The sequence below is a fragment of the Cedecea neteri NBRC 105707 = ATCC 33855 genome (assembly GCF_001571265.1).
GTDB lineage: Bacteria > Pseudomonadota > Gammaproteobacteria > Enterobacterales > Enterobacteriaceae > Cedecea > Cedecea neteri.
Genome location: NZ_BCTL01000037.1, coordinates 1 through 82,674 on the forward strand (window position 1 = coordinate 1; position 82,674 = coordinate 82,674).

Here is an 82,674-nt window from a genome sequence, read left to right on the forward strand (position 1 = left end):
AAATGACGGTGATTTCCCCGAGTCGTTCACCGTTGCGGTGGCCACATATAAAACAGGACTAGAAGTGAACGGAATATTCGCCGGACCTACATAACCGTAGGAATTAGAGACTAATCGACATCCCCAAACGAGAGCACAAAACTGAGGGCATCAAGCCCCACAGCCCATTCTTTATCGCTGCTCGCCCATCATCTCTTTCACCAGATCCACGCAGCGCAGGAAGCGTGAGTCATAGTCAGATTCCTCAACGTGAATAAACTCAATGTTGTTCTCTTTGAGCATCTCCACCAGCAGGTTCTGGAACGATTTTCTGTCCACGTCGCTGCCGAGGCTGCGTAAACCGTCCGCCACCCACGGCGTATTATTTTCCAGCAGGATAACCAGGTCGAAGCGGTATTCGTCGATCAGCGCCTGCACAAACGGGTGCTCGCGCCCCTCATATTTCTTGCAAAAGGCCTGGGTGGTCACAAAATCGGTGTCGATAAACGCCACTTTATTGGCGTACTTCACCGCAAAGTCGACGTACTGCGCGTGGCCGATAGCAATTTTGTCGTAGTCGGAATACTGCAGGGCCATTTCGTCCCCACCAAGGTGAGAGAAGACGTAGTCGCGGCCGTATTCCCAGGCGCTGGTGGTGTTGAAGATGTTGGCGAGCTTGTTCACCATCCACGATTTTCCGCTCGACTCGCCGCCCAGTATCGCCACCGTGCGTACGAAGAACGGTTTTACTTCGGTAGGAATGTATTCCCAGTAGCGGAACGGGTTTTCACGAATTTGCGTGCCGCTGATGTTCATAAAGGTGCGCTTAGGATCGACAACCACCGTTTCTATCCCGAGATGTTCGGTAAACTTCGCGGCGTCCCCTTCTTCCGAGGTATAGATTCGGTCAGGGGAAATCCCCTTGCTGTCCATAAACGCCTTAATACCTCGGCTCCAGACGTCCCAGCCGTGCGGATAAGGTTCCATCCCCTCCTCGTTAAAGGAGTGAATGCGGATATTCTTCTGGTATTTAAAGGTTTGCAGCAGCCAGCGCAGGCGGTCCCCGGTGGTTGGCTGCTGGGACATCGCGCTGTCGTCGAACAGGGCACGGTCGCGAGGCTCATCGTAGCCCATGATGATATGCAGCTCGTCCACCTGGCTACAGGCGCGCTGAATCAAGTAGATATGCCCGGTATGCAGCGGATAAAACTTGCCGAACACCACGCCGACTTTCTTTTCACGACGCGGGAATTCCAGCCCAAGGAAGCGGTGCAGCGCCTCCAGTTTTTGCGCGCTGGGGCTTTTGATTTTCGCGTTCAGTAACTGGCTCAGGTAGCCTTTAGTCATGCCGCTGGCATCCGCCACCTGCTGCAGGGTGCAACCCTGCTGACGAATAGCCGTTTTAATATAGTCGAATGACGACACGCGCTGCCTCCTGCCGGAGCGGGAACGATTCCCGCAAGTTACTCAATTATAAGTCGTCGAATACAGAAAGCGCATCAGCAAGTTTTTTCACGCCGAAGACCTGCATCCCTTCAGGAATTTTTTTCGGTACGTTGGCCTGCGGCACAATCGCGCGCTTGAAGCCGTGTTTTGCCGCTTCGGAAATGCGTTCCTGGCCGCTAGGTACCGGGCGGATTTCGCCGGCCAGCCCGACTTCGCCAAACACTACTAAATCCTGCGGCAAAGCTCTGTCCCGTAAGCTGGAAACCATCGCCAGCAGCAGCGCCAGGTCGGCGCTGGTTTCGGTAACTTTTACGCCGCCCACCACGTTTACAAACACGTCCTGATCGGCCATTTGCAGGCCGCCGTGGCGGTGCAGCACGGCCAGCAAAATCGCCAGACGGTTTTGCTCCAGGCCAACGGCCACGCGGCGAGGGTTGGACATCATCGACTGATCCACCAGCGCCTGGATCTCAACCAGCAGCGGACGCGTTCCTTCCCAGACCACCATCACAGAGCTGCCCGGCGTCACTTCATCGCCCCGACTGAGAAAAATGGCCGACGGGTTGCTGACTTCACGCAGTCCCTGCTCGGTCATCGCGAACACGCCCAGCTCGTTCACCGCGCCAAAGCGGTTTTTATGACTACGCAGAGTACGGAAGCGGGAATCGGCATCGCCGTCAAGCATCACGGAGCAGTCGATACAGTGTTCGAGGACTTTTGGCCCCGCCAGGGAGCCATCTTTGGTCACGTGCCCGACCATCACGATCGCCACGCCTTTCGTCTTCGCAAAGCGCGTCAGGTAGGCTGCGGTTTCACGCACCTGGGCCACGCTGCCTGGCGAAGACTGCACATCCGCCATGTGCATCACCTGGATCGAGTCGATCACCATCAGCTTCGGCTGCTCTTCCTCGGCGATCATACAGATCTGTTCGATACTGGTTTCCGAGAGCATATTGAGGTTTTGCGTCGGCAAACCCAAACGATGTGCGCGCATCGCCACCTGCTGAAGCGACTCTTCACCGGTGACGTAAAGGGTTTTCATTTGCTCGCTCAGCTTGCAAAGCGTTTGCAGCAGCAGCGTTGATTTCCCCGCGCCAGGGTTACCGCCGATAAGAATGGCGCTGCCCGGCACCACCCCGCCGCCAAGCACTCGATCAAACTCTTTAAAGCCGGTGGAAAAGCGCGGCAGTTCTTCCAGACTGATGTCCGAGAGCTTTTGTACACGGCTGACGCCCGCGCTTCCGGCATAGCCAGAAAGACGTTCGTTGCGGGCAACCTGTGGAGAAGCGGCGATGCGCACTTCGGTAATGGTATTCCACGCGTGACAGGCGCTGCACTGCCCCTGCCAGCGCGGGTAATCCGCACCACACTCGTTACAAACAAATGCGCGTTTTGGAGCTTTCGCCACCTTTATACCTCTTGTTAACGTTCTTCCTGAATCAGGCTGCCGGAAAGGATACAGAACACACCCATGAGATCCGCATGACGGATGCTGACTTCGCTCTTCTCAATCACCTTCGGCTTAGCATGATAGGCAATCCCCAGGCCTGCGGCATGGATCATGGGTAAATCATTGGCCCCGTCGCCAATCGCAACAGTCTGTGCGGCAGGGATTTCATATTTTTCGGCCAGCCGCTTCAGGGTGACCGCTTTGAACTTCGCGTCCACAATCTGCCCCAGCACTTCGCCGGTCAGCTTGCCGTCGCAAATCTCGAGTTCGTTAGCGACGACCGCCGTCAGGTTTAATGTGTCGCGCAGGTATTCAGCGAAGAAGGTAAATCCGCCTGAAGCAATCGCCACTTTCCAGCCCAGCGTATCGAGATTTTGTACCAGAGATTTTAGCCCCGGCATCAACGGTAACTCGTCGCGTACCTGGCGCAAAATGTTAGCATCCGCGCCCTTCAGGGTCGCCACGCGCTGGCGCAGACTGGCGGTAAAGTCCAGTTCGCCACGCATTGCGCGCTCGGTGACTTCAGCCACCATTTCACCCGTTCCCGCCAGTTTGGCAATCTCATCGATGCACTCGATCTGAATGGCGGTGGAGTCCATGTCCATGACCAGCAGGCCCGGCGTTTTTAAATGTGGGATTTTACCCAGCGGCGCAACATCCAGCCCGGCGTCATGCGCAAGCTTTGTCGCACGCGGCGTTAAAGAGCCGGCCAGGCGAATAACCTGGTAATCTTCCACACACCAGGCGGTCACAATCACCATCGCCGCGCCCAGCTTACGCTGGTATTTGGTCAGGCATTGTTTATCCAGATTACGCCCGTACAGGAGCCAGCCACTGCGGCCGGCGCGGTAGTCCAGCGGCATCACTTCGTCACCGCTCAGAGAAAGCGGCAACCCAGGCCAAAGTGAAACATCGTTAGGCAAATCGCACCAGGTCAAACTGTTTGGCATTGCGGCTCCAGAATCAAGTAAACATACCCTTGCGCCGCCGAAATTAGGGGAAATGGCAGAAAGGTATCCGGGTAAAAACAACGCATGAGGCTACCTTGTCCGCCTTGCTTCTGGCAACATTAAAGTACGCAATTTTCCAAAGGTGCATCATGGTTCGGGTAAAATTTAAATTTCGGCTCCACCGCGCAGTGATTGTGCTGTTCTGCCTCGCACTTTTGGTGGCGCTAATGCAGGGCGCATCCTGGTTCAGCCGGGGCAGCCAGCAGGCGCGAAACGTTCAGTTGGAAGAGCTGGCCCGTACCCTCTCCCGGCAGGTCGCGTTTAATCTGGTGCCGGTAATGAAAACGGAGAATCCGGATGAAAAACGCATCTCAACCGTGCTTAACCTTTTGACAAAGGATAGCCGTATTCTGGATGCCGCCGTATACGACAGCGAAGGCGATCAAATTGCTCGTGCTGGGGAAAACATTGAGGTTCGCGACCGCCTGGCGCTGGACGGCCAAAAAGCCGGCAGCTACTTCAACCACCAAATCGTCGAACCTATTGTGGATAAAAGCGGCCCCATCGGCTACCTGCGAATTACGCTGGATACCCACACTCTTGCTACCGAAGCCAAACAGGTGGACAACACCACCAATATTCTGCGCCTGATGCTGCTGCTCGCGGTCGCTATCGGCATCGTCCTGACCCGCACGCTGCTGCACGGCAAGCGTACCCGCTGGCAGCAATCACCGTTCCTGCTTACCGCCAACACGAAGGTAAAAGAGGAAGACGAGTCGAAGTAAAGCTCCCGCGGTAAATTCGTTGAGATGGCGTCATGCTAAGATGGCGCCATTCTTCTGGGAAAAGGATCTTTGCTATGTCGACTTTACGTTTGCTTATATCTGACTCTTACGACCCGTGGTTTAACCTGGCCGTTGAAGAGACTATTTTTCGGCAGATGCCCGCCACTCAGCGGGTTCTGTTCCTGTGGCGTAATGCGGACACGGTGGTTATTGGCCGCGCCCAAAATCCCTGGAAAGAGTGTAATACCGGGCGAATGGAGCAGGACAACGTTCGGCTGGCAAGGCGCAGCAGCGGCGGTGGCGCGGTGTTCCACGACCTCGGCAATACCTGCTTCACTTTTATGGCCGGCAAGCCGGAATACGACAAGAGCATTTCCACGTCTATCGTGCTGAGCGCGCTGGAAAGCCTTGGCCTTAATGCCACCGCTTCCGGGCGTAACGATCTTGAAGTCGAAACCGCCGAGGGAACGCGTAAAATTTCCGGATCTGCCTACCGCGAAACTATGGATCGCGGCTTCCACCACGGCACCCTGTTGCTGAATGCCGATCTTAGCCGCCTGGCAAACTACCTCAATCCCGATCCGAAAAAACTGCAGGCTAAGGGCATTACCTCGGTAAGAGGAAGGGTCGCAAATCTCAGTGATATCAAGCCGGGGCTGACCCACGAGCAAATAGCCGTGGCGATAACGGAGGCTTTCTTCGCCCATTATGGCGAACGCGTTGAAGCAGAGCATATCTCGCCCGAAGCGCTGCCTGACCTGCCGGGTTTTGCCGAGACCTTTGCCCGCCAGAGCAGCTGGGAATGGAACTTTGGCCAGGCGCCAGCCTTTACACATCTGCTGGATAACCGCTTTAGCTGGGGCGGCGTCGAGCTCCATTTTGACGTTGAGAAAGGGCATATCACCCGCGCCCAGGTGTTCACCGATAGCCTTAACCCTGCCCCGCTTGAAGCGCTGGCCACCCGGTTAAAAGGCTGCCTGTATCGCAGTATTTTACTGCAGCAGGAGTGCGAAACGCTGATCTACAGCTTCCCGGAACAGGAAGCCGAACTGAAAGAGCTGTCGGCGTGGATTGCCCAGGCGGTTCGTTAAGCGAGACGTTTAAGCCGCTCGCTTAACTGCCCTACTTGCTCAGCCATTCCTGCTGCTATTTGCCGGAATGGCTCGCTTACTTTCGAATTAAAGCTTAGCTCACGCCAATAACGCTGTGCCCACGGCTGCATCTCGAGCCACACCTCGCCGGGGACTTCGGCATCAATATTAATTTCAATGCCATCCTCCCTCATATTTCCCGAACTGCCCGGCGCCCACGCCATCGGCAGCATATCGTAGACCGGCGTTAGCTCGAGCGGACGGTCGGACAAAAAGAAGGAGAGATTCCCGGCATGCATATCGCTATTGCCAATCAGTCGGCCAAAAGCCCAAATTCGCTGGACCTGCCGAAGCGTTGTGGCCTCAACCATACCCTCTTCTTTTAGACGTGCGACGGCCTTAGGCCAGCTAAGTACGCCCGCAGCGTATTCACTTTGCACGCTTTCAAGAGACACGATGCTACGTCGCCCGAAAGCACCGGCGCAGTCAAAGCGCTCAACCTCGAGAAAGACCTGCCCGCTATCGGTCGACAGTAAGTCACACCGGGCGGCAGCAAGCCCTTCTTCATTCAGCAGCGTTAAAGCGCTGGCCTCGGCAGTCAGCAAATCCGCCCAGCGGCGCTGGTTATCGTTTCGTCTGGCCGGGGTGAACTTAACGATGACGTGCCGTGGCCCGCAAAGGGCTTCACTGTAGCAGGAGAATTTAGGCTGCTCGCCTCCGGCAGATGAGCCGAAAATTTCGCCGTCTATTGCCCGGTGAGCAAACTCAGCGTAAGCCTCAAGACGCTCATCGAGAGCAATAGGGTTGAGGGCGATCGTTTGTGTCCAGCGACGGTAGCTTTCTTCGCCGACCAGCCATCCACCCAGGTTTTCCAGCCGCTGCGCAGAAAGGGCAAAAAGCACATCTTCTTCCCGCCACAGCCGAATATCCTCAGGCAGATCGCTATTTTTAGCCAGCTCACTCCCCCAGGCTCGCCCCAAAAACCCCTGCGGGCGGAGATCGTTGAGATACCATGGAAGCCCGTCATACCAGCGGCTATCCCCGTTGTTTTGCACAACCAGGCAGCTTCCCCTCGGCCACATAGGGTAAAGCACACCAAACTCCCAGGCTTTACCGGCGTCATCAACCTGCCACAGCTGAAATTCCCGATGCTGCCTTACCGGATGCTTTAGCCCATAAAGCGTCGCCCGGGCATGGCCAAATTTTATGACGTCCGGCTCAACTAAAACCCTGCGAGAGAAGGTCGCCTGACTGACGTCCAGCCGTTGAGACAGCGTTCTGGCAGGAAGGGGCCCGGTAAGAAGCAGGTCGGTTAGCTCGCTCATATGAATAGATTAATGAATAGATACTTGAATTGATTTATAGCCACAAAACCCAGTCTGGTAAAGGCTATTTACTTAAGATGAGAAATAAAATGAATAGATACTTGCTATAAAAAAGGCGCCCTCAGGCGCCTTTAAAACGAGCAGAAAAACTTACTCTTTGTCGCCCAGAAGGACGGATTCCAGAGCAATTTTGATCATGTCGTTGAAGGTGGTCTGACGCTCAGCGGCAGTGGTCTGCTCGTGAGTACGGATGTGGTCAGACACGGTGCAGATGGTCAGCGCTTTCGCACCGAACTCTGCAGCAACGCCATAGATACCGGCCGCTTCCATTTCCACGCCCAGGATGCCGTATTTTTCCATCACGTCGAACATGGACGGATCTGGTGTGTAGAACAGGTCTGCAGAGAAGATGTTGCCCACGCGAGCGTCAACGCCCAGCGCTTTAGCCGCGTCAACCGCGTTACGAACCATATCGAAGTCCGCAATAGCCGCGAAGTCATGATCCTTGAAGCGCAGACGGTTAACTTTAGAGTCAGTACACGCGCCCATGCCGATAACCACGTCGCGCAGCTTAACGTCTGCACGTACCGCGCCGCAGGAGCCTACGCGAATGATTTTCTTCACGCCGAAATCGGTGATCAGCTCTTTAGCGTAGATAGAGCAGGATGGAATGCCCATGCCGTGGCCCATCACGGAAATCTTACGGCCTTTGTAAGTCCCGGTGAAACCGAGCATGCCGCGCACGTTGTTCACTTCACGCACGTCTTCCAGGAAGGTTTCCGCGATGTGCTTAGCGCGCAGCGGGTCACCCGGCATCAGTACTACGTCAGCGAAATCGCCCATTTCCGCATTAATGTGTGGCGTAGCCATTGTGTATTCCTTGATTTAAAAAGTTAGCAATCAGGCGGGCGAAAGCCCGCCCAAAGGGATCACAGCATGTTTTTGCCGTAGTCCATGTCGGAAAGACCGAAGTACTTCGCTACCGTCTGGCCGATGTCCGCGAAGGTTTCACGGTGGCCGAGAGAACCGGCTTTCACTTTCGGGCCGTAGATCAGCACCGGAATGTGTTCGCGAGTGTGGTCGGTACCTTGCCAGGTCGGGTCACAGCCGTGGTCAGCGGTGAGGATCAGAATATCGTCCTCTTTCAGCAGCGACATCAGCTCTGGCAAACGACGGTCGAACAGCTCAAGGCCGCCCGCATAGCCCGCCACGTCGCGACGGTGGCCCCAGGAGGAGTCGAAGTCCACGAAGTTGGTGAATACGATAGTCTCGTCACCGGCTTCCTTCATCTCTTTGATGGTCGCGTCAAACAGCGCGTCCAGGCCGGTTGCCTTCACTTTTTTAGTGATACCGCAGTTGGCGTAGATGTCCGCAATTTTACCCACGGAAACTACCTGGCCGTTTTTCTCATCAACCAGCTTCTGCAGCACGGTGGCAGCCGGTGGTTCAACCGCTAAGTCGTGACGGTTGCCGGTACGCTGGAAGTTGCCAGCTTTATCGCCAACAAACGGACGAGCGATAACGCGGCCAATGTTGTAGCCGCCTTCGGTCAGCTCTTCACGCGCGATTTCGCACAGCTCATAAAGCTTATCCAGGCCGTAGGTTTCTTCGTGGCAGGCAATCTGGAACACGGAGTCAGCGGAGGTGTAGAAAATCGGTTTCCCGGTTTTCATGTGCTCTTCGCCCAGTCCGTCCAGAATCACGGTCCCGGAAGAGTGGCAGTTACCGAGGTAGCCCGGCAGGTTGGCACGCTTGACCAGTTTGTCCAGCAGCTCCTGAGGGAAGCTGTTTTCGTGGTCGCTGAAATAGCCCCAGTCAAACAGTACCGGCACGCCAGCGATTTCCCAGTGGCCAGACGGGGTGTCTTTGCCGGAGGAAAGCTCATGTGCCCAGGCGTACGCACCGATAACTTCTGCGTTAGGGTCCATGCCTGCGGCAACTTTCCCGGTCGAGCCCTCGTGGGCTTTAACCAGGCCAAGACGAGTCAGGTTAGGCAGGGTCAGAGGCCCTTTACGGCCTTTGTCAGCTTCGCCTTTGGCGCAAGCTTCCGCGATGTGACCGAAAGTATCAGAGCCGACATCTCCGAAGCGCTCAGCGTCTTCGGTAGCACCGATGCCGAACGAGTCCAGCACCATAATAAACGCACGTTTCATATTATTCTCCGTACCTTGTGCTCTATATAAAATAGGGATCAGATCAGTATACCGTTATTCGGTGATTCGACGATAGACCGTTGGTGTTTCCTGCGGCGCTTTTTCGTCAATCCTGATTGCCGCTTTCACCGCCTTCGCCGCTTCCTGCCAGCTGGCTTCGTCTTTCGCGTGGATAACGGCCAGCGGACGTTCGCCGTCGATAGACTCACCCAGACGCGCCATATCGGTAAAGCCGACGCTGTAATCGATAGTATCGGAAGCCTGACGACGACCGCCGCCCATCGACACCACCGCCATGCCCAGCGCGCGGGTATCCATCGCGGAAACAAAGCCGGACGTTTCGGCATATACCGCTTTGCTCAGCATCGCCGTTGGCAGGTACTTCGCATAATTTTCAACAAAGTCGCTCGGGCCTTTCTGCGCGGCAACCATACGGCCAAACACTTCCGCAGCTTTACCGTTGTCCAGTACCGCCTGAAGCTTCGCGCGGGCTTCCGTATCGTCTTTGGCAAGCTTGCCGGAAATCAGCATTTCCACGCACAGCGCCATCGTGACGTCGAACAGACGAGGGTTGCGGTATTCACCGGTCAGGAACTGCACGGCTTCGCGAACTTCTACGGCGTTGCCTGCGCTGGAAGCCAGCACCTGGTTCATGTCCGTCAGCAAGGCGGTAGTCTTCACGCCCGCACCGTTGGAAACGCCAACGATCGCCTCTGCCAACTGTGCAGAAAGCTCGTAAGTTGGCATAAATGCGCCGCTGCCTACTTTCACGTCCATCACCAGCGCGTCCAACCCTTCGGCCAGTTTCTTCGCCAGAATCGAAGCGGTAATAAGAGGAATGGAGTCCACCGTCGCGGTTATATCGCGGGTGGCATAGAAACGTTTGTCCGCCGGTGCCAGCGAGCTAGTCTGGCCGATGATGGCCACACCGACGTCCTTAATAATGTCGCGGAAGCGGTTATCGTCCGGGAAGATATCGAAGCCCGGAATCGCCTCCAGCTTGTCCAGCGTCCCGCCGGTGTGCCCCAGGCCGCGGCCTGAAATCATCGGCACATACCCGCCGCATGCCGCCACCATTGGGCCAAGCATCAGCGAGGTCACGTCGCCCACGCCGCCGGTGGAGTGTTTATCCACAATCGGGCCGTTGAGATTGAGGCTTTTCCAGTCCAGCACGGTGCCGGAATCCCGCATCGCCATCGTCAGCGAGACCCTTTCCGGCATGGTCATGTCGTGGAAGAAAATGGTCATCGCCAGAGCAGCAATTTGCCCTTCTGAGACGGTGTTGTCGCGAATACCGTTGATAAAGAAACGAATCTCTTCGTCGCTCAGTACCAGACCATCACGTTTTTTACGAATAATTTCTTGTGCGAGAAACACGGCAACCCCCTGGGAAATGCGGGTAAAGAGCGGCGGAAATCCCGCCGCAATTAAAGATTACTCTAGATAATTCGAGTCGTAGGAAGGCGGCAAAAGAGCTCATCCCCAGGAGCTTACTAGAGTAAGTGACTGGGGTGAGGGAGTGCAGCTTACGCACCTGCGGCTTGAAGTATGACGAGTAATTAGTAGCTGCTGGCGCTTTTACCGTCCCCGTGGCCCAGCGCTTTCAGCAGGCTGGCCAACAGGCTGGACGCCCCGAAGCGGTAGTGGCGAGAGTCGGCCCAGTCGGCACCGAACAGATCGTCCGCGATAGCCAGGAACTGCGCGGCATCTTCAGCGGAACGAACGCCACCCGCCGGTTTGAAGCCTACGGTTTTTTCCACGCCCATATCGCGGATCACTTCCATCATAATGCGAGCGCTTTCTGGCGTGGCGTTAACCGGCACTTTACCGGTAGAGGTTTTGATGAAGTCGGCGCCGGCTTTAATCGCGATAGCAGAAGCTTTGCGGATCAGTTCTTCGGTTTTCAACTCGCCGGTTTCAATGATCACTTTCAGCAGCACATTAGCGCTGGCGCAGGCGTCTTTACACGCTTTCACCAGGTCGAAGCCCACCTGCTCATTACCGGCAATCAGCGCACGGTAAGGGAACACTACATCCACTTCGTCTGCGCCGTAGGCGATAGCGGCGCGAGTTTCTGCCAGCGCGATGTCGATATCGTCGTTACCGTGCGGGAAGTTAGTCACGGTCGCAATGCGGATGTCCGGGGTACCCTGCTCTTTCAGAGTTTTGCGGGCAATTGGGATAAAGCGCGGGTAGATACAAATCGCAGCGGTGTTACCAACTGGGGTTTTTGCCTGATGGCATAGAGCGATGACTTTCTCGTTAGTGTCATCGTCGTTCAGGGTAGTCAGATCCATCAGTTTCAGCGCACGCAGGCTGCTTTGGGTTAAATCGGTCATAACGCTCTCCAACAAAAGGTAAATAAGTCTCCGGCCAGGAAACTCAACACGTTGGAGCGGACTTGGTTCCTTGAAGAAGAGTGGTCACCTCGGTCACCCTCACGTTGAGATCCTTCTCACCGCACATTGCCGGTTGCAATGTTAGAATTCTAACACCCACCACCGATGCAATTTTGTGTCTCGCCTCACAAAAGCCAAAGCATGAATTGCAAGCTTTCATAGAGTATATGTGATTAACGGAACAAAATAACGCGCTAAATTGCGCCAGGAAGCAAGAAAATGGCTGGCAGGGCGCCAGCCATCGGTTACCGCTTAATGTTATAATTATAACATTTCTATTGCAGCTTACAGTGCCAGGAACAGCCCGGCGATGGTGGCGCTCATCAGGTTAGACAGCGTCCCTGCGGCCACGGCCTTCATACCCAACTGGGCCACATCATGCCGACGATTTGGCGCCATGCTGCCCAGGCCGCCAATCAGAATGGCGATAGAAGAAAGGTTAGCAAATCCGCACAGCGCGAAGGAGATAATCGCTTTAGTATGGCCGGACAATACTTGTAGGCCAGCCGCGGCCACTTCGGCATCATCCTTCAGGTAAGCGCCAAAGTTCAGGTAGGCGACAAACTCGTTGATGATCAGCTTCTGGCCGATAAACGATCCGGCTACAGTCGCTTCACTCCACGGCACGCCAATCAGCCAGGCTACCGGTGAGAATACCCAGCCAAGCATCAGCTCCAGCGAGAGTTGCGGATAGTTGAACCAGCCGCCGATGCCGGAAAGCATTCCGTTCAGCAGGGCAATCAGGGCGACAAACGCCAACAGCATCGCGCCCACATTCAGCGCCAGCTGCATCCCGGAGGCTGCACCAGACGCCGCCGCGTCCAGCACGTTAGCCGGGCGATCCGGGTCGTTTTTCATCGACTCCAGCTCCGGCGTATCGTTCGGGGTTTCCGTCTCTGGCAGCATGATCTTGGCAAACAGCAGCCCGCCCGGCGCAGCCATAAAGGACGCCGCAATCAGGTATTCCAGCGGCACGCCCATCTGCGCGTAGCCCGCCAGTACGGAGCCCGCGACGGAAGCAAGGCCGCCGCACATCACGGCAAACAGCTCAGAGCGGGTCATGGTGGCGATATAAGGACGCACAACCAGCGGCGCTTCCGTTTGGCCGACGAAAATGTTCGCCGTCGCCGACAGCGATTCGGTACGGGACGTTTTCAGTACTTTGCGCAGGCCGCCGCCAAGCACGCGGATCACCAGCTGCATCACGCCCAGGTAGTAAAGCACGGCGATAAGCGAGGAGAAAAAGACGATGATCGGCAGTACGCGCAGCGCGAAAATAAAGCCGCCGCCGCCGAAGACTTCAAACATTTTGTCAGAAACCAGCCCGCCAAACAGGAAGGAAATCCCTGAGTTGCCGTAGGCGATGACGTTAGCCACCCCTTCCGACATCGCGAGCAGAACTTTACGGCCAACGGGCACGTAAAGGATCAGCGCCCCGATGCCGATTTGAATCAGCCACGCGCCAATGACGGTACGCAGGTTGATCGCTTTGCGGTTGCTGGAGAGTAAAACGGCGATCAGCAACAGCGCGACCATGCCGACCAATCCCATGAGTATTTGCATACAGTATCCCTGTGTATCAACTGGAAGATTCGGGCTTTACCAGCCCGCTTTTTAGCGCGCGGATTATAACCACAGGGGGGTGAAAAGTGCCGGAGCAATCACGTATAGGAGGAAATATATAGAAACATTTACGCAGCAAGGTGACGAATATCACACTTTACGCTAACTGATTAGAAAGCGAATAATTCGTCTGCGTTGTTTTTCAAGGCGTTAGCGATAATTTCAGGCGGCTCCGGCCGGAGTTCGCACAAGGATTCGAAGACTTTTGCCGCACGTTCCGGGCGGTTGGGCTGCCCCTGCCAACCGTTCAGCGGCATATCCGGCGCATCGGTTTCCAGCAGCAGCGATGAAAGCGGCAAACGGGCCATCACATCCCGGGTTTTGCTGGCTCGGGGATAGGTGATGGTGCCACCGACGCCAATGCGATAGCCCATCGCAATAAAGCGTTCCGCCTGCTGCAAGCTCCCGGCAAAACCATGCACCACGCCGGTTCTCGGTAAATTGTGGCGCTTCAGGTGCAGCGCCAGCTTGTCGTGGGTACGGCGGGAGTGAAGCAGCACCGGCAGATCGTAACGCTTCGCCAGCTTCAGCTGCTCGCTGAGGATAAACTCCTGCCTGTCGAGCTGCGGATCTTCGCGATAAAGATCCAACCCAATCTCACCGATGGCGATCAGCTTCTCCGGCTTTTGCCGCAAAAGATCCTCCAGCTCGGCCAGCCCCGCTTCATCATGCTTTTCAATCACAATAGGGTGCATACCCAGGGCGGCATAAAGCGCCGGATAATTCTGCGCCAGCGCGAGGACACGCTTGAAACGTTCTGCCTCTACTGCTGGCACAATGATTTTACGCACCCCGGCCTCAGCGGCTAACGCGAGGCTGCGCTCTTCATCCCCGGTGAAGGGGGGAAAGTCAAAATGGCAATGGGTGTCGTAGAACGTAAAACTCACGCAAGATCCTCATTATCAAACGCCGCATCATTCGCCTGCAGTCCCGGGCTAATCGGCTTAACCAGCGATTCATTGGCCGCCGCCACAGGAGAAATAACCAACGGGCCGGGCGTGTTAATACGCGGCAGATGGCGCCTTAACGGCGGCTTAGCCACCAGCAATTTGCCAATGGTGGCCAGGAAATAGCGCCCACACAAGCGCCCCGTTTGATAATCCGCCGTCAAAGAAGGCAGGCGGCTGCCGAGCGCGCTGCTTAATAGCGCTTTAGGCGGATAAATCTCGAAGATTCTCAGTTTACCTGGCGGCTTCTCAATGAAGCTTTGGATCTCACGATAACTTTCTTCGTGGTGCTGTACCAGGTTCAAAAGCGGCTGCAGACTGCTTTCCGCCAGCCAGCGCTCCATATGTTTAAACCACTGCGGCGTGTAGTACATCTGTGAAGGTACGGTGCGAATGACCACCAGCGTATCCGCCCCGCGATTTACCGCTTCCCGCACCGGTACCGCATCGCTGATGCCGCCGTCCTGATAGCTGACGCCGTCAATATCCACGCCTGAGCGATAAAAACCGGGAATGGCGCTGGAGGCTTTCAGCAAATTTAGCCAGGTATCAGAGGTCGGCGAAAAGTAATTCGCCGCATAGTCATCACTGCGGCAGGCACACATAAAGAACTCTTTTCCCTGCTCAAAAAGCGGGTCGGCGCTGGACATCGACAGCGGCAATCTGGCCGCGGTCGACTCAATCAGCCAGTCGAGATCAATCAGGTGTCCTCCGCGTGCAAAGCGAAGCGGATTGAAGAAATCCCTCGTCGTCGTAAAGCGCGTGATGACGCGGCGCGCGTATCCCGGCTGATTACAAACGTAAGCGGAGAGATTCTGCGCCCCGGCAGAGGTCCCAAGGAACAGATCAAAGGGGTTGAATTCCGCACGCATAAACTCGTCCAGAACCCCGGCCGTAAAGATCCCGCGCTGCCCGCCCCCTTCACAAATCAGAGCGAGTTTTCCAGGACGAAAAGGTTTGCTCGCCAGCGGCGCAATATTGCCGAGCGTAACGGGTATACGATGTCCCACCCTGCTTTCCTGAATGCTGTTGTTGTGAATTTCTACCCTATACCCATAGCGCGCTAAGTAAAACGGCGAAAGCCAGTCACGAGGACTGGCTTAAGGTTGCTGACAAAGAGGGAAAAAGCGTGGTTTTTCCCTCTTTGTGGTGAGCAGCCGAAAATCAATGAATTGATTTTCCTGTTTTTTTTAACGAGCCGTCTGATATTTCTTTTCTATCGACAGGGCGTTGTCGCCAGTATAAAGCCAGTCACGAGGACTGGCTTTTCTTTTGTATCGGCATGTTACTTAATGACTGTCGCTAAGGACGTCTGCGCCCCATAAACAGGCTGACCAGGAACAGAATGATACCGACTATAAAGACAATTTTTGCAGCACCTGCAGCGGTACCGGCCAGACCACCGAAGCCCAGGGCCGCAGCAATCAACGCAATAACCAGAAAAATAATGCCCCAACGAAACATAGACTCTCCTTAACCATAGTGAATCTTATCGCTTCTTCACGGGCGCCAAATGGCTAACCCGCAGGCGATAATGTGTAATGGTGGTACTTATCGCCTCCCGGACTAACCCGGGAAGGCGTTTCGGGTGCTGCCGTTACTTCACTTTCAGATCGTTTTTAACGCTTTTTACGCCTTCGACAGCTTTGGCAATACTTTCAGCCTTCTCAGACTGAGCGGCAGACTTAACCTCGCCGGACAGCTGAACCACGCCGTCAGTGGTTTCTACTTTTATATGGCGCGACGGCACAATGCTGTCGGCCAGCAATTTCGCTTTGATTTCACTGGTCGTTGCTGCATCACCGGCATAACCCTTCACCGACTGCTCTTTAGCGTCACGGACGTGCAGTTTGTCGCTAACCGAGGTCACGCCTTCCACTTTTTTCGCCGTCGCGACTGCCTGCTCGGCCTGCGCCTGGCTCTCAACAAAACCACTCAGGGTGACCACTTTGCTTTCGGTTTTCACCGAAATGTCGGTGCTTTTAATATTTTTGTCGTCTACAAGTGCTGCTTTAACTTTCGCTGTGATGCCGCTGTCGTCCATGAAATTACCGACTTTAGTCATAGAGCTATCGATTTTTTTCCCTGCGCTATCGGCGGTAGATTCCGTTTTATTGAGCATAGTGTCTTCCGCAAAGGCACTGGTGCTTGCCAGTACAGAGCCCAACACAACCGCCAGCAGAGTTTTTGAAATCTTAGTCGTAGTCATCGATTAATTCCTGTAGGTTTGCTCATCATTTGAGCTTTCTCGTTTCCCGTAAGCCGAAAAAAATCAGCTATTAATATTGAGATGACCAGGAAAACGCTAACAAGACACCAGAAAATGATTAATTCCCGGAGCTTTCGTCCAATAAAATTGTCATCGCTTTGTTAAATATAGATCACAATCGTGAAAGTGCATGACCCATCGATGGAAAAAGCAGCAATGACGCAGGATTCGTGGGAAATTAAGAAGATTCTGCAAGGGATTCAAAAGACAGGGAAAGTGAGAAGAGCGCGGCGAAAGCCGCGCTCTGACTGACAATTAGTGCTCGCGCGTTTTACGGAAGGTCACGTCAGGGTAACGTTCCTGAGTTATGTTCAGGTTTACCATCGTTGGTGCGATATAGGTCAGGTTATCGCCGCCATCCAGCGCCAGCTGAACTTCGTTTTTACGTTTGAATTCTTCAAACTTCTTCACGTCGTTCCCTTCAACCCAACGCGCCGTCGCCACGTTGACCGATTCGTAAATCGCTTCCACGTTATATTCGCTTTTCAGGCGAGCGACGACCACGTCGAACTGCAGGACCCCGACCGCGCCCACGATCAGATCGTTGTTGGCAATAGGACGGAAAACCTGCACCGCACCTTCTTCAGAAAGCTGAACCAGGCCTTTAAGCAGCTGCTTCTGCTTGAGCGGATCGCGCAGGCGAATGCGGCGGAACAGCTCTGGGGCGAAGTTCGGAATACCGGTGAACTTCATCATCTCACCTTGGGTGAAGGTGTCGCCGATCTGAATCGTGCCGTGGTTATGCAGGCCGATGATGTCGCCAGGGTAAGCCTCTTCCACGTGGGAGCGGTCACCGGCCATAAAGGTCAGCGCGTCAGAAATAATGACGTCTTTACCGATGCGCACCTGGCGAAGCTTCATGCCCTTCTCATATTTACCGGACACCACGCGCATAAACGCCACGCGGTCGCGGTGTTTCGGATCCATGTTGGCCTGAATCTTAAAGACAAAGCCGGTGAACTTCTCGTCAGCCGCTTCTACCAGGCGCGTGTCGGTTTTACGCGGCATCGGCGCCGGCGCCCAGTCCACCAGGCCATCCAGCATATGATCTACGCCGAAGTTACCCAGCGCGGTACCGAAGAATACCGGGGTAATTTCACCGGCCAGGAACAGCTCGTGATCGAATTCGTTAGAAGCCCCCAGCACCAGTTCCAGTTCGTCACGCAACTGCAGAGCAAGATCTTCGCCCACGGCAGCGTCGAGTTCCGGGTTATTCAACCCTTTCACGATGCGAACTTCCTGAATGGTGTGGCCTTTACCGGTCTGGTAGAGGTAGGTTTCATCTTTATAAAGATGGTAAACCCCTTTGAACAGCTTGCCGCAGCCGATTGGCCAAGTGATTGGCGCACAGCCAATCTTCAGCTCGCGCTCAACCTCATCCAGCACTTCCATCGGGTCGCGGATGTCGCGGTCCAGCTTGTTCATAAAAGTAATGATCGGCGTATCGCGCAGGCGAGTTACTTCCATCAGCTTGCGAGTACGATCTTCTACACCTTTCGCAGCGTCGATAACCATCAGGCAGCAGTCAACGGCGGTCAGGGTACGGTAGGTATCTTCGGAGAAGTCCTCGTGCCCTGGGGTATCCAGCAGGTTAACCAGGCTGTCGCGGTACGGGAACTGCATCACCGAGGTGGTAATCGAGATCCCACGCTGTTTTTCCATCTCCATCCAGTCGGATTTAGCGTGCTGGCTTGAGCCACGGCCTTTTACCGTCCCGGCAGTCTGGATCGCCTGTCCGAACAGCAGCACCTTTTCGGTGATGGTCGTTTTACCGGCATCCGGGTGAGAGATAATGGCAAAAGTGCGGCGTTTCGCCACCTCTTGCAAATAAGGAGACAAAGTCATAATTACATCTTCTGTAAATGCGCGCGGCCTTGAGCCACGCGGCGAGTGAACGTTATTTGGCGGCTATTTTACCCATCATTGCGGGTTTAACAATCAACAATCATGGCTTACACAGCAGTTGCTCCAGTTCACTTAGCGAGGTGACCTGCCAGGTCGGTTCTATTCCTTCCGGCGCGGTACGCCCGTGGGCGTTAAGCCAGCAGGTGGCTATCCCGGCGTTGATGCCGCCCAGAATATCGGATTCTGCCGTGTCGCCGACCATCAAAACGCGGTCGCGCGGCGGCTGGTTCATCTGCTCGAAGGTATAGTCGAAAATACGGCGGTCGGGTTTTGCCACGCCCACCTGCTCGGAGATAACCAGCAGATCGAAATAGTCCCGCAGGCCGGTACGCTCAAGGCGGATTTGCTGCAGCGCGGTGAAGCCGTTGGTGATAATGCCAAGTTTAGCCTTGCCCTTCAGCGCATTAAGCAGAGAAACAGCGCCTGGCAAAGGGGCGCATATTTCAGCCATTGCGGATAAAAAGGCATCGTTAAGCTCTGCTGACGGCACATTAAGCCGTCCGGCCCAATCCTCAAAACGCCTGAGCTGCAGCTGCAGCGCGGTAATCGCGCCGTTCTGGTAATCCACCCACAGCGGCTTGTTCACCGCCTGATATTCCTGGAAATCATCTGCGGTAAAGGTCACGCTGTAGTCGAGAAACATCCGCTGTAAACCGCCGAACGCGTCAAAAGTAAACAGCGTTTCGTCCGCATCAAATAAAATCCAGTCCCAGTTCATCCACACACCTTTTCAATATTAACCGAGGGGAAGCGCCATCACGATTGCGTCTTCCCGACCTTCTTTTGCAGGATAATAGTTGCGACGCACCGTCGCTTCGTTAAAGCCCAGGCTTTCGTACAGCGTTCTTGCCGCGACATTGGAGGCTCGCACCTCCAGCCACAGCGTAAAGACATCTCGCTTCTCAAGCGCCTGAATAAGATGCTCAAGCAGCGCTTTCCCAAGCCCCTGCCGCTGATATGCCGGATCGACCGCGATGTTAAACAGCGTGGCTTCGTCGAGAATGACCTGCGTTACCGCAAAAGCGGCAAGCTTGCCGTCAACGTCCAGCCGTAAATTGAAGTAGCGTTCGCCCTGATTGCTGGCAAACGTTTTTTCACTCCAGGGAAAAGCGTGACTGCGTAGCTCGATGGCGTACGCCGCCGCAATGTCATTCGGCGTCAGGGAAGAAATCGTGTTCATGTTCGCAAATTTGTTGCCACAGCGCCTGTCGCGCGTTGCCATTGTGATAAAGCTCGTCAAGCACGGGGGAAGTCAGCTGCGCGCCGTCCAGCGTTAGCGGCTGCTCCACGCCCAGACGCCAGCTATTGCAGCGGCTATCGGGCGGCATCATCGCAACGCGCTCTGGGGTCAGCTGCATCACTTGCTCAGGGCTTAACGCCATGCTGCGTAAAATGTCCTTCACCAGCGGATCGTTCAGCGCCGGTAGCGCCTCGGCGACCATCACCAAACGCACGCCAGCGGGCAAAGAAACCGCAATTTCCCCCTGTAACGCCGTCGGACGGCGCAGCACCCACTGGGTAATACCCAGCTGCTGTAACTGCCAGTCGCGTCGGGAAGGGGAAGTCATAGCGAAACCTGTCGAGAGCGTAATTAGGGCGGCAAATATAGCAAATTCATCGAATCCACGCCATTAAAGCTCTATAATCCACGCTCTGATTTTCCAGGAGCAATTTGATGAGTGCGTTTACCCCGGCGAGTGAAGTACTGCTGCGCCACAGCGATGATTTTACCGAGAGCCGTGTGTTGTTTGCCGGTGACATGCAAGACGACCTGCCGGCACGTTTCGATACCGCCGCCAGCCGCGCCCACACCCAGCAATTCCACCACTGGCAGGTATTAAGCGCGCAGATGGGTGAGAACGCACGATACGGCCTGGTAGCCGGTGCGGATGACGTTGCCGACAGCAATACGCTTATCTACTACTGGCCGAAAAACAAGCCGGAAGCCCAGTTCCAGCTGATGAACATTCTGTCGCTGATGCCGGTTGGCACCGATGTTTTTGTCGTCGGCGAAAACCGCTCTGGCGTGCGTAGCGCAGAGCAAATTCTGGCTGAAGTTTGCCCGCTGACGAAAATCGACAGCGCGCGCCGCTGCGGTCTGTACCACGGTCGTCTTGAACAGCAACCAGCGTTTGATGAAAACAGCTGGTGGGGCGAATATCCACATGAAGAGATGACGGTGAAAACCCTGCCGGGCGTCTTCAGCCGTGACGGCCTGGATACCGGCAGCAAGCTGCTGCTGTCCACATTGACACCGCACACCAAAGGCAAAGTGCTGGACGTAGGTTGCGGCGCGGGCGTGCTGGCCATCACCCTCGCCAGCCATTCGCCAAAAGTTCGCCTTACGCTGAGCGACGTTAGCGCGCCAGCGGTGGCCGCCAGCCGTGCAACGCTTGCGGCTAACGGCATTGAAGGCGAAGTCATCGCCAGTAACGTTTACTCGGAGATCAACGGTCGTTTCGACATGATTATCTCCAACCCGCCGTTCCACGATGGGATGCAAACCAGCCTTGATGCAGCGCACCAGCTTATTCGCGGTGCAGCACGCCATCTGAACATGGGCGGCGAGCTGCGCATTGTGGCGAACGCCTTCCTTGCCTACCCGAATGTGCTGGACGAAGTGTTTGGCAGCCATGAAGTTATTGCCCAAACCGGCCGCTTCAAGGTCTACCGTGCCGTTCTGACCCGCGCGGGCAAAAAGCGCTAAACACGCTTCGGTGCCGCTTTTTGCATCAGTCAGAAAAGCGGCATCAAATTAAGTGTTGACGAAGCTCAGAAAACATCTAGAATGCGCCTCCGTGGTTGTGATACTTCGGTATTACAGGTATGCGAAGGTGGCGGAATTGGTAGACGCGCTAGCTTCAGGTGTTAGTGTTCTTACGGACGTGAGGGTTCAAGTCCCTCTCTTCGCACCAACACAACCACGAAAGATATCGTTCGCACTGCGCGAAGGTGGCGGAATTGGTAGACGCGCTAGCTTCAGGTGTTAGTGTTCTTACGGACGTGAGGGTTCAAGTCCCTCTCTTCGCACCAATGCGAAGGCGATATCAAAACTCTTCAGGTGCAAGCCTGAAAACTGTGCGAAGGTGGCGGAATTGGTAGACGCGCTAGCTTCAGGTGTTAGTGTCCTTACGGACGTGAGGGTTCAAGTCCCTCTCTTCGCACCACTTCTTACGAAGTGCCCCTCTTTTTTCTCCCCCTATTGTTTATCTCATCGTTCCCAAATTCATCACAATCAGCAGCAATCCGCTGGCAAATGCTACGCACGATGGCAGCAAAACAAAGTGTCTCAAGGTCTTGTGGTACAGCATTAATGCCGTTGCCAACAGCCCTATAACCACCAGCACGCGCCACTGGCTGAAACTGAGATCCAGACAGGCAAGCAGCGCCACGGCAAGCCCCGCCACCATTACACTCCAGCCACCTTCGAGTCGTCGTTGCAGCATCTTCGCGCCCCAATCATGATAATGATAACCAATATCATATGATAAAATTTCTCAATTGTCAGCGTGAAAACGTGCGAGAACTATCGCTGAAATAGCCAGGGTTGACGCGTCATTTAATGACAGATTTTCAGTAAGGTGATAGATTGAGCGCCGGCTTTAGTTAGCCTTATAAAAATTCCAATAGTTGCCAGAAAAGCCGATCGCTCGCTTTTCATTGATACGACACACACAACACCTGACGCGTTTACCCAAGACACAATCGTTCTATGACAGCCCAAACCTGGCGAGCCTTACTCAAAGCAAAGCAGCTGCTTTCTTTACGTTTATTTTTGCTGCTCAATGCCCTGGCAGCCGCTTTTTCGATGTTCTTTCCGCTCCATTCGGCAGTGCGCATAACGCCGCCCGTTATCGCCATTCTGCTCATCAGCCTGGCGCTGCTTGGCTGGCAGATGATGAACAAAAAGCTATTGATTAACCTGAATTTTGTCTCTTTATTTCTCGGGTTATTATGGGCGATACATATTTTCATTAAAAATGCGGCTATCGGGGATCTGGACACCTCATTTCTGGTGATTAGCCTGATGTCGGTGCTTTTTATTGGCGCCATTTCATTTATTAATAATATTGTGCCTTTCCTGCTGCACTGCCTGCCCGCTGCGCTTGTCGTACTTTGTCTGGGCAACGTTGATCAGTGGCTGCGGGTGATTTATTCCATTGCTCTGCCCGCTATCGGGATCGCTATTCAGCATATTATTCAGAAACGTAATGACCGATTCACCCAGCGTCTGATGAATAAGCTGCTCGAAGAAAAAGAAACGCTGACCGATCTCAGCATGCTCGATCCTTTAACCGGCCTTTACAACCGCCGCGGCTTTCAAAACCGCCTGGAGCACATTCAGGCATCCGGTCACGGCAGCCATTACGTTCTGCTGCTGGACATCGACTACTTCAAGTCCTACAACGACCACTACGGCCATGCGATGGGCGATCAGGCGCTGATCCGCGTCTCAGCCGCGATTCGCGATGCCGTGCGTTCAAGGGATATCGTCACGCGCTACGGCGGGGAAGAGTTCATGATTATGCTCACCAACATCGACGCTGAGCGTGCGATGCAGTCGGCCGAAAGGATCCGCCAGCGCGTTTTCGATCTGGATATTCCGCATATGTTTAATAACCAGGTCGCCACCAACGTTACCGTCAGTATCGGGCTCGCACCGTTCATCGAAGGCAGCATAGACGATGCCCTGAGCCTCGCGGATAAAGCGCTTTACCAGGCAAAAAACCGCGGGCGAAACAGCATTCTGACCACCGAAATGGCCACGGTGAGTTAGCGTTGCGATAAACGCGCCAGATCGCAAAAGCCGCCATCAATCCGCAATGGCGGTGAAATCATCTTGCCAGAGAGAGTCCGCATAGTTAGGATTGATAATAATTATCATTTCGATTACTTCCTGACGAGAGTATGGCGCTTCAATCCCTCCAGCTCAGCGATAACAGCGGCTGCTTTGTTCTTCCCTGGTCCCCAACGGCAAGTCCGCTGGCAGATTCGCTGCGGGAGTATTTTGCCGCGCACCGCCCATACTTTAACGACACCATAAAACTAAACGAACCAGCTCCCGCCGTAGCAATGACGCTCAGCGAGTGGCAGCGCCCCGCCACGCTAACCTCTTTGATGGCGGCCTACGGCGACCATATTTATCGTAACCAACCTCAGCTTTCCCGCGAGAACAAACCGCTGAAGTCCCTGTGGGCGCAGTGGTATATCGGCCTGTTAGTGCCGCCGATGATGATGGCGCTGCTAACTCAGCCTAAAGCGCTGAACATTGCTCCTCAGCATCTGCGAGTGGAGTTCCATGAAACGGGCCGGGCTAAATGCTTCTGGATTGACGTGGCTGAAGATTGCCAGGCAAGCAAACTGCCGCTCCACCTGCGGCTGGAGCAGTTTATCGTCGACGGTTTGATGCCCGTTGTGGCGGCGCTGGAAGCCAGCGAAGAGATCAATGCCCGGCTTATCTGGAGCAACACCGGTTACCTGGTGAACTGGTTCTTCGGCGAGCTGAAACCGCTGCTGGATGAGCATAGCCTGGCGACGCTGGTGCATGCCTGCTTCTTTGAAAAGCAGCTCTCATGTGGCAGAGAAAATCCGCTTTACCGCACCGTGATCCCACGTGATGGCGTTTTGGTACGCCGCACCTGCTGCCAGCGCTACAAGCTGCCCGACGTCCAACGCTGCGGCGACTGTACTCTCAAATAGCAAACGGCGGGTTTCCCCGCCGTTCTTCATTTAGCTAAACCATTAAGCCAGCTGCTGACTCCCTTCCTCGCTCGCTCTCTGTGCTTCTTCTTTCTCCTGCTCCAGCAGCTGCTTCTCGTACACTTTGAAGAACGGGAAGTAGATGATGGACGAAACGCAGGCCAGCAGAATCACCAGAATCGCCGCACGGAAGTCCCAACCCAGCGCCCAGGCAGCACCGATTGGCGCAGGCGCGGTCCAGGGCACAACGGAAATCACGCGGCCAATCAGATCCAGCTTCATCGCACCCCAGGCCAGCACGGCGTTAACCATAGGCGCCAGCAGGAACGGAATGAAGAACACCGGGTTCATCACAATTGGCGTACCGAAGATCACCGGCTCGTTAATGTTAAAGCAGGTTGGCACAATGCTCAGGCGACCAATAGAACGCAAGTGGGCAGATTTACTGCGCAGATAGCAGATAACCAGCCCCATTGTCGCCCCGGAACCGCCGACCACGATGAAGAAGGTCCAGAACGCTTCCATAAAGATATGCGGCAGCGGTGCGCCGGCCGCCAGCGCGCCCTGGTTCAGGCCCAGATTGGTCAGCCAGAACATCTGCAGCATCCCGGAAACAATTGCTGCCCCGTGAATACCCGCAAACCACAGCAGGTGAGCAATCAATACGGCTAGCAGAATCGCTGGCAGAGAATCCGCGGCGGACACCAGCGGTTTGAACAGCGCCATAATGGCCTGCGGGATCAGCATATCGAACTGAGACTGAATAAACAGACTCAGCGGATACAGCGTCAGCACCACAACCAGCACCGGGATCAGCAGGTCAAAGGAGTTTTTGATCATCGGCGGCACCTGGTCCGGCAGCTTGATGCCGATGTTGTGTGCCTTCAGGAAACGCATCATCTCTACGCAATAAATCGCCACCAGAATCGCAGTGAAGATCCCGGTGCCGCCCAGGCTGTCCACCGGCAGCGTGCCTTTGGTTTTCGGGGCAGCAACGACCAGGAAAGCCATCAACGACAGCATCGCGCACATGAAAGGATCAAGCCCGTGCGATTTGACGTAATGTTTGCCGAGGTTGTAGGCGATGGCCGCGCAAATGTAGATAGACATGATGCCCATCGTCATATCGAACGGCGTTAAAATTTGCCCCTCAAACTGCTTCGCCAGGTCGAGCCAGGCCCGAGCAAAACCCCAGGTGGTGGTTGGCGAAAACGGCGGATAAGCAAAGACCAGCAGGAACGAACCAACAATCATGAACGGCATCGCAGAGATAAAGCCGTCGCGAATAGCCATGACGTGGCGCTGTGAAGAAATACGGCCAGCAATCGGGCTAACGTAGTTTTCAACAAAACGAAAAATTAAATTAAATGCAGCATGGTTGGAAGACATATTGGCTCTCCTGTCAGGCTATCAACGCGAGTGCGTCGGCGAGAATTCTGTCGCCGCGCATCATTCCGTAATCCATAGAGTTAATGACCGTGACCGGGATCCGTTTGGGCGCGGCCTGAGCCTTAAAATCTTCCAGACGGTATTTGATCTGCGGACCGAGTAAACAGCAATCAAATTCAGGCATAACATCCGTGAACTCTTCGATACCCACCGCCTTGATCTCAACCTCAATCTGTTGAGCCTGGGCGGCCTGTTTCATCCTGTTCACGACCATACTGGTAGACATACCAGCGGCACAGCATAAAAGGATACGTTTCATAGACGACTCTTATTATTAGGTACAGGGGGTGGTTACAGGGTTCAGTATTCCTCGCGGAATTTATTACTGCAACCGGTTACCGCAACCGGTTTCAGTGATTGTGAAGGAGATCCAGAAATTTCTGACAAGGCGGGTATGAGATAAGTATAAGCGGTTTACAGAAAGCACAAGCTTATGCGAAATTATTTGCCACCTGGATCAGGAGAAAATCATGAGTTTGCAGTCCGTGCGGCAATTCTTCGCCGACCATGCCCCCGATATAGATATCATCGAGCTAAACCAAAGCACCGCTACCGTCGCGCTTGCCGCTGCCGCCCACAATGTGGCGCCCGGGCAAATTGCCAAAACGCTCTCATTAAAAGTCAAAAACGACATTATTCTGATCGTCGCGAAGGGCGATGCTCGTCTTGATAATAAGAAACTTAAAGAAGCATTTGGCGCCAAAGCGCGCATGCTCAGCAGCGATGAAGTGGTGAACTGGACCGGGCATCCGGTGGGGGGCGTTTGCCCTTTCGGCCTGGAAAACCCGCTGGCGGTGTTCTGCGACATTTCACTGCGCCAGTACGATGAAGTGCTGCCCGCCGCAGGGGCCATCCACAGCGCCGTCCGCATTTCACCTGAACGTATGGCCGAACTCACCCACGCCAAATGGGTGGACGTTTGTCAGTAAGTTTGCTGCAGCCGGAGGCAACAGACTTTCGGCTGAGTTAACGCTCCAGCCCGGTGATACGCTTGCGATACTCATCCGGCGTTTCCTGGGTTAGGCGGCGGAACATAGTAATAAACGCCGATGAACTGCCGTAACCCAGCTCAAACGCGATACTCTCGACGGTCCATCCCTCGGCCAGCAAAGGTATCGCTTTCACAATTCTTAGCCTCTGCCGCCACTCCGCCAGCGTCATACCCAGCTCCCGCTGGCAACGTCTCATCAACGTTCGCTCACTGGTATTGGCCAAAGCCGCCAGCGCCGACACGGAGCGGCTATCGCCCGGGTTTTGTTCCAGAACGTTAAGCACTCGCTGAACAACAGGATCGTCCGACCCTGGCAAATAGTCCCCCACCCTTTCGGCCTTAATCAGCCTGTCAACCAGCACACGCAATAATCGCGACTCCTCTTCAGAAGGAGGGCTCCCCGGCGGGTTAAGGTGTAAATGCTCGAGCATCGCCCTGACGAGGGATGTAATAACCATGACGGTCACCTGCTGTGGAAACGCTGCGCACTCCGCGAGGCTGACATACACGGAGCTGTGCCACGCCTCCATCCGATTTTGCGCAAGATGCTTCGTGTCCGGCGGCAGCCAGATACCGTACTGAGACGGCACCACATAGTGTCCTCCGGCATACTGCACTTCCACGACGCCGCTCACCGCCGAGACAAATTCCCCCCAGGGGTGGCTATGCTCCAGATACAAACCGTGCGCGGGCATCGGCGCGCTGCGAAAGTACAGCGTGGCCGGAAGCTCGCCGGTAAAAGGCGCGATTAAGATGCTGGGCATTTTCTTTGGCACGGATATTCACCTTCAAGGTCGTCGAGAAAACATTGACCGAAACGCACAATGGCATGGCGGTTTCTCACTATATCAAGCATATCTACCCGATTGATAATGCGTTTTTCGGGAGAAAACGCATGTCTAAATACAAGACCATAGACCGACTGGCCGTCGCCGGGATGATCGCCCTCTGCCTGATATGGAGCCTGCAGCAGCCCGGCCTGAAAGCCACGGCGGAGGACGCCAGTCCCATCCTACAGATCGCCTTACGTTCCGGTATAGGCGCGGGGCTGGTCGCGCTTTATATGCTGTTGAGAAAAGAGAAAATTCAGTACGCCTCCCTGCCCTGGCTTGCCGGCGCGGGAGCCGGAGTTCTGTTTGCGCTCGAGTATTTGTTTCTTGGCGTCGGCCTGCGTTACACCAGCGCCGCGCACGGCGTCGTTTTTCTTTATACCGCACCGCTGTTTGCCGCAGTGGGCCTGCACTTTACGCTTCGCTCTGAGCGCCTGACGCCGGTACAGTGGCTCGGGATCGTGCTGGCATTTATCGGCGTAATTGTCACATTTTCAGCGCCAGACGGCGGGCAATCATCGCTTTTCGGCGATCTCCTTTGCCTGCTTTCCGGCGCCTCATGGGGCGCGACCACCGTGTTGGTTCGCACCTCCCGTCTGGCCCAGGTTTCCGCCGCCCAAACGACGCTGTTCCAGCTTGCGGGGGCTTTTGTTGTGCTGTTTGCGGCTTCGTTCTTGCTGGGGCAAACCCGCTTTAACCCAACGCCGCTGCTGCTGACCAATATGGTCTTTCAGTCTGTGGTTGTTTCCTTCCTGAGCCTGCTTATCTGGTTTGCTTTGCTGCGCCGCTACCAGGCTTCTGCGCTCGGCGCCTTCTCTTTTGTGACGCCGCTGCTCGGGGTAGTGTTTGGCGCCTGGTTATTGAATGAAAAGATAAACTCCGGTTTTCTGCTAGGCTCGGTTTTCGTCATCGGCGGCATTGTCTGCGTGAGCTGCAATCAATGGCTGGAAAAAATAATAGCGTTTCATCGCCGGGGATAGTGACGCAAAGCTTGATCTAACGCGGCTAATGAAGCGATGCGCTCATGTTAAATGAATAAACGTTAAGCGTATTTCATTCTCTTTGGTCAGGATCAAGCATGCAGCCAGATGTTGCTTCCCAGCGGGACGTCACTCGTTTATGTATTCAATGTGCGCTCTTTTTACTGCAGCACGGGGCCGAAAGCGCGCTGGTAGAGGAGCTTTCAACCCGCCTTGGCAAAGCGCTGGGGATGGACAGCGTGGAAAGCTCAATCTCCGCTAACGCCATTGTGCTTAGCACCATTAAAGACAATCAGTGCCTGACGACCACCCGCAAAAATAACGATCGCGGGATCAACATGCACGTCGTGACGGAAGTACAGCACATCGTGATCCTCACCGAGCACAAGCTGCTCGATGCCAGGGACGTTCTCAAACGCTTCGAACACATCAAACCGCTGCGCTACCCGCGCTGGCTGGTCGTCCTGATGGTGGGCCTTTCCTGCGGCTGCTTCTGTAAACTGAACAACGGCGGCTGGGACGGGGCACTTGTCGCCTTTATCGCCAGTTCGTTGGCGATGTATGTGCGCCAGTTGCTCACCCACCGCCAGCTTCACCCGCAGATCAACTTCTGCATCACCGCGTTTGTCGCCACTACCGCTTCGGGCTTGCTTATCGCCAAAGGTCCGTTTGCCGCCACATCTAATATTGCGATGGCCGCGAGCGTATTATTACTCGTCCCCGGTTTCCCGCTGATTAACGCCGTGGCCGACATGTTCAAAGGCCACGTTAACACCGGGCTTGCTCGCTGGGCGATGGCCAGCCTGCTCACGCTAGCCACCTGCATCGGCGTGGTGATGGCGATGGCGGTATGGGGGCTAAGAGGATGGGCATAATTGAGTTTGTTCTGTCCCTGCTCCAGGATATGGCGCTGTCTGCCGTTCCGGCGGTGGGCTTTGCATTAGTCTTTAACGTGCCTCAGCGCGCCCTGCCATACTGTGGCCTCCTCGGCGCCATCGGCCACGGCTCGCGTATGGCGATGATGACGGCGGGTTTAAACATCGAATGGAGCACTTTTCTGGCCTCGATTCTGGTGGGCATCATTGGTATTCAGTGGTCACGCTGGTATCTTGCGCATCCAAAGGTCTTTACCGTTGCGGCCGTCATTCCTATGTTTCCGGGGATCTACGCCTACACCGCGATGATCTCGGCGGTAAAATTGACGCACTTTGGCTACAGCGACCCGCTGATGATCCAGCTGGTGACTAACTTCTTAAAAGCGTCATTTATCGTGGGTGCGCTGTCCATCGGGCTCTCGCTTCCGGGGCTGTGGCTTTATCGCAAAAAGCCCCGGGTATGATCGCCCAGACAAAAACGCTCAAAATAAAATTTGCTATTTAATCGCGCACTATCTATATTGAGAACCATGAAGAAGACATCGACCGAAACGAACGCCCTGCTGCTGGACAACCAGCTTTGCTTCGCGCTCTACTCCGCCAACCTGGCGGTGAACAAGCTCTACCGCCAGCTGCTTGCGCCGCTGCAGCTCACCTATCCGCAATATCTGGTGATGCTGGTGCTGTGGGAGCAGGACGATGTCACGGTATCGCAAATCGGCGAACGGCTGTTTTTAGATTCAGCCACCTTAACGCCCTTGCTGAAACGCCTGGAAAGCGCCGGACTCTTATTACGCCAGCGCTCCCGGGAAGATGAGCGTCAGGTTGCCGTGACGCTGACTCAGGAAGGGAAAGCGCTGCAGGAAAAAGCGCTGGGCATTCCAGATTCTGTCCGCTGTGCTTCGGCCTGCAGCGTGGACAGTATGCTGGCGCTAAAGGCGCAGCTGGAAACCTTGCGCAGTAATTTAAATACGTAATAATTAATCGTCGATACTGTCGGCGATTTTTAAAACACCATATAAATCGCACGCTATTTTATAGCACATATAAATGTAAGATGAGGAACCTGCCATGTCTTTAGAAAAAGTCGTTTACACCGCAAAAGCCAAAGCCACCGGTGGCCGTGAAGGTCGTGCAACCTCTTCCGACGGCGTACTGGATGTCAAACTGGGCCTGCCAAAAGAGATGGGCGGCGCGGGCGGTGAAGTCACCAACCCTGAGCAGCTGTTCGCTGCGGGCTACTCCGCGTGCTTCCTGGGCGCGATGAAGTTTGTCTCCGGCCGCGACAAAATCTCCATGCCGTCTGATGCTTTCATCGAAGGTGAAGTCGGCATCGGGCCACTGCCAACCGGTTTCGGTATCGAAGCGAAGCTGAACATCCACCTGCCGGGTATGGACGCTGCTGAAGCGAAGAAACTGGTCGATGCGGCACACATCGTTTGCCCATACTCCAACGCAACCCGCGGCAACATTGACGTGACCCTGAACATCATCAACTGATGTGAACTGATGTAACGAGCCGGGGAAACCCGGCTTTTTCATGTGAATCCCCGGTTTAAGACAACTCTCAATCCCCCTGCTTCCGGCCAAAGCGCTATACTCACGCCTGAAATCTCCTGCTCCGCAGGCAAACAAAGCGAGTATCACAAGATGAAAGCAAGGAACAAAACGCTCTGCGCAATAGCCCTGGCAGCAACCTTTTTCGCCGGCGAGGCTTCGGCAGCAAACTGGCAGGAACAACTTTCCAGCGCCGCCAATGAACTGACTAAAAACGGCAATGCGACCACCAGCAACGGCGCTCAAAACGGCGGTCTTTCTCTCTCCTCACTGACCAGCCTGCTGAACGGCAACAACAAGTCGCTTAGCTCAAGCACGATGACCAACGCCGCCGGCGTGATGGAATACTGCGCAAAGAACAAGCTGGCTTCCGTCACCAATACCGACAACATCAAAAACCAGCTGATGACCAAGCTGGGGCTGGAAAGCAGCACCAAGCCTGCCGACAAGCAGGACTACAACCAGGGTCTGATGGGCTTGCTGAATACGGCCAATGGCCAGAAGCTGGACCTGAACAGCATTGGCAACTCGCCGCTGGCCGAAAAGGTGAAAACCAAAGCCTGCGATTTGGTGCTAAAACAGGGCATGAATTACCTGTCGTAACGGCATAAAAAAAGGCCTCTTGTTAGAGGCCATTTTTCTTTAGTTTGCCAGCGAGCAGCTGTAGTCCAGCATCTCTTCCGCCGAGCCCTGGTTACCGCCCAGCAGCTGGCGAGGGTTGGCTAACAGCACCACATCCCCTTTCGCCGTCACCACCCGTGCCAGACCAAAGTTTTCCATCTCATCATTCTCAGCCTTCACGTACTCCGCCAAAACGGTAAACGGGTTCGCGTCTGCCGGGACTTTTCTCGCCAGATATTTATGGCCGAGGATCTCCTCCCCAAACGGCTGCCACTGGTCACCTACCTTATCGGCAAGCTGGTTAATGGCTTGATACACCTCAGGGCGCAGGCAGGACAGGTGAATATGCAGCTGGTTCTGAGAGCGCCCGTAGCGGGAATTGATCGCCAGCACCAAATCATCATCTCGAACCGCTTTTGTGGTCTCATCCAGCAGGAAATGGCGGTTATCCCACGCGTCCTGGAAGTAGTTTGGCGCGCCGTTTTCGAGGATCTTCGGGCTCTCGATGCCGGTGATTTTGTCCGTCGGCATCAGCAGCGTATGCAACGGGCCTTTCGCATCTTTAAACACCAGATAACGCCCGGCCAAATCGACTTTCAGACAAGGCGCCGGTGAGTTGTGCTGCTGCTGATTGGGAATGCACTGCTGGCTGATAATATTCCAGAGAGCATCACTGTGACGATGCAACAGCCACAGGCGGATTGCGACGGCAGCCACCAGCAAAATCAGCAGCACAACCACCACGCGCAGGATCTTTTTCATGTCAGGTTTTCCTTGTAAAGTCAGAGCACTTTTCGTTGTTGTAATAGGCGGACAATGAGCTGGAAGCAGGCTTCTATTTGCGGCGCGAACGGCTCGGTGCTGCGCATCAGCGCCACGGTGCGGCTCAGCGATGGCTGCTGCAAATGAATGACTTTCAGCTCTGGGTCCTGCAAAAAAGTAGTGTAAAGCTGCGGTAAAATCGCCACCGCCAGTTGGGAGCGCACCAGCCCGTAAAGCGTTTCAATAAAATCGACCTGATAGCGTGCATTTAGCGTCAGCCGCTGGCTTTCGGCCATCGCCGCCACCAGCCGGCTGATATTGCCTTTTGAAAATACGGCAATGTCCCGCTTCACCAGGCTCCGCCACGGCGCATGGCTGGATTCTGCCAGAGGATCGTGACAGTTGACCACCGCCACAAAGGGATCTTCCTGCAGCGGATGGATCTCCAGCGTTTTAGGTACCGAACTGTCCAGCGCGCCCAGGCCAAAGTCCAGCTGACCGCTTTCCAGTTGGGCAATCAGCGCATCGTTGGTGCGATCGTGAAACTCTACGCGCAGGCGAGGAAAAGCCTCTGCGATACGTTGAGGAATGTCAGGGAACAGCAGGCTGCCTACCGAGGGTACCAGGCCTATGCGAAGCGTGCCGTCACCGCCGTCCTGAACAATACGCTGCATGTCGTCAAAAGCGCGCTGCGCGACGTTGAGCACGCGTTCGGCGTGGGGCAGTAGCGCTGCGCCCAGGTCCGTCAGCGTCACTGCCGCAGCGGTTCTGTTAACCAGCTTCCCGCCCAGCACGGACTCAATCTGCCGTAAAGCACTGCTTAGCGCGGGCTGACTAATGGCCAGCCGGTTGGCGGTATCGGTGAAATGACGGAGTTTGGCCAGCGTCACAAAATACTGGATCTGTTTTAACGAGAGTGCGGGAAGGCGCTGCCAGGGTTCAGCCATTGGAGTATCAGGGTTGCCAGGTAAACGTTTGCCACAGGATAAACGTTTCTTATCGGCTGATAAATTAAATCATCTGGGCAAAGCGTATTCCCCTGCCTAGAGTAGCCGTCAGAGCCCCTTTTTTGGAACACTGTCATGACCCCTGCTGATTTACGTCGACGCGCGGTAAAAGCCGCCCTCGGCGAAATGCCTTTCGACCTGCTGCTCATCAATGGCCGGGTCGTGGATATGGCAACCGGTGAAATCCGTGAGGCGGATGTCGGCCTCGTCGGCACGCTCATCGCCAGCGTACATCCCCGCGGCAGCCGGGAAGATGCCGCAGAGATTCACGATCTCGCCGGAAACTATCTCAGCCCAGGGCTGATGGATACCCACGTCCACGTTGAAAGCTCCCACCTGCCACCCGCGCGCTATGCGGAAATCGTTGTCGCTCAAGGCACCACAACTATTTTTTGGGATCCGCACGAGCTGGCGAACGTGCTCGGCATTGAGGGCGTGCGTTACGCCGTTGACGCCAGCCGCAACCTGCCACTACGCGTGATCTGCGCGGCGCCGTCCAGCGTGCCTTCAACGCCAGGCCTGGAAATGTCCGGCGCAGATTTTGCCGGGAAGGAGATGGAAACGCTGCTTTCATGGCCGGAAGTGGCGGGCGTAGCCGAAGTGATGGATATGCACGGCGTGCTTAACGGCAGCGAAAGAATGCTGGAGATTCTTAACGCCGGCCTGGAGAGCGGCAAGCTGATTGAAGGACACGCGCGCGGCCTCAGCGGTGCCGGACTGCAGGCCTACCTTGCCGCTGGCGTAACTTCCGACCATGAACTGACCTCCGCAGCCGACGCGCTGGAAAAACTGCGAGCCGGGCTGACTCTGGAGATACGCGGTTCACATCCGTACCTGCTGCCAGAAATTGTCGCCGCGCTTAACGGCCTGCCGCATATCTCATCGCAGGTTACCGTCTGCACCGACGACGTCCCGCCGGACATGCTGCTGGCAAAAGGCGGCATCATTGCCCTGCTGAATTTACTCATTGAGCATGGGATGAAGGCCGGGGATGCTTTGCGCCTGGCCACGCTTAACGCCTCGCTGCGCCTGCAACGTCCGGATCTCGGCCTGATTGCCGCTGGCCGCACTGCCGATCTGGTGGTTTTCGATTCACTGGAAAAACTGAGCGCCCAAACCGTTTATGTCGCCGGTAAGCTCGTCGCCGAACAGGGTAAAATGCTGGAGCCCGTCGCGGCACCGTCTATCGTTCCCCCGAGAGATACCGTTCAGCTGCAGCCGCTGAAGCCAAACGATTTTGTCCTCAAAGTGCCGGTCAACAATGGCCGTGCACGCCTGCGCCACATCAAGGGCGCTCGCTTCACCCAGTGGAGCGAAGTCGAGGTGGAAGTCCAGAGCGGTGAAGTTCAGCTCCCGGACGGCTTCAGCCTGATTTGGGTTCAGCACCGCCACGGCCGCCACGAGGCAAAACCACAGCTGGCGCTGCTCGAAGGCTGGGGCGAACTGCGCGGCGCGATTGCTACAACCTACTCACATGACTCTCACAACCTGGTTGTCCTCGGCAGAGATCCGCAGGACATGGCGCTCGCCGCTAACGAACTGATTGCCTGCGGAGGCGGGATGGCGCTGAGCCAGAACGGGCAGATGCTGGCGAAGGTAGAAATGCCGATTGCCGGGATGCTCTCCGACCTGCCCGCCGCCGAGCTGGCACAGCAGTTTGCTCAACTCCGTGAATTGAGCAATAAAGTTGCCGACTGGGAACCGCCGTACCGCGTATTTAAGGCCATCGAAGGCACCTGCCTGGCCTGTAACGCCGGGCCACATTTGACCGATCTGGGCCTGACGGATGGCAGCACTCGCCAGATCGTCGACCCGCTTATTGAATGCCACGAACACCCGGCAGACGCACACACAACACATTAATCCGGAGAGCCAAATAATGGCCGAAAATTCAGTGTCTCAGGCCACCAGCGAAAGCTGGCTGGAGCGGCGATTCCAGCTTCGCAGCCGCCAAAGCAAAGTGAAAACCGAATGCCTCGCGGGCGTCACCGGCTTTCTCGCCGCCGCCTATTTGCTGGTTGTTATCCCTGGCCTGCTGGCCGTGGGCGGCATGGATAAAGGCGCGGCAACCACCGGGACAATTATCGTTTTCGTTCTCGGCACGCTGCTGATGGCGTTTTACGGCAATCTGCCTTTTATTGTCGGGCCGGGCATCGGCGGTTCGGTGCTGGTCGGCGTGACGCTTGCCGGGAGTGAGCATATTGGCTGGCAGATTGGTCTCGGCATCGCCTGCTGGTCAGGCATTCTGTTCTTTGCTCTTACCCGCCTCGGCCTGCGTGAAGTGGTCACGCGCTCGGTACCGCAATCGATCAAGCTTGGGCTCACGGCCTCCATCGGCCTGTTTGTTGCGGTGCTGGGCTTCCGCAATGCCGGGCTGGTACTTGCCAACGCCAAAACCAACGCGCTGGCGCTCGGCGACTTTACGTCTGCCGGGGCAATTGTGGCGCTGTGTGGCCTGTTTCTGGCGATTGCGCTTCAGGCCCGCCGCGTGCCGGGGGCCATTTTATGGGCGATTCTGTTTGCCACCTTGGTGGGCATTCCGCTGGGCGTCACTCACCTGCCGCAAAGCTTTATCGCTATGCCGCACTCGCTGGCGCCGGTCCTGGGCCACGTAGATATGCTCGGCGCGCTGAACATCGCCTTCCTGCCGTTCCTGTTTGTGTTTTTTGCTTCAGAGTTTTTCTCCACCATGGGCACCACGCTGGCGGTGGGCGGTGAAGCCGGATTGCTGGACGAGCACGGCAACATGCCGCACATCAACCGCCCGTTTATGGTGGATTCCATTGCCGCCGCGCTTGGCCCCTGGGTCGGTATTCCGGCGGCTACGGCGCTGATTGAGTCTTCGGCGGCGGCGGAGGCTGGCGGTAAAACCGGCCTGACCGCGCTGGCGGCAGCGGTGATGTTCCTGCTGATGCTGCTGTTTACCCCGGTGGCATTGATGATCCCGAAAGAGGCTACCGCGCCCGCACTGATCCTTATCGGCCTGAACATGTTCAGCGGCCTGCGCAAGGTGGATCTGGGCAACTTCACCGAAGGTCTGCCGGTGCTGATGATGGTGATGATCACGCTTATCGCCAACAGCTTCGGGACCGGGATCGCCGGCGGCCTGCTGTTCTATATCATCATTAAAGTGATTGCCGGTAAGTGGCGTGAAATTCCGGTGGGGCTGTACCTGCTGGCCATTCCGCTGGTTTACTACTTCGCCACGTTAGTGAAGCACTAGAAACAAAAATGCCCTCTTGCGAGGGCATTTTCTCAATGCGGCTAATTTAGCCGTTATTCTGAATCTTCTTGATGATATTGGTGGTGGAACAACCATCTTCGAAGTTCAACACCATCACCTCACCGCCGTTAGCCCAAACCTCCTGGCTCCCGGCAATCTGTTCAGGTTTGTAGTCGCCGCCTTTCACTAAGCGATCCGGCAGGACTTCACCAATCAGGCGCTGAGGCGTGTCTTCTTCAAACAGTACAACCCAGTCAACCGCTTCCAGCGCCGCCAGCACGATCATACGCTGATCCTGCGGGTTGACCGGTCGAGTTTCCCCTTTGAGGCGTTTGGTAGAAGCATCGCTGTTCACCGCCACAATCAGACGATCGCCCAGCTTGCGCGCGTTCGCCAGGTAAGACACATGGCCGGCATGCAGAATATCAAACACACCGTTGGTCATAACCACACGCTCACCGCGCTTGCGGGCCGCGGCAACTGCAACTTTCAGCTCAGCTTCGGTCATCACGCCAAAGCCCGTTTCCGCGCGACCGCGCACCGCGTTTTCCAGCTCGACCGGAGAAACGGTTGACGTCCCCAGCTTGCCAACCACCACGCCGGCTGCGGCATTCGCGAAGTAACAGGCTTCTTCCAGCGAGTTCCCCGCCGCAAGCGTTGCCGCCAGCACGCCGATCACCGTGTCACCGGCCCCGGTCACGTCGTAAACTTCCTGGGCCTGAGTCGGCAGATGGAAGGGCTCAATACCCGGCTGCAGGAGCGTCATGCCCTGTTCGGAGCGCGTCACCAGCAGCGCCGACAGTTCATAATCGGCGATCAGCTTCATGCCGCGTTCCACCAGTTCAGCTTCGGTTTTGCACTTGCCAACCACGGCTTCAAATTCTGAAAGGTTCGGGGTCAGCAGCGTTGCGCCACGGTAGCGCTCAAAGTCGGTACCTTTCGGGTCGATAAGTACCGGCACTTTTGCGGCACGTGCCAGACGAATCATCTGCTGCACGGTGGCCAGCGCCCCCTTGGAATAATCGGAAAGTACCAAAGCGCCAATATGCGGGAGTGCCTGGCTGATACGCTCATGCATAGGCTCAGGATCAATGCCCTCAAACCCTTCTTCAAAATCAAGGCGAATCAGCTGCTGGTTGCGTGAAAGTACGCGCAATTTGGTAATCGTAGGATGAGTCGGAACGGAAACGAAATCGCACTTCACGTTTACGCCAGCCAGGCTCTGGCTGAGCGCACGAGCCGCATCGTCAATACCGGTCAGGCCGACCAGGCGGGAGTTAGCACCCAGCGAGGCAATGTTCATCGCCACGTTAGCCGCACCGCCAGGACGTTCTTCAATGGTATCCACCTTCACCACCGGTACCGGGGCCTCAGGTGAAATACGGCTGGTTGGGCCGTACCAGTAGCGATCCAGCATCACATCACCAACCACCATGACGCCTGCACGGCTGTATTCGGGCAGCGTTACTTTCATTCCAGACTCTCCTGCGGGGAAAAATTTCGCGTGGATAATAGCATATTTATAAAGTACACCTGCAAGCTAGCACCCCAGCCAGCTCTGCCAGCTCCGGCGCACCTGCTCGCGCTCTTTCGCAAAGGCGTCCAGAGCAACATGGCCTGGCAATTCCTGCAGCGCCAGATGGTGCAATTCATCACGCAGCGTGACATAGGCGTGGGTCAGCGCTTTGGCCTCGGCCTCGTCCATAATGTCATTCTGCGCCATCAGTTCCAGGATACGCACGTTATCGGACCAGCGGGTCAGCTTCGGCGCTTCGCTGGCATAGCGCAGCACCAGATATTGCGTAATAAATTCAATGTCGGTGATCCCGCCCTCATCGGCTTTAATATCAAAGCGATCGCGGTGTTTATTACCCAGATGCGCACGCATTTTTTCACGCATCTCGCGCACTTCAACCTGCAAGGCTTCACCTTCACGCGGTGTGCACAGGATTTCGCGGCGGATGGCGTCAAACTGGCGATTAAGCGCAGGGTCACCGTACACTACCCGAGCGCGGACCAGCGCCTGATGTTCCCAGGTCCAGGCTTCATTTTTCTGGTAATCGGCAAAGGACTCAGCCGTAGTCACCAGCATACCTGCCGCACCGGAAGGCCTCAGGCGAGCGTCAACTTCGTACAAAATCCCGGTCGAGGTTCGCGTGCTAAACAGATGCATGATGCGCTGCGCCAGGCGCAGATAAAACTGACGGCCATCGATTTCACGTTCGCCGTCCGTCATCACTTCCATCGGGCAATCATGCAGGAAGACCAGATCCAGATCGGAGCTGTAGCCCAGCTCCCAGCCGCCTAGTTTGCCATAGCCCAGCACGGCAAAGCCGCGCCCTTCTCTGTCGTGCAAATAGCGAGGCTGGCCATAGCGCGCCACCATTTGCGTCCAGGCGCGCTGCACCACCGCATCAAGGATCGCTTCCGCAAGCCAGGTCAAGTGGTCACTTACCTTCATGACCGGCAAGGTGCCCGCGATATCGGCCGCAGCCACACGCAGCATCTGCGCCTGTTTAAACTGCCGCAGCGCTTCAAGCTGCTGCTCTTCGTCCTCGTCCGGCACGCGCAGCAGATACTGACGCAGTTCGTCGCGATAAGCGTCCATTGCCGTCGGCTGATACAGCGTGTTGGGGTCGAGCAGTTCATCCAGCAGCAGCGGGTAGCTGGCAAGCTGCGCGGCAATCATCGGCGAAGCGGCACACAGCGTGATGAGGTGCTTAAGTGCCCCGGGGAATTCGCTGAGCAACTCCAGATACGTCGTGCGGGTGAGGATCCCAAACAGCAGCGGCGTCAGGCGCGAAAACGTCAGCGGCGCGTCGGCCCTGGAACAGACTTCACTCAGCAGGTGCGGCAGCAGCAGATCCAGCACCTGGCGGCCACGCGGGCCAATAGTGCGCTTGTCGATCTCCTGACGGAAATGGCTAACTTGCTTTAGTAATTCGGCTCGTGCCTCGGCAGTTAAATGACTGAGCACCGCCGTGTTTTCATCGGCGTCCAGGGCATCGATCCAGAGCTCGCGCCAGCCTTCAGAAACTTTATCCTCTTCTGCTTCCGGCTCATCGTCGCCAATCAAGTCATTAAAGACCTGGCGCACATCGTTCATATGCAGCTGCAGCGTTTGCTGCAGATCTTCCCAGTCCGCCGCCTGCATCGCCCACGCCAGCCGGGCGCGGTTAAGATCGTCGCCGGGCAAGGTTTGCGTCTGCTCGTCGTTGATGCTTTGCAGTAAGTTTTCCAGCCGCCGCAGATAAAGATAGGCCGTCCGCAGTTTCTGTGCGTCTTCTTCCGGCAGCAGATGAAGCTGCTGAATAGCTTCAAGGGTAGGCAGCAGCGAGCGGGACTGCAGCGCAGGCTCTCGCCCGCCGCGAATGAGCTGGAAGACCTGCACGATAAACTCGGTTTCACGAATGCCGCCGGCGCCAAGCTTAATATTGTCCGTTAGCCCACGACGACGGACTTCGCGGGCAATCATGCCCTTCATGTTACGCAGGGACTGGATCACGCTAAAGTCGATGTAGCGACGGAACACGAATGGCCGCAGCATGTTGCGCAGCTCCTGGCTCCAGACATCGTCGTTATCGCCCATAATCCGCGCTTTTACCATCGCGTAGCGTTCCCAGTCGCGCCCCTGCTCCTGGTAATAATCCTCCAACGCGGCAAAGCTCAGCACCAGCGGGCCGCTGTCGCCAAACGGGCGTAAGCGCATGTCCACACGGTACACAAAGCCGTCCTGCGTTGGCTGGTCGAGGACTTTAATCAGACGCTGCCCCATGCGGGTGAAGAACTGGGCGTTATCCAGCTCACGCCGTCCGCCCTGGGTTGAGCCGTTTTCCGGCCAGGCAAAAATCAGGTCGATATCGGAAGAGAAATTCAGTTCGCCGCCGCCCAGCTTGCCCATGCCAAGGATCAGCAGCGGCTGTGGCTCTCCGGCTGCGTTGCAGGGCGTGCCCCATTCGCGACAACAGGCGGCATATAGCCAGTCGCGGGCGGCAACAATCAGCGTTTCCGCCAGCACGCTCAGTTGCTGCAGCGTACTTTGCGTGTTCACCTGCCCCAGCGCCTGAGCCCAGGCGATACGCACCATGATGCGGCGGCGGAAGAACCGAAGCGCTTGCATCAATGCCGCTTCGTCGTGTACATCCTGTAAATCCTGCTGCAGCCAGGCGGCATAATGTTGCCATTCGTCGGCTTTCGGCGCGTCCTGCTGCAGGGTTTGCAGCCAGGCGGGATACGCCACCACGCTGTCACCAACAAAATCACTTATCGCCAGCACCGCGCGAGCTTCGTCGCTCAGTGTCAGGGAGTCAATCTCTTGCGGCAGGCGCGGCAAAAACGCCTGCAGGTGCTGCTGTAATAAAGGGGTCAGCGCCATCATGGTGGGTATCCGTTACCAGTCTATTATTTCCCGCTATGCAGCCAGAAAGGCGCCTGCGAGATCGCTTCGTTTCGGTAATGCTCAATTTCTATACGCTGGCGGGTAACGATGGCGTGACGCAGCCCCTGCCAGTTTTCCAGCCACGGCTGGGTTTGCGCATCGCTGTATACTCCGGCCAGCAGGCGGATGGCATCCGTTTCACGCGCCAGACGCGGCAACTGGTCTGCATAGGCATCCCCCAGCGGGCGCTGAAATGCGTCTTTTAGCTCAGCCGCATGGCGGGAAAGATGCGTATCAGCAAAACGTTTGAAGGAGCTATCAAGCTTCGTGCGGCCTTTCTCATCAACGAACGACTGCCACTGGCGTTCCACCAGCCAGCGGGTCAGCGCCAGCTTAGCGCTGCTGGCCTGCGCGCTATAGACAATCGCTTCGGCTTTTTCGTCGCTGGCAAAGCGCGCTTCGAGCGCAATCAGCTGCTCACGTAAGTGGGTACTCGCTTTTCTTGGAATAATGCCGCCAAAAAGCGCGAGAGCATGACGCACCAGACCCACGGCATCAATCACCTGCTGCTTAGCCGCTTTGACGCCGCTAAGCCATAGTTCTTCATGGTAAAGCCAGTGGGCGAGCGCCAGCTCCAGCGCACCTTCCAGCCCTTGCTCAACGCTGGCCTTGGCAGGCGGGTACAGCACGCCCAGCGGCTTCACTTCGCGCACCGCATTGCCCTGAGCCAGGTGATAACCACGTGCCGCCTTGCTCAGGTTGCCCTGACGCAGGCCAGGCTCAGTGACCAGGCTTTCCGCCAGAGCCAGTAAATCGGCCGTTTCACCGCTTAACAGCTCAAGTTCAAGCTCGCAAATGGGAGTCTGGTGCTCATCGGCTTTCACTTCACCCAGATCCAACGCCAGTTCAATGCGGCTTTCACCGTAAGTAACTACCCACTTTTCACGCGCAAAATCAGTACTGAACAGCGGCTTAACGTCGGCCTGCAGCGCCGCCACGTCCAGACCTTCGGGCCATACTTCCGCCGGCAGCAAAGCAAGTTCCAGCTCTGGCTTGCTTAGCGCCACGTTGTATTCAGGGCGCTGATGCAACCCGCCGATCGCGCGTCCGGCGATTTTCATCGTCATTTCGTATTGCCCGGCATCGCCACGAATACGCAACCCCATGTCGTGGCGACGCAGCAGGTTATCTGCCGTTTCATAATAAATATTTAGCAACTGACGAGGGTCGCTGTGTTTCCCCGGCAGGGCATTTAATTTTTCGCGCAGCGCGTCAAGCGCAGCAGGGTTAACGATGAATTTGAGTTCGATTTCCTGGGCCATGTCTTCTTTACTTATGTTTACGTCACACCAGGCAACATCCTGGCGAACTAAATAGCGTCGATTAGGTCTGTAATAGTACGACAAAATACCCCGTCGGGTAGCGAATTTGCGGTAGTGCGGAAACGCCGGATGGTCAAATTGACATCAGGATGATTCTCATTCAGGTTTACGGATTGCGCCGTCAGACTGTTGCCACTACTATCGTTCCACACTTTATGAAAATAACGACGAAATAATGCAGAAATTACGCCTGATTTGCCTCACTTTGCTCTCCCTTAGCGTTTCCGTCGTGGCTCATGCCGAAGAAAAACGTTATGTCTCTGATGAATTAAACACCTGGGTCCGTAGCGGCCCGGGCGATAACTACCGCCTGGTTGGCACCGTCAACGCAGGGGAACAAGTCACGCTGTTGCAAAGCAACGAGGAAACCAAATACGGCCAGGTACGCGACAGCAACGGGCGCACCTCGTGGATCCCCCTCGCGCAGTTGAGCACCAATCCAAGCCTGCGTACTCGCGTACCCGATCTGGAAAACCAGGTCAAAACGCTGACCGACAAGCTGAATAACATCGACACGACCTGGAACCAGCGCACCGCTGAAATGCAACAGAAAGTTGCCCAGAGCGACACCGTGATTAACGGCCTGAAGGACGAAAATCAGCAGCTTAAAAACCAGCTGATCGTCGCCAAGAAAAAGGTGGATGCCGCCAACGTACAGCTTGACGACAAACAGCGTGCCATCATTATGCAATGGTTTATGTATGGCGGCGGCGTGGCAGGGTTTGGCCTGCTGATTGGTCTGCTGCTGCCACACATGATCCCAAGCCGCAAGAAGAAAGACCGCTGGATGAACTAACGGCGGCACATTAGCCGTTGATTCCCCCTCGCATCTACACTTACCATTCGTGGTTCAATAACGGTGCCTGGGGTGTAAAGCGTGAAGATTTATCTTGTCGGTGGTGCGGTTCGTGACGGGTTATTAAAACTGCCGGTTAAGGATAAAGACTGGGTTGTGGTTGGGGCGACGCCTCAGCAAATGCTGGACGAAGGCTACGAACAGGTCGGGAAAGACTTCCCGGTGTTTCTTCATCCGCAATCCCACGAAGAGTATGCGCTGGCCCGCACCGAAAGGAAATCGGGCCTGGGCTATACGGGCTTTACCTGCTATTCGGCACCGGACGTCACGCTTGAACAGGACCTCCTGCGTCGCGACCTGACGATCAACGCGATTGCCCAGGACGAAAATGGCGAACTTTTCGACCCGTATAACGGCCTTGCCGATATCGAGCGTCGCCTGCTCCGCCATGTTTCACCGGCTTTCAATGAAGATCCGCTGCGCGTGCTGCGCGTGGCGCGATTTGCTGCACGCTACGCTCATCTTAATTTCCAGATAGCGCCAGAAACTCTCGCCTTGATGCGAACCATGACGGACAACGGCGAAATTGCCCATCTCACTGCCGAACGCGTATGGAAAGAGACGGAAAATGCGCTGACCAGCCGCAATCCGCAGGTCTTTTTTGCCGTGCTGCGCGAATGCGGCGCCCTGAAAGTCCTGTTCCCGGAAATTGACGCGCTTTACGGTGTTCCGGCGCCCGCAAAATGGCACCCGGAAATCGACACCGGTATTCATACACTGATGACGCTGTCTATTGCCGCGCAGCTTAGCCCGGCGGTAGACGTTCGCTTCGCCACGCTGTGTCACGATCTGGGAAAAGGGCTGACGCCAAAAGAAAAATGGCCAAGCCACCACGGCCACGGCCCGGCTGGCGTTAAGCTTGTGGAGCAACTTTGTGCCCGCCTGCGCATCCCGAATGATATTCGTGACCTGGCAAAACTGGTCGCCGAATTCCACGACCTGATCCACACCTTCCCGATTTTGCAGCCAAAAACGGTGATCAAGCTGTTCGACGCCATTGATGCCTGGCGCAAGCCACATCGCGTGGAGCAAATCGCCTTAACCAGCGAAGCGGATGCTCGCGGGCGTACCGGTTTTGAGGCCAGCGATTACCCACAGGGTAGAATGCTACGCGCGGCCTGGGCTGCGGCGCAGAGCGTAACGAATAAAGAAGTGATTGAAGCTGGCTTCAGCGGCCCGGCAATTCGTGAAGAGCTAACGAAGCGAAGAATTAAGGCCGTTGCGGCCTGGAAGGAAGCGAATTGCCCTCAGCCGCAAGGCTGAGGGCCGTTGTCCCTAGGTGAAGATAAAGAACACCACAGCGGCAACAACAAAGCGGTAAATCGCAAACGGAATAAACGAAATTCGCTTAATAAGTTGCAGGAAGGTTTTGATGGCGATCAGCGCCACGATAAACGCCGTGATAAAGCCCACGGCAAACATTGGCAGATCGCCCATCGTCAGGAAGCCAATGCTCTTATAGAGATCAAGCGCCGTCGCCCCCATCATCATCGGCACCGCCAGCAGGAACGAGAATTCAGAAGCCGCATAGCGGCTAACGCCCATCAGCATCCCGCCGGAAATCGTTGCCCCGGAACGAGAGAATCCCGGCCACAGCGCCAGACACTGGAAGCAACCAATCATAAATGCCTGGCGATAGGTGATGTCGTCCACGCCTACGGCACGCGGTACCTTAGGTTTCAGGCATTCGGCGGCTATCAGCAGCACGCCCCCAACCACCAGGGCATACATCACGTTAACCGGGTTAAACAGCGATTTGATAGCATCGTGCAGAACAAGGCCCAGCACGACCGCCGGTATCATGCCAAGTAAAATATGGATCAGAGAAAGACGGCCAGTGCCTACCCCTTCATGCTCGGGAGGACGACCAAAGTGGATGCCAATCAGACCAAAAAGACGACGCCAGAACATCACGACCACGGCGAGAATAGAACCAAGCTGAATAACCACTTCGAAGGTTTCCGCGGTCTGCCCCTCGAAGCCTAAAAGATGCCCTACGATGATCATGTGCCCGGTAGACGATACCGGTAAAAACTCCGTTAACCCTTCAACAACGCCAAGAATGGCGGCAATCGCCAACGTTGGTAAATCGCTCATCACTTACCCCTCATCCCGAAAAACGAACACAAAAAACGGCACACGAATTACGTCTGCCGCAAAAGATACGTTGATAAGACCAGCCAGTCGCCGTTTGGTTTAACGTTCAGGCCATTATTTGCTTTGTTTCAGACTACTGCCACGCTCGATAATGACGCCGACGTTAGCGGCCTGTGCAACGGCGCCAGGCTTACTCACCTTTAACCGAATCCACGGAGAATTAAAGCGGGTCAGCAGCAGTTCCGCAACTTCTTCAGCCACTCGCTCGACCAGCGCAAAACGCCCGCCGCCGACGTGCTGCAAAACAGCTTCGCTGACATCCGCATAGCTAAGGCAATCCTTAACGTCATCACTGCCCGCGGCTTTGCGGTTATCCCAGGCCATTTCGATATCGAACACCAGCTTCTGTTCAATGGTTTGTTCCCAGTCATAAACACCGATAGTGGTGATTACCGAAAGTTGCTCTATAAATACAATGTCCATCACGCCCTGCCCGGTTTTTAGTCATGCCGGATACCACTTCCGGCGAAATATGCGTATTATCCACAGATGCAAAGAAGACTTCGACACTTTCAACATGGAACAGCGTTATGAGTGCAATCGCGCCTGGTATGATTCTCCTCGCGTATCTTTGCGGCTCGATTTCTAGCGCCATTCTGGTGTGCCGCATTGCCGGTCTCCCCGATCCACGCGAGAGCGGCTCCGGCAACCCAGGAGCAACCAATGTCTTACGTATTGGCGGTAAAGGTGCAGCCGTAGCGGTACTAATTTTTGATGTGCTGAAAGGCATGCTGCCGGTCTGGGCAGCCTGGGCCCTGGGTGTAACGCCCTTCTGGCTTGGCCTGATTGCTATTGCCGCCTGCATGGGCCATATCTGGCCGGTGTTCTTTAAGTTTCGAGGCGGTAAAGGTGTCGCCACGGCGTTTGGGGCTATTGCGCCTATCGGCTGGGATTTAACCGGCGTGATGGCAGGTACCTGGCTGCTGAGCGTATTATTAAGCGGCTACTCTTCCCTCGGCGCCATTATCAGCGCGCTGATCGCCCCGTTTTATGTCTGGTGGTTCAAGCCGCAGTTTACCTTCCCGGTGGCGATGCTTTCCTGCCTGATCCTGATGCGCCACCACGACAATATCCAGCGCCTGTGGCGAGGCCAGGAAACGAAAATCTGGGCGCGATTTAAGAAGAAAAAGAAAAAAGACGAGCCTGAATAATTTTGTCTTATTTGAGCCTCGCAGAAATAACAAAGGAGTGATAAATCACTCCTTTTGCTTAGGTAAACCGGCTGGGCGCTATGCCTTCCAGTAATTATTCGCCGCAGCAATCGTCTGGAAATGAATCGCTATTACCTGCGATGAGGCAATCAGCGCATCTGCATCATTGGCGTAAACCGGACGCAGCTTTTTCAACACCTCCGGGTCTGGCTGTACGGTTTTGACTCCGCGACGGCTCAGCGTCACCGCCAGTTCATACCCTGCCTGCGGATCGTTTGTGATCAGCGTTGTTAACCATTTATCGCTCATATTGTCCCACTCATTATCGTTATTGTATAAATTGCATTTTTTATGCACCTTAAGTGCACGGCATTTATCAACATAATCCTGGCAAAAATCAATAAAAAAGCCCGCTATCTCAACGGGCTTTAGGCGTGGTTTAACAAACGTTCAGACGTTTAGTGCTCGGGGAAAAACATCGCGGCCAATTCTTGGCCCGGCTCGTCTGCCCGCATAAAAGCTTCACCTACAAGGAAATTATTCACGTTAGCTTCGCGCAGGCGAATAACATGCTCGCGCGTAGCGATACCTGACTCGGTCACAACCATACGATCCGCCGGCAGCTGTGCCAACAGGCTGATGGTGGTTTCTATCGTAGTCTCGAAGGTACGCAGGTTACGGTTATTCACACCGATAAGCGGCGTAGTCAACCGAAGCGAACGTTCCAGTTCACCGGCGTCGTGCACCTCTACCAATACCGCCATGCCCAGTTCGTGGGCCTGTGCCTCAAGCTCCTGCATCTGGCCGTCTTCAAGCGCAGAAACAATAAGCAGGATACAATCTGCCCCCATCGCCCGGGCTTCCACAACCTGCCACGGATCGATGATAAAATCTTTGCGTAAAACCGGCAGCTCACAGGCTGCACGAGCCTGTTGCAGATAAACCGCGCTGCCCTGGAAGAACTGTTCGTCAGTCAGCACCGACAAACATGCAGCCCCGCCCTGCTGGTAAGAAGCTGCTATTTCAGCGGGATTGAAATTCTCACGAATCAACCCTTTCGATGGGCTGGCCTTTTTCACTTCGGCAATCACGCCTGCCAGACCAGCATCACGCTTATGGCGCAGCGCGGCAACAAAATCACGGTGATTTTGTGCGGCGGCCTGTTCAGCAAGCTGGCTAAGGGAAATCACTTTTTTTGCGGCGGCAATTTCTTCATGCTTAACGGCGATAATTTTGCTGAGGATATCGGACACAACGTTCTCCAGGTTCAGTCGGGTATCGCGATAGAGTGCCGGATTGCGCGCCGAAAGTACCGGGCTAATTTCGTTTTCGTTTGTTGCAGAATATGACTTGTTGGAAGGCGGTTCAGAGACAAAAAAGAGCGGTTAAACGCTCCTTTTAGTTTGCTTATCAGGCGGCGGGTAACTCTGCCAGCGGCCAGCGCGGACGCACGCTAACGCTCAACTCACCGGAGGTGCCAGCTTTCAGGCGAATCATCCCGGCATAGGCGATCATGGCGCCGTTATCAGTGCAAAACTCTGGCCGGGCATAAAACACTTCGCCGCGGCGTTTGGCCATCATATCGGCCAGTTTCGCGCGCAGAGTGCGGTTGGCGCTCACGCCGCCGGCCATCACCAGACGTTTAAAGCCGGTATGATCGAGCGCGCGCTTGCATTTAATGGCCAGCGTATCCACCACCGCATCTTCAAAGGCGCGGGCGATATCAGCCCGGGTCCGATCGTCAGCGTCGTTATCACGAATGGTGTTTGCGGCGAAGGTTTTCAGGCCAGAGAAACTGAAATCCATGCCAGGACGATCGGTCATCGGACGTGGGAAGGTAAACCGCCCCGGCGTGCCCTGAGCCGCCATTTTAGAAAGCAGCGGCCCGCCAGGGTAATCAAGCCCCAACAGCTTAGCGGTTTTATCAAATGCTTCACCGGCCGCATCGTCGATAGACTCGCCCAGCAGTTCATATTGACCAATGCCGGTCACGCTGATGAGCTGGGTATGGCCGCCGGAAACCAGCAGCGCGACAAACGGGAATTCTGGCGGATTGTCTTCGAGCATCGGGGCCAGAAGGTGACCTTCCATATGGTGTACCGGCACGGCAGGCACATCCCAGGCAAACGCCAGTGAGCGGCCAATCGTTGCCCCAACCAGCAGCGCGCCCACCAGTCCGGGTCCAGCGGTATAAGCTACGCCGTCGATATCTTTGGCGGTTAAACCGGCTTCTTTCAGCGCGGCCTGGATAAGCGGCACGGTCTTGCGAACGTGATCGCGGGAGGCCAGCTCCGGCACCACACCGCCATAGTCAGCGTGCAGTTTCACCTGACTATACAATTGGTTGGCTAATAACCCTTTCTCATCGTCATAAATGGCGATGCCGGTTTCATCACAGGATGTTTCGATTCCCAGTACACGCATGGCTTGTTTTACCTCTTTGGCCCGGCGCGAAGTTTAATCCCGGTGGCTTCCTTTGTAAAACTTTGCTGCCCCTGGAGGGGCCGAATGGTGTATAATCTGCGGCCCTGGAAGATACCGGCCCTAAAAGCCAGGTTTCTGGTCGTTCGGTGCTTTACAAAGCAGCAAGAGTTGCAGTAAAATTCCGCACCATTTTGAATTAAGCTGGCCTGTATGCCAGCGGCAAACCGAATTATTAAAGGTGAGAGTTACATGCCGGTAATTAAAGTACGTGAAAACGAGCCGTTCGACGTAGCACTGCGTCGCTTCAAGCGTTCCTGCGAGAAAGCAGGCGTTCTGGCGGAAGTCCGTCGTCGTGAGTTCTATGAAAAACCAACGACCGAACGTAAGCGCGCTAAAGCTTCTGCTGTGAAACGCCACGCGAAGAAACTGGCTCGCGAAAACGCACGCCGCACTCGTCTGTACTAATCTTCTGAGGATTCACTCCTCAACTTCAGACTGAGTAGTAGTTATAAGGCCGTGCTTCCGAAAGGAATGCGCGGCTTATTCTCGTTTATAAACTGACATATCCCTGAGCTTTTAGGCCACCGCCTGAGAGATGACGGATATAGCATGGGGCCTATGGCTGGACGAATCCCGCGTGTTTTTATCAATGACCTGATCGCTCGCACCGACATCGTCGACCTGATCGATGCTCGCGTGAAGCTGAAAAAGCAGGGCAAGAACTACCACGCATGCTGTCCATTCCATAACGAGAAAACCCCCTCTTTCACCGTGAACGGTGATAAACAGTTTTACCACTGCTTTGGCTGTGGCGCACACGGTAACGCCCTCGACTTCCTGATGAACTACGACAAGCTCGAGTTTGTCGAAAGCGTTGAAGAGCTGGCGACCATGCACAACCTTGAAGTGCCGTACGAAGCTGGCAACGGCCCAAGCCAGATCGAACGACACCAGCGCCAAAGCCTGTATCAACTGATGGACGGCCTGAACGCCTTCTATCAGCAGTCCCTGAAGCAGCCCGCTGCAGAGCCGGCGCGCCAGTACCTGGGCAAGCGCGGCCTGAGCGATGAGGTCATTAGCCATTTCGCTATCGGTTATGCGCCGCCAGGCTGGGATAATGCGCTTAAACGTTTTGGCGGCAACAGCGAAAACCGCCAGGCGCTGACGGATGCGGGCATGCTGGTCACCAACGACCAGGGCCGCAGTTATGACCGCTTCCGCGAGCGGGTGATGTTCCCGATTCGCGATAAACGCGGCCGGGTCATCGGGTTTGGTGGACGCGTGCTGGGCGATGCCCTGCCGAAATACCTGAACTCCCCGGAAACCGACATTTTTCACAAGGGCCGCCAGCTGTATGGCCTGTATGAAGCCCAGCAGAGCCAGCCGGAACCGGCACGCCTTCTGGTAGTCGAAGGGTATATGGATGTGGTGGCGCTGGCGCAATACGGCATTTCCTACGCCGTCGCTTCCCTCGGCACCTCCACAACCGCCGATCACATTCAGTTGCTGTTCCGGGTAACGGACAACGTCGTTTGCTGTTATGACGGCGATCGCGCAGGGCGAGACGCGGCATGGCGAGCGCTGGAAACTGCGCTACCTTATATGACGGACGGTCGTCAGCTGCGGTTTATGTTCCTGCCCGACGGCGAAGACCCGGATACGCTGGTGCGTAAAGAAGGAAAGGACGCGTTTGAAGCGCGGATGGAGCAGGCTCAGCCGCTCTCCACCTTCCTGTTTAACAGCCTGCTGCTGCAGGTTGATTTGAGTTCGCCAGACGGAAGAGCGCGGCTAAGCACGCTGGCTCTGCCGCTGATTAGCCAGGTACCCGGCGAAACGCTGCGTATCTATCTGCGCCAGGAGCTGGGTAATAAACTCGGCATTCTGGACGACAGCCAGCTTGAAAAGCTGATGCCTAAACAGGCCGAAGGTGCTACACCTCGCCCGGCACCTCAGCTAAAACGCACAACCATGCGTATACTGATAGGGTTATTGGTACAGAATCCGGAACTGGCTCCGCTGGTCCCGCCACTAAGCGGGCTGGATGCCGCAAAGCTGCCGGGTTTAACGCTGTTTAGCAGCCTGGTGGACGCCTGCCTGGCGCATCCAGGCCTGACTACCGGGCAGCTACTGGAACAATATCGTGGCACAAATGAGGCCTCGACCCTTGAAAAACTCTCGGCGTGGGACGATATAGCAGATAAGGACATTGCTGAAAAAACGTTCACCGACTCGCTGGACCATCTTTTCGAGTCAGCGCTGGAGCTAAGGTTTGAAGAATTAATGGCACGTTCCAGAACGACCGGGCTTACCCCGGCGGAGCGTGAAGAAGTTCGCGTGATCACGCACTCGCGCGCCAAAAAATAGATTCGCGGCTTAACTGCCGAACATTGATCGGGTCACCCCCGAACGCCGCACGGACGGGCTGCGGCATAAAAATAAATCAGCCCTCGTACGTTATTGTTGGCGGCAACGCCTACCGACACAACCCTAATACTGAAGTGTGGATACCGTCTTATGGAGCAAAACCCGCAGTCACAGCTCAAGCTTCTTGTCCAACGTGGTAAGGAGCAAGGCTATCTGACCTATGCCGAGGTCAATGACCATCTGCCGGAAGATATCGTCGACTCCGATCAGATCGAAGACATCATCCAAATGATCAACGACATGGGCATTCAGGTGATGGAAGAAGCCCCTGATGCCGATGATCTTTTGCTTGCTGAAAACTCTAACAGCACCGATGAAGACGCGGAAGAAGCGGCTGCCCAGGTGTTGTCCAGCGTGGAGTCCGAAATTGGGCGTACCACCGACCCCGTGCGTATGTACATGCGTGAAATGGGGACCGTTGAACTGTTAACCCGTGAGGGTGAGATCGATATCGCGAAGCGTATCGAAGACGGTATCAACCAGGTACAGTGCTCGGTTGCCGAGTACCCGGAAGCGATCACCTATCTGCTGGAGCAGTACGATCGCGTCGAAGCTGAAGAAGCACGCCTGTCCGACCTTATCACTGGCTTTGTTGACCCGAACGCGGAAGAAGATCTTGCGCCAACCGCAACCCACGTCGGCTCCGAACTCTCTCAGGAAGAGATGGACGATGATGAGGACGAAGACGAAGAGTCTGACGACGACAGCTCCGACGATGACAACAGCATCGACCCGGAACTGGCGCGCGAAAAATTTGGTGAGTTGCGTAAGCAGTATGAACTGACTCGCGACACCATCAAGGCGAAGGGCCGCAGCCACGCTGACGCCGCCGCAGAGATCCTGCAGCTGTCTGAAGTGTTCAAACAGTTCCGCCTGGTGCCGAAGCAGTTCGACTACCTGGTCAACAGCATGCGCGTCATGATGGACCGCGTTCGTACCCAAGAACGTATCATTATGAAGCTGTGCGTTGAGCAGTGCAAAATGCCGAAGAAAAACTTCATCACGCTGTTTACCGGCAACGAAACCAGCGAAACCTGGTTCAACGCGGCCATTGCGATGAACAAGCCGTGGTCTGAGAAGCTGCACGAAGTCTCCGAAGACGTTCACCGCAGCCTGCAGAAACTGCAGCAGATCGAAGAAGAAACCGGCCTGACCATCGAGCAGGTAAAAGACATCAACCGTCGCATGTCCATTGGTGAAGCGAAAGCGCGCCGTGCGAAGAAAGAGATGGTTGAAGCGAACTTACGTCTGGTTATTTCTATCGCCAAGAAATACACCAACCGTGGTCTGCAGTTCCTCGACCTGATTCAGGAAGGTAACATCGGCCTGATGAAAGCCGTTGATAAGTTTGAATACCGCCGCGGCTATAAGTTCTCGACTTATGCAACCTGGTGGATCCGTCAGGCTATCACCCGCTCCATCGCCGACCAGGCGCGTACCATCCGTATTCCGGTGCATATGATTGAGACCATCAACAAACTCAACCGTATTTCGCGCCAGATGCTGCAGGAGATGGGCCGTGAGCCAACGCCGGAAGAGTTAGCCGAGCGTATGCTGATGCCGGAAGACAAAATCCGTAAAGTGCTGAAAATTGCCAAAGAGCCTATCTCCATGGAAACGCCAATCGGCGACGATGAAGATTCGCATCTGGGTGACTTCATTGAGGATACCACCCTCGAGCTGCCGCTGGATTCTGCCACCTCCGAAAGCCTGCGTTCTGCAACGCACGACGTTCTGGCTGGCCTGACAGCGCGTGAAGCGAAAGTCCTGCGTATGCGCTTCGGTATCGACATGAATACCGACCACACGCTGGAAGAAGTGGGTAAACAGTTCGACGTTACCCGCGAACGTATCCGTCAGATCGAAGCGAAGGCGCTGCGTAAACTGCGCCACCCAAGCCGTTCTGAAGTCCTGCGTAGCTTCCTGGACGATTAATCGTTCAGAAAACTGAAAAGCTCCCGCCTGGGAGCTTTTTTTTGCCCTGAATTTGCTGTTTCTCCTCGATTCCACTCATTTCCCTCTCCCTCTGGGGGCCTCTTTCAATTCCCCCTCTCCTTCTGGGAGAGGGCCGGGGTGAGGGAAAACGGCAACACCTTACCTACCGCCCACGCGCCGCCAGCGACTCATTCAGCTCCTTATAAGCTTCCACCAGATTATCCACCGTTATGCGGCTCAAGCCGCTCGGATTAGGCAAAATCCACACCTCGGTATCACCGAGGGTAACCTCCTGCCTGCCCCATTTCGCACCACGCTGCCTGAAAGCCTGCTCAAACGCCTGCTTGCCCAGAATAGCCAGCGCTCCCGGCTGGTACTCTTGCATCTTAGTAATCAGCTCTCGGCCACCGGCACGCAGCTCCTGCAGCGCCACTTCACTTGCCTGAACCGTTGGCCGCTCAACCAATTTCGTCACGCCGCAGCCGTAGGAAAGCAACAGCTGCGCCTCCTCAGGCTTAAGCTGTCGGTCGGTAAAACCCGCCAGGTGAAGAACCTTCCAGAAGCGATTAGCAGGATGAGCAAAAGGCAGCCCAAGATGAGCGGATGATTTACCCGGATTAATGCCGCAGAACACGACCCGAAGGTTCGGCTGAAGGATATCGCTGACCATTACATTTCCCATCTGAATGAATCGAGTGGAAAGTATAAGGGATTGATTCGCAATTGTTTATAAAATAAGCACATGCCATTTAAGCGCTGGATTGCCATCGACAGTTACATTATAATTCAGCGCCATGGCCCCTTAGCTCAGTGGTTAGAGCAGGCGACTCATAATCGCTTGGTCGCTGGTTCAAGTCCAGCAGGGGCCACCAAATTTTAGCTTTAAAATCATATGATTAAGCCACTTTCTAGCAAAGTGGCTTTTTCATTTCTGCGGTTAGTGTCCCCTTTTCATCTCCCCAAGATCCCCTGTAAGCACACCCGTTTCAGTTCCACACACTTTTTGAGAGTTCCGGTTTTTCAGCCATCAGTCGGTACTCTTCCGGCGTCATGTTATTCAGGGATTCATGAGGCCGTTCGCTGTTATATTCAACCAGCCAACACCCGGTGATTTCCCGTGCTTCATTCAGTGTCCTGAACAGGTAAAAATCCAGGATTTCTGTCCGGTACGTCCGGTTGAACCGCTCGATAAAGGCATTCTGTGTTGGCTTACTCGGCTTGATAAATTCCAGGTCCACACCATGGGTTTCCGCAGGCAGTAAATTCGGTCAACACGCTCATGATTCCAGGCGTTATTCTGCCTGCGCAGCAGCTGGAACAGCTTCTTAAAATCGTATCGCGGATAGCGTTCTGCCAGTTCAGTCAACGACAGGATCACCGGTTCGTCACGCCGGGTATCGGGCTGATAAAAATATACCGTCCTTCTCAGCGATAATGTCCTGCAGGCCTGACGGATGCTCATGGCAAATTGCGCCGTCAGATAGCTGACGAGTTCACGCTTTATCGCTGGTTTTAAAGCTTTTTTTCGATAACGTCTTTCAGGGCCCGGCATTCAAGACTGAGATCGGCAAACATCTGTTTGAGACGACGATTTTCATCCTCAAGATCTTTCATCTTTTTGATATCAGAGGCTTCCATACCGCCGTACTTTGCTTTCCAGTTGTAATACGAGGCCTCCGATATTCCCGCTTCGCAGCAGACATCTTTGACGGTGCGTCCAGTTTCAACAGACTTCAGAACGGTGATGATCTGGTGCTCGGTGAATCGGGCTTTGCGCATGACGATCTCCTCAGGGGGCATAAACAGTATGTAGGAAGATCTCTAAAAGTGAATGGTGCGTTTTGCAGGGGTGCTTACAAAACCACGGGTATTTTTGCTGACACGTAAAAAGTGGGGGAATAAAGAAAACACTTTCAATGCAAATGGTTTGCATTTGCATTTAAGTGCATTCATCGTTATACATTAGCTGTCGGTTGTGTTTGAGTCGGCCATGAGGGGAGTTGGTGATTTTCAGGTCATAAATAAAGATCTGTTATCCTGTGTAATTAAGGGGATAAGTAAGCAATGACAGCCAGAATCTAACGACCAGAAACATCATTGGGAACAGCGTCAATTGTGCATTTCACTGCTGAATTGCCTGATTGAGCACTGGAATATTAAAAAATGAGCGGCTTTATGTCTTTTGGTATTTTTCCCCGAAAGGTTTAAGGAATAAATCACCGTTAAAGGTAAAATGGAAAACCATATGAAAATTAATAACAATAACGCGATAGCAAACAAAATACTTTACTGGTTCCTTTTTTTAGGGCTCCTGCCATTAGGTTTTATTTTTATTATATATTCACAGAATCCTGACTCACCTCTGCTTTATCATTTCGCAGAAATGGCTGGTAGTTTTCCGGCATTCATATCGTCAAGTAATCCAGTAATGTCTAAAGTTATGGATTTATACTGCAAAACATCACCCTTACTGGCAGCCTTGCTTTTTACCACATTAATAAAATACAAAAGAGATATAAAGGTGTCGAACAAAAGAAACACTATAAAATCGGCTCTCGGTTCAATGCTACTCAGCGTAGTTATTTTATATGTTATTCTGTTTGATAATTTTGAATTAACAACAATGGGCCGACCTATAAGGAACATGGCAAGTAGTGACTTTTCGTTGTTAATCATTTATGTTTGCCTGTATTTCTTGATTTTTATGTTGACCTATGCATTGTTACTGGCACCATTGATTATCAGAAAGGCAATGACAAAATAAGACTACAGACATTGCTCTTTGTGTCTGGTCAAACAAAAATCACCGCGTGGCAATGACTATAGATATTGATTCCCTATCTAGTCAAGTATGAAATGAAAGCTAACGGGTGGAATTAAATACCCGCCAGATATGCTGGCAAACATTTATTAAAAAATTCAGCTGAATAATTTTTTGATTAGGTCATTCAACCTTCCCGCAGTTTCATCGTCAATCATTGCACCAACTGTAGCGGCTAAAACGATACCCATCAGCCCAACAACAGTAGCTGACACACCTGCAGACAGCAGGGGACCTGCCATAACTAAAGAGAACAGGGCAAGAGCAATACCTGACGCCATTCCTCCCAACACCCAGGACTCGACTTCAAGCATCAGCGGTTCCCAGTTTCCCGTTTCATACCCCTTAATGCTTTTCTCTCTCACCTTCTCAGCTTTCATTGCTATATCAGCCCCCTTAAATGCTTTGCTGATATTACCGAGTTTATTTGCCATATCGTTGGCATTCATGGCCTTCCATACATTGATTAATGCGTCCCTGTCTCCATTATTAATTTTTAAATTTGGATTATTCATCACTGCATTAAGTGATGTCATTGCCTGTTCAAAACTCAGGGTTCTTTTCCCATGGAAGTTCCTGATGTCCTCTGAGATTTTTGTTGATATATTTTTATATTCTGAGCCAAAGTGCTCACTGACTTTACTACCCATATCGATAATAATTTCACTGGCTTTGGACAGAACCTCAAGTTCTTTTTTTTGCGTTCCTCGTTCCTTTTCTGAATTGCCACCGTAATTATACCGTTGTTCATTTTTGAAAACTGTGCGAATCGTTGTACGTATATTCCTCTCGCTGCTTTCATATCATTGTTACGTAGTGCTTTTCTCAGTTCCTTGTAATCCTTGCCGTCCTTAATATATGGGCAATTTTTTTGACCACATCTGAGACAGATATCTGAATTAATCGCTTCTTTCACCGTACCGTATACTAAGTTATCAGTGCTGGGCCAGATAACCATGGTATCGCCACTGCCGGTATGTAGGGAGAGTGATACTGGAGATTTCTAATGTGTGATGAATTAACCGAAAAACATGTTTAATTTATTAAAGCGATAGTTTCCGCTTTAAACATTCATGATATGAATGCCAAAGTATTTCATCGTATTTAAAAAACAAAAAAGCCGACGATTGCGCGTCAGCTTTTTATTTTTCGGGATTGAAGGCGTTAAATCACACCAGCGCCCGGAGTTCTTCCTTCATATAGGAAGAGAAATATTCAGGGTTTTTAATGATTACGCGACCACCGGACTCAATTCTATTCGCCCAGTCGGCTACTTTTTTGGTGAAATCGGCGTTCCATCCCTCCTGAGCGCCTCGTGCCGTAACGTCAGCGGCAGTAGCCGGGACGCCCAGTTGCTTGAGATACCTAAACATTCCCTTCGCGGTGCTTTCATCCATAGGGTGCGGCACGGAGGCCGAGGTGTTCATACCGCCAATGAAGTCTAATGCTTTATCAATCGCTGTTGTCATAATTTATCCTTAAAATCAACCGCTTAATAAATAAGACTGTGACACGCGAGATCAAATGTACCATTAATCAAACTTCATTTTTTCAGGGTCAGTCACGTTTAAGGCCTCTGATGCCTTATCAGTATCTGAATGCGGCTGCTCTGCACCCGGCAGGCAGCCGCTGAAGATTAGAACCGCTCCCAGTTGTCTGCGCTACCGCCGCTCGTGGCAAGCGCAGGTTTGCGTATCGTGGAAGCTGGGGCAGATTTAGCCTGCCGCGCGTTAGCCGCGGCAATTGCCTGTCCGGTATTGAAGATACTCATTAACTGCACCAGCCGGGTGGCCTGATCGCTGAGGCTCTCAGCCGCGCTGGCAGACTCTTCCACCAGCGCGGCATTCTGCTGCGTGACCTGATCCAACTGAGTAATAGCCACGTTTATCTGCGTGATGCCCTGCCCCTGCTCTTCCGTCGTCACACCAATTTCAGAGATCAGCCCGGCCACGCGGTGGGACTGCTGCACCAGGTCATCGATCGTTGTTCCCGCCGAACTCACCATATCCGATCCTTTTGTCACAGTACGCATGCTGTCCTCAATCAGAGCTTTGATCTCACTGGCCGCAGAAGCAGATCGCTGCGCCAACGAGCGTACTTCCCCGGCAACGACCGCAAAACCACGTCCGGATTCCCCTGCACGAGCGGCCTCGACGGCGGCATTCAGCGCCAGAATATTTGTCTGGAATGCGATGCCGTCAATGACGCTAATAATGTCGCCAATTTTCTGCGAGCTTTCGCTAATTTCACGCATCGTCAGAACAAGATTATTGACCGCATTCCCGCTTTGCGTGGCCGTTTCGCTGGCAGAATTGGCCAGGCGAGTCGCCGTGCGCACCGTCTCGGCATTCTGCTGAATTGTCTGGCTCATTTGTTCCATAGAAGCGGCCGTTTCCTGCAGGCTGGCCGCTTGCTCTTCGGTGCGTTGGCTGAGATCGGTGCTGCCAGCCGCAATTTCACTGGCGCCCACGGAGATAGAATGGCTGCTATCTCGCACTTCGCGCACGACCCCGAGCAGACGGCTACGCATATCATCCATAGCCGCAAGCAGGCTTCTGGTGTCCCCTTGCTTCAGTTCAACGGCGGTATTGAGCTGGCCCTCAGACACTTGTTTAGCTACGGAGACAGCATAAACAGGCTCACCGCCAAGCTGAACTTTCACCGCTCGCCCGATACCCCAGGCAATCAAAGTGCCGATCAGGGCGCTGATGATCGTAATGATCAACAACAGGTTACCGGCAAAGTGTGCTTCCTCAACATAACCGCGAGCCATGTCCACCGTGCTACCGGAATGATCGCTAATCATCTCGCTGAGCGCATCGAGCACCCTGGCCTGCGGGCCAACCACTTCACTGATGACTAATGCACGAGCGGCATCGTACTGCCCCGCAGCGCTTACACTCATCACCTTGCGAAGCGCCTGGGAATAGGCCGGGCGGACATTGTTCAGGTTGTCGAATAACTCGCGGGAATGCTTAAGCTTGAGCGCCTTATCCAGCTGCTTTAAGAGGACGTTGTTGTCCACGATACGCTTTTCGAGTACCTGGTTGGTTTTTGTAATGTAGTCCCGGCTCTCGGCTTCGGTATGCGACAGCGTGGTGAACAACGCCATATCACGAATATCGTGGGCATTGTCCGTAATATTATCTTTAATCTTTACGATCAACAGCAAATTCACCAGGCGGACATTGGCTGCATAATTAAGGTTATTTCCAACAGAAACCAACTGCATTCTGGCAAATAATGCGACAAAGAATCCAATGGCGATGACCAGCGCAAAGCCAGCCCCAAGCATGGTACTAAGGCGCATATTCTTCAGTTTGTTCATAAATCCCTCTGAGCTTTTATGGTTATATCGCAGGCAATAAGAGGAGGTAATCGGTAGAAATCACATCAACGGTTGCGACGGTATCTTTGATAGTTATCGGATTTTTTATCGGCAGATCGAAAGACTTCTTTAGTCATTATTTATAATGTTCTGGCAACAAAAAAAATAATGACAGCGAGATGACAAATAATGAGCTAATTAATATTTTTAATAAATTAAAACTACTATTTTTAGGAGTGGCAGCCCCGTCCCATTCGTGGTTAACGGAGCTGAAATTGACGTTTTATCCGTGCAGGAATTATTTATCTGCGATGAAGCGATCGTCTTCACCCACCGGGATATAAACGCGTACCCACTCCTTCCCGTCGACGATATCCCAGCTATGCCCTTCACCCGCCGTATCGGCCGCAAGTAGCACCGTGCCTGGCTCGATGATGAACGTTGAGCCGTCGCTGACCTTAAACTTCAGCTTGCCTTTCAGGGTAACCACGTACTGCTTTTTCGGTGCCGGATGCACGCCTTTCTGCCACTCTTCAAAGGTATTACTGAAATAGAGATTTTCCGAAGAAAGTTTTGCCAGAGAGGGAATAGAACCTTTTACAAACGCAGAGTGATTATCAGCCGTATTAATCAATTTCACCGCTGGAATACGTTGCTCACTGGCATCTGTTTTTGTGGCTTCAGCATGTCCAAGCATTGAAACAAGCAAACCTGCGGTGGCCAACATAAGCCGTGTTATTTTTTTCATGATCGTATCCAGAGTTAATTTCAACCAGCACTTTTTCGGTGAGTAAATCACCGTGAGAAAAAACAAAATTCCAGGTTAGTACATCAGAGGCGATCAATTTCGTCAATATCATGCACGACAAGTTTATTTAGTTAATAAATTAAATATACATAAAGAAAATAATTATGCGTAAACACCACTCAGCTCCTTAATTATTTATTTAAATCGTTCACAAACTAAACTTATCTTTAAGTCAAAAAAGAATGATTAAGAACTAAATAAGCTAAATGCAGCCTGTGATAACCTCAATTTAGCTTACGGCCAGGGAAAAATAGCATCCGTCGTCCTGACTCATCAAAATTTCGTTCTCAAAAAGGCAACGCAATGCGCCATTTTTACTGCTTTAACGATGCGGTCGGGTATGGCAGCTTGAAGGAAAAGGAGACGCCCTATGAAACTGCCCTCTTCCCCCTGGTGGTGGGATCTTTCCACTCGCGAATTCAGCGAGCTGGAGATGCACAATATTGTCGCGGTGCTGCCCGTTGGCGCCGTGGAGCAGCATGGCCCCCACCTGCCGGTGCGGGTCGATGCCGCTATCAACGCCGGAATTATCCAGCGAGCGGTAGAACATCGCCCCGCTGGCCTGCCCGTGCTGTTTATGCCCGCTTTGCCCATCGGCAAGTCTGACGAACATCTGGCTTACCCAGGCACGCTCACGCTGCCCTATGAAGTGCTGGGCCAGGTGTGGTTTGAAATGGCCAAAAGCGCATGGCGAGCGGGCATCCGCAAAATCATTTTCTGGAACTCCCACGGCGGGCAGCCACAGCTGATGGAAATCGTCTGCCGTAAGCTACGTGTGGAGTTAGGGATGTTGGCGGTTGGCGCCAGCTGGTTCCGCACCATTGATACTTCCGATCTTTACAGCGAAGTGGAGCGTCAACACGGCATTCACGGCGGGGAATCAGAAACCAGCGTGATGCTGCACCTCCACCCGGAGTTAGTGCACATGCAGCATGCGGATAATTTTGTCTCGGCTTCGGTAGCGATGGAAGCCAAAGGAGGCATCCTCACGCCGGAAGGCGGCGTCAGCTTTGGCTGGATGGCTCAGGATCTCCATCCTTCGGGCACCACGGGGAACGCCGCCGCCGCCGATGCCGAAAGAGGTGAAATTGAGGTTGAGCGTGCCGCCCGCGCCCTGCTGCAGCTAATAGAAGAGGTCAGCCGGGCCGATCTCAGCCTGCTGACCCCACACACCGCTTTTAGTCGCTGAATACTCCGCCCGACTTCCCGCCGGGCGCTACTCCATCTGCAGCATCATCCCTTTTAGGGTTTCGGCCAGCACGCTGCCGATGGCGCTGGTGCCGCGATCGTGCCCTATCAGCATCAGGGTTTGCGTTTGCTGGCCCAGCTCCCGCACCGGAATATAAACCAGCCGCCCGCTCCGCAGGTCGGTTTCGATATCAAACGGCGTCAGGAACGTCAGCGCCTGGTCCATCATCGCCGACTGGCGCATCACCTCGATGGAGTTGGTTTCGATAACTGGCTGCAGCGCCACCATCGCCCGAGCGAATACATCGTTCAGGTAGGGGCGAATCACCGTGGAATCATCGGCGATAACCATGGGATGCGGCATACAGTCGCTCAGACGCAGGCTGCTTTTATCTGCCAGCGGATGCCCCGGCGCAACGACCGCGCCCAGCCTGCCCGTCACGCTGGCAATGCTGCGCAGCGCCGAGCGCATTTCAAAATCAAAACCGATCCCCAAATCCACGTCGCCAGAGGCCACCGCGCTGGTTATGTCCTCACCGCGCGTCATCTGCTGCAGACGCAGCTTTACTCGTGGGTTAGCACGGCGGAAGTCAGCTGCCGCCCTCGGGATCAGGTTAGCCGCCAGCCCGCTCATCATCGCCACCGTCACTTCCCCACGCCGCAGCCCCTTTAGCTCCTCAATTTTAATCTGCGCCCATTCCAGCTCTTTAAAGCTCTGGCGCACATGGTGAATCAGCGTTTCACCCGCGGCGGTGAGGATCATTTTACGCGGCAAACGCTGGAATAAAGGCGTGCCCAGCTCTTCCTCCAGCGCCAGCAGCTGGCGGTTGATCGCCGAAGCGGAAATATGCAGGCGTTCCGCGGCCTTACGGATCGAACCGCTGCGCGCCACCTCATCAAGATAAACCAGTAAACGATATTTCAGCATCGGGGCTCCTGCGTTGCCTAAAAGGCATCGGTCAGTACGAAAATACGTGCTTTTAAGATATCGCTAAGCGCGGCATAACTGAAGCCATCAATCATCCTCCATCCACAATCCTGGGAGAGAAAAGATGGCAGGCATCACCCGCAGAAACTTCGCAAAAATGCTGGCAGGCGCCGTGGTACTCCCCGCCCTTGCCCCCGTAATGTCACGCTCTGCCCTGGCGGCAACGAAAGAGTTCAAGGTGGCGCTGCTGCTGCCGGGGACCATTTCCGACGGCGGCTGGAATACCCTGGCGTATCAGGGCCTGCAAAGTCTGAAAAAATCCGGCATTAAGGTGGCCTGGAGTGAAAGCGTGCCGCAGGCACAGATGGAACAGTCGATTCGCGGCTACGCGGACGATGGCTACAACCTGATTATCGGCCACAGCTTTGAGTACGGCGCGGCGTTCACTGAAATCGCGCCGGACTACCCGGATACCGACTTTTTCGCCTCCACCTTTAAACCTGCGGAAGCGGCACCGAAAAACGTGGAATACATCAATCTGGCCTACATCCAAGCCGCGTATGCCGCAGGCGCGCTGGCCGCGCTGATTTCCGACAAAGGCAAAGCCGTGGGCTTTGTGGGCGGCGGTGATAACCCAACTCAGCAGGGCATGATGCGCGCCTTTATCCTCGGAGCGGAAAAAACACGCGCGGGCATTAAGGGCCTTGGCGTCGTCACCGGCGACTACGGCAACGCGGCAAAAGGGCGTGAGGCCGCCACGGCCATGATAACCAACGGCGCAGACGTTATCTGGCATGCCGCCGACGTCACCGGCCTCGGCGCGCTTCAGGGCGCGATTGCCGCCAACGTCAAAGCCATCGGCTGCTATACCGATCAGAAAGAGGTCTCCCCCACCCACATCGCCTGCAGCTTTAAGCAAAACCTGGACTGGGTTGTGGAGCAGGTGGGCAGCGCGGCGGCAGGTCACGCCTTTAAGGGCGGCGAAGAGTGGTCGCCGAGCGTCGCCAAAGCCTGGTCGGTTATCTACGGCAGCACATCCCACAACGCCAGCCTGGTGAGCGACGGCGCCTGGCAAGCCTTCCAGAAAATCTGGCAGCAGCTTGACACCGGCGCGTTATCCGCCACCGCCTGACCCGGAGCTAAAAGATGAACATAGCTGCGCCTTTGCCGCGTGTAGCGTTGAATCGCATCACCAAAAGATTTGCCCGCGTCACCGCCAACGACAACGTCTCAATGACCATTGAAGCCGGTGAGATCCACGCTCTGCTGGGCGAAAACGGCGCAGGAAAAAGTACCCTGATGCAAATCCTCTACGGCCTTTATCAGGCCGATGAGGGCGACATTGTTGTGGCGGGAAAAAGCGTGAAGTTTCGTGACCCGAGCGACGCCATAGCCTGCGGCATCGGCATGGTTCATCAGGAATTTATGCTGGTGCAGCCGATGACTGTCGTCGAAAACGTGGTGCTCGGCCTGAAAGATAACGCCAGCGGCGTGCTCAACCTGAAGGCCGCCGCCGCCAGGCTGCAGGCGCTGTCGGATAAGCACGGCCTGGCCATCGATCCTTGGGCGCAGGTGCAGCATCTTTCCGTTGGCGTGCAGCAGCGGGTTGAGATCTTAAAACTGCTCTACCGTGACGCGCAGGTGCTGATCCTGGATGAGCCCACGGCGGTGCTTACGCCGAAAGAGAAAGAAGGCCTGTTTGCCACGCTGAAGTCGCTCTGCGCCGAAGGGCGATCCGTGGTGATCGTCACCCATAAGCTCTATGAAATCATGGCGATCGCCCGCCGGGTGTCCGTCATGCGGGCCGGAAAAATGGTGGAAACCGTGGCGGTGTCTGACACCTCCGAAACCGATCTGGCTCGCCGCATGGTCGGCCGTGATGTCGTGCTGCGGGTCGAGAAAACGCCGTGCAGGCCGGGCCACAACGTGCTGCACGTGGACAGCATTGCCCTGCGCGACGAAACCGGGCAGCAAAAAATCTGGCGCGCGTCGCTTAAAGTCGCAGCGGGCGAGATCCTCGGCATTGCCGGCGTGGAAGGAAACGGCCAGTCGGAGCTGGCAAGCGCCCTGCTCAACCTGATGCCGATAGAAGCCGGGCGTATTCTGCTGGAAGGGGAAGATATCTCCGACGCCACGCCCGCTCAGCGTCGTCAGAAAGGCATCGGTTTTATTCCCGCTGACCGCCGGGAAGTTGGCTCATTCGTCACCCTTTCGCTGGAAGAAAACGCCATGCTGGGATCCCAGCGCAGCTTCACCAAAGCCAAAGGCTGGCTGCTGGATCGTCTGAAAATAGCCCGCCACGCCAAAGAGATCATTGCCCGTTTTGACGTTCGCGCCCCGGACGCCCAGTTCGAAGCCGGCAAGCTTTCGGGCGGCAACCTGCAAAAGCTGATCCTCGGGCGCGAAGTCGCGCAGAACCCGAAATTACTGATCGTTGAACAACCCACTCGCGGGCTGGATGTGGGCGCGGTTGAGGCCGTTTGGGCGGGCCTGCTGGCGGCGCGAGACAGCGGCTGCGCCATTGTGCTTATCTCCGCCGAACTCGAAGAAATTCTCAACCTCTCGGACCGCATTGCCGTGATGTACAACGGCCAGATCGCGGGCGAGATGGAGACGGCACACGCCACGCCGGCTCTCCTTTCTGAACTTATGGCCGGTGGCAGCCCGACTCACGCGGAACCGCAGCATGACAAAGTGGCTTGAACGACGCCTTTCCCCGGCACAGTCCTCCCCGGCGCTGGCCTTAACCAGCTTCGGAGGCATTCTCGCCGCGTTTATCGTCGGCGGACTGCTATTTCTGCCCTTCGGCGCAAATCCCCTCAACGCTTATGGGGTCCTCTTTAGCGAGGCTTTTGGCTCCACGCGCGGGTTTGGCCTTAGCCTGGTGCAGGCCACGCCGCTGATGCTTATCGCGCTGGCAACGCTGGTCATTTGGCGCGCGGGGCTGGGCTACATCGGCTTTGAAGGCTGCTTCCTGGTCGGCGCGGCGGCGGCAAGCTGGATAGCGCTTTCCGGCACGCCGCAGGGCTTCCCCTGGAAACTGCCGGTCGAACTTTACTGGCCGATTGTACTGCTGGTGACGTTTATCGCCGGCGCGCTCTGGGCTGGTTGGGTAGGCGCCCTGCGCGTTCGCTTTGGCGGCAACGATGTCCTGATTTCGCTGATGGCGAATTATGTCGCCATCTTTTTAGTGCAATACCTGGTGTCCGGCCCGATGCGCGCCCCGGGAGATCTGCCGCAAACGCCCCGTCTGCCGCAGGAAACCTGGCTGCCGTTGGTTCTCAGCGGCATAAAAACGCACTGGGGTATCGCTATCGCAGTCATCGCCACGCTGTTTACCTGCTGGCTGATGCGCAGCACGCCTGCTGGCTATGAAATCAGCCTGGCCGGGCTGAATCCAAAAGCGGCACGCTACGGCGGCGTGGATGTTGCCCGTCGCCAAATGAGTGCGGTTTACCTTGGCGGCGGCTTTGCGGCTCTCGCCGGGCTGTGCGCGGTGCTTGGCGTACAGCACCGATTAATGGACGGCATTTCCGGCGGCGTCGGCTTTATCGGCGTAGTCGTGGCGCTGCTGGCGCGGCTGAACCCGCTGCTGGTGATCCCTACCGCCATTTTGTACGGCGGGCTACAGGTTGGCGGCGGCGCCATGCAGCGTGAAACCGGCCTGCCAACCTCGGTGGTGCTGATTCTGCAAAGCCTGGTCGTGCTGATGATCCTGGCGGGCGACGTCCTGCGCTATTACCGCCTTCGCCTGCCCGTTCGAACCATCGTGCAGGATGCTTTAGTGGAGAAAAAATCATGAGCGCGATGACGCACCTCGATACCGCCTTTTTCATCGGCTGGCTGGCAGCGGCTATTCGCCTTGCGGGCCCGGTCTTACTTGCCGCCCTCGGCGAGATCTACGCCGAACGCGCAGGTGTGCTCAACATCGGGCTGGAAGGCACTATTTTGCTGGGGGCGCTCAGCAGCTATCTTGCGGCCGCGTATACCGGCTCGACACTGCTCGGCTTTTTTGCCGGTGGCGCTGGCGGGCTGATCGTTGGCGTATTGCTCGCCGCACTGTATTTACGCGCCCATGCCAGCCAGATCGTAGTGGGAATTGTCTTTAACATTCTTGCGGCAGGCCTGGCCTCCTGGATTTATTCCCTGGCAATGGGCACCAGCGGAACGGCGGCGATCCCGATGTTTGCTGCCTGGCCCGTACCGCTGCTGTCATCCCTGCCGTTTATCGGCCCAGTACTTTTTACCCAGCCCTGGCCGCTCTATCTCACCCTCGGCCTGGTGTTTATCGCCCACTTTAGCCTGTTCCATACCCGCTTTGGCCTGGCGCTACGCGCCGTGGGTGAAAATCCCAAAGCGGCCCATGCCGCCGGGCTTAACGTGCTGAAACTGCGTACCTGGGGCGTGCTGTTTTCCTGTCTTGGTGCCGGGCTTGCCGGTAGCTATCTGGTTACTGCGCAAATCGGCCTGTTCCGCGACAACGTGGTCAGCGGCCAGGGGTTTATCGCCTTGGCTATCGTGATTTTTGGCCGCTGGAGCCCGCTAAAAGCGCTGCTGGCCGCCTTTATTTTTGGCGCTGCCGATGCGCTGCAGCTCTCTTTGCAGATCTTTGAAAGCTCGCTGCCGCCTCAGGTTCTACTGGCGCTACCGTACCTGCTCACTATTCTGGCGATGTCCGGCGTGGTGGGGCGAACCCTTCAGCCTCGCGCCCTGACGCAGCCTTATCGCAAGGAGTCATAACCGATGAAACATTTCCGCCTTACCGACGTATCCAGCGCCCAGGCTTTTCGCATCAGCCCAACGGACAGCAACTACTTTGCCGTGCTGTTCGACAAGCATCAGGACGGCATCGAAAACGTATTTGTGGTTGAAATTTTTACTCCCGGCGGCGCCACGCCTCCTAACGTGCATGCCGAAGCGCATGAATTTTTCTATGTCCTTGAGGGCGAAGGTATCGCGCGCTGCAACGATGAAGAAACGGCAATCCGCAAGGGTGATGCCCTGCTGCTGCACCCGGGCAATGAACACGCCATCCGCAATACCGGCAAGGGCAAGCTGTATACGTTAACGGTAATGACGCCCAACGAAGGCTTTGCCGAACTGATCCGCCGTGGGATCCCGGTCTCGCTGGATGAAGAAGATCTCCTCGTGCTGCAAGGGGAAGCAGAGTAATGGCTGGTTATCCCCTCGGCAGCGCCCCGCATAATCAGTGGCTGGTAAGCAGAAAAAGCGTGAACATGGTTCGTGCGGGCCGCCCTTCACGACCAGTATCTCTGGAAAGCCGTGGACGCGAGATCACGTTCGATCTGGAACATAGCGCGCTGATCGTTATTGATATGCAAAATGACTTTTGCCATCCGGGAGGCTGGCTGGCGCATATTGGCGTGGACGTTACGCCCGCCCGCGCACCGATTGATCCGCTGCGTAGGCTGCTGCCGTCGCTAAGATCGGCCGATGTGCCGGTGATTTGGCTTAACTGGGGTAACCGCCCGGACAGGCTCAACCTTAGCCCCGCGCTGCTGCATGTTTATAACCCGGACGGCACCCAAACGGGCCTGGGCGATCCGCTGCCGGAGTCCGGCGCGCCGGTGCTTCAGGCGGGAAGCTGGGCGGCAGATATCGTGGAAGAGCTCGCCCCCGCTCCCGAAGATATTCGTATTGATAAATACCGGATGTCGGGCTTTCAGGACACCGTGCTGGACAGCGTGTTGAGGAATCTGGGCATCACGACCCTGCTATTTGCAGGCGTGAACCTTGACCAATGCGTGCTGTGCACGCTGCAGGATGCCAACTTCCACGGCTACGACTGCCTGCTGCTGGAGGATTGCAGCGCCACTACGTCGCCGGAATATTGCGTGGATGCCACCTTGTATAACGTACAGCAGTGCTTCGGTTTTGTGGTCAACGCCGCCGAGTTGCTGGGTAAGCTGAAATAAAAAAACGCTGGTTTTTAGGCCAGCGTTCATTCAGTTAACCACGCGCGTTATCAGAGCTTTTCGCCGTTGCTCGCGATCACGTCCTTATACCATTTGAAGGACTTTTTGCGGCTGCGGCTCAGGCTGCCGTTACCTTCATTGTCTTTATCGACATAGATAAAGCCGTAGCGTTTTTTCATTTCGCCCGTCCCGGCGGAGACCAGGTCAATGCAGCCCCAAGGGGTGTAGCCCATCAGGTCCACGCCGTCTTCCACCACCGCTTTTTTCATTTCCGCGACGTGAGCAGACAGATAGTCGATGCGGTACTGGTCATCCACGAAGCCGTCATCCTGCGCAACGTCAATCGCCCCGAAGCCGTTTTCTACGATGAACAGCGGCAGCTGATAGTGATCCCAGAACCAGTTCAGGGAGTAACGCAGGCCCACCGGGTCAATCTGCCAGCCCCAGTCTGACTTCTGCACGTACGGGTTAGAGACCAGGCTTTTTGATTCGTCGTAGTCAAACTGCGGGTTGTCGGCGCTGGCCTTGGTGGCAAACGACATGTAGTAGCTGAAGCCGATGTAATCGACGCAGCCTTCGGCAAGCGCGGCCAGATCTTCGTCGGTGATATCCAGCTCAAAACCACGGCGCTCGAAGTAGTTCAGCAGGTGCTGCGGGTACTTGCCGCGCACGTGCACGTCGGTGAACCAGTAGCGACGGTGCATCGCGTTCATTGCCATCATCATGTCGCCCGGCGCACAGGTCAACGGGTAGATTGGGCACATGGCAATCATGCAGCCGACCTGCAGCGCTGGGTTGATTTCGCGAGCGGCGCGAACCGCCAGGGCGCTGGCAACCAGCTCATAATGAGACGCCTGGTACATCACCGGCTCACGGTCTTCGCCCGGCTGATACTTCAGGCCCGAGTTGGTGAACGGCGCGAAGTCTTCGTGGTAGTTGGCCTGGTTGTTGATCTCGTTGAAGGTCATCCAGTACTTCACTTTGTGCTGATAGCGAGTGAAGACCACTTTCGAGAAACGCAGGAAGAAATCAATCAGCTTACGGTTACGCCAGCCGCCGTACTCGGTCACCAGATGGTAAGGCATTTCGAAGTGCGACAGCGTAATCACCGGCTCAATGCCGTGCTTCAGGCACTCGTCAAACAGGTCGTCATAGAACTGCAAGCCGGCTTCGTTCGGCTCCAGCTCATCGCCCAGCGGGAAAATACGCGTCCAGGCGATGGAGGTGCGGAAGCACTTGAAACCCATCTCGGCAAACAGCTGGATGTCTTCTTTGTAGCGATGGTAGAAGTCGATCGCTTCATGGTTAGGGTAGTTTTTTCCCTGCAGCACGCCATCGGTAATTTCACGCGGGACGCCGTGGGCGCCGGCCGTCATCACATCGGCAACGCTAATGCCCTTACCGCCTTCCTTCCAGCCGCCTTCCAATTGATGCGCCGCAACCGCGCCGCCCCACAGAAAACCTTCTTTGAATCCAGACATATTCTCTCCCTTAATTAGAGATCGCATGCTGCGACCGATAGTGCTGATTAAAATGGTAGACCGCGCCAATGAGTCCGGCATCGTTGCCGTGGCTGACGGTGTCGATATAGTCATCGATGGTGAACCAGGCAAGGTGTTCGCGCAGCAGCTCAAGGAAACCAGGACGTTCAACAATGCCGCCGCCGAGCAGGATTTTTTCCGGGTCGAACAGATTGACGAGGTTATAAAGGCCGGTGCCGAGATCGTTGAAGAACGCGGTTACCATGCGCTGACAGGCCACGTCGCCCGCGTCAAAGCGGTCGAAAATCTCTTCTCCGCTGACGTCCTCCAACGGCTTGCCGACGTACTCCGCGTAGTCTTTGCGCAGGGTTCTCAGGGTGCAGGTATCGTTCATGGTGTAACGGCGAACATCGCGCGGGCCAGGGCGCTCGGTCAACATGTAGCCAAATTCTCCCGCCCGGAAGCGTGCGCCGTGTACCAGCTGGTTATTGCAGAAAATCGCCCCACCGATGCCGGTGCCAATGGTGAGAACGAGAAAATTGCTCATCTCCGCCGCTTTGCCCTGCCAGCGTTCGGCGAGCAGGACACAGTTGGCGTCGTTTTCGATGGCGACGGGCAGCTGCGTGCGTTCTTCCAGCCACGCTTTGATGGCGAAATTGTCAAAACGGCGGATGGCCCCGCCCATTTCGATAAACCCGGTATGCGGGTTCACATAGCCAGGGGCGCTGATCGCCACGCCTTCGCAGCCTGGGTGGGCGGTGATCCACGCCAGAATAGCCTGTAAAATTTGCTCACCGTCGCTGTCGTTAATCGTCTCTTTGCCTTTTGCCAGGATCTCGCCCTGCGAGCTGACGATCCCCATTTTTAAAGCTGTACCCCCGATATCAAATGCGGCGATATTCATACGTTAATTCCTCCTGCATATTTCCGGCTCATCGTTTATTTCTGCTAAAACACAGAAATTATTTCTCACCGGTCATATTCATGCCTGGTAACAGGAATACAAAAATTGACGAGTTCAATTTTTAATTATCAATTCTGAAAACGAAGAAAATCTTAATCAATGGGAAGCGGATCAGGCAATAGAAGAGAGATAACACATTGAACAACTTTTGAACCTGTTAAAAAGCATGATATACAGTGAGTTAACGCTGTTATTCAACTTTGCAGGGCAACAGGTTCACCTTTATGAGCATTACTGAACCTCTTTTTCAACCAGAACTGTGACAGACATTGCGAATGTACGGCCTGTCGCAGCGGCTAACCCGCCTTACGAGGTAAAAAGTACTTCACCTGGAACTCGAACACGTTGGTGTAGAGGATCGAGTAATCAATCGGGCTGTGGCTCGCGTCAACGGACTGGGTTTCCATGCGGATAATGGGGTCGCGGGTGCTGATATGCAGCATTTTCGCAATTTCGGTCGACGGCAGAATCGGCTGGAACGACTCGTAGCAGCCGTGAATTTTGACCCCGCATTCGTCTTCGATGTAAGAAAATTTCGATCGCTTCATGTGATTCACCGTCAGATCGGGAAAACGGTTTACCGACAGCCAGGTCTCTTCCAGCTGCATCGGCACATTGTCGATATGGCGCAACCTTTTGGCGTAATACACCGGCTCTCCGATGGCCAGCTGCAGGCGGCTCGCAATCTCTTCCGACGCCTGCCGTAGCTCAAATCTCAGCACCTGGCTGGACGGTTTTTTCCCTTCGCTTCTGGCAATCTCAGTGAAACTGTCCAGATGCGTAACCGAAGCCTGAAAATGTTTATTTCGCACATAGGTGCCGGACCCGTGCCTGCGCTCAATCAGTGCCTCATCCTCCAGAACTTTCAATGCCTTACGCAAGGTATTACGTGACACATTATAGAATTCAGCCAGCTCTTTCTCCGAAGGAAGGATGTCACCGATATGATAGGTTGGGCCGCTGATCCTGCTTTTTAGTAAGTTAACAACATCTTTGTACACCACTTTTGAACCTCCTTAATTCATTAAAAAACAGTCAATTACCCTTCCATTCCTATTAAAAGCACAATACACGTTCATTTTTACTTTGTTTTTTGCACCACTCGGCGGTGACTAACTGTGATCGAAATGGCAGATGAAGGCATTGATATTCATTAAGTTAGCCGCTGGTTGATTATCTACAAAGCGTTAAGGGTAAAAATGAAGAATATATTATTAGTTTGTGCAGCCGGGATGTCTACCAGCATGCTGGTTAAAAGAATGCAAGATCACGCTGCTGCGGGAAATATTTCGGTCAATATTAACGCACTGGCGATTGCTGAGGCGAAAGAAAGAATTAAAAGAAATGAAGCGGATGTTGTTCTACTGGGCCCTCAGGTTCGCTTCCAAAAAAGTGAAATAGAGGAAATTGCCCAGGGGAAAATTCCTGTGGCGGTGATCGACATGAAGTATTACGGGCAAATGGACGGAAAATCAGTTCTTGATTCAGCATTGAATTTACTTGGCGACCAATAATCCTTTCCAGCCGAAATAATAACCCGATGGGTAATTGATTTGGTTTATCGTCACGTAGCTCAATACCGAAAAGGTATTTCGCCGATAAACTTAAGTCACCATTCAATATCTCTCTAATGATAAAGGGCGCATCATGAGTATAATGAATGCCTTTGAGCGCGGTATGGAAAAGCTCCTTGTTCCTATCGCGATTAAATTAAATTCTCAGATACACGTCTCGGCCATCCGCGATGCTTTTATTTTGTCATTCCCTATCGTCATGGCCAGTTCGCTGATCGTGCTGATTAACTTTGCCATTCTTTCACCGGATGGTTTTATTGCTTCATTACTGCATCTTGGCGTGTTATTCCCTAATTTAGCCGAAGCCCAAAACATATTCTCGCCGGTCATGAATGGCTCGGTGAATATTATGTCGATCATGATTGCTTTCCTGGTCGCCCGTAATATCGCCATCAGCTATCAGCAGGATGACCTGCTGTGCGGTCTGACCGCTATCGGCGCGTTCTTTGTGGTCTATACCCCGTATCAAATGATGGGCGGACAGTCGTATCTGACGACGCAATATCTGGGGCCGCAGGGGCTATTTGTGGCGGTGATTGTCGCCCTGATTACCGGGGAAATTTTCTGCCGCCTGGCGCGCAACCCGAAAATTACCATCACCATGCCGGACGCCGTACCACCGGCGGTTGCCCGTTCCTTTAAAGTACTGATTCCTATCTTCTTCGTGATGATTTTCTTCTCGGTGCTGAACTACTGCCTGACGAAAATCTCCCCGAATGGCCTGAATGAACTGATTTATACCCTGATTCAGGCGCCGCTGAAAAACATGGGCACCAATATCGTCGCGGTGCTGGTGCTTGGCGTGGTGACTAACTTCCTGTGGGTGCTGGGCATTCACGGGCCGAACACCACGGCGGCAATTCGCGAGACTATTTTCTCCGAAGCTAACCTCGAAAACCTCTCTTTTGCCGCTTCCAACGGCACCACGTGGGGCGCGCCATACCCTATAACCTGGGGAAGCATCAACGACGCCTTTGCCAACTACGGCGGCTCGGGGATGACGCTCGGCCTGCTGCTGGCCATTTTCATTGCCTCCCGCCGCGCCGACTACCGCGACCTGGCAAAAATGGCCTTCGTGCCGGGCCTGTTTAACATCAACGAACCGGTGATTTTCGGCCTGCCAATCGTACTGAACCCGATTCTGATCATTCCATTCATTATGGTGCCTTTCGTGAACTCTCTGGTGGGCTACACCTTTGTAACGCTGGAGATTATTCCGCCGATTGCCTACGCCGTACCGTGGACAACACCGGGGCCACTCATCGCCTTCTTCGGCACTGGGGGGAACTGGATGGCGTTGATTGTCGGGCTGCTGTGTCTGGCCATCTCCACATTAATTTATTTACCGTTCGTAATTGCCGCCAATAAGGTAAATGCAGCACAGGCGGCGCAGTAATAAATAAACCGATGATAGCAGTTTAATTTTCACCCGCCTCCGACCATTCAGGCCGGAGGCAAATAATAATTATACTTCTGGGACATTCTATGAATTCAAGTTTATTGAAGGTTAGCTTATTGTCTTCATCCATCCTTCTGGCGTTATCCTCAACCGGCGTAATGGCGGCAAAATTAACGGTTGAGCAGCGTCTGGAATTGCTTGAAAGACAATTATCAGAGAACAAATCAGAATTAAATAAAACGCAGAAAGAGTTAGCCGTATATAAAGACAAGGTCGCTCAGCTGCAGCCAGCCGGCAACAACGTTCAGTCTGGAACAACGCAGGTCAATCAGACCGTCTATTCTCCGGTCGCCGACAACATCGAGAATGAAAATAATCATCTCGACACAAAATCACCGCCAACGCCGGTTAAAGGCACGCAGAAAGTGGCCGTTGTAAATAATGAAGGTGGCAAAACCAGCGTACAAAATGTCACCCTGAAAGACATCAGCAAATACATTAAAGACGATATTGGCTTTAGCTACGAAGGTTACTTCCGCTCCGGCTGGGCAGCGGCCAACCGCGGTTCGGCCCAAACCTACGCCGCCGGGTCGCTTGGGCGTTTCGGGAACGAAATGAGCGGCTGGTTCGACTTAACGCTGAACCAGCGCGTCTACAACCAGGACGGCAAAACCGCCAACGCCATCGTGACCTACGACGGTAACGTCGGGGAGCAGTATAACGACGCCTGGTTTGGCGATAATAACGGCAACGAAAATATCATGCAGTTCAGCGATATTTTCCTGACCACCAGAGGCTTCCTGCCGTTTGCACCGGAAGCCGACTTCTGGGTCGGGAAACACAAGCTGCCTGAGTACGAAATCCAGATGCTCGACTGGAAATCATTAACCACCCAGGTTGCGGCAGCCGTCGGTATTCAAAACTGGAACCTGGGTGTCGGGCAGCTTGACGCCTCCCTTAGCCGTAATGACGTTGACGTTTATTCCCGCGACTTCAGCCACACCACGCAGATGAACACCAACTCGGTTGACCTGCGCTACCGCAACATTCCGCTGTGGGAAAAAGGCTCGCTGTCTCTGATGGGCAAATATGCCTTTGCCAATAAAACCGACGACCAGAAAGACAACGAAAATAACGGCTCCTTCTTTAAGCTGAAGGATACCTGGATGGCGACGGCCATTGTGCGCCAGGATCTGCCGCGTGACACCTTCAACGAGTTCACCCTGCAGGTGGCCAATAACTCTTATGCCAGCAGCTTCGCGAACTTCTCGGGGGCCAGCAACTCAATGGCACCGGGCCGTTATTACTACGGCGACCAGACTGACGGCGTGGCCTGGCGTCTGATTTCCCAGGGCGAAATGTATCTCGCAGACAGAATTATCATGGCCAACGCGCTGGTTTACTCCCAGGGTAGCGATGTCTACAGCTATGAGAGCGGCGCCCACAGCGACTTCAGCAGCATTCGGGCCGTGATTCGCCCGGCGTGGATTTGGGATACCTGGAACCAGACCGGCCTGGAGCTGAGCTGGTTTACCCAGAAAAACAAAACCGAGCAGGGCGTGAACCTGAAAGAGTCGGGTTATAAAACCACGCTCTATCATGCTCTGAAGGTTGGCCCAAGCCTGCTCGGCTCGCGTCCTGAGATTCGTTTCTACGGCACGTACCTGAATATCCTGGATAACGAGCTGTCTAACTTCCGCTTTAACGAGAACAGCAAAAACGAGTTCATGGCAGGCGTTCAGGCTGAAGTGTGGTGGTAATCCTCTTTTGCTAAGTGCATAAAAAAACCCGTCTTCCAGACGGGTTTTTCTTTTTCTGTCAGCTTGCGCCCGCGCAGCTGTCCGGCACGTTGTTCAGCCCTTCCGCTCCGTGGGTAAAAGATTTAAATCGCTTTTGATCGTCCAGTTTGATGATGTACAGCGAATCAAAATCGCTGCCCGGCCACTTCGGCACCACGGCCGGGTCGCCACCGGTTTCCTTCACCAGCTTTTGCGCCGCTATCACCAGGTTTTTATGCTCCCACGAGACAAAAGTCAGGCGACCGCTGCTTTGGGTTTTCAATAAATCATCCGCCAGTTCGTCCGTCTGCTCGGCGTGGTAGTGCAGGTCTATAGCCTGAGAAAGGCGGATAGCGGTCGGCGTGATGGTCGTTAAAGGGCGCAGCGAGCTGCCTGTTTTGTTCTCTTTCGGCGCAGAGGCGTAGATGGCATCCGGTTTCCCGTACTGGCTTAACAGAACCGACGGCAGCTGCAATGCACGGTTCAGCCCTTTGCAGGTGAGCTGCCCGCTATTATTAGCCGGTTTCTCGCCGTGGCGCAGGAACACTATCGTGCTATCGGCCTTCGCTATCATCGGGGTCAACAAGGCACTGCTCAGCAACACAACAAGCGCTTTCTTGATCATGCTTTTCTCGTTTTTATCAGGGGATGAAGCTTCTACTATAGAGAAAAAATCGAGAGAAAAAACAAAACATTGGTAAGCAGAAATCATCCCTACCGAGCCAACTTCACCGATTAACAACCGCCCGCCGTTTTGCTATTCTGACGCCCGTTAACGTGATGATATATTCTACAAAAACCTGTAAAAACAATTAATAAGGAACAGCCGTGAGCACCCAGAGCGAGATGTTTAATAAAGAGATTGCGTGGTCTACCCGCCACATGGTTCGCACCCTTAAGCAGGTTCAGGCGCTGCCGGACTTAAGCCACGTCCGTATCGCCTGCAATATGCATCTCGACCTGAAAATGATCCCGCTGGTTGAAGGCCTGCTGAAGAAAAACGCCAAAGTCTTCCTCACCACCTGCAACCCAACCACCGTGCAGGATGACGTTGTCGCTTACCTGGTCGCCGCCGGAGCGGAAGCCTGCGCATGGCGCAATATGAGCGACGCCGACTGGCGCAACTCGTGGGAAAAAGCGATCGCCTGGCGCCCGACCCATCTGTGCGAAATGGGCGCGGACATCACCACGCTGCTGCATCAACGCGGCGAATTTGGCGACGTGGTTGCCTGCCTGGAAGCCACCGGTTCCGGCGTCAACCGCCTCGCGGATCTGCGCCCCGGCTATCCGATTTTTAACTGGGACGATCTGCCGGTAAAAGAAGGGCTGCATAACCGCCATATGGTTGGCCTCACCGCCTGGCAAACTTTCTTCCAGACCACTCACCTCACCCTGCACGAAAAGAAAGTGCTGGTGATTGGCTATGGCCTCGTAGGCCAGGGCGTTGCCGCCGCCGCCAAAGCCTACGGTGGCCAGGTGATGGTTGCTGAATTAGATCCGGCCCGTCGCCTGCAGGCCGCCTATGATGGCTGGCATGTAGTTGATATTCATGACGTGATTGCCACCACCGACGTGGTCGCCACCGCAACCGGCGCGAAAAAAGTCGTCAGCGCAGCGGTACTGGATAAAGCCAAGGATGGCGTGTTCGTGCTGAACGTCGGCCACGTTGCCGAAGAGATCGACTGCGGCTACCTGCAGCAATATCCGACCGAAGAAGTGATGCCGTTTATCAACGCGTATCAGCTTAACGGCAAAACGCTTTACCTGATGGCGAACGGCTCGATGCTGAATCTGACCGCAGGCTTCGGCGACAGCCTTAACGCCTTCGACGTGACGCTGGCCGTAATGGCGAGCGGCATCAGGCACATCGTGACCGACGGCCAGCACGCTGAAAAAGCGGTTTATTTACTGCCACAGTCCGTGTGGGAAAAAGCGCTGTAAGCTGTACTCCCCCCCTTATCAAGTCAGGCCTTTACGGAGTGCCTGACTTTTTTTTCGTTTTCGTCGAATAAAATCTCCACCCCGATTGTTTACTCCTTACCAGAACCTGAGGAAGAGACAATCATGAGCTACCTGACCACCGAAACCCGGCTACCCCGCAAGCGCTACGACGCCTTTAGCATGGCCCTGCACTGGGTCACCGCTTTCTGCGTGATATTCCTGTTCGCCAGCGCACATATATGGGAAGTCCTTGAGCGCGGCACTCCGCTGCGCAAAGGTCTGCAATCGCTACACATTTCATTTGGCATCCTGCTTGGTGCGGTGATTTTAGTCCGGCTGCTCTGGCGCATCAGCGCCGCTTTCTCTCCCTCCAGAAAGCTGGAAAAAGTACCGATGCCGGGTGCGTTTCGCATCGCTGCCCACGCCACGCACGGCGTGCTCTACATCCTGTTGCTGACGCAGGCCACGCTTGGCTTCCTGTTCCGCTGGGCGCAGGGCGAGCCTTTCTGGTTCTTCAACCTTTTTGAGGTCCCGGACGTGTTCAACATCGATCCCACGCTGCGCCATACCCTGGCAATGCTGCACAACAACGTGGCCTGGGCGCTGATCCTGCTGGCCGGTGCGCACGCCGCCGCCGCTCTCCTTCACCATTATGTTCTGCGTGACGGCACGCTGCGCCGCATGCTCCCCGCCTGTAAAGGCAACTCTCGCTAACCTAAAGGACGACACCATGAACATGCCTTCAAGCCGTAAACTGCTGCCTTTGCTGTGCCTGGTTGCCAGCGGGCTTTTCTACTCCGCCGCCGCCAGCGCCATGGGCGACGATGATTCTAAAACGCCGGACTGCCCAAAAGGCCAGGTGTACGACAGCAAAACCAAAACCTGCTCGGTGGAAAAAAGTAGCATGCTGAGCGACGGCGATAAGACGCAGTACGCTTATCATCTGGCAAAATCTGGCCGTTACCAGGAAGCGTTAAACCTGCTGGATACCCTGCAGCAGCCCAACACGCGTGAAGCCTGGAACTACCGCGGCTACGCCACAAGAAAACTGGGGCGCACCGACGAAGGGATCGGCTATTATCAGCGTTCTATCGCCCTGGATCCGCACTACGCCAAAGTGCGTGAATACCTTGGCGAAGCCTGGATGATTAAAGGGCGCCCGGACCTGGCGAAGGCCCAGTTAGCCACCATTAAAACGCTCTGCGGAACCGGCTGCGAGGAGTATCGCGATTTGAAAGCCGCCATTGACGGGCACCCGGAGTCCTAAGCTTGAGGACGTAAAAATCACCGTCAACGAAGTTCGTTTACAGCTGGCACAGCACCTTGCCCGCCTCTGGCGTTACGGCATGGTGCTGTCCCGCAATCGCGATGTGGCTGAAGATTTGGTTCAGTCCACCTGCGTGCGCGCTCTGGAGCGCTGCAGTCAATTTCAGTCCGGCACCCGCATCGACCGCTGGCTGTTTGCGATTTTGTACTCTATCTGGATCAATGAAATTCGCGCCCTGCGAGTTCGCCAGGGCCAGGGCTTTGTCGACAGCGACGAGTTGAGCCAGCTTGCGGACAGCGAAAGCACCGAAGATAAACATCAGTACCACGCGCTGCTGCTGCAGGTCAGCGAGCTTCCCGAAGCGCAGCGCAATACCGTGTTTTTAGTTTATGTCGAAGGTTTCACCTATCAGGAAGCGGCCGACACGCTGGCCATTCCCATTGGCACCGTGATGAGCCGCCTGGCCGCCGCGCGCCTGACGCTGGCCAAACACCTGATGCCGACGATGAAGAAGGAGCTCAAATGACACGTCAATCCTTCTCCGCTCCGTGGAGCGATGAGGCTATCGTGGCCTGGCTGGACGGTGAAATGCGCGATGACGAACGCCGCGCCTTTGACCAACAGCTTAATGACGATCCCACTCTGGCCGCTCGCGTTGAACAGCTAATGCAAAGCAACCAGCCCTGGGAACAGGCTTTTGCACCTCTACTGGAGGAAGCGCCGGTCAACCGCATGGAGGAAAAGCTGAATGTCCTGCTTCATCAGCCGGTGAACGTGAAGCCGCAGGCGAAAGGCATCAGCCGCCGCAGCCTGATAGCCGCTTCACTGAGTTTTCTCGCCGTCGGCGTGCTGGCCGGGCGCTTTATTCGCCCAGGTGAACAAAAGCTCAGCGGCGAGCCGGAAATTCGCGACCTGATTGCGCAGTACATGTCGCTCTACAGCGCCGAAACGCTGGCCGACATCAACGTCACGCCCCAAGGTCTGCAAAGCGGCCTGAACCGTATGCAGCAGGATATCGGTCTGACGCTCACTCAGGCGGCCGTTGAGATCCCGGAAGCCGAGCTAAAAAGCGTGAGAATGCTGCGCTACGACAGCACCTCCATCGCGCAGATGGCTTATCTGCACGCCAGCTTCGGACCGATGGCGCTGTGCATTTCCCGCAGCAAAACGAGCGACAGTACAGCGCTGAAGCACGAAGTCCGCCGTGGCCTCAACCTGGTCTGGTGGCGCAGTAAAGGGTATGAATATGTGCTGATAGGCCGCAACCCGCAGCAGGATTTACAGCAAAGCGGGGAGCGGCTCCAGCGGCAGGTAGTTTGAATTAGGACCCGGTTAACGCCCAGGCTCGTTCAGCGGCCAGGATTCGAATAAATAACCGTCGAAGTTAATATCATCGACGTCGGACAGCTCCAGCAGCCGGTTTTTGACGTTTTCCAGATGCTGCCACATGGCGTGTTTCGCGGCTTTGGCATCTTTCTTAATCAGCGCGGCGAGGATTTGTTTATGATCGGCAAGCCACTCTTGCCGATAAAGGTTGTTCTCCAGATGGCTGTGCAGCTGGATCCACATCGGGTTATTTTCACGCCACTGCCAGGATTGTTTGAACAACTCCACCAGCATGCTGTTGTGGGTGGCCTCGGCCACGGCAAGGTGGAACTGCCTGTCGCCGCTTTCGTTCCCGCCGGAAACCAGCTCCTGCTCTTGTATCTGCAAGGCCTGTCGCATTTTCAGGATATCTTCCCGGGTCGCCTGCTGGGCGGCGAACTCCGCGATATTGCTTTCCAGCAGTTGGCGAGCCTGCAGTAGCTCGAACGGCCCAGCATCGTTGCACTGGCTCGCTGGCGCATTTACCGTCTGATGGGGCATCGCAACGACAAAAATACCCGCACCACGGCGGACTTCCACCAGCCCTTCAATCTCCAGCATGATCAGCGCTTCGCGCACCACGGTGCGGCTAACCGACAACAACGCGGCGATTTCCCGTTCCGGCGGGAGCCTGTCTCCCAGGGCATATTGCTGGCGAGCAATCATGTCGCGCAGCATCACGCCAACTTCCTGATAAGGCCGCTGCGGCTGCGCGGAAGGTTTGTCCTGGATTTGCGGTTTCATCTTTACTCACTGCAGGTAGGGAATGAGCCGGACTATAGCATAACTGGTTGACCCATTCCCTGGCCCGGCGAGCGCTATTTACCAAAGAACGCGCGCTGGATGGCCATCTCAACGCCGCGCACTTCAGCCAGCCCTTTCAGGCGGCCAATCGCTGAATAGCCTGGATTCACCTTTTTCTTCAGGTCGTCCAGCATTTGATGGCCATGATCCGGGCGCATTGGAATCAGTTCACTTTGCCCTGCTTCTTTACGGCGCTGCTCTTCTTCCACGATGGCTTTCACCACTTCATACATGTCCACATCGCCATAAAGGTGAGCGGCTTCATGGAAGGTTTTAGGATTGTCTTCCCGCAGCGTTGAGCGCAGGTGCGTGAAGTAGATACGCGGCCCAAAGCGTTTAATCATGCCGACCAGGTCGTTATCGGCCCGCACGCCGTAAGAGCCGGTGCACATAGTAAAGCCATTCGCCGGGCTATTAACCGCGTCCACCATCCACTGCATATCTTCCACGGTTGAAACAATGCGCGGCAGGCCAAGAATAGGTCGCGGAGGATCGTCCGGGTGAACCGCCATTTTGATGCCGACCTGCTCAGCAACGGGGATAATGGCCTCAAGGAAGTAGGCAAAGTTTTCGCGCAGCTTCGCTTTGTCGATATCTTTGTAGGTGTCCAGTTGGGCGCGGAACTGGTCGAGCGTATAGCCCTCTTCTGCGCCAGGGAGGCCAGCGATGATGTTGCGGGTCAGCCGTGCTTTTTCATCCTCGCGCATTTCAGCGAAGCGTCGGTTTGCCTGCTCGATTTCTTCCGCGCTGTAGTCCGCTTCTGCCCCTTTGCGCTTCAAAATATGCAGCTCAAAAGCGGCGAATTCGATTTGGTCAAAGCGCAGCGCTTTGGAGCCGTCCGGCAGCGGGTATTCGAGATCGGTGCGCGTCCAGTCCAGTACCGGCATAAAGTTGTAGCACACGGTGTAGATACCGCATTCAGCCAGGTTGCGCAGGCTCTGGCGGTAATTCTCTATCCATAAATCATATTGCCCGCGATGGGTTTTGATCTCTTCGTGGATAGGCACGCTTTCCACCACCGACCAGACCAGCCCGGCAGCCTCCACCACGGCTTTACGTTTTAGGATCTCTTCCACCGGCCAGACTTCGCCGTTCGGAATGTGGTGCAGCGCGGTAACGATGCCCGTCGCCCCCGCCTGCCGGGCGTCGGCCAGAGTGACCGGATCGTTTGGACCATACCAGCGCCAGGTTTGTTTCATGATATCCCCTTACAACTCAAATTGGTTGACCAGTAGCTATTTTTGATTGAGCGCCTGAATTTATGCGCCAGATGGCATCTAAATTCAGCCAATTTGAGCGGTGTGTCAATCTTCACGCGACAATTGGTTAACCAAAATCACAATTTAACACACAGCATTGCGAGGGAAAGGGCAAAAGCTATAGGACATCTCTAAACGGCAGGCACAAAAAAACCCGCCATAGCGGGTTTCTTTCACTTCTGAAACGTCAGGCTGAATTACAGCGCAACAACGTTAGCAGCGGCTGGGCCTTTAGCGCCGTTCTCGATAGAGAACTCAACTTTCTGGCCTTCGTCGAGAGTTTTGAAGCTATCGCTCTGGATTGCAGAGAAGTGTACGAATACATCTTTGCTGCCATCGGTAGGAGAGATGAAGCCGAAACCTTTCTCAGCGTTGAACCATTTTACCAAACCAGTCATTTTGTTAGACATAGATATTACCTTTTCATTTTCTTGAGCCACTAAACGCGGCGAACATGGTCTGTTCAGCAGAGTTGGACTTATTCGGGCACTTAGGAGGAGACTCGAGAAGAAGGGATATCTAAGATAGCGCTTGAACTGAGGACTGCTTTACTAAAACTGCTTTCATAAGGTCTGTGTTCCAAACCGGGAGCTAATCTCTCACGTCCGCCGTGATTTAGCAAGGGTTAAGGATAAATAAAAAAAATTCTCATTTAAGGGAGCGTGAAGCTGTTGGCTGCTCACACAAGTTATCTATAAAGAGATCGCCTTAAGCTCCGTTCACCCGTATATCTGTTTCCCCTACACGTTCAGAGACAGTGAACGTGTCAGGTGGCATTACGCCATGCCCCCTGACGCCCCCCGGCGCCC

80 protein-coding genes, 4 tRNA genes and 1 pseudogene are annotated in these 82,674 nt (G+C 54.8%); 40 read left to right on the forward strand and 45 right to left on the reverse strand.

What is annotated here, in order from left to right; translation table 11 throughout:
• Positions 1 to 171: 171 nt before the first annotated feature.
• From nadR to serB, 3 genes are read right to left on the reverse strand one after another with little or no spacing between them, the layout of a single operon-like run.
• Complete coding sequence (nadR, locus tag CNE01S_RS15860; RefSeq protein WP_008460108.1) at positions 172 to 1,404, reverse strand: multifunctional transcriptional regulator/nicotinamide-nucleotide adenylyltransferase/ribosylnicotinamide kinase NadR; 1,233 nt, start codon at positions 1,402 to 1,404, stop codon at positions 172 to 174.
• Positions 1,405 to 1,450: 46 nt separating this feature from the next.
• Positions 1,451 to 2,833, reverse strand: coding sequence for a DNA repair protein RadA (gene radA, locus CNE01S_RS15865; protein WP_008460107.1), 1,383 nt, complete (start codon positions 2,831 to 2,833; stop codon positions 1,451 to 1,453).
• A 14-nt stretch (positions 2,834 to 2,847) separates the two neighbouring features.
• Entirely contained in the window at positions 2,848 to 3,825 is a 978-nt protein-coding gene (gene serB, locus CNE01S_RS15870; protein WP_061277283.1) for a phosphoserine phosphatase, read from the reverse strand.
• A gap of 149 nt (positions 3,826 to 3,974) precedes the next feature.
• Here serB and CNE01S_RS15875 point away from each other — a divergent pair, with 149 nt between their 5' ends.
• Both CNE01S_RS15875 and lplA read left to right on the forward strand, forming a co-directional pair.
• Positions 3,975 to 4,610, forward strand: coding sequence for a YtjB family periplasmic protein (locus CNE01S_RS15875; protein ID WP_061277284.1), 636 nt, complete (start codon positions 3,975 to 3,977; stop codon positions 4,608 to 4,610).
• Between the two features lie 74 nt (positions 4,611 to 4,684).
• Positions 4,685 to 5,701, forward strand: coding sequence for a lipoate--protein ligase (lplA, locus tag CNE01S_RS15880; RefSeq protein ID WP_061277285.1), 1,017 nt, complete (start codon positions 4,685 to 4,687; stop codon positions 5,699 to 5,701).
• On the opposite strand, the gene yjjJ is transcribed toward lplA, so the two are convergent.
• From yjjJ to CNE01S_RS15945, 14 genes are all read right to left on the reverse strand, one after another.
• Positions 5,698 to 7,026 carry a type II toxin-antitoxin system HipA family toxin YjjJ gene (gene yjjJ / locus CNE01S_RS15885; protein ID WP_061277286.1) on the reverse strand — a complete coding sequence of 443 codons (1,329 nt, stop codon included), beginning with the start codon at positions 7,024 to 7,026 and terminating at the stop codon, positions 5,698 to 5,700. The genes lplA and yjjJ overlap by 4 nt on opposite strands.
• Positions 7,027 to 7,176: 150 nt before the next feature.
• On the reverse strand, positions 7,177 to 7,896 hold the full coding sequence (gene deoD, locus CNE01S_RS15890) for a purine-nucleoside phosphorylase (protein ID WP_008460099.1): 720 nt from the start codon (positions 7,894 to 7,896) through the stop codon (positions 7,177 to 7,179).
• Positions 7,897 to 7,955: 59 nt separating this feature from the next.
• Positions 7,956 to 9,179 carry a phosphopentomutase gene (gene deoB / locus CNE01S_RS15895; protein WP_061277287.1) on the reverse strand — a complete coding sequence of 408 codons (1,224 nt, stop codon included), beginning with the start codon at positions 9,177 to 9,179 and terminating at the stop codon, positions 7,956 to 7,958.
• Between the two features lie 54 nt (positions 9,180 to 9,233).
• Positions 9,234 to 10,556 (reverse strand): thymidine phosphorylase, encoded by a 1,323-nt coding sequence (deoA, locus tag CNE01S_RS15900; RefSeq protein WP_061277288.1) that lies wholly within the window; start codon positions 10,554 to 10,556, stop codon positions 9,234 to 9,236.
• Positions 10,557 to 10,738: 182 nt separating this feature from the next.
• Positions 10,739 to 11,518, reverse strand: a complete 780-nt coding sequence (deoC, locus tag CNE01S_RS15905; RefSeq protein ID WP_039290078.1) for a deoxyribose-phosphate aldolase — start codon at positions 11,516 to 11,518, stop codon at positions 10,739 to 10,741.
• A 345-nt stretch (positions 11,519 to 11,863) separates the two neighbouring features.
• Entirely contained in the window at positions 11,864 to 13,141 is a 1,278-nt protein-coding gene (locus tag CNE01S_RS15910; RefSeq protein WP_061277289.1) for a NupC/NupG family nucleoside CNT transporter, read from the reverse strand.
• A gap of 170 nt (positions 13,142 to 13,311) precedes the next feature.
• Complete coding sequence (locus CNE01S_RS15915) at positions 13,312 to 14,088, reverse strand: TatD family hydrolase (RefSeq protein ID WP_061277290.1); 777 nt, start codon at positions 14,086 to 14,088, stop codon at positions 13,312 to 13,314.
• Positions 14,085 to 15,158, reverse strand: a complete 1,074-nt coding sequence (locus CNE01S_RS15920; protein WP_061277291.1) for a patatin-like phospholipase family protein — start codon at positions 15,156 to 15,158, stop codon at positions 14,085 to 14,087. Before CNE01S_RS15920 ends, CNE01S_RS15915 begins: the two co-directional genes overlap by 4 nt.
• 292 nt (positions 15,159 to 15,450) lie before the next feature.
• On the reverse strand, positions 15,451 to 15,612 hold the full coding sequence (locus CNE01S_RS24545; protein ID WP_007373037.1) for a DUF1328 domain-containing protein: 162 nt from the start codon (positions 15,610 to 15,612) through the stop codon (positions 15,451 to 15,453).
• Between the two features lie 133 nt (positions 15,613 to 15,745).
• Positions 15,746 to 16,357 (reverse strand): molecular chaperone OsmY, encoded by a 612-nt coding sequence (osmY, locus tag CNE01S_RS15925; RefSeq protein WP_061277292.1) that lies wholly within the window; start codon positions 16,355 to 16,357, stop codon positions 15,746 to 15,748.
• A 315-nt stretch (positions 16,358 to 16,672) separates the two neighbouring features.
• The gene (prfC, locus tag CNE01S_RS15930; RefSeq protein WP_061277293.1) at positions 16,673 to 18,262 is read right to left on the reverse strand and encodes a peptide chain release factor 3; all 1,590 of its coding nucleotides are present in this window, start codon (positions 18,260 to 18,262) and stop codon (positions 16,673 to 16,675) included.
• Between the two features lie 100 nt (positions 18,263 to 18,362).
• The gene (gene yjjG, locus CNE01S_RS15935; protein WP_061277294.1) at positions 18,363 to 19,040 is read right to left on the reverse strand and encodes a pyrimidine 5'-nucleotidase; all 678 of its coding nucleotides are present in this window, start codon (positions 19,038 to 19,040) and stop codon (positions 18,363 to 18,365) included.
• An 18-nt stretch (positions 19,041 to 19,058) separates the two neighbouring features.
• Positions 19,059 to 19,502: a ribosomal protein S18-alanine N-acetyltransferase gene (rimI, locus tag CNE01S_RS15940; protein ID WP_061277295.1), complete on the reverse strand. Its 444-nt coding sequence runs from the start codon at positions 19,500 to 19,502 to the stop codon at positions 19,059 to 19,061.
• Positions 19,471 to 19,890, reverse strand: coding sequence for a DNA polymerase III subunit psi (locus CNE01S_RS15945; RefSeq protein ID WP_061277296.1), 420 nt, complete (start codon positions 19,888 to 19,890; stop codon positions 19,471 to 19,473). Before CNE01S_RS15945 ends, rimI begins: the two co-directional genes overlap by 32 nt.
• A gap of 107 nt (positions 19,891 to 19,997) precedes the next feature.
• Between CNE01S_RS15945 and rsmC the strand changes: the two genes are divergently transcribed.
• The 4 genes from rsmC (at position 19,998) to CNE01S_RS15965 (ending at position 21,489) form a co-directional block, all read left to right on the forward strand.
• Positions 19,998 to 21,029, forward strand: coding sequence for a 16S rRNA (guanine(1207)-N(2))-methyltransferase RsmC (gene rsmC / locus CNE01S_RS15950; RefSeq protein ID WP_061277297.1), 1,032 nt, complete (start codon positions 19,998 to 20,000; stop codon positions 21,027 to 21,029).
• A 121-nt stretch (positions 21,030 to 21,150) separates the two neighbouring features.
• Positions 21,151 to 21,237: transfer RNA gene (locus CNE01S_RS15955), tRNA-Leu, on the forward strand.
• 31 nt (positions 21,238 to 21,268) lie between these two features.
• Positions 21,269 to 21,355 (forward strand) — tRNA-Leu (locus CNE01S_RS15960).
• A 47-nt stretch (positions 21,356 to 21,402) separates the two neighbouring features.
• A tRNA-Leu gene (locus CNE01S_RS15965) sits at positions 21,403 to 21,489 on the forward strand.
• A 39-nt stretch (positions 21,490 to 21,528) separates the two neighbouring features.
• Here the strand turns inward: CNE01S_RS15965 and CNE01S_RS15970 are convergent.
• A complete protein-coding gene (locus tag CNE01S_RS15970) occupies positions 21,529 to 21,768 on the reverse strand; it encodes a DUF1435 domain-containing protein (RefSeq protein ID WP_061277298.1) in 240 nt (79 codons plus the stop codon).
• 266 nt (positions 21,769 to 22,034) lie between these two features.
• On the opposite strand from CNE01S_RS15970, the gene CNE01S_RS15975 reads away from it, so the two are divergent.
• Entirely contained in the window at positions 22,035 to 23,099 is a 1,065-nt protein-coding gene (locus tag CNE01S_RS15975; RefSeq protein WP_061277299.1) for a GGDEF domain-containing protein, read from the forward strand.
• Positions 23,100 to 23,230: 131 nt separating this feature from the next.
• Positions 23,231 to 24,022: a siderophore-iron reductase FhuF gene (fhuF, locus tag CNE01S_RS15980; RefSeq protein WP_061277300.1), complete on the forward strand. Its 792-nt coding sequence runs from the start codon at positions 23,231 to 23,233 to the stop codon at positions 24,020 to 24,022.
• Between the two features lie 42 nt (positions 24,023 to 24,064).
• On the opposite strand, the gene CNE01S_RS15985 is transcribed toward fhuF, so the two are convergent.
• Positions 24,065 to 25,411 carry a PTS cellobiose transporter subunit IIC gene (locus tag CNE01S_RS15985; RefSeq protein ID WP_008460071.1) on the reverse strand — a complete coding sequence of 449 codons (1,347 nt, stop codon included), beginning with the start codon at positions 25,409 to 25,411 and terminating at the stop codon, positions 24,065 to 24,067.
• Between the two features lie 13 nt (positions 25,412 to 25,424).
• Positions 25,425 to 25,730, reverse strand: coding sequence for a PTS sugar transporter subunit IIB (locus CNE01S_RS15990; RefSeq protein WP_061277301.1), 306 nt, complete (start codon positions 25,728 to 25,730; stop codon positions 25,425 to 25,427).
• A gap of 211 nt (positions 25,731 to 25,941) precedes the next feature.
• Between CNE01S_RS15990 and CNE01S_RS15995 the strand changes: the two genes are divergently transcribed.
• Entirely contained in the window at positions 25,942 to 26,400 is a 459-nt protein-coding gene (locus tag CNE01S_RS15995; RefSeq protein WP_061277302.1) for a YbaK/EbsC family protein, read from the forward strand.
• Between the two features lie 37 nt (positions 26,401 to 26,437).
• Here the strand turns inward: CNE01S_RS15995 and CNE01S_RS16000 are convergent, their stop codons facing one another.
• Positions 26,438 to 27,238, reverse strand: coding sequence for an AraC family transcriptional regulator (locus tag CNE01S_RS16000; RefSeq protein ID WP_217495789.1), 801 nt, complete (start codon positions 27,236 to 27,238; stop codon positions 26,438 to 26,440).
• A gap of 119 nt (positions 27,239 to 27,357) precedes the next feature.
• Here CNE01S_RS16000 and CNE01S_RS16005 point away from each other — a divergent pair, with 119 nt between their 5' ends.
• From CNE01S_RS16005 to CNE01S_RS16030, 6 genes are all read left to right on the forward strand, one after another.
• Positions 27,358 to 28,272 (forward strand): DMT family transporter, encoded by a 915-nt coding sequence (locus CNE01S_RS16005; protein WP_061277346.1) that lies wholly within the window; start codon positions 27,358 to 27,360, stop codon positions 28,270 to 28,272.
• A gap of 98 nt (positions 28,273 to 28,370) precedes the next feature.
• Positions 28,371 to 29,147 carry a threonine/serine exporter family protein gene (locus CNE01S_RS16010; protein WP_061277303.1) on the forward strand — a complete coding sequence of 259 codons (777 nt, stop codon included), beginning with the start codon at positions 28,371 to 28,373 and terminating at the stop codon, positions 29,145 to 29,147.
• The gene (locus tag CNE01S_RS16015) at positions 29,138 to 29,611 is read left to right on the forward strand and encodes a threonine/serine exporter (RefSeq protein WP_061277304.1); all 474 of its coding nucleotides are present in this window, start codon (positions 29,138 to 29,140) and stop codon (positions 29,609 to 29,611) included. Before CNE01S_RS16010 ends, CNE01S_RS16015 begins: the two co-directional genes overlap by 10 nt.
• A gap of 66 nt (positions 29,612 to 29,677) precedes the next feature.
• On the forward strand, positions 29,678 to 30,124 hold the full coding sequence (locus CNE01S_RS16020) for a MarR family winged helix-turn-helix transcriptional regulator (protein ID WP_039290014.1): 447 nt from the start codon (positions 29,678 to 29,680) through the stop codon (positions 30,122 to 30,124).
• Positions 30,125 to 30,218: 94 nt separating this feature from the next.
• On the forward strand, positions 30,219 to 30,647 hold the full coding sequence (locus tag CNE01S_RS16025; protein ID WP_008460060.1) for an organic hydroperoxide resistance protein: 429 nt from the start codon (positions 30,219 to 30,221) through the stop codon (positions 30,645 to 30,647).
• 150 nt (positions 30,648 to 30,797) lie between these two features.
• Entirely contained in the window at positions 30,798 to 31,307 is a 510-nt protein-coding gene (locus CNE01S_RS16030; protein ID WP_061277305.1) for a YjjA family protein, read from the forward strand.
• Positions 31,308 to 31,346: 39 nt separating this feature from the next.
• On the opposite strand, the gene CNE01S_RS16035 is transcribed toward CNE01S_RS16030, so the two are convergent.
• Both CNE01S_RS16035 and CNE01S_RS16040 read right to left on the reverse strand, forming a co-directional pair.
• Entirely contained in the window at positions 31,347 to 32,087 is a 741-nt protein-coding gene (locus tag CNE01S_RS16035; RefSeq protein ID WP_061277306.1) for a CDP-diacylglycerol diphosphatase, read from the reverse strand.
• Between the two features lie 20 nt (positions 32,088 to 32,107).
• Positions 32,108 to 33,034: a LysR family transcriptional regulator gene (locus tag CNE01S_RS16040; protein WP_008460054.1), complete on the reverse strand. Its 927-nt coding sequence runs from the start codon at positions 33,032 to 33,034 to the stop codon at positions 32,108 to 32,110.
• A gap of 135 nt (positions 33,035 to 33,169) precedes the next feature.
• On the opposite strand from CNE01S_RS16040, the gene CNE01S_RS16045 reads away from it, so the two are divergent.
• Positions 33,170 to 34,957, forward strand: a complete 1,788-nt coding sequence (locus CNE01S_RS16045; protein ID WP_061277307.1) for an adenine deaminase — start codon at positions 33,170 to 33,172, stop codon at positions 34,955 to 34,957.
• Between the two features lie 16 nt (positions 34,958 to 34,973).
• Positions 34,974 to 36,317, forward strand: coding sequence for an NCS2 family permease (locus CNE01S_RS16050; protein ID WP_061277308.1), 1,344 nt, complete (start codon positions 34,974 to 34,976; stop codon positions 36,315 to 36,317).
• 46 nt (positions 36,318 to 36,363) lie between these two features.
• On the opposite strand, the gene hldE is transcribed toward CNE01S_RS16050, so the two are convergent.
• From hldE to CNE01S_RS16065, 3 genes are all read right to left on the reverse strand, one after another.
• Positions 36,364 to 37,791 (reverse strand): bifunctional D-glycero-beta-D-manno-heptose-7-phosphate kinase/D-glycero-beta-D-manno-heptose 1-phosphate adenylyltransferase HldE, encoded by a 1,428-nt coding sequence (hldE, locus tag CNE01S_RS16055; RefSeq protein ID WP_061277309.1) that lies wholly within the window; start codon positions 37,789 to 37,791, stop codon positions 36,364 to 36,366.
• Between the two features lie 66 nt (positions 37,792 to 37,857).
• A complete protein-coding gene (glnE, locus tag CNE01S_RS16060) occupies positions 37,858 to 40,695 on the reverse strand; it encodes a bifunctional [glutamate--ammonia ligase]-adenylyl-L-tyrosine phosphorylase/[glutamate--ammonia-ligase] adenylyltransferase (RefSeq protein ID WP_061277310.1) in 2,838 nt (945 codons plus the stop codon).
• A 23-nt stretch (positions 40,696 to 40,718) separates the two neighbouring features.
• Entirely contained in the window at positions 40,719 to 42,017 is a 1,299-nt protein-coding gene (locus CNE01S_RS16065) for a CYTH domain-containing protein (RefSeq protein ID WP_061277311.1), read from the reverse strand.
• A gap of 235 nt (positions 42,018 to 42,252) precedes the next feature.
• Here CNE01S_RS16065 and CNE01S_RS16070 point away from each other — a divergent pair, with 235 nt between their 5' ends.
• Both CNE01S_RS16070 and CNE01S_RS16075 read left to right on the forward strand, forming a co-directional pair.
• Positions 42,253 to 42,873 carry a TIGR04211 family SH3 domain-containing protein gene (locus CNE01S_RS16070; protein ID WP_038475868.1) on the forward strand — a complete coding sequence of 207 codons (621 nt, stop codon included), beginning with the start codon at positions 42,253 to 42,255 and terminating at the stop codon, positions 42,871 to 42,873.
• 81 nt (positions 42,874 to 42,954) lie between these two features.
• On the forward strand, positions 42,955 to 44,196 hold the full coding sequence (locus tag CNE01S_RS16075) for a multifunctional CCA addition/repair protein (protein ID WP_061277312.1): 1,242 nt from the start codon (positions 42,955 to 42,957) through the stop codon (positions 44,194 to 44,196).
• A 12-nt stretch (positions 44,197 to 44,208) separates the two neighbouring features.
• On the opposite strand, the gene bacA is transcribed toward CNE01S_RS16075, so the two are convergent.
• Both bacA and folB read right to left on the reverse strand, forming a co-directional pair.
• Positions 44,209 to 45,030 (reverse strand): undecaprenyl-diphosphate phosphatase, encoded by an 822-nt coding sequence (gene bacA, locus CNE01S_RS16080; RefSeq protein ID WP_061277313.1) that lies wholly within the window; start codon positions 45,028 to 45,030, stop codon positions 44,209 to 44,211.
• A 114-nt stretch (positions 45,031 to 45,144) separates the two neighbouring features.
• Positions 45,145 to 45,513 carry a bifunctional dihydroneopterin aldolase/7,8-dihydroneopterin epimerase gene (gene folB / locus CNE01S_RS16085; RefSeq protein WP_061277314.1) on the reverse strand — a complete coding sequence of 123 codons (369 nt, stop codon included), beginning with the start codon at positions 45,511 to 45,513 and terminating at the stop codon, positions 45,145 to 45,147.
• 107 nt (positions 45,514 to 45,620) lie between these two features.
• Here folB and plsY point away from each other — a divergent pair, with 107 nt between their 5' ends.
• Positions 45,621 to 46,241: a glycerol-3-phosphate 1-O-acyltransferase PlsY gene (gene plsY, locus CNE01S_RS16090; RefSeq protein ID WP_045781242.1), complete on the forward strand. Its 621-nt coding sequence runs from the start codon at positions 45,621 to 45,623 to the stop codon at positions 46,239 to 46,241.
• A gap of 78 nt (positions 46,242 to 46,319) precedes the next feature.
• Here the strand turns inward: plsY and CNE01S_RS16095 are convergent, their stop codons facing one another.
• The 3 genes from CNE01S_RS16095 to tsaD form a co-directional block, all read right to left on the reverse strand.
• Positions 46,320 to 46,550 carry a hexameric tyrosine-coordinated heme protein gene (locus CNE01S_RS16095; protein WP_061277347.1) on the reverse strand — a complete coding sequence of 77 codons (231 nt, stop codon included), beginning with the start codon at positions 46,548 to 46,550 and terminating at the stop codon, positions 46,320 to 46,322.
• A 149-nt stretch (positions 46,551 to 46,699) separates the two neighbouring features.
• Positions 46,700 to 47,494, reverse strand: a complete 795-nt coding sequence (gene trpC, locus CNE01S_RS16100) for an indole-3-glycerol phosphate synthase TrpC (RefSeq protein WP_061277315.1) — start codon at positions 47,492 to 47,494, stop codon at positions 46,700 to 46,702.
• A 157-nt stretch (positions 47,495 to 47,651) separates the two neighbouring features.
• Positions 47,652 to 48,665, reverse strand: a complete 1,014-nt coding sequence (gene tsaD, locus CNE01S_RS16105) for a tRNA (adenosine(37)-N6)-threonylcarbamoyltransferase complex transferase subunit TsaD (protein ID WP_061277316.1) — start codon at positions 48,663 to 48,665, stop codon at positions 47,652 to 47,654.
• Positions 48,666 to 48,914: 249 nt separating this feature from the next.
• Between tsaD and rpsU the strand changes: the two genes are divergently transcribed.
• The 3 genes from rpsU to rpoD all read left to right on the forward strand — a co-directional run bounded on the left by rpsU (position 48,915) and on the right by rpoD (position 53,024).
• Positions 48,915 to 49,130 (forward strand): 30S ribosomal protein S21, encoded by a 216-nt coding sequence (gene rpsU / locus CNE01S_RS16110; protein WP_001144069.1) that lies wholly within the window; start codon positions 48,915 to 48,917, stop codon positions 49,128 to 49,130.
• A gap of 153 nt (positions 49,131 to 49,283) precedes the next feature.
• On the forward strand, positions 49,284 to 51,029 hold the full coding sequence (gene dnaG, locus CNE01S_RS16115; RefSeq protein ID WP_061277348.1) for a DNA primase: 1,746 nt from the start codon (positions 49,284 to 49,286) through the stop codon (positions 51,027 to 51,029).
• 150 nt (positions 51,030 to 51,179) lie between these two features.
• On the forward strand, positions 51,180 to 53,024 hold the full coding sequence (rpoD, locus tag CNE01S_RS16120; protein ID WP_008460031.1) for an RNA polymerase sigma factor RpoD: 1,845 nt from the start codon (positions 51,180 to 51,182) through the stop codon (positions 53,022 to 53,024).
• 163 nt (positions 53,025 to 53,187) lie between these two features.
• Here the strand turns inward: rpoD and mug are convergent, their stop codons facing one another.
• Positions 53,188 to 53,694, reverse strand: coding sequence for a G/U mismatch-specific DNA glycosylase (gene mug, locus CNE01S_RS16125; protein ID WP_061277317.1), 507 nt, complete (start codon positions 53,692 to 53,694; stop codon positions 53,188 to 53,190).
• A gap of 126 nt (positions 53,695 to 53,820) precedes the next feature.
• Here mug and CNE01S_RS16130 point away from each other — a divergent pair.
• A tRNA-Ile gene (locus CNE01S_RS16130) sits at positions 53,821 to 53,896 on the forward strand.
• Positions 53,897 to 54,010: 114 nt separating this feature from the next.
• Here the strand turns inward: CNE01S_RS16130 and CNE01S_RS25035 are convergent.
• Positions 54,011 to 54,803 (reverse strand): annotated as a pseudogene (locus CNE01S_RS25035) (transposase).
• 604 nt (positions 54,804 to 55,407) lie between these two features.
• Here CNE01S_RS25035 and cui point away from each other — a divergent pair.
• Positions 55,408 to 55,788, forward strand: a complete 381-nt coding sequence (cui, locus tag CNE01S_RS26000; protein WP_369406088.1) for a colicin immunity protein Cui — start codon at positions 55,408 to 55,410, stop codon at positions 55,786 to 55,788.
• 155 nt (positions 55,789 to 55,943) lie between these two features.
• Here the strand turns inward: cui and CNE01S_RS16150 are convergent, their stop codons facing one another.
• From CNE01S_RS16150 to CNE01S_RS16170, 4 genes are all read right to left on the reverse strand, one after another.
• The gene (locus CNE01S_RS16150; protein ID WP_082763239.1) at positions 55,944 to 56,627 is read right to left on the reverse strand and encodes a colicin-like pore-forming protein; all 684 of its coding nucleotides are present in this window, start codon (positions 56,625 to 56,627) and stop codon (positions 55,944 to 55,946) included.
• A gap of 387 nt (positions 56,628 to 57,014) precedes the next feature.
• Positions 57,015 to 57,314, reverse strand: coding sequence for a DUF1889 family protein (locus CNE01S_RS16160; RefSeq protein ID WP_061277322.1), 300 nt, complete (start codon positions 57,312 to 57,314; stop codon positions 57,015 to 57,017).
• A gap of 167 nt (positions 57,315 to 57,481) precedes the next feature.
• Positions 57,482 to 59,173 (reverse strand): methyl-accepting chemotaxis protein, encoded by a 1,692-nt coding sequence (locus tag CNE01S_RS16165; protein ID WP_061277323.1) that lies wholly within the window; start codon positions 59,171 to 59,173, stop codon positions 57,482 to 57,484.
• A gap of 298 nt (positions 59,174 to 59,471) precedes the next feature.
• The gene (locus CNE01S_RS16170; RefSeq protein ID WP_061277324.1) at positions 59,472 to 59,921 is read right to left on the reverse strand and encodes a cupin domain-containing protein; all 450 of its coding nucleotides are present in this window, start codon (positions 59,919 to 59,921) and stop codon (positions 59,472 to 59,474) included.
• Between the two features lie 430 nt (positions 59,922 to 60,351).
• Here CNE01S_RS16170 and CNE01S_RS16175 point away from each other — a divergent pair, with 430 nt between their 5' ends.
• Entirely contained in the window at positions 60,352 to 61,170 is an 819-nt protein-coding gene (locus CNE01S_RS16175; protein ID WP_061277325.1) for a creatininase family protein, read from the forward strand.
• Positions 61,171 to 61,197: 27 nt separating this feature from the next.
• Here the strand turns inward: CNE01S_RS16175 and CNE01S_RS16180 are convergent, their stop codons facing one another.
• Entirely contained in the window at positions 61,198 to 62,097 is a 900-nt protein-coding gene (locus CNE01S_RS16180) for a LysR family transcriptional regulator (protein WP_061277326.1), read from the reverse strand.
• Positions 62,098 to 62,221: 124 nt separating this feature from the next.
• Between CNE01S_RS16180 and CNE01S_RS16185 the strand changes: the two genes are divergently transcribed.
• The 6 genes from CNE01S_RS16185 to CNE01S_RS16210 are packed head-to-tail and all read left to right on the forward strand — an operon-like array spanning position 62,222 to position 68,033.
• Positions 62,222 to 63,229 carry a BMP family protein gene (locus CNE01S_RS16185; protein WP_061277327.1) on the forward strand — a complete coding sequence of 336 codons (1,008 nt, stop codon included), beginning with the start codon at positions 62,222 to 62,224 and terminating at the stop codon, positions 63,227 to 63,229.
• A 14-nt stretch (positions 63,230 to 63,243) separates the two neighbouring features.
• Positions 63,244 to 64,800 carry an ABC transporter ATP-binding protein gene (locus CNE01S_RS16190; protein WP_061277328.1) on the forward strand — a complete coding sequence of 519 codons (1,557 nt, stop codon included), beginning with the start codon at positions 63,244 to 63,246 and terminating at the stop codon, positions 64,798 to 64,800.
• Positions 64,784 to 65,899 (forward strand): ABC transporter permease, encoded by a 1,116-nt coding sequence (locus tag CNE01S_RS16195; protein WP_061277329.1) that lies wholly within the window; start codon positions 64,784 to 64,786, stop codon positions 65,897 to 65,899. Before CNE01S_RS16190 ends, CNE01S_RS16195 begins: the two co-directional genes overlap by 17 nt.
• The gene (locus tag CNE01S_RS16200) at positions 65,896 to 66,837 is read left to right on the forward strand and encodes an ABC transporter permease (RefSeq protein WP_061277330.1); all 942 of its coding nucleotides are present in this window, start codon (positions 65,896 to 65,898) and stop codon (positions 66,835 to 66,837) included. Before CNE01S_RS16195 ends, CNE01S_RS16200 begins: the two co-directional genes overlap by 4 nt.
• Positions 66,838 to 66,840: 3 nt before the next feature.
• Complete coding sequence (locus CNE01S_RS16205) at positions 66,841 to 67,269, forward strand: cupin domain-containing protein (RefSeq protein WP_061277331.1); 429 nt, start codon at positions 66,841 to 66,843, stop codon at positions 67,267 to 67,269.
• A complete protein-coding gene (locus tag CNE01S_RS16210; protein WP_061277332.1) occupies positions 67,269 to 68,033 on the forward strand; it encodes a cysteine hydrolase family protein in 765 nt (254 codons plus the stop codon). Before CNE01S_RS16205 ends, CNE01S_RS16210 begins: the two co-directional genes overlap by 1 nt.
• A 50-nt stretch (positions 68,034 to 68,083) precedes the next feature.
• On the opposite strand, the gene CNE01S_RS16215 is transcribed toward CNE01S_RS16210, so the two are convergent.
• The 3 genes from CNE01S_RS16215 to CNE01S_RS16225 all read right to left on the reverse strand — a co-directional run bounded on the left by CNE01S_RS16215 (position 68,084) and on the right by CNE01S_RS16225 (position 71,482).
• Complete coding sequence (locus CNE01S_RS16215) at positions 68,084 to 69,514, reverse strand: 6-phospho-beta-glucosidase (RefSeq protein WP_061277333.1); 1,431 nt, start codon at positions 69,512 to 69,514, stop codon at positions 68,084 to 68,086.
• A gap of 10 nt (positions 69,515 to 69,524) precedes the next feature.
• Positions 69,525 to 70,418 (reverse strand): beta-glucoside kinase BglK, encoded by an 894-nt coding sequence (bglK, locus tag CNE01S_RS16220; RefSeq protein ID WP_061277334.1) that lies wholly within the window; start codon positions 70,416 to 70,418, stop codon positions 69,525 to 69,527.
• A 356-nt stretch (positions 70,419 to 70,774) separates the two neighbouring features.
• Positions 70,775 to 71,482 carry a GntR family transcriptional regulator gene (locus CNE01S_RS16225; RefSeq protein WP_061277335.1) on the reverse strand — a complete coding sequence of 236 codons (708 nt, stop codon included), beginning with the start codon at positions 71,480 to 71,482 and terminating at the stop codon, positions 70,775 to 70,777.
• A 195-nt stretch (positions 71,483 to 71,677) separates the two neighbouring features.
• On the opposite strand from CNE01S_RS16225, the gene CNE01S_RS16230 reads away from it, so the two are divergent.
• From CNE01S_RS16230 to CNE01S_RS16240, 3 genes are all read left to right on the forward strand, one after another.
• Positions 71,678 to 71,992 (forward strand): PTS sugar transporter subunit IIB, encoded by a 315-nt coding sequence (locus CNE01S_RS16230; protein ID WP_061277336.1) that lies wholly within the window; start codon positions 71,678 to 71,680, stop codon positions 71,990 to 71,992.
• 133 nt (positions 71,993 to 72,125) lie between these two features.
• Complete coding sequence (locus CNE01S_RS16235) at positions 72,126 to 73,448, forward strand: PTS sugar transporter subunit IIC (protein WP_061277337.1); 1,323 nt, start codon at positions 72,126 to 72,128, stop codon at positions 73,446 to 73,448.
• Between the two features lie 89 nt (positions 73,449 to 73,537).
• Entirely contained in the window at positions 73,538 to 75,211 is a 1,674-nt protein-coding gene (locus tag CNE01S_RS16240; protein WP_061277338.1) for a carbohydrate porin, read from the forward strand.
• 58 nt (positions 75,212 to 75,269) lie between these two features.
• On the opposite strand, the gene CNE01S_RS16245 is transcribed toward CNE01S_RS16240, so the two are convergent.
• Entirely contained in the window at positions 75,270 to 75,854 is a 585-nt protein-coding gene (locus CNE01S_RS16245) for a histidine phosphatase family protein (protein ID WP_061277339.1), read from the reverse strand.
• Positions 75,855 to 76,075: 221 nt separating this feature from the next.
• Between CNE01S_RS16245 and CNE01S_RS16250 the strand changes: the two genes are divergently transcribed.
• The 5 genes from CNE01S_RS16250 (at position 76,076) to CNE01S_RS16270 (ending at position 79,757) form a co-directional block, all read left to right on the forward strand.
• A complete protein-coding gene (locus tag CNE01S_RS16250) occupies positions 76,076 to 77,170 on the forward strand; it encodes an adenosylhomocysteinase (protein WP_061277349.1) in 1,095 nt (364 codons plus the stop codon).
• A 123-nt stretch (positions 77,171 to 77,293) separates the two neighbouring features.
• Positions 77,294 to 77,884 (forward strand): cytochrome b, encoded by a 591-nt coding sequence (locus CNE01S_RS16255; protein WP_174522185.1) that lies wholly within the window; start codon positions 77,294 to 77,296, stop codon positions 77,882 to 77,884.
• 100 nt (positions 77,885 to 77,984) lie between these two features.
• The gene (locus tag CNE01S_RS16260; RefSeq protein WP_425430214.1) at positions 77,985 to 78,437 is read left to right on the forward strand and encodes a tetratricopeptide repeat protein; all 453 of its coding nucleotides are present in this window, start codon (positions 77,985 to 77,987) and stop codon (positions 78,435 to 78,437) included.
• Positions 78,415 to 78,963 (forward strand): RNA polymerase sigma factor, encoded by a 549-nt coding sequence (locus CNE01S_RS16265; protein WP_061277341.1) that lies wholly within the window; start codon positions 78,415 to 78,417, stop codon positions 78,961 to 78,963. The genes CNE01S_RS16260 and CNE01S_RS16265 overlap by 23 nt, the downstream gene beginning before the upstream one ends.
• Entirely contained in the window at positions 78,960 to 79,757 is a 798-nt protein-coding gene (locus tag CNE01S_RS16270; protein ID WP_061277342.1) for an anti-sigma factor family protein, read from the forward strand. Before CNE01S_RS16265 ends, CNE01S_RS16270 begins: the two co-directional genes overlap by 4 nt.
• Before the next feature lie 12 nt (positions 79,758 to 79,769).
• Here CNE01S_RS16270 and uxuR read toward each other — a convergent pair whose 3' ends face one another.
• The 3 genes from uxuR to cspE form a co-directional block, all read right to left on the reverse strand.
• Entirely contained in the window at positions 79,770 to 80,546 is a 777-nt protein-coding gene (uxuR, locus tag CNE01S_RS16275; RefSeq protein ID WP_061277343.1) for a Uxu operon transcriptional regulator, read from the reverse strand.
• A gap of 74 nt (positions 80,547 to 80,620) precedes the next feature.
• The gene (gene uxuA / locus CNE01S_RS16280) at positions 80,621 to 81,805 is read right to left on the reverse strand and encodes a mannonate dehydratase (protein ID WP_061277344.1); all 1,185 of its coding nucleotides are present in this window, start codon (positions 81,803 to 81,805) and stop codon (positions 80,621 to 80,623) included.
• Between the two features lie 257 nt (positions 81,806 to 82,062).
• The gene (gene cspE / locus CNE01S_RS16285) at positions 82,063 to 82,275 is read right to left on the reverse strand and encodes a transcription antiterminator/RNA stability regulator CspE (RefSeq protein WP_008459989.1); all 213 of its coding nucleotides are present in this window, start codon (positions 82,273 to 82,275) and stop codon (positions 82,063 to 82,065) included.
• Positions 82,276 to 82,674: the final 399 nt, after the last annotated feature.

Coding starts and splice junctions, on each gene's coding strand:
- serB (WP_061277283.1), bottom strand. CDS start 3,825: ATGCCAAACAGTTTGACCTGGTGCGATTTGCCTAACGATGTTTCACTT.
- CNE01S_RS15875 (WP_061277284.1), top strand. CDS start 3,975: ATGGTTCGGGTAAAATTTAAATTTCGGCTCCACCGCGCAGTGATTGTG.
- lplA (WP_061277285.1), top strand. CDS start 4,685: ATGTCGACTTTACGTTTGCTTATATCTGACTCTTACGACCCGTGGTTT.
- yjjJ (WP_061277286.1), bottom strand. CDS start 7,026: ATGAGCGAGCTAACCGACCTGCTTCTTACCGGGCCCCTTCCTGCCAGA.
- deoD (WP_008460099.1), bottom strand. CDS start 7,896: ATGGCTACGCCACACATTAATGCGGAAATGGGCGATTTCGCTGACGTA.
- deoB (WP_061277287.1), bottom strand. CDS start 9,179: ATGAAACGTGCGTTTATTATGGTGCTGGACTCGTTCGGCATCGGTGCT.
- deoC (WP_039290078.1), bottom strand. CDS start 11,518: ATGACCGATTTAACCCAAAGCAGCCTGCGTGCGCTGAAACTGATGGAT.
- CNE01S_RS15910 (WP_061277289.1), bottom strand. CDS start 13,141: ATGCAAATACTCATGGGATTGGTCGGCATGGTCGCGCTGTTGCTGATC.
- CNE01S_RS24545 (WP_007373037.1), bottom strand. CDS start 15,612: ATGTTTCGTTGGGGCATTATTTTTCTGGTTATTGCGTTGATTGCTGCG.
- osmY (WP_061277292.1), bottom strand. CDS start 16,357: ATGACTACGACTAAGATTTCAAAAACTCTGCTGGCGGTTGTGTTGGGC.
- prfC (WP_061277293.1), bottom strand. CDS start 18,262: ATGACTTTGTCTCCTTATTTGCAAGAGGTGGCGAAACGCCGCACTTTT.
- yjjG (WP_061277294.1), bottom strand. CDS start 19,040: ATGAACTGGGACTGGATTTTATTTGATGCGGACGAAACGCTGTTTACT.
- rimI (WP_061277295.1), bottom strand. CDS start 19,502: ATGAACACGATTTCTTCCCTGACGCCGAATGACATTGCGGCGGCGTAC.
- CNE01S_RS15945 (WP_061277296.1), bottom strand. CDS start 19,890: ATGACTTCCCCTTCCCGACGCGACTGGCAGTTACAGCAGCTGGGTATT.
- rsmC (WP_061277297.1), top strand. CDS start 19,998: ATGAGTGCGTTTACCCCGGCGAGTGAAGTACTGCTGCGCCACAGCGAT.
- CNE01S_RS15970 (WP_061277298.1), bottom strand. CDS start 21,768: ATGCTGCAACGACGACTCGAAGGTGGCTGGAGTGTAATGGTGGCGGGG.
- CNE01S_RS15975 (WP_061277299.1), top strand. CDS start 22,035: ATGACAGCCCAAACCTGGCGAGCCTTACTCAAAGCAAAGCAGCTGCTT.
- fhuF (WP_061277300.1), top strand. CDS start 23,231: ATGGCGCTTCAATCCCTCCAGCTCAGCGATAACAGCGGCTGCTTTGTT.
- CNE01S_RS15985 (WP_008460071.1), bottom strand. CDS start 25,411: ATGTCTTCCAACCATGCTGCATTTAATTTAATTTTTCGTTTTGTTGAA.
- CNE01S_RS15990 (WP_061277301.1), bottom strand. CDS start 25,730: ATGAAACGTATCCTTTTATGCTGTGCCGCTGGTATGTCTACCAGTATG.
- CNE01S_RS15995 (WP_061277302.1), top strand. CDS start 25,942: ATGAGTTTGCAGTCCGTGCGGCAATTCTTCGCCGACCATGCCCCCGAT.
- CNE01S_RS16005 (WP_061277346.1), top strand. CDS start 27,358: ATGTCTAAATACAAGACCATAGACCGACTGGCCGTCGCCGGGATGATC.
- CNE01S_RS16010 (WP_061277303.1), top strand. CDS start 28,371: ATGCAGCCAGATGTTGCTTCCCAGCGGGACGTCACTCGTTTATGTATT.
- CNE01S_RS16015 (WP_061277304.1), top strand. CDS start 29,138: ATGGGCATAATTGAGTTTGTTCTGTCCCTGCTCCAGGATATGGCGCTG.
- CNE01S_RS16020 (WP_039290014.1), top strand. CDS start 29,678: ATGAAGAAGACATCGACCGAAACGAACGCCCTGCTGCTGGACAACCAG.
- CNE01S_RS16025 (WP_008460060.1), top strand. CDS start 30,219: ATGTCTTTAGAAAAAGTCGTTTACACCGCAAAAGCCAAAGCCACCGGT.
- CNE01S_RS16030 (WP_061277305.1), top strand. CDS start 30,798: ATGAAAGCAAGGAACAAAACGCTCTGCGCAATAGCCCTGGCAGCAACC.
- CNE01S_RS16035 (WP_061277306.1), bottom strand. CDS start 32,087: ATGAAAAAGATCCTGCGCGTGGTGGTTGTGCTGCTGATTTTGCTGGTG.
- CNE01S_RS16040 (WP_008460054.1), bottom strand. CDS start 33,034: ATGGCTGAACCCTGGCAGCGCCTTCCCGCACTCTCGTTAAAACAGATC.
- CNE01S_RS16045 (WP_061277307.1), top strand. CDS start 33,170: ATGACCCCTGCTGATTTACGTCGACGCGCGGTAAAAGCCGCCCTCGGC.
- CNE01S_RS16050 (WP_061277308.1), top strand. CDS start 34,974: ATGGCCGAAAATTCAGTGTCTCAGGCCACCAGCGAAAGCTGGCTGGAG.
- hldE (WP_061277309.1), bottom strand. CDS start 37,791: ATGAAAGTAACGCTGCCCGAATACAGCCGTGCAGGCGTCATGGTGGTT.
- glnE (WP_061277310.1), bottom strand. CDS start 40,695: ATGATGGCGCTGACCCCTTTATTACAGCAGCACCTGCAGGCGTTTTTG.
- CNE01S_RS16065 (WP_061277311.1), bottom strand. CDS start 42,017: ATGGCCCAGGAAATCGAACTCAAATTCATCGTTAACCCTGCTGCGCTT.
- CNE01S_RS16070 (WP_038475868.1), top strand. CDS start 42,253: ATGCAGAAATTACGCCTGATTTGCCTCACTTTGCTCTCCCTTAGCGTT.
- bacA (WP_061277313.1), bottom strand. CDS start 45,030: ATGAGCGATTTACCAACGTTGGCGATTGCCGCCATTCTTGGCGTTGTT.
- folB (WP_061277314.1), bottom strand. CDS start 45,513: ATGGACATTGTATTTATAGAGCAACTTTCGGTAATCACCACTATCGGT.
- plsY (WP_045781242.1), top strand. CDS start 45,621: ATGAGTGCAATCGCGCCTGGTATGATTCTCCTCGCGTATCTTTGCGGC.
- CNE01S_RS16095 (WP_061277347.1), bottom strand. CDS start 46,550: ATGAGCGATAAATGGTTAACAACGCTGATCACAAACGATCCGCAGGCA.
- tsaD (WP_061277316.1), bottom strand. CDS start 48,665: ATGCGTGTACTGGGAATCGAAACATCCTGTGATGAAACCGGCATCGCC.
- rpsU (WP_001144069.1), top strand. CDS start 48,915: ATGCCGGTAATTAAAGTACGTGAAAACGAGCCGTTCGACGTAGCACTG.
- dnaG (WP_061277348.1), top strand. CDS start 49,284: ATGGCTGGACGAATCCCGCGTGTTTTTATCAATGACCTGATCGCTCGC.
- rpoD (WP_008460031.1), top strand. CDS start 51,180: ATGGAGCAAAACCCGCAGTCACAGCTCAAGCTTCTTGTCCAACGTGGT.
- mug (WP_061277317.1), bottom strand. CDS start 53,694: ATGGTCAGCGATATCCTTCAGCCGAACCTTCGGGTCGTGTTCTGCGGC.
- cui (WP_369406088.1), top strand. CDS start 55,408: ATGGCTGGTAGTTTTCCGGCATTCATATCGTCAAGTAATCCAGTAATG.
- CNE01S_RS16160 (WP_061277322.1), bottom strand. CDS start 57,314: ATGACAACAGCGATTGATAAAGCATTAGACTTCATTGGCGGTATGAAC.
- CNE01S_RS16165 (WP_061277323.1), bottom strand. CDS start 59,173: ATGAACAAACTGAAGAATATGCGCCTTAGTACCATGCTTGGGGCTGGC.
- CNE01S_RS16170 (WP_061277324.1), bottom strand. CDS start 59,921: ATGAAAAAAATAACACGGCTTATGTTGGCCACCGCAGGTTTGCTTGTT.
- CNE01S_RS16175 (WP_061277325.1), top strand. CDS start 60,352: ATGAAACTGCCCTCTTCCCCCTGGTGGTGGGATCTTTCCACTCGCGAA.
- CNE01S_RS16180 (WP_061277326.1), bottom strand. CDS start 62,097: ATGCTGAAATATCGTTTACTGGTTTATCTTGATGAGGTGGCGCGCAGC.
- CNE01S_RS16185 (WP_061277327.1), top strand. CDS start 62,222: ATGGCAGGCATCACCCGCAGAAACTTCGCAAAAATGCTGGCAGGCGCC.
- CNE01S_RS16190 (WP_061277328.1), top strand. CDS start 63,244: ATGAACATAGCTGCGCCTTTGCCGCGTGTAGCGTTGAATCGCATCACC.
- CNE01S_RS16195 (WP_061277329.1), top strand. CDS start 64,784: ATGACAAAGTGGCTTGAACGACGCCTTTCCCCGGCACAGTCCTCCCCG.
- CNE01S_RS16200 (WP_061277330.1), top strand. CDS start 65,896: ATGAGCGCGATGACGCACCTCGATACCGCCTTTTTCATCGGCTGGCTG.
- CNE01S_RS16205 (WP_061277331.1), top strand. CDS start 66,841: ATGAAACATTTCCGCCTTACCGACGTATCCAGCGCCCAGGCTTTTCGC.
- CNE01S_RS16210 (WP_061277332.1), top strand. CDS start 67,269: ATGGCTGGTTATCCCCTCGGCAGCGCCCCGCATAATCAGTGGCTGGTA.
- CNE01S_RS16215 (WP_061277333.1), bottom strand. CDS start 69,514: ATGTCTGGATTCAAAGAAGGTTTTCTGTGGGGCGGCGCGGTTGCGGCG.
- bglK (WP_061277334.1), bottom strand. CDS start 70,418: ATGAATATCGCCGCATTTGATATCGGGGGTACAGCTTTAAAAATGGGG.
- CNE01S_RS16230 (WP_061277336.1), top strand. CDS start 71,678: ATGAAGAATATATTATTAGTTTGTGCAGCCGGGATGTCTACCAGCATG.
- CNE01S_RS16235 (WP_061277337.1), top strand. CDS start 72,126: ATGAGTATAATGAATGCCTTTGAGCGCGGTATGGAAAAGCTCCTTGTT.
- CNE01S_RS16240 (WP_061277338.1), top strand. CDS start 73,538: ATGAATTCAAGTTTATTGAAGGTTAGCTTATTGTCTTCATCCATCCTT.
- CNE01S_RS16245 (WP_061277339.1), bottom strand. CDS start 75,854: ATGATCAAGAAAGCGCTTGTTGTGTTGCTGAGCAGTGCCTTGTTGACC.
- CNE01S_RS16250 (WP_061277349.1), top strand. CDS start 76,076: ATGTTTAATAAAGAGATTGCGTGGTCTACCCGCCACATGGTTCGCACC.
- CNE01S_RS16255 (WP_174522185.1), top strand. CDS start 77,294: ATGAGCTACCTGACCACCGAAACCCGGCTACCCCGCAAGCGCTACGAC.
- CNE01S_RS16260 (WP_425430214.1), top strand. CDS start 77,985: ATGGGCGACGATGATTCTAAAACGCCGGACTGCCCAAAAGGCCAGGTG.
- CNE01S_RS16270 (WP_061277342.1), top strand. CDS start 78,960: ATGACACGTCAATCCTTCTCCGCTCCGTGGAGCGATGAGGCTATCGTG.
- uxuR (WP_061277343.1), bottom strand. CDS start 80,546: ATGAAACCGCAAATCCAGGACAAACCTTCCGCGCAGCCGCAGCGGCCT.
- uxuA (WP_061277344.1), bottom strand. CDS start 81,805: ATGAAACAAACCTGGCGCTGGTATGGTCCAAACGATCCGGTCACTCTG.
- cspE (WP_008459989.1), bottom strand. CDS start 82,275: ATGTCTAACAAAATGACTGGTTTGGTAAAATGGTTCAACGCTGAGAAA.